Origin of the sequence: Ferruginibacter sp. HRS2-29 (assembly GCF_024343615.1) — a bacterium.
In the GTDB taxonomy this organism is placed as follows: domain Bacteria; phylum Bacteroidota; class Bacteroidia; order Chitinophagales; family Chitinophagaceae; genus Ferruginibacter.
Genome location: NZ_RJUB01000142.1, coordinates 1 through 98,110 on the forward strand (window position 1 = coordinate 1; position 98,110 = coordinate 98,110).

At 44.3% G+C, this 98,110-nt stretch carries 91 protein-coding genes and 1 tRNA gene; 40 read left to right on the forward strand and 52 right to left on the reverse strand.

The features are described 5' to 3' along the window. Positions 1-221 precede the first annotated feature (221 nt). A complete protein-coding gene (locus EGI32_RS15860; RefSeq protein WP_255154530.1) occupies positions 222-1,211 on the forward strand; it encodes an IS110 family transposase in 990 nt (329 codons plus the stop codon). A 245-nt stretch (positions 1,212-1,456) separates the two neighbouring features. On the opposite strand, the gene ftsZ is transcribed toward EGI32_RS15860, so the two are convergent. The 14 genes from ftsZ to EGI32_RS15930 form a co-directional block, all read right to left on the reverse strand. Beyond that, positions 1,457-3,373 (reverse strand): cell division protein FtsZ, encoded by a 1,917-nt coding sequence (ftsZ, locus tag EGI32_RS15865; protein WP_255156337.1) that lies wholly within the window; start codon positions 3,371-3,373, stop codon positions 1,457-1,459. Between the two features lie 141 nt (positions 3,374-3,514). Further along, complete coding sequence (ftsA, locus tag EGI32_RS15870) at positions 3,515-4,894, reverse strand: cell division protein FtsA (protein ID WP_255156338.1); 1,380 nt, start codon at positions 4,892-4,894, stop codon at positions 3,515-3,517. Positions 4,895-5,079: 185 nt separating this feature from the next. Next, on the reverse strand, positions 5,080-6,330 hold the full coding sequence (locus tag EGI32_RS15875; protein ID WP_255156427.1) for a cell division protein FtsQ/DivIB: 1,251 nt from the start codon (positions 6,328-6,330) through the stop codon (positions 5,080-5,082). A 9-nt stretch (positions 6,331-6,339) separates the two neighbouring features. Next, positions 6,340-7,701, reverse strand: coding sequence for a UDP-N-acetylmuramate--L-alanine ligase (murC, locus tag EGI32_RS15880; RefSeq protein ID WP_255156339.1), 1,362 nt, complete (start codon positions 7,699-7,701; stop codon positions 6,340-6,342). Then, positions 7,701-8,849 (reverse strand): undecaprenyldiphospho-muramoylpentapeptide beta-N-acetylglucosaminyltransferase, encoded by a 1,149-nt coding sequence (murG, locus tag EGI32_RS15885; RefSeq protein WP_255156340.1) that lies wholly within the window; start codon positions 8,847-8,849, stop codon positions 7,701-7,703. The genes murC and murG overlap by 1 nt, the downstream gene beginning before the upstream one ends. Positions 8,850-8,921: 72 nt before the next feature. Next, on the reverse strand, positions 8,922-10,220 hold the full coding sequence (locus tag EGI32_RS15890; RefSeq protein WP_255156341.1) for an FtsW/RodA/SpoVE family cell cycle protein: 1,299 nt from the start codon (positions 10,218-10,220) through the stop codon (positions 8,922-8,924). 63 nt (positions 10,221-10,283) lie between these two features. Then, positions 10,284-11,624, reverse strand: a complete 1,341-nt coding sequence (gene murD / locus EGI32_RS15895; RefSeq protein ID WP_255156342.1) for a UDP-N-acetylmuramoyl-L-alanine--D-glutamate ligase — start codon at positions 11,622-11,624, stop codon at positions 10,284-10,286. Between the two features lie 252 nt (positions 11,625-11,876). Further along, positions 11,877-13,181: a phospho-N-acetylmuramoyl-pentapeptide-transferase gene (gene mraY / locus EGI32_RS15900; RefSeq protein WP_255156343.1), complete on the reverse strand. Its 1,305-nt coding sequence runs from the start codon at positions 13,179-13,181 to the stop codon at positions 11,877-11,879. A 322-nt stretch (positions 13,182-13,503) separates the two neighbouring features. Then, the gene (locus EGI32_RS15905; protein WP_255156344.1) at positions 13,504-14,964 is read right to left on the reverse strand and encodes a UDP-N-acetylmuramoyl-L-alanyl-D-glutamate--2,6-diaminopimelate ligase; all 1,461 of its coding nucleotides are present in this window, start codon (positions 14,962-14,964) and stop codon (positions 13,504-13,506) included. 9 nt (positions 14,965-14,973) lie between these two features. Next, positions 14,974-17,100 carry a penicillin-binding protein gene (locus EGI32_RS15910; protein WP_255156345.1) on the reverse strand — a complete coding sequence of 709 codons (2,127 nt, stop codon included), beginning with the start codon at positions 17,098-17,100 and terminating at the stop codon, positions 14,974-14,976. A 27-nt stretch (positions 17,101-17,127) separates the two neighbouring features. Next, positions 17,128-17,472, reverse strand: coding sequence for an FtsL-like putative cell division protein (locus tag EGI32_RS15915; protein ID WP_255156346.1), 345 nt, complete (start codon positions 17,470-17,472; stop codon positions 17,128-17,130). Continuing rightward, positions 17,472-18,425 carry a 16S rRNA (cytosine(1402)-N(4))-methyltransferase RsmH gene (gene rsmH, locus EGI32_RS15920; RefSeq protein WP_255156347.1) on the reverse strand — a complete coding sequence of 318 codons (954 nt, stop codon included), beginning with the start codon at positions 18,423-18,425 and terminating at the stop codon, positions 17,472-17,474. Before rsmH ends, EGI32_RS15915 begins: the two co-directional genes overlap by 1 nt. A gap of 4 nt (positions 18,426-18,429) precedes the next feature. Beyond that, positions 18,430-18,897, reverse strand: coding sequence for a division/cell wall cluster transcriptional repressor MraZ (gene mraZ / locus EGI32_RS15925; RefSeq protein ID WP_255156348.1), 468 nt, complete (start codon positions 18,895-18,897; stop codon positions 18,430-18,432). Between the two features lie 311 nt (positions 18,898-19,208). Further along, positions 19,209-20,531 (reverse strand): sensor histidine kinase KdpD, encoded by a 1,323-nt coding sequence (locus EGI32_RS15930; protein ID WP_255156349.1) that lies wholly within the window; start codon positions 20,529-20,531, stop codon positions 19,209-19,211. 183 nt (positions 20,532-20,714) lie between these two features. Between EGI32_RS15930 and EGI32_RS15935 the strand changes: the two genes are divergently transcribed. After that, entirely contained in the window at positions 20,715-21,269 is a 555-nt protein-coding gene (locus EGI32_RS15935; protein ID WP_255156350.1) for a YqgE/AlgH family protein, read from the forward strand. Between the two features lie 82 nt (positions 21,270-21,351). Continuing rightward, entirely contained in the window at positions 21,352-22,311 is a 960-nt protein-coding gene (locus EGI32_RS15940) for a 1-acyl-sn-glycerol-3-phosphate acyltransferase (protein WP_255156351.1), read from the forward strand. Between the two features lie 91 nt (positions 22,312-22,402). Here the strand turns inward: EGI32_RS15940 and atpC are convergent, their stop codons facing one another. Both atpC and atpD read right to left on the reverse strand, forming a co-directional pair. Beyond that, complete coding sequence (atpC, locus tag EGI32_RS15945; protein ID WP_255156352.1) at positions 22,403-22,654, reverse strand: ATP synthase F1 subunit epsilon; 252 nt, start codon at positions 22,652-22,654, stop codon at positions 22,403-22,405. 21 nt (positions 22,655-22,675) lie between these two features. Then, positions 22,676-24,181: a F0F1 ATP synthase subunit beta gene (gene atpD / locus EGI32_RS15950; RefSeq protein ID WP_255156353.1), complete on the reverse strand. Its 1,506-nt coding sequence runs from the start codon at positions 24,179-24,181 to the stop codon at positions 22,676-22,678. Positions 24,182-24,613: 432 nt separating this feature from the next. Between atpD and EGI32_RS15955 the strand changes: the two genes are divergently transcribed. Continuing rightward, positions 24,614-25,006 carry a VOC family protein gene (locus EGI32_RS15955; protein WP_255156354.1) on the forward strand — a complete coding sequence of 131 codons (393 nt, stop codon included), beginning with the start codon at positions 24,614-24,616 and terminating at the stop codon, positions 25,004-25,006. Positions 25,007-25,121: 115 nt separating this feature from the next. Beyond that, positions 25,122-26,903 (forward strand): right-handed parallel beta-helix repeat-containing protein, encoded by a 1,782-nt coding sequence (locus EGI32_RS15960; protein WP_255156355.1) that lies wholly within the window; start codon positions 25,122-25,124, stop codon positions 26,901-26,903. Positions 26,904-26,936: 33 nt separating this feature from the next. On the opposite strand, the gene EGI32_RS15965 is transcribed toward EGI32_RS15960, so the two are convergent. Together EGI32_RS15965 and EGI32_RS15970 are read right to left on the reverse strand one after the other, a co-directional pair. Next, a complete protein-coding gene (locus EGI32_RS15965) occupies positions 26,937-27,578 on the reverse strand; it encodes an NAD(P)-dependent oxidoreductase (RefSeq protein WP_255156357.1) in 642 nt (213 codons plus the stop codon). 65 nt (positions 27,579-27,643) lie between these two features. Beyond that, a complete protein-coding gene (locus tag EGI32_RS15970) occupies positions 27,644-28,051 on the reverse strand; it encodes an Rrf2 family transcriptional regulator (RefSeq protein WP_255156358.1) in 408 nt (135 codons plus the stop codon). 246 nt (positions 28,052-28,297) lie between these two features. Between EGI32_RS15970 and EGI32_RS15975 the strand changes: the two genes are divergently transcribed. Further along, positions 28,298-28,645 (forward strand): hypothetical protein, encoded by a 348-nt coding sequence (locus EGI32_RS15975; RefSeq protein ID WP_255156359.1) that lies wholly within the window; start codon positions 28,298-28,300, stop codon positions 28,643-28,645. An 80-nt stretch (positions 28,646-28,725) separates the two neighbouring features. On the opposite strand, the gene EGI32_RS15980 is transcribed toward EGI32_RS15975, so the two are convergent. Then, positions 28,726-29,613, reverse strand: a complete 888-nt coding sequence (locus EGI32_RS15980; RefSeq protein ID WP_255156360.1) for a DMT family transporter — start codon at positions 29,611-29,613, stop codon at positions 28,726-28,728. Between the two features lie 116 nt (positions 29,614-29,729). Between EGI32_RS15980 and mscL the strand changes: the two genes are divergently transcribed. The 6 genes from mscL to EGI32_RS16010 all read left to right on the forward strand — a co-directional run bounded on the left by mscL (position 29,730) and on the right by EGI32_RS16010 (position 34,151). Then, entirely contained in the window at positions 29,730-30,107 is a 378-nt protein-coding gene (gene mscL / locus EGI32_RS15985) for a large conductance mechanosensitive channel protein MscL (RefSeq protein ID WP_255156361.1), read from the forward strand. 118 nt (positions 30,108-30,225) lie between these two features. Beyond that, positions 30,226-31,167 carry a DUF3078 domain-containing protein gene (locus EGI32_RS15990; protein ID WP_255156362.1) on the forward strand — a complete coding sequence of 314 codons (942 nt, stop codon included), beginning with the start codon at positions 30,226-30,228 and terminating at the stop codon, positions 31,165-31,167. A gap of 179 nt (positions 31,168-31,346) precedes the next feature. Next, positions 31,347-32,150, forward strand: a complete 804-nt coding sequence (locus EGI32_RS15995) for a ScpA family protein (protein ID WP_255156363.1) — start codon at positions 31,347-31,349, stop codon at positions 32,148-32,150. Between the two features lie 33 nt (positions 32,151-32,183). Next, positions 32,184-32,672: a hypothetical protein gene (locus tag EGI32_RS16000; protein WP_255156364.1), complete on the forward strand. Its 489-nt coding sequence runs from the start codon at positions 32,184-32,186 to the stop codon at positions 32,670-32,672. Further along, the gene (locus tag EGI32_RS16005; protein WP_255156365.1) at positions 32,660-33,328 is read left to right on the forward strand and encodes an HAD family phosphatase; all 669 of its coding nucleotides are present in this window, start codon (positions 32,660-32,662) and stop codon (positions 33,326-33,328) included. Before EGI32_RS16000 ends, EGI32_RS16005 begins: the two co-directional genes overlap by 13 nt. Positions 33,329-33,437: 109 nt before the next feature. Further along, a complete protein-coding gene (locus tag EGI32_RS16010) occupies positions 33,438-34,151 on the forward strand; it encodes a pirin family protein (protein ID WP_255156366.1) in 714 nt (237 codons plus the stop codon). 61 nt (positions 34,152-34,212) lie between these two features. Here EGI32_RS16010 and EGI32_RS16015 read toward each other — a convergent pair whose 3' ends face one another. Beyond that, a complete protein-coding gene (locus EGI32_RS16015) occupies positions 34,213-34,833 on the reverse strand; it encodes a murein L,D-transpeptidase catalytic domain-containing protein (protein ID WP_255156367.1) in 621 nt (206 codons plus the stop codon). Between the two features lie 214 nt (positions 34,834-35,047). Next, positions 35,048-36,970, reverse strand: coding sequence for a 1-deoxy-D-xylulose-5-phosphate synthase (gene dxs, locus EGI32_RS16020; RefSeq protein WP_255156368.1), 1,923 nt, complete (start codon positions 36,968-36,970; stop codon positions 35,048-35,050). A 287-nt stretch (positions 36,971-37,257) separates the two neighbouring features. Here dxs and EGI32_RS16025 point away from each other — a divergent pair, with 287 nt between their 5' ends. After that, positions 37,258-39,393 (forward strand): hypothetical protein, encoded by a 2,136-nt coding sequence (locus tag EGI32_RS16025; protein ID WP_255156369.1) that lies wholly within the window; start codon positions 37,258-37,260, stop codon positions 39,391-39,393. 108 nt (positions 39,394-39,501) lie between these two features. Here the strand turns inward: EGI32_RS16025 and EGI32_RS16030 are convergent, their stop codons facing one another. The 3 genes from EGI32_RS16030 to EGI32_RS16040 all read right to left on the reverse strand — a co-directional run bounded on the left by EGI32_RS16030 (position 39,502) and on the right by EGI32_RS16040 (position 44,153). Beyond that, the gene (locus EGI32_RS16030; RefSeq protein ID WP_255156370.1) at positions 39,502-40,230 is read right to left on the reverse strand and encodes a peptidoglycan DD-metalloendopeptidase family protein; all 729 of its coding nucleotides are present in this window, start codon (positions 40,228-40,230) and stop codon (positions 39,502-39,504) included. A 93-nt stretch (positions 40,231-40,323) separates the two neighbouring features. Continuing rightward, positions 40,324-40,983 (reverse strand): hypothetical protein, encoded by a 660-nt coding sequence (locus EGI32_RS16035; protein WP_255156371.1) that lies wholly within the window; start codon positions 40,981-40,983, stop codon positions 40,324-40,326. 176 nt (positions 40,984-41,159) lie between these two features. Continuing rightward, positions 41,160-44,153, reverse strand: a complete 2,994-nt coding sequence (locus EGI32_RS16040; RefSeq protein ID WP_255156372.1) for a leucine--tRNA ligase — start codon at positions 44,151-44,153, stop codon at positions 41,160-41,162. 384 nt (positions 44,154-44,537) lie between these two features. Between EGI32_RS16040 and EGI32_RS16045 the strand changes: the two genes are divergently transcribed. From EGI32_RS16045 to EGI32_RS16070, 6 genes are all read left to right on the forward strand, one after another. Further along, positions 44,538-45,416 carry an ABC transporter permease gene (locus tag EGI32_RS16045; protein WP_255156373.1) on the forward strand — a complete coding sequence of 293 codons (879 nt, stop codon included), beginning with the start codon at positions 44,538-44,540 and terminating at the stop codon, positions 45,414-45,416. Positions 45,417-45,482: 66 nt separating this feature from the next. Beyond that, positions 45,483-45,749 carry a DUF3098 domain-containing protein gene (locus tag EGI32_RS16050; protein WP_255156374.1) on the forward strand — a complete coding sequence of 89 codons (267 nt, stop codon included), beginning with the start codon at positions 45,483-45,485 and terminating at the stop codon, positions 45,747-45,749. 86 nt (positions 45,750-45,835) lie between these two features. Then, the gene (locus EGI32_RS16055; protein ID WP_255156375.1) at positions 45,836-46,630 is read left to right on the forward strand and encodes an undecaprenyl-diphosphate phosphatase; all 795 of its coding nucleotides are present in this window, start codon (positions 45,836-45,838) and stop codon (positions 46,628-46,630) included. Between the two features lie 165 nt (positions 46,631-46,795). Beyond that, entirely contained in the window at positions 46,796-48,082 is a 1,287-nt protein-coding gene (locus EGI32_RS16060) for an MFS transporter (protein WP_255156376.1), read from the forward strand. A 32-nt stretch (positions 48,083-48,114) separates the two neighbouring features. Continuing rightward, complete coding sequence (locus EGI32_RS16065; protein ID WP_255156377.1) at positions 48,115-48,951, forward strand: MBL fold metallo-hydrolase; 837 nt, start codon at positions 48,115-48,117, stop codon at positions 48,949-48,951. A 108-nt stretch (positions 48,952-49,059) separates the two neighbouring features. Next, positions 49,060-50,076 carry a collagen-like protein gene (locus EGI32_RS16070; RefSeq protein ID WP_255156378.1) on the forward strand — a complete coding sequence of 339 codons (1,017 nt, stop codon included), beginning with the start codon at positions 49,060-49,062 and terminating at the stop codon, positions 50,074-50,076. 73 nt (positions 50,077-50,149) lie between these two features. On the opposite strand, the gene EGI32_RS16075 is transcribed toward EGI32_RS16070, so the two are convergent. Beyond that, complete coding sequence (locus EGI32_RS16075; protein WP_255156379.1) at positions 50,150-50,968, reverse strand: DUF3108 domain-containing protein; 819 nt, start codon at positions 50,966-50,968, stop codon at positions 50,150-50,152. After that, positions 50,961-51,950: a lysylphosphatidylglycerol synthase domain-containing protein gene (locus tag EGI32_RS16080; protein ID WP_255156380.1), complete on the reverse strand. Its 990-nt coding sequence runs from the start codon at positions 51,948-51,950 to the stop codon at positions 50,961-50,963. Before EGI32_RS16080 ends, EGI32_RS16075 begins: the two co-directional genes overlap by 8 nt. A 29-nt stretch (positions 51,951-51,979) precedes the next feature. Between EGI32_RS16080 and ruvC the strand changes: the two genes are divergently transcribed. Then, positions 51,980-52,540, forward strand: a complete 561-nt coding sequence (gene ruvC / locus EGI32_RS16085) for a crossover junction endodeoxyribonuclease RuvC (protein ID WP_255156381.1) — start codon at positions 51,980-51,982, stop codon at positions 52,538-52,540. A gap of 110 nt (positions 52,541-52,650) precedes the next feature. Here the strand turns inward: ruvC and EGI32_RS16090 are convergent, their stop codons facing one another. From EGI32_RS16090 to EGI32_RS16105, 4 genes are all read right to left on the reverse strand, one after another. Then, entirely contained in the window at positions 52,651-53,040 is a 390-nt protein-coding gene (locus EGI32_RS16090; RefSeq protein ID WP_255156382.1) for an HIT family protein, read from the reverse strand. A gap of 221 nt (positions 53,041-53,261) precedes the next feature. Beyond that, the gene (gene greA / locus EGI32_RS16095) at positions 53,262-53,735 is read right to left on the reverse strand and encodes a transcription elongation factor GreA (protein ID WP_255156383.1); all 474 of its coding nucleotides are present in this window, start codon (positions 53,733-53,735) and stop codon (positions 53,262-53,264) included. A gap of 205 nt (positions 53,736-53,940) precedes the next feature. Next, positions 53,941-54,870, reverse strand: a complete 930-nt coding sequence (locus EGI32_RS16100) for an NAD(P)-dependent oxidoreductase (RefSeq protein WP_255156384.1) — start codon at positions 54,868-54,870, stop codon at positions 53,941-53,943. Then, on the reverse strand, positions 54,867-55,247 hold the full coding sequence (locus EGI32_RS16105; RefSeq protein ID WP_255156385.1) for a RidA family protein: 381 nt from the start codon (positions 55,245-55,247) through the stop codon (positions 54,867-54,869). Before EGI32_RS16105 ends, EGI32_RS16100 begins: the two co-directional genes overlap by 4 nt. Before the next feature lie 71 nt (positions 55,248-55,318). Here EGI32_RS16105 and EGI32_RS16110 point away from each other — a divergent pair, with 71 nt between their 5' ends. The 4 genes from EGI32_RS16110 to EGI32_RS16125 all read left to right on the forward strand — a co-directional run bounded on the left by EGI32_RS16110 (position 55,319) and on the right by EGI32_RS16125 (position 58,541). Continuing rightward, positions 55,319-55,921, forward strand: coding sequence for a 3-hydroxyacyl-CoA dehydrogenase family protein (locus EGI32_RS16110; RefSeq protein ID WP_255156386.1), 603 nt, complete (start codon positions 55,319-55,321; stop codon positions 55,919-55,921). Then, on the forward strand, positions 55,921-56,583 hold the full coding sequence (gene tsaB / locus EGI32_RS16115) for a tRNA (adenosine(37)-N6)-threonylcarbamoyltransferase complex dimerization subunit type 1 TsaB (RefSeq protein WP_255156387.1): 663 nt from the start codon (positions 55,921-55,923) through the stop codon (positions 56,581-56,583). Before EGI32_RS16110 ends, tsaB begins: the two co-directional genes overlap by 1 nt. 122 nt (positions 56,584-56,705) lie before the next feature. Continuing rightward, positions 56,706-57,056: a helix-turn-helix transcriptional regulator gene (locus EGI32_RS16120; protein ID WP_255156388.1), complete on the forward strand. Its 351-nt coding sequence runs from the start codon at positions 56,706-56,708 to the stop codon at positions 57,054-57,056. Between the two features lie 81 nt (positions 57,057-57,137). Beyond that, positions 57,138-58,541, forward strand: coding sequence for a rhodanese-like domain-containing protein (locus tag EGI32_RS16125; RefSeq protein ID WP_255156389.1), 1,404 nt, complete (start codon positions 57,138-57,140; stop codon positions 58,539-58,541). A 239-nt stretch (positions 58,542-58,780) separates the two neighbouring features. On the opposite strand, the gene EGI32_RS16130 is transcribed toward EGI32_RS16125, so the two are convergent. The 3 genes from EGI32_RS16130 to EGI32_RS16140 form a co-directional block, all read right to left on the reverse strand. Then, positions 58,781-59,446 (reverse strand): response regulator transcription factor, encoded by a 666-nt coding sequence (locus EGI32_RS16130; RefSeq protein WP_255156390.1) that lies wholly within the window; start codon positions 59,444-59,446, stop codon positions 58,781-58,783. Between the two features lie 10 nt (positions 59,447-59,456). Next, entirely contained in the window at positions 59,457-60,236 is a 780-nt protein-coding gene (locus EGI32_RS16135) for an ATP-binding protein (protein ID WP_255156391.1), read from the reverse strand. A gap of 660 nt (positions 60,237-60,896) precedes the next feature. Further along, complete coding sequence (locus EGI32_RS16140; RefSeq protein WP_255156392.1) at positions 60,897-61,418, reverse strand: hypothetical protein; 522 nt, start codon at positions 61,416-61,418, stop codon at positions 60,897-60,899. A 190-nt stretch (positions 61,419-61,608) separates the two neighbouring features. On the opposite strand from EGI32_RS16140, the gene EGI32_RS16145 reads away from it, so the two are divergent. Then, positions 61,609-61,824 carry a response regulator transcription factor gene (locus EGI32_RS16145; protein ID WP_255156393.1) on the forward strand — a complete coding sequence of 72 codons (216 nt, stop codon included), beginning with the start codon at positions 61,609-61,611 and terminating at the stop codon, positions 61,822-61,824. A 267-nt stretch (positions 61,825-62,091) separates the two neighbouring features. Here the strand turns inward: EGI32_RS16145 and EGI32_RS16150 are convergent, their stop codons facing one another. The 11 genes from EGI32_RS16150 to mutY all read right to left on the reverse strand — a co-directional run bounded on the left by EGI32_RS16150 (position 62,092) and on the right by mutY (position 75,127). After that, positions 62,092-62,976: a lysophospholipid acyltransferase family protein gene (locus tag EGI32_RS16150; RefSeq protein WP_255156394.1), complete on the reverse strand. Its 885-nt coding sequence runs from the start codon at positions 62,974-62,976 to the stop codon at positions 62,092-62,094. A 194-nt stretch (positions 62,977-63,170) separates the two neighbouring features. Next, the gene (locus EGI32_RS16155) at positions 63,171-64,103 is read right to left on the reverse strand and encodes a lysophospholipid acyltransferase family protein (protein ID WP_255156395.1); all 933 of its coding nucleotides are present in this window, start codon (positions 64,101-64,103) and stop codon (positions 63,171-63,173) included. 65 nt (positions 64,104-64,168) lie between these two features. After that, entirely contained in the window at positions 64,169-65,779 is a 1,611-nt protein-coding gene (nadB, locus tag EGI32_RS16160) for an L-aspartate oxidase (protein WP_255156396.1), read from the reverse strand. A gap of 97 nt (positions 65,780-65,876) precedes the next feature. Then, positions 65,877-67,865, reverse strand: coding sequence for a (E)-4-hydroxy-3-methylbut-2-enyl-diphosphate synthase (gene ispG, locus EGI32_RS16165; protein WP_255156397.1), 1,989 nt, complete (start codon positions 67,863-67,865; stop codon positions 65,877-65,879). Positions 67,866-68,001: 136 nt separating this feature from the next. Further along, positions 68,002-69,570, reverse strand: a complete 1,569-nt coding sequence (locus EGI32_RS16170; RefSeq protein WP_255156398.1) for a VWA domain-containing protein — start codon at positions 69,568-69,570, stop codon at positions 68,002-68,004. A 116-nt stretch (positions 69,571-69,686) separates the two neighbouring features. Beyond that, on the reverse strand, positions 69,687-70,511 hold the full coding sequence (gene blaOXA / locus EGI32_RS16175; RefSeq protein ID WP_255156399.1) for a class D beta-lactamase: 825 nt from the start codon (positions 70,509-70,511) through the stop codon (positions 69,687-69,689). A gap of 30 nt (positions 70,512-70,541) precedes the next feature. Beyond that, positions 70,542-71,135 (reverse strand): DUF3109 family protein, encoded by a 594-nt coding sequence (locus EGI32_RS16180; protein WP_255156400.1) that lies wholly within the window; start codon positions 71,133-71,135, stop codon positions 70,542-70,544. A gap of 152 nt (positions 71,136-71,287) precedes the next feature. Then, the gene (locus tag EGI32_RS16185; protein WP_255156401.1) at positions 71,288-71,941 is read right to left on the reverse strand and encodes a hypothetical protein; all 654 of its coding nucleotides are present in this window, start codon (positions 71,939-71,941) and stop codon (positions 71,288-71,290) included. A 1-nt stretch (position 71,942) separates the two neighbouring features. After that, on the reverse strand, positions 71,943-73,292 hold the full coding sequence (gene gldE / locus EGI32_RS16190) for a gliding motility-associated protein GldE (protein WP_255156402.1): 1,350 nt from the start codon (positions 73,290-73,292) through the stop codon (positions 71,943-71,945). 106 nt (positions 73,293-73,398) lie between these two features. Continuing rightward, a complete protein-coding gene (locus EGI32_RS16195) occupies positions 73,399-73,830 on the reverse strand; it encodes a single-stranded DNA-binding protein (protein ID WP_255156403.1) in 432 nt (143 codons plus the stop codon). 205 nt (positions 73,831-74,035) lie between these two features. Next, positions 74,036-75,127: an A/G-specific adenine glycosylase gene (gene mutY / locus EGI32_RS16200; protein ID WP_255156404.1), complete on the reverse strand. Its 1,092-nt coding sequence runs from the start codon at positions 75,125-75,127 to the stop codon at positions 74,036-74,038. Positions 75,128-75,211: 84 nt separating this feature from the next. On the opposite strand from mutY, the gene EGI32_RS16205 reads away from it, so the two are divergent. From EGI32_RS16205 to EGI32_RS16220, 3 genes are all read left to right on the forward strand, one after another. Next, positions 75,212-75,550: an HU family DNA-binding protein gene (locus tag EGI32_RS16205; protein ID WP_255156425.1), complete on the forward strand. Its 339-nt coding sequence runs from the start codon at positions 75,212-75,214 to the stop codon at positions 75,548-75,550. Between the two features lie 27 nt (positions 75,551-75,577). Next, complete coding sequence (locus EGI32_RS21425; RefSeq protein WP_255156405.1) at positions 75,578-76,420, forward strand: tetratricopeptide repeat protein; 843 nt, start codon at positions 75,578-75,580, stop codon at positions 76,418-76,420. Between the two features lie 309 nt (positions 76,421-76,729). Then, the gene (locus EGI32_RS16220) at positions 76,730-78,277 is read left to right on the forward strand and encodes an Rne/Rng family ribonuclease (RefSeq protein ID WP_255156406.1); all 1,548 of its coding nucleotides are present in this window, start codon (positions 76,730-76,732) and stop codon (positions 78,275-78,277) included. 146 nt (positions 78,278-78,423) lie between these two features. Here the strand turns inward: EGI32_RS16220 and EGI32_RS16225 are convergent, their stop codons facing one another. The 5 genes from EGI32_RS16225 to EGI32_RS16245 form a co-directional block, all read right to left on the reverse strand. Next, entirely contained in the window at positions 78,424-79,896 is a 1,473-nt protein-coding gene (locus EGI32_RS16225) for a COG3014 family protein (protein WP_255156407.1), read from the reverse strand. A gap of 34 nt (positions 79,897-79,930) precedes the next feature. After that, the gene (locus EGI32_RS16230) at positions 79,931-80,512 is read right to left on the reverse strand and encodes a penicillin-binding protein activator LpoB (protein WP_255156408.1); all 582 of its coding nucleotides are present in this window, start codon (positions 80,510-80,512) and stop codon (positions 79,931-79,933) included. A 186-nt stretch (positions 80,513-80,698) separates the two neighbouring features. Then, positions 80,699-81,055 (reverse strand): hypothetical protein, encoded by a 357-nt coding sequence (locus tag EGI32_RS16235; RefSeq protein WP_255156409.1) that lies wholly within the window; start codon positions 81,053-81,055, stop codon positions 80,699-80,701. A 142-nt stretch (positions 81,056-81,197) separates the two neighbouring features. Beyond that, positions 81,198-81,506, reverse strand: a complete 309-nt coding sequence (locus tag EGI32_RS16240; RefSeq protein WP_255156410.1) for a hypothetical protein — start codon at positions 81,504-81,506, stop codon at positions 81,198-81,200. Between the two features lie 155 nt (positions 81,507-81,661). Next, positions 81,662-82,165: a hypothetical protein gene (locus EGI32_RS16245; RefSeq protein ID WP_255156411.1), complete on the reverse strand. Its 504-nt coding sequence runs from the start codon at positions 82,163-82,165 to the stop codon at positions 81,662-81,664. A gap of 185 nt (positions 82,166-82,350) precedes the next feature. Between EGI32_RS16245 and EGI32_RS16250 the strand changes: the two genes are divergently transcribed. From EGI32_RS16250 to EGI32_RS16300, 11 genes are all read left to right on the forward strand, one after another. Further along, positions 82,351-82,432 (forward strand) — tRNA-Leu (locus tag EGI32_RS16250). 65 nt (positions 82,433-82,497) lie between these two features. Further along, complete coding sequence (gene tig / locus EGI32_RS16255; RefSeq protein ID WP_255156412.1) at positions 82,498-83,856, forward strand: trigger factor; 1,359 nt, start codon at positions 82,498-82,500, stop codon at positions 83,854-83,856. Positions 83,857-84,050: 194 nt separating this feature from the next. Beyond that, positions 84,051-85,085 (forward strand): glutamate 5-kinase, encoded by a 1,035-nt coding sequence (gene proB / locus EGI32_RS16260; protein ID WP_255156413.1) that lies wholly within the window; start codon positions 84,051-84,053, stop codon positions 85,083-85,085. Between the two features lie 9 nt (positions 85,086-85,094). Then, a complete protein-coding gene (locus EGI32_RS16265) occupies positions 85,095-86,339 on the forward strand; it encodes a glutamate-5-semialdehyde dehydrogenase (RefSeq protein WP_255156414.1) in 1,245 nt (414 codons plus the stop codon). A gap of 184 nt (positions 86,340-86,523) precedes the next feature. Continuing rightward, a complete protein-coding gene (locus EGI32_RS16270; protein WP_255156415.1) occupies positions 86,524-87,618 on the forward strand; it encodes a type I restriction endonuclease in 1,095 nt (364 codons plus the stop codon). A gap of 110 nt (positions 87,619-87,728) precedes the next feature. After that, entirely contained in the window at positions 87,729-88,070 is a 342-nt protein-coding gene (locus EGI32_RS16275; protein WP_255156416.1) for a hypothetical protein, read from the forward strand. Between the two features lie 90 nt (positions 88,071-88,160). Then, positions 88,161-88,832 carry an exodeoxyribonuclease VII large subunit gene (locus EGI32_RS16280; protein WP_255156426.1) on the forward strand — a complete coding sequence of 224 codons (672 nt, stop codon included), beginning with the start codon at positions 88,161-88,163 and terminating at the stop codon, positions 88,830-88,832. A gap of 121 nt (positions 88,833-88,953) precedes the next feature. After that, positions 88,954-89,100 carry a hypothetical protein gene (locus EGI32_RS16285; RefSeq protein ID WP_255156417.1) on the forward strand — a complete coding sequence of 49 codons (147 nt, stop codon included), beginning with the start codon at positions 88,954-88,956 and terminating at the stop codon, positions 89,098-89,100. A 128-nt stretch (positions 89,101-89,228) separates the two neighbouring features. Continuing rightward, on the forward strand, positions 89,229-91,463 hold the full coding sequence (locus EGI32_RS16290) for a bifunctional (p)ppGpp synthetase/guanosine-3',5'-bis(diphosphate) 3'-pyrophosphohydrolase (protein WP_255156418.1): 2,235 nt from the start codon (positions 89,229-89,231) through the stop codon (positions 91,461-91,463). A gap of 161 nt (positions 91,464-91,624) precedes the next feature. Further along, positions 91,625-92,914 (forward strand): amidohydrolase, encoded by a 1,290-nt coding sequence (locus EGI32_RS16295; protein ID WP_255156419.1) that lies wholly within the window; start codon positions 91,625-91,627, stop codon positions 92,912-92,914. A gap of 103 nt (positions 92,915-93,017) precedes the next feature. Then, positions 93,018-93,260, forward strand: a complete 243-nt coding sequence (locus tag EGI32_RS16300; protein ID WP_255156420.1) for a hypothetical protein — start codon at positions 93,018-93,020, stop codon at positions 93,258-93,260. Positions 93,261-93,307: 47 nt separating this feature from the next. Here EGI32_RS16300 and EGI32_RS16305 read toward each other — a convergent pair whose 3' ends face one another. From EGI32_RS16305 to EGI32_RS16315, 3 genes are all read right to left on the reverse strand, one after another. After that, the gene (locus EGI32_RS16305; RefSeq protein ID WP_255156421.1) at positions 93,308-93,670 is read right to left on the reverse strand and encodes a c-type cytochrome; all 363 of its coding nucleotides are present in this window, start codon (positions 93,668-93,670) and stop codon (positions 93,308-93,310) included. 94 nt (positions 93,671-93,764) lie between these two features. Beyond that, positions 93,765-94,178, reverse strand: a complete 414-nt coding sequence (locus EGI32_RS16310; RefSeq protein WP_255156422.1) for a hypothetical protein — start codon at positions 94,176-94,178, stop codon at positions 93,765-93,767. A gap of 103 nt (positions 94,179-94,281) precedes the next feature. After that, positions 94,282-95,421, reverse strand: a complete 1,140-nt coding sequence (locus EGI32_RS16315) for an acyl-CoA dehydrogenase (protein WP_255156423.1) — start codon at positions 95,419-95,421, stop codon at positions 94,282-94,284. 131 nt (positions 95,422-95,552) lie between these two features. Between EGI32_RS16315 and EGI32_RS16320 the strand changes: the two genes are divergently transcribed. After that, positions 95,553-98,110, forward strand: a 2,558-nt coding sequence (locus EGI32_RS16320; protein WP_255156424.1) for a hypothetical protein, incomplete at its 3' end; no start/stop codon positions are given.

A 98,110-nucleotide genomic window follows, 5' to 3' on the forward strand; every position in this document is an offset into this window, starting at 1 on the left:
CCTTTAGATAGAAAACAGCTCTTTGATAGGTAATTAAGATTAATAAAATTTGTGAAAGGAAATGGGGTGAACTTGACAGAGGGCTAGACTTACGATCTAATCTGTGTATCAGTCCCCATCGCCTTCCACGGTTGCAAGGCCCAATTAGAATATTAAGTCCTTAAAGACTAATTAAAGGTTTTAGGCAAAGCAACTTTTTATTAATGCTTAAAAACAAATTTATGAAAGTTCAGCACATTATCGGAGCAGACCTCTCCAAAAAAACAATTGATGTGTTTTGTCATTCTACCGGCACTCACCATTGCATTGAAAACAATGAAAGCGGATTTAGATTATTGTTGCAATGGTTTAAAGAACAGAACGTATCCACCTGCCAGGCAGGTATCTTCATGGAACATACCGGACTTTACAGTTACCTGTTTGAAGAATTTTTACATCGGTATTCGATTTTATTTGTAAAGGTGGCTGCTTTGGAAATACTAAGATCCCAGGGCATAGTAAGAGGGAAATCGGATAAAATAGACGCCAGAAGGATCGCATTATATGGGGTAGAGAAACAACATAAGCTAATACCCCATGCTCCTGTGGATAAAGATCTTGATCGCTTGAAAATGCTCAATACAGTTCGTTCCGGCCTGGTAAGACAAAAAACTTCTTTAAAATGCAGCCTTAAGGAATACCGCAATATCGGAATCAAGGAGAGTGATCTGATCATTAAATCTCAACAGAAAGTATTAGCAATGCTGGAAAAACAAATTCAGGAGTTAGCGCTGGAAACAGAGCGGCTTGTTAAAAGCAATGAAGGGATCAGCAGCAATTATGGTTATTTAAGAAGTGTCCGGGGCATAGGCCCGGTTACGGCGACTGTAACAATTATCAAAACAGCCAATTTTACCCGCTTTAAAGATGGGCGTAAGTTTGCCTGTTATTGCGGAACAGCCCCATTCGAATATAGTTCCGGCAGCAGTATTCGGGGCAAAACAAAGATCAGTCATCTGGCAGATAAGGAAATGAAGACATTACTGGATCTGGCCGCCCGATCAGCCATGCAGCACGATCCGGAACTAAAGGAATATTATCAGCGTAGGATAGCAGAAGGAAAATCAAAAAGAAGTACCATTAATATCTTAAGAAATAAATTAATTCACAGGATGTTTGCTGTTGTAAAAAGAAAATCCCCGTTTGTAGATGGATTTAAAAAGGTAGCTTAAACTATTTTTTGGTGATTTATTGATCTTAGAATACACGGAGGCACACAGAGTGCGATGTAAAATTATTCCTCTGTGTAACTCTGTGCCCTCTGTGTACTCTGTGGTTCAAAACAAAAGCCCCTTCCAAAAGAAAGGGGCTACATACAAACTGTAATTACAAACACACTCTTTACAAATAGCTGAGCTATTCTTAATATACTAAAGGCGCTACTGCGGGCTAAGAGCCTGCGGTAGCGCCTCAAAATTTAATCTGGTTTTTTCCCGTCCAGGAAAGTGTTGATCGTACTGATCTCCGCCTGGTTATTATCGTCGGATTTTACAGTGTAGTTGCTGTAAAAATTTTCTACGTTGGCAATCTGGTTGTGAATTTCCATATTGCGACGGAGGTAAGCCGGCACCGTTTCAAACTCGTTATTCGGATCAGCTGCATTGATGTTGAATGACAAATTACGCAGCTTCGCAATGCGTTCCGTAGCCCGGCGCCTGAGTTCTTCTGTTTCGTCCTGCATTGCAGGTTCCTCAACAGGGGACATCATGATAGGCTGAGTCTGTTGTACAACAATTGGCTGTTCCTCCGCCGCTTTTTGGGACTCTTTTACTACCAGTTGCATTTCTTCTGCAGGTTCGTCGGCCTGTAGTTTCAGTTGCAGCGGCAGTGGTTCCTCGGTCGAATTGGATTCCGAAATCTCCGGTTTCACCTCCGCATAAATCTGCGCAGGCTTGGCCAGGAAGCCCCCCGACGAAAGGGAACTTTTATTGCTAGCTTCTTTATTAACGTTTGTATTAAGGCTGTCTTTTTCGCTGGTGTTTTCAGCGGTTACCGACGGCGTGGTAGTTGGCTTTTGCGGAGGAGTTGGGATAGAATGGTCGATATCAAATTCCACTACGGGTATCTGATCTGCGGCCGAAGATATCTCAAAAAACACAGGCGCATCGTCCAATTTTTCCACAGTAGTTTTACTAGGTAGTTCTACTGGAGCCGTTGATTCTGTGAGTGTTGGCATAAACGGATCAGCTTCCTTAACTTCTTCTTTAGCAACCGGTTTTTCTTCCGCAACAGGCTCGTCAAACTGCAAAGTTGGTTGTGCCTTTTTGCTTGTTGGAACAGGCGCCGGCATATCAAGGTGCATAACTATCTTCTCATTTTTTGCCTCCGGAACGGAAGTGCTTGCCTTCGGTTCTTTTGCAAAAGGGTCCTTATGCTCGAAGCCGGTAGCAATGAGCGTGATCCCGATCTGGGCGCCCAATGTATTATCATAACCAAGTCCGAGGATCACATCGGTATCTTCTCCCGCCTGGCTCAGCAGATAGTTCTGTATCACTTCCACTTCATCCATCGTAAACTCATGTTCGCCTTCGGCAGAATTGATATTGATGAGTATCCATTTAGCCCCGCGGATATCATTATCATTCAGCAATGGAGAAGTCAATGCATTTTCAATTGCGTTGAATGCCCTGTTTTCCCCTTCGGCAGATGCGCTGCCAAGGATAGCCACACCACCATTGCTCATCACGGTGCACACATCGGCAAAATCGACGTTGATCTGGCCGGTGCTGTTGATCACATCGGTGATACATTTTGCAGCAGTTGCCAATACATTATCCGCTTTCGCGAATGCTTCTTTCATTTTCAAATTCCCAAACTGGTGACGCAATTTATCATTGCTGATCACGAGCAAAGTATCCACATGGTTCTTCAGCAGCATGATACCTTCTTCGGCCTGTGCGATACGTTTCTTTCCTTCGTAGGCAAACGGGGTGGTTACGATACCCACCGTAAGTATGCCAAGGTCTTTACAAATTTTTGCCAGTATCGGCGCACCGCCGGTACCGGTACCGCCGCCCATACCCGCGGTAATGAACGCCATCTTGGTATTCACTTCCAGTATGCGCTTGATCTCTTCAAGGCTTTCTTCTGTAGCCTGGCGGCCGATCATCGGGTTGGCCCCCGCACCCAGCCCCTGCGTAAGATGCGGCCCGAGCTGTATCTTATTCGGTACACTGCTCAAGGCAACCGCCTGTGCATCCGTATTGCATATTATAAAATCTACGCCTTCGATATTTTGCGAAAACATATGATTAACAGCGTTGCTTCCGCCCCCGCCCACACCAATAACCTTGATGATGGACGACTGGTCTTTTGGCAAATCAAATTGAATCATGTCTGTAAGTTTGTGTGTTAGTAAGTATAATTCAATTACGAATTTTCAATTACGAATTACGAATTAAGTTTTTGAGGCTCGTTAAGATCAACAATCGTTGTAAACCTCATTCGTAATTCGTAATTGGTAATTCGTAATTATTTAAAATTTCGCGTCTTCTTCTTCTTTGAACATTTCGATCAAATTGTTCTTCATCGCATCCATAAAACCTTTGATGGTTTTTTTCTTTGGAGCCGGAAGACTTGGCTGATGGGTTTCGGTTTCTGCAGCAAAATCATTCACCACTTCTTCTTCCGCTACTTTCACATCTTTACCGACTACCTTGATGAAATTATTTTCAAATGTCTTGTTCTTGTTTTCGTAATCGTTATATCCTTTCAGGATAAGGCCGATACAAGTGCTGTACATTGGTTTGGCCAGTTCTTCAATGTGACCGCCGCTCAAATGTTCGTTCGGGTAACCGATACGTGCATTCAGGCCGGTCACGTATTCTGTCAGCTGCAACAAATGCTTCAACTGCGAACCGCCACCAGTCAGTATTACACCGCCATTCAGCATGCGGTTGTCGAGGCCTACCTGTTTTAAATGGTAACTCACAAAATCCATGATCTCGCTCATGCGCGCCTGGATGATGCTGGCAAGATTTTTTACTGAAATTTCTTTCGGCGCCATTCCACGCAAACCAGGTATGGTGATGAACGCGTTTGCTTTTGCTTCGTCTGCCAAAGCGCTGCCAAACTGTATCTTCATCTGCTCTGCCTGTGTTTTCAACACACCAAGGCCGGTCTTGATATCGTTGGTGATATTTTCACCACCAAATGGTATCACGGCAGTATGTTTCAAAATACCTTCGTAAAACACGGCAAGATCCGTTGTACCACCACCGATATCTACGATAGCCACACCTGCTTCCAGGTCCTGGTCGCACATAACTGCGGCGGCAGAAGCCAGCGGCTGCAGTACAAGATCTTTTGTTTTCAAGCCAGCTTTATCAACACTGCGATTGATATTGCGGATCGCATTTTTATCACCGGTGATGATGTGGAAATTAGCGCCCACTTTCACACCACTATACCCGATCGGGTTGGGGATATTCTGAAAATTATCTACGGTAAATTCCTGCGGGATCACATCGATGATCTGGTCGCCTGCCGGAATGTAGGTGCGGTACTGATCCGCGATGAGCTTGTCGATCTCGTCCTGGCGTATCTCTTCCTCGTTCTGCTGGCGCACGATATCTCCACGGGTCTGCAGGCTTTTTATATGATGCCCGGCAATGCCTACGTATACTTCGCCTATCTCCAGGTTAGGATTGGAAGCATAACAGTTCTCCAAAGCGGTCTGGATAGCTTTGATGGTCTGGTCGATGTTCAATACCATTCCGTGTTGAACGCCATTGCTGTTGGCACGGCCGAAACCCAATATCTCCAATTTACCGAACTCGTTCTTGCGCCCGGCTATGGCGGCGATCTTTGTAGTACCGATATCTAAGCCGACGATCACTGGTTGTTCCTGATTCATAAAATTGTGTTTTGTGTGTTTGTATGTTTGTATATTTTTATTACACGAATTTTGCGAATTCCACGAATTACACGAATTAGTGTTTTAATTTTTGAGCGTATTTATTTTTCAGTTCTATTTTTCGAATATTAAGTCTTCCATTACTCAGCAAAACATGTCGAAGGTTTCACCATTCACTATTCACTTTAATAATCGTTTTTCGGCATCACCGCTTTCGGCTTCTGCACTGGTTTTGTTGTAGCCGGTTTTGGTTTTACTACAGGCTTTGTTGCAGGTTTTTTATCCGCAGGCTTCACAACTGGTTTAGCTGCTGGCTTGGCTGCAGCCTTTACAGCAGGTTTTACTACCGTTGGTTTAACCACAGTCGGCTTTACATCCGGCTTTGGCGTTGCCGGTGTAACTGCAGGAGCACTGGCAGGTACCGTCGTTCTCAATGTTGGATCAAGTGCCGGGTTAGTAGCATCATCTTCCGTATTCCTGTCGATGCCCTCATCGTCACGCTGCACAGATTGTTGTATCAGCGAAGCATCCACACCATTATTATCATTGCCCGGCGCTGCAATCCTGATGGAATCCGCTGCCTGCATGGCCGCATTTTTTGCCATGTAATCCATCAGCTGCAAGGTGCGTAACGAATCCTGCGCCACATCTTCCTTCCCTTTTACTTTCGCCACTATCTGATCGCGGTATTGCAGGTTGATGCTGCTGTAATGGCTCCATCCGGCTTTGGATATTACCTGCCGGTAAAACAATTTCAGCTTCGCGAATTTTTTGTCGATATCAGAAGCATCGCCAAAAATGATCTGTTGCTCCCCGATCTTCGGCGTCATTTCAAAACTTCTATCCGAAGTGATATCTACCTGGTCGATCATCGCCATCAAAAAAGTATCGGCCTGGATGGCAAGGCTTATCTTTTTTATATCCTTCAGCAAAACACTATCCGCATGCAGCAGTACTTTCGCCTCCGAAGGGAAGTTGGTAAACACCGGCAACCTTGCAGAAAACTTTTCACTTAATGGCAACATCATCGTAGCCGAGTCGATGTAAAAAGTATTTCCCGCCCTTGTAAAAACACGGGCCACTGGTTCACGCTCGTCCACATTCACCTGCAATATGCTGTTGCGGTCGAAAAATAATTCCGCGTTATCTACCCATACATCTCTTTCAATCGCAGCTTCAATATCCTTCAGGTTAAAATCGTCTACCGCCGTCCCCTCTGGTTTCTGACCTATAAAGTCAACAATGATCTTTTTCACATCTTTTTCATCAATGAAAAAATTAGTGCTTACACCACTTATATCAACTTTTACACCTTTGCACAATAAGCCGCTCTGCCGTTTCATGGCCGCCACCGACAGCACCACAGTGCTTATAGCAATAGCGATCCACAATGTGGTCACCAGTACTTTTTTTATCGTTGGTTTTTTAAAGCTCATTGCCTGTTGTTATTTATTTTTAATTATTTCCGCGATGGGATCAACCAATGTGTCGATATCTCCCGCGCCTGCTGTTATCAACAATTCCACTTCATTATTTTTTATCCACTCTATCAACTCTTCTTTTTCCAAAATACTTTTTTTCGCATTCGTCATTTTATCCAGTACCAATTTACTCGTCACACCTGCCATGGGCAATTCCCTTGCAGGATAGATCGGTAACAAGATGGTCTCGTCTGCAATGCTGAGCACTTCTGCAAAACCATCTGCCAGGTCGTTGGTGCGGCTGAACAGATGCGGCTGAAATATCACCGTTGCCTTTTTACCCGGAAACAGTGCCTTTGCTCCATTTATCAACGCCCTCAATTCTTCAGGATGATGCGCATAGTCATCGATCATCACCCGCTCTTTTGTTTTTAAAATATACTCAAACCTGCGTTTCACTCCTTTGAATGAACTTACCGCAGCTTTTATTTTTTCATCTTCAATCTTCAACCGTTTCGCGACAGTGATGGCTGCCAATGCATTTTCGATGTTGTGCAAACCACCCATATTCAGTTCCACCTCTTTGATCACTTCATCTTTGATATGTACATCAAAAAAATAACTGCCGTGATCCATGCGGATATTTTTCACAAACATATCTGCCGTTTCATCATCGAATGCGTAGAGCAATTTTTCACCTGCTGCAAATTCGTTGATGCGCTGCAATCCTTTTTTTACGATCAGCAATCCTCCCGGTTTTATCTTGCTGCTGAACTCGATGAATGCATCCTGCATATTTTTTTCCGTACCGTAGATATCCAGGTGATCGGCATCCATCGCGGTGATGATAGCGATATCAGGATCCAGCTTTAAGAAACTTCTGTCATATTCATCCGCTTCTGCTACGCTTACATTTTTTTCGCTGCTCAAAAAATTGGTTTCATAATTTGAAGCAATACCGCCCAAAAACGCATTGCAACCAAACCCGCTATGGGTAAGGATATGCGCCACCATTGCACTCGTCGTCGTTTTGCCATGTGTACCTGCTACGCAGATATTAAAAGAACTTTTAGTGATCATACCCAGCACATCGCTGCGTTTTACCACTTCGTAATTATTATCTATATAATAATTCAGCTCGCTGTGCGTTTTAGGAACAGCAGGCGTATATACAACAATCGAGGCGTCTTTGTCAATCAGCGAAACATTGTCTTCATAATGTATCGCGATACCTTCAGCTTCCAGTTTTTTCGTAAGAACTGTTGGTGTTTTATCATACCCGCTCACTTTAATACCACGGCCGTTAAAAAACCTGGCCAATGCACTCATGCCTATTCCACCTGCACCTAAAAAATAAACCGACGATATATCTTTGATGTCCCTCATTAACTGATACTGTTCAATATTTGTTTTGCGATCACCACATCGGCATTGGCAATTGCCAGCTTGCTGATATTGTTTTCCATCCGTGTTCTCAAGGCCTCGTCTTTCGCTAATTCCACTACCGCGGGCACCAGTTCTTTTACTGCCAAATTATTACTAATCATTATGGCGGCTTCCCTATTTACCAATTCTTTTGCATTTGCCGTCTGGTGGTCTTCGGCAGCAAAAGGGTAAGGCACAAACAGCACCGGTTTTTTCACCAGGCAAAGTTCCGCGATAGCCATGGCGCCGCTCCGGCTGATCACGATATCTGCAGCGGCATAAGCGTACTCCATCTGCGTAATGAAATCGCTTACAAAAACCCCTGCTTTACCTGCTACTCTTTCTTTTGCTTTCTGCAAATAGGGTTTCCCTGTTTGCCAGATCAGTTGTAAATTATTTTCTTCAAAGAGCTGTATATCCTTATCGATCGCTTCATTAATGCTTTGTGCACCAAGGCTGCCACCAATGCTTAACACCACTTTTTTATCCTTATTTAAGCCAAAAAAATTGAGCGCTTCTTCTTTGCTCACATGCCCGTCTACAATAGATTTCCTCACGGGGTTTCCTGTTACCACAATTTTGCTGGCAGGAAAAAACTGCTGCATATTTTCTGTCGCGGTAAAAACCTTTGTGGCTTTTTTACCCAGCATGATATTGCTTTTGCCCGCAAAAGAATTGCTTTCGTGGATGAAAGATGGTATCCCCTTGGTTTGCGCATACCGCAATACCGGGAAACTCGAATATCCGCCAACACCGATCACCGCCGAAGGCTGAAAGCTTTTAAAGATCTTCGAAACCTGGTAAAAGCTTTTGATGATCTTGAAAGGCAGAAAAACATTTTTTATCAAAGAACTGCGGTTGTAACCCGCTATATCCAATCCTTTTATTTCGTACCCCGCCTGCGGCACTTTTTCCATTTCCATTTTACCATTGGCGCCTACAAACAAAATCTCCGTTTCGGGTGCGATCTTTTTGATGGCGTTGGCAATGGCCACTGCCGGAAAAATATGGCCACCGGTACCGCCACCGGCGATAATGATTCGTTTGCCGCTACCCACAATGTGTCCCGATGGGACACCCTGGTTGATTATGTTTTGTTGGTCGGTCATTTATTATTTTCTACCCACAAGGTTCCCCGATGGGGAACGCTGGTTGTCTATATTTTGCTCGTCGCTTATCTTTTATACTGCTACAACTGCGGCGGCTTCTTCTTTTGCTATTTGTTTTGTTTTCTTTAATGCTTCTTCACCTTCCTGCTGTTCTACGTTTCTTGATACGCTCAATATGATGCCGATAGACAAACAGGTGAAGAGGAAACTACTTCCACCCATACTCACCAATGGCAACGTAACACCGGTGTTGGGAAACAGGTTTACATTCACCCCCATGTTGGCGATGGCTTGTATCACCAATGTAAAACTTAACGCCAACGCCAAAAATGCCCCGAATGCGTACGGGCATTTTTTGTATATCCTGATACACCGGTACAGGAACAGCAGGTAAATGCAAAGCATCGCCGCACCTCCCAACAGCCCATACTCTTCAATGATAATAGCGTAAATAAAATCACTATAGCTATGGGGCAGAAAATTTCTTGCCGTGCTGTTGCCGGGGCCTTTGCCCAGCCAGCCACCATTTGCTACCGCAATTTTTGCCTGGTTGATCTGGTATAATTTTTCATTATCATCATCCTTTTTGCTATACACAAAAGTCTGGATACGGCTTATCCAGGTAGGTATACGGCCTGATGCGAGAAAAGCAGGCAACTTTTTCGTTTCGCCTGTTTGTTTATCATACGTAGAAACCGCAATCGTGATCAGCAATACTACCGGTATCAACGCGATGCCCAGTGTGGCAAGGATATGTTTGGTACTCACCCTTCCGATGAACATCAGCAGGAAACTTGTGCCAGCGATCAATACAGCAGTCGACAAATTGGCCGGTGCTATGAGGATACAAATAATTCCTACAGGGATCACCACCGGCAAAAACCCTTTCTTGAAATCTTTGATCACCAGTTGTTTCCTGCTCAACTGACGGCTCATGTACATGAACAAAGCCAGCTTGGCCAGATCCGAAGTCTGAAAGGTCATGTTGATCACCGGCAGTTTTATCCAGCGGCTACCGGCGTTCAATTGCACACCAAAAAGCAACGTATACAACAAGAGCGGTATCGATATCAAAAACAGTATCAGCGCCACTTTTGAATAAATGGTATAGTTGATCCTGTGTGCGAAATAAATGATAAGCAGCCCAAGTATGATGAAGGCAAATTGTTTGAACAAATAACTTTCGTTGCTTTTGCTCATCCTGTAAGCCAATGAACCTGTGCTGCTGTATACCAATAACAAACTTGCCAGCGTGAGTAAGATCACGATAGCCCATATGACCCTGTCGCCCTTGGTTTTTTTAACCAGGTTGCCACCCATGTTGGAAAAATCGGGGGTGAAGAATGAGCGTATGTTTGTTTGTTCTGACATTAAAAAATATTTTTCGTCTGCGTCGGTTGCATCCGCAAGAAGGCACTCGCCGCAGGCGAGTGCCTACAGGTCTTTTACTGCTTTTTTAAATTGATTGCCCCTGTCTTCGTAATTTTTAAAAAGATCGAAGCTGGCGCAGGCCGGGCTCAGCAACACTACATCGCCTTTATTGGCAAAATGAAATGCAGCCTGTACCGCTTCCTGTGCATTGCTGGTGTTCACCATCAGCGAAACCGTATCCCCAAAGGCTTCCGCGATCTTGCGGTTATCTGTACCCATGCACACGATCGCTTTCACTTTTTCTTCTACCAGTTCTTTCAGCAGGTTGTAATCGTTTCCTTTATCAACTCCACCCAGGATCAGGATCACCGGTTTTGTCATGCTTTCGAGCGCAAACCAGGTGCTGTTCACATTGGTGGCTTTACTATCATTGATGAATTCCACTCCTTTGATCGTAGCTACCGGCTCCATCCTGTGTTCCAGGCTTTCAAAAGTCTGCAATGCTTCCCTGATCTTTTCTTTGCGGATGTCTACTGCTGTTGCAGCCATACTTGCGGCCATACTGTTAAATTGATTGTGTTTTCCTTTGAGCGTAAAATCGTCTACGCTCATCTGCATTTCTTCGCTCTTCCATTTGAGATGCATCTTCGCATTGTTCAAATAGGCTCCTTGTGGCAATTCTTTACTCATGGCTATGGGTGCTAGTGTTGATTTAATGGGATATTTCTTAATATATTTTACCGTTGTCGGATCGTCTTCGTTATATACAAGCACATCCCCCGGCAGTTGATTTTCTGCTATACGAAATTTGCTGTGTATATAATTTTCTATGTTATAATCGTACCTGTCTAAATGATCTTCTGTTATGTTGGTGATCACCGCTACATCCGGACGAAATGTTTTTATATCATCCAGCTGAAAAGAACTGATCTCCGCTACATACAACTCTTTCGGGTCTTCTGCCACCTGCTTGGCAAACGAATAACCGATGTTGCCTACCATTGCACAATCCAGTTCGGCCATCTTACAAATGTGGTATGTAAGCGCTGTGGTGGTTGTTTTGCCATTGCTGCCAGTGATAGCGATGATCCGGCTGTTTCCTTTGTACCGGTAAGCGAATTCGATCTCGCTGATCACCGGGATATTTTTGGCCCGGATCTTTTTGATCATTTCACTTTTCTCTGGTATGCCAGGGCTTTTGATCACTTCCGACGCATTCAAAATCTTCTCTTCCGTGTGCGTACGTTCTTCAAAAGAAATTCCTTTATCCGCTAGCTCCTTCTTGTAATGCTCCTGGATATTTCCGGCATCACTCACAAACACATCATACCCTTTTTGCTGCGCCAGCAAGGCTGCACCAACTCCGCTTTCAGCGGCCCCGAGTATGACAATACGTTCCTTCACTTTCGTGATTTAAAAAAACAAAAATTGGTTCTTCAAGAGTATTAGAAACTACAGGACAGCGTTTTTCCGGTAACTCTTTACTCAAAAAAATAAGGTTCTTCAATAGTATCAGACTACAGGATAAGTTGATCTGTACTTTGCTTTTTAAATTAGGTTTTTCAACAGCATAGATTTAACAGGCATGCGGTCTCACAGTTACAAAATTTGCACTTTACAATGCTTGTTAATTGACTGTCTCTTTCTGCTGAACGGCTATCGTAACTTTAGTGTTATGATGGCCATTGCAACGCATAATATTGTTATGATCCAAAAACGTACTGCTATTTTACTTTCATGATATCCTTTCTTCTGATAATGATGATGCAGCGGGCTCATTAAAAATATCCGCCGTCCTTCACCATACTTTTTCTTCGTGTATTTGAAATAACTCACCTGCGCCATCACACTCAACAATTCAATAAAAAACACGAGACAGAAAATAGGAATCAATAATTCTTTTCGTACAATGATGGCCAGCGCTGCTATGATGCCGCCCAATGCAAGGCTGCCGGTATCTCCCATGAAAACCTGCGCCGGGTAAGAGTTGTACCAAAGGAAACCTACACAAGCCCCTACGAATGCCGCGATAAAAATAGACAGCTCGGCAAGATTCGGGATGTACATGATGTTGAGGTACTCCGCAAATTTTATATTACCACTCACATAAGCAAATATGCCCAGGCAAAGGCCGATGATAGCACTGACGCCGGTTGCCAGGCCATCCAAACCATCCGTTATATTTGCCCCGTTGGATACCGCTGTCACAATAAATATCACGATGAGGATATACAGAATGTACGTGTAATCCTGCCATGCTTTCGGCAATAATTTAGCATAATTGAATTCGTGGTTTTTTACGAACGGTATGGTCGTGATCGGTGTTTTTACACTCACATATTTATGCATTTTGCCATCGATCATTACTGTATCTATCTTGCCAATTCTCGCTCCGGGTTCCTGTGGGATAACATTATTGGCCGACATGATTTCCCGCTTCATTGTTACGCTCGGACTGAAGTATAAGGTAGCGCCCACAACGATCCCCAGCATCACCTGTCCGAAAATCTTGAACCTTCCCGCCAGGCCATCGCTGTCGGATTTTTTATATTCTGTTCCTTTTGCTTTCGCGATTTTTCGGGACCGGATCTTCAGATAATCATCGATGAACCCGATGGCACCAAGCCATACTGTACACAGGAGCATCAGCCGGATGTATACTTTATCAAGGTTTGCCAGCAACAACGTCGGGATGATGATCGCCAGGATCAAAATGATACCGCCCATTGTGGGTGTACCTTTCTTTTGTTGTTCTCCCGCCAGGCCAAGGTCCCTAACGGTTTCGCCTAGCTGCTTTTTTTGCAGGAAGCCGATAAGATTTTTGCCATACACAGTTGTGATCACCAATGATAGTATGAGTGCAATGATCACACGGAAGCTGATGAACTGAAACAGCCCACTGCCCGGGAAACTGGCTTTTGACCAGTGTTGTGTGATCCAATCAAATAAGTGATACAACATATTTTTAAAAATGTGCAAATGTGCAGATCTGCCAATGTGCAAATACTTTCACTTCGCTATTATCTTATATTATTTATTTTTAAATTCTATTTACATTTTATTACTTCTGCAATTCCGAAATAGCTGTCACGCTGAGCTTGTCGAAGCCTTTCTCATTCCGAAACCAGAGTTCTTTGACAATCCTTCGACGGCCCTTCGACAACCCTTCGACAAGCTCAGGGTGACAGTTCTCAGGATGACAGTTCTCAGGGTGACATTTCACATTTCTCAGGATGACAGTTCTCAGGGTGACATTTCACAGTTCTCAGGGTGACATCGGGTTTTATTTGTCCAATAGCTCAAACATTTCCTGCAACACTTTCTTATCATCAAAATCGTACTTCACCCCATTTATCTCCTGGTATTTTTCATGGCCTTTGCCTGCTACCAATACAATGTCTTCTTTTGCACTCAGGCTTACCGCTGTCTTGATCGCTTCCCGTCTATCCGCAATCGTTATATATTTTTTTCTGGCCACTATTTTCACCCCGGCTTCCATGTCTTTCAATATTTCCAGCGGATCTTCTTTCCTTGGATTGTCGGAAGTGAAGATCACTTTGTCACTGTATTCACAGGCTACTTCAGCCATCACAGGGCGTTTTGTTTTGTCCCTGTTGCCTCCGCAACCTACCACGGTAATGATCTTTTCATTTCCCTGGCGGAGATTTTTGATAGTAGCCAGCACATTCAACAAGGCATCAGGTGTATGTGCATAATCCACAATCCCTACCACTCTTTCATTATTGCTGATGCTGTAGTCGAATCTTCCCTCGGCTCCATTGATGCTGCTTAACTGCAATAAGGTTTCCTCTTTGTTTTGCCCCAGGCAAATTGCGGCAGCATACACAGCCAAAAGATTATAGGCGTTGAATTCACCGATCATCTTGAAATGCACTTCCACGTCATTTACCAGCATGTGCAATCCGGCGAGGCTGTTATCCAGGATCTTTCCTTTAAAATCAGCCAGCGTTTTCAGGCTGTAGAAATATTTTTTTGCTGCTGTATTCTGCAACATCACAGCGCCTCTTTTATCATCTGAGTTGCTGATAGCAAAAGCAGCTTTCGGCAAACCATCGAACCATGATTTTTTTACCCGGATATATTCATCAAATGTTTTGTGGTAATCCAGGTGATCATGGGTGATATTGCTGAATATCGCTCCCGTAAACACCAATCCCGCCAGGCGTTGCTGTTCAATGGCATGGCTGCTGCATTCCATGAAAACGTATTCACATTCCGCATCCAGCATTTGTTTCAGCAGCTTATTTAAATTCACCGCATCCGGCGTAGTATGCGTAGCCGGGATGATCGCCTCACCCACCTGGTTTTGCACCGTGCTAACCAACCCGCATTTAAAACCGAGGTTAGTGAATAATTTAAAGAGCACGGTAGCGATGGTTGTTTTGCCATTGGTACCGGTAACACCCACCAGCTTCAAATTCTTCGACGGTTCGCCGTAAAAATTATGACTGATGATGCCTGCCGCCGCCGCACTGTTTTCTACCTGCACATAAGTAACGGCATCATTTATTTCTGCCGGCATTTCCTGGCAGATGACCGCTACTGCGCCATTAGCAATTGCGCCTGCTATAAAATCATGTCCATCTACGGCCGACCCTTTGATCGCAATAAAGCATCCCTGCGGGTTTGCTGCACGCGAATCCAGCTGCAATGCATTTACTGCAACACCGGTATCGCCTTTTACAGCCACAATAGACACTTTATATAACAGGTCTTTCAACATAATTTTTTGCTAGTTCAGCAGCAATGATATTTTTTGTCCTTTAGTAAAATTTGTTCCGGCAAGCAAACTTTGGTTTACAACTTTGCCCCTACCCGTAACCGTTATCTTCAACCCTTTATTCTCCAGCAGGTACACCGCATCTTTCAATCCCATTCCAATAACATTGGGGGTTACAGCCGAAGAGGTTTGAAAATCCGCAGGTGTACTCATGCTGGCAGAATTATTTACAAGCTGCATTCTTCTCCATGCTCCCGATACAGCCGAATCCCTGTAAATGATATTCAGGTAGCTGAAGATCGAGCCCAGATCGGATCTCATTCCTGAAGAAACATGCATAGAAGTATCAGCCGCTGCAGTGTATGCGTACTTTGTATTGTTGATAAAATGACCGTAAATATGATCACTCACTTCTTTAAATACACGTCCCGATACATCGGCACCATACACCAGCTTTGACTCGCGGCTGTTTTGTATCACTACAGCGATTGAATATTTTGGCGCTTCCGAAGGGAAATACCCGATGAAAGATGCCTGGTATATTTTGTTGCCTTTATTATATCCCTTGTTATCCAGCGCCGTTACCGCTGTTCCTGTTTTTCCCGAAATAGAGTACAATGAATCGAATACCACTTTATGTGCTGTACCATGTGCACTATCTACCACCGCTTTCAAACATTCCCTTGCCTGCGCCAATGTTTCGTCGCTGGCAATTTTTTCTACCAGCACCTGTGGCTCTATTTTTTTAATATCCACTCCGTAATCCCTGATAGCGCTTACCAGGTAAGGTTTCATCATTTTGCCGTTGTTGGCAACTGCATTGTACAACATCAGCATGTGCAGCGGCGTCACCATTTCTTCATAGCCGTGCGCCATGTAAGGAATAGTGGTTTTAGACCAGCTCCTGTTCTTCGGTGTTTTAATAGTTGGTTTTGCAGAGCTTGCCACGATATCCACCCCGGTCATCTGGTTGAGCCTGAACTTAGCCAGGTGATCGGTAAATTTTGTAGGTTCGCTTCCGTAATACTGATCTGCCAGCTTAGCGAAAGCCACGTTACTGCTGCGTTCAAAAGCTTCTTTCACTGTCATTTCATAAGCGCCCAGATGCGAATCTTTGATCCGTAACCCGGAAAAAGATTTCACACCACCTTCCGTATTCACGATGCTTTTGATGGTGACATATTTATCTTCCAGCAAACTCAATAAGGTAGCGAGCTTGAAGATCGAGCCTGGTTCTGTTGCTTTACCGATGCCGTAATTGAGGTCTTCTATGTAGGTGCCGTCCGGTTGTTTCCCCAGATTAGCGATCGCTTTTATTTTACCGGTTGCTGTTTCCATCACGATCACCGTACCATGCAGTGAATTATTATTCACCATCATTTTCATCAGGGCATTCTGCGCCACATCCTGTATATAAGTATCCAATGTGGTTACGATATCTTTTCCGTTTACCGGATCGAGTTCCGCCCCTTCAACCGGCATGTAGGTACCTGCCGCATACCGCATCAAACGCTGGCCGGTGGTGCCTCTCAGCAAGCTATCATACGTAAGTTCCAATCCCACATTTTGTTTTGGGTTCAGGCGGGAAAGCCCGATCGTTCTGTTGGCGAGCAATACATAGGGGTTGATACGTTTATCGCGTGGGTCGATGATGAAACCGCTTTTGTTGCGCCCCTGGCGCACCAGTGGAAAATCACGCATCGCTTTATACTGATCGAAAGATATTTTTTTCTTCAGGGGGTAATAACGTTCCTTGTTCTTATACGCCAGCTTCAATTCTTTTTCGTAAGTGGCGGCCGGTTTATCTTCAAACAACGCTGCAAGGCTGATGCTCAGTGAATCCACATTATCCTTGAAACGTTTGCCTTGTTTTTCCCTCAACCCATCTGCCCCAAAATCTATATACACATCAAAAATGGGAACAGAAGTACTCAGCATATTTCCATCTTCGCTGTAGATGCTTCCACGTTCGGCATCGATTGGAAGGTATTTCAAATGAAGGCTATCGCCCATTCCACGCCAGAAGCTTCCCTGCACCTGTTGTATATATATCGCACGTCCCAATACAAAGACACTCAGCACCGCCATGCCGATAAAGCACAGGTACACTCTCCACAATATGTCTTTTTTGATCTCCATTATAACCCTTTGCGGGCAAACGTTTTCTTATTTCTTTACAATCGAATCCACTAAAATAATTGGCGGAACTTTCGGCTGCTTAAGGCCCAGCGGCTCCACCGCTTTTACCAGTTCGCTGGCTTTACTCCTGAAAATCACTTCGCTCTTTATCGACTTATATTCGTATTCCAGTTCTTTGATATTCTTTTCGCTGGTGGCGATCTTGCGGATCAGCTTGTCAGCATGGTGGCCGTTGTAGATATATAGAACCGCGAGGGCAGAAAGGAAAAGAAAGAAGGGAATATTTTTCACCACCCACTTGTAGGTGAAGAATTTTTTCCAGTCAGTTTTCGTTTGCTGTTGGGTATCCGTATGTATATTTTCTTCGGTCATTATTTTTTTTCTGCTATCCGCAATTTGGCACTCCTTGACCGCGGATTTGATTTTAATTCCTGCTCGCCGGCCACGATCGGTTTCTTTGAAATGATGCGCAGCGGGCTTTCTGTTTTCGTTCCAAACACATCATCCACTTCCGGTTCTTCAAATGTGCCCTGCTTAAAAAATGTTTTCACTTCCCTGTCTTCCAGCGAATGAAAAGTGATCACTGCAATCCTTCCCCCTGGCTTCAGTACATCTGTACTTTGCGTAAGCATCTCCCTCAAAGCGCCGATCTCATCATTTACTTCGATCCTCAATGCCTGGAACACCTGTGCGAAATACTTGTTGGGGTTGCCTTTCACTACCTGCTGCAAGGATTGTTTGAAGCGGTTGATAGTGGTAAAAGGCGCTATTGCCCGTTGGGTGATGATCGTCTTCGCCAATGTTTTTGAATTCGTCACTTCCCCGTATTTCTCAAATATCTTGTGCAGCTGCTGTTCTGTATATGTCTGCAGAACATCGGCCGCTGTTGTTTTTTGTTTGGTATCCATCCTCATATCGAGCGCAGCGTCGAATCGGGTGGAAAATCCCCTGCCGGCTTCGTCAAACTGGTGGCTCGATACGCCGAGGTCTGCCAGTATCCCATCCACTTTGCTGTGTTTGTACAACCGGAGAAAGCGCTGGAGATGACGAAAATTTTGCGGAACGAAGATCATCCGCTCTTCACCTGCCGGGATATTTTTCTTCGCATCTTCATCCTGGTCGAATACGATCAGTTTTCCATTCTCATCCAGCTTTTCGAGTATCGCCCGGCTATGTCCGCCGCCGCCAAATGTGCAATCGACATAAACACCGGATGGTTTGATATCCAGGGCATCGATGGCTTCGTGCAGCAACACCGGGATATGGTAATCGCCCGGCTGATCCGCTGATCCTGTATTGCCGGCTGATTTTTTTGATTGCTCCATATCTTTAACTGTTCGGCTTGTCAGCGTTTGGGTTCATCACTTCGTTTGCCAGGGCGCTGAATGACTCAGATGTAAAAGAATCAAAGAACTGTTGGTATTTATTTTTGTCCCAGATCTCAATCTTGTTCACCGCCGATACCAGCACAATGTCTTTTTCAAGTGAGGCATGTTCGATCAGGTTTTTTGGCAACAAGATCCTTCCCGCACTATCCAGATCGATTTGTGTGGCGCCATTTAAAAAATAGCGGCGAAACTCTCTAACTTTGGGATCAAAATCATTTTGTTTGCTGATGGTTTCAAAGATGGGATTCCAGCTCTGCAAGGGATAGAGGGTAAGACATTTTTCAAAACCCCTGTTTATCACGAATTGGGCATTATCATCCTGCGGCAACTGCTTTTTTAAGCCTGCCGGCAAAAGGAAGCGTCCTTTTGCATCTACAGTTGATTCATATTCGCCCAAAAAGCTGATCATGAAGGGGAAATAAATGGTTATTTAAGTATTATTCACACAAAATAACACTTTTTCCCACTTTCCGACACTTTTTTAAGGAAAAGATTTTTTCCACAGGGCGAAGCGTAGGATAGCTATAGGTTTGAGGGTGTTTTGGGGATATCCGGTGTGGATTAGCTGTGGATAGATGTGAAATGCGTGTGGATAAGGTGAATGGATAACAGTAAAATGGATAATGGATAACAAATTTTCGGAACTAAGTCCTTTCAATTCCTCGAAAGTCCTTCAATTGAAAACATTATCAATTATCCATTATCGAATTATCCACTGTATCAGCTTTTTACCAGGGGAACTGTAATAATAAACGAGCTGCCTTTACCCAGCACACTCTCCGCTTTGATCGTGCCTTTGTGTGCCTGCACCATCGTTTTTACATAACTAAGTCCAAGGCCAAAGCCTTTTACATTGTGGACGTTTCCGGTATGAGCCCGGTAGAATTTTTCGAAGATACGGTTGAGGGTTTCTTTATTCATTCCGATGCCATTGTCATCGATCTTTATTTTGAACTGGTTTCCGCTAACAGAGGTTGACAATACGATCTTTGGATTTTCGCTGGAGTATTTCAGCGCATTATCCAGCAGGTTGTTGACGAAATTGGTGAAGTGCACTTCATCCGCCATGATGGTATCCCTTTCCGCATCCAGATGGCTGATCAACTGCCCGCCTTTTTCTTCCACAGGCAATGCGATATTGTTCATCGCGATCTTTATCAACTCGTGCGCCGATTGTTTTTTCAGGTTGAGCTGCACTTCCTGTTTATCCAGCAAAGCCGCCTGCAGTATGGTTTCCACCTGCTTGTTCATGCGTTTGTTCTCCTCCTTTATCACACCGGTAAAGTAGTGGGATTTTTCTTTATCCGCAATCACTTTTTCATTCTTCAATGCATCAACCGCCAGCGAAATAGTTGCCAGCGGGGTTTTGAATTCATGCGTCATATTGTTGATGAAATCGGACTTTATCTCGCTGAGTTTTTTCTGGCGCAACAATGTACGGATGGTAACAAAAAAAGCGGTAGTGATGATGATGGTGAAAAGAATGGCCCCCCAGATAAACCAACGGATCTCTTTCAATACGATGGAGCTTTGGTGCGGCACGATGATCACCAGCCATTCTTCCTTGGTAAGGTTTTCGAGATTACTCCCGCTGGCGCCCTGCAACAGGATCGGGTAGTTGAGATTGTTAGCCGAATCGAGGTAGTATTTGGAAAAGTTTTCCGTTTCAATCTGGTCGGGATTGAGCGTATTCTGCGTAACCGCAAATTCGAAACGGATGCCTTTGAGTGAATGGCGATCGAAAGCGCCGCGGATGATATCGGCTATCTGGTCTTTGGAATAACGCTGTACCACAGAGGATTTTGCGAAGTCCATCGCACCCTTATCGGTTGGAAAAAGAAGGTCGTTCCTTCTTGGCCTCAGGAGAAAATTATCTTCCTCCATCAACTTTACGGAAGCGTCGTAACCGGCCATCACCACATTATCCTTGAAACGGTCGGTCTGGATCTCTTTAGCACTTTTCAACCATAAAAATTGAAAAAATATCAGGCCTACAAGGCTCAGCGATATTAATATCGTTATGATTGGAAAGATTCTTTTCATGTAAAAATGCTATCAGTAGAATAAGTTTCGTGTCTGCAAATGTAAACTCAATTAAGAATTAAAAATTAAGAATTAAGAATTCCTTTAGAATTGAATGCCTGCTTCAAAATTAACCCCATTCCCCCGAAGACATTAATACATTAACATTCTTAATTTTTAATTCTTAATTCTTAATTTCATTCTATGATTCCTCCAGAAACAGGCACATTGCTCATTGCAGAACCTTTTTTGAAAGATCCCAACTTCATGCGCACAGTAGTGCTGATGTGCCGGCATACGCCTGAAGAAGGCAGTTTCGGTTTTGTGCTGAACAAGTATTACGAGAAAACTCTAGATGAACTGATCCCCGATCTTGATGGCTTCGATCTGCCGGTATATCTGGGCGGGCCGGTGCAGATGGACACTTTGCATTACCTGCACCAATACCCCTTTCTGCTCCCGGATGCCCAAAAGGTAGCGGAGGATGTTTATTGGGGCGGCGATTTTGAAACGCTGAAAGACCTGATGCACAATGGCCAGGTTGATCCGTTGAGAATAAAATTCTTCCTGGGTTACAGCGGCTGGGGCGTGGATCAGCTGGATGGCGAGCTGAAAGAAAAATCATGGCTGACCGTAGCAGCCACTCCGAAAATAGTTTTTAATACCGCTGCTGAAGAAATCTGGAAAGCAAGCCTGTACGAGCTTGGCGGCAATTATAAGATGATGGTGCATTTCCCCACCGATCCGCAATTCAATTAATTACCCCCGGCTAGATCCAAAGGCCATTAAAAAAAAGTTGTACCATTGTGTATAATCTTTTACCTTTCTAAAAACCCGAGAATTGTTATATTGGTTACTTAAATTGCCGGCAAGATGCTGCCTGTGGATTTACTGCAGGTGCCTGCGTATAAATAAAAAGGAGTTTCTCCGGCACGATGGACCGCTGATCATTGCCAGCAACCATCCCAACTCATTCCTGGACGCCATCATTCTTTCCACCATTTTCAAAAAACCTGTCCATTCCCTGGCAAGGGGGGATGCTTTTAAAAATAAGTTTATCGCATGGCTGCTGCGGAGCATTCACATGCTTCCGGTATACCGCACCAGCGAAGGGGTAGAAAACCTGGAGCATAATTACACCACGTTTGATGCCTGCAAGGAAATTTTCAGGAAGAACGGCGTGGTGCTTATTTTCAGCGAAGGCAGGTGTATCAACGAATGGCACCTTCGCCCATTGAAGAAAGGTACGGCCAGGCTGGTCATCAGCAGCTGGGAAGACGGGATCGACCTCAAGGTGTTGCCCTGCGGGCTGAACTATCAATCGTTTACTTCCTTCGGAAAAAACCTGGAGCTTCTTTTTGGAAATATCATTTCAAAAAAAGACATCGTACTGTCGGAAGGTTATGGCAGATCAATCAATTCCTTCAATCATAAATTATGGAACGAACTGGAGCCACTGGTGCCGGAAATAGAAAAGTCAAATGAACAGGAGATCAAAAAAAAGTTTGCCATCCCTGTTTCATCTATCAAAAAAATATTACTGGCAATTCCCGCGGCTGCAGGTTATATCCTTCACTTTCCTCTTTTTTACCCGGTGCAAAAATTCGCTTATAAAAAAGGCGGGCATATCGATCACTACGATTCGCTGATGGTGGGGATATTGTTTTTGTTGTATCCTTTTTATCTTCTCCTCATAGCGATCGGTGTCAGTTTATTTACCTGTGGATATTGGTGGCTGCTTACGTTTGCGGTGTTGCCATTTTGTGCACGGAGTTTTGTGCAGGTGAAAAAACAGTTCTAATACAAACCCCGGAGGTTTTGAAAACCTCCGGGGTTTGCCCAATAAAAAAGTCCGCACAAAATGTACGGACCAAATTCTTAATTCTTAATTATTAATTCTCTACTGCTCCTTCTACCAGCACTGTCGCCTTATTATTGAGCACTTCCACAAACCCGCTCTGGATGGTATAAGATACTGTGTTCGACTTATCTTTCAGTATCTTCAATTTACCGTCTTTCAATGCGCTTACCAGCGGTGCATGTTTGTCAAGCACTTCAAATAAACCGCTGATCCCCGGCAGTTGTACCCCGTAAACTTCGCCACTGAAGATCTTACGTTCTGGAGTTAATATTTCTAAAGTCATAAATTAAAATCGATGTTCTGATTAATTAGTTGCCGCTGACATCAGCTTCTTACCTTTTTCGATCGCATCTTCCAATGTACCTACCAGGTTGAACGCCGCTTCAGGATATTCATCCACTTCACCGTCCATGATCGCGTTGAAACCGCGGATGGTATCTTCGATCGGAACCAACACACCTTTCAGACCGGTGAACTGCTCTGCCACAAAGAATGGCTGAGAAAGGAAACGTTGTACTTTACGTGCACGTGATACTACCAGTTTATCTTCGTCGCTCAATTCATCCAGACCAAGGATCGCGATGATATCCTGCAATTCTTTATAACGCTGAAGGATCAGTTTTACTTTATCTGCTGTGTTGTAATGTTCTTCACCCACGATAGCCGGAGTAAGGATACGGGATGTACTATCCAGTGGATCCACCGCAGGATAGATACCAAGATCCGCGATCTTACGGCTCAATACAGTAGTAGCATCAAGGTGAGCGAAAGTTGTTGCCGGGGCCGGATCGGTAAGATCATCCGCAGGTACGTAAACCGCCTGTACGGAAGTGATGGAACCATTTTTTGTAGAAGTGATACGTTCCTGCATCAATCCCATTTCGGTTGCCAGTGTTGGCTGGTAACCCACCGCAGATGGCATACGCCCGAGCAACGCCGATACTTCAGAACCGGCCTGTGTGAAGCGGAAGATGTTATCCACGAAGAAAAGGATATCTTTTCCCTGTCCTTCGCCATCACCATCACGGAAATATTCTGCAATCGTAAGACCGCTCAACGCCACACGTGCACGGGCACCCGGTGGTTCGTTCATTTGTCCGAATACGAATGTTGCTTTACTTTCTTTCAACCCTTCCATGTCTACCGCGTTCAGATCCCAGCCGCCTTCTTCCATGCTATGCTTGAATTTGTCGCCGTAGTTCATGATACCAGCTTCGATCATCTCACGCATCAGATCGTTCCCTTCACGGGTCCTTTCACCTACACCGGCAAATACGGACACCCCGCTGTATGCTTTCGCGATGTTGTTGATCAATTCCTGGATCAATACCGTTTTACCCACACCGGCACCACCAAACAGACCGATCTTACCACCTTTTGCATATGGCTCGATCAGATCGATCACTTTGATACCTGTATATAATATTTCAGAAGCTGTACTTAAGTTTTCGAATAACGGTGGCTTAGCATGTATCGCACGGCCGCCTTCTTTGCTAACCTGTGGCAAACCATCGATCGCATCACCGGTTACATTGAACAAACGCCCTTTGATACCTTCACCTACAGGCATGGTAATCGGCCTTCCGGTATCGGTTACTTTAGTTCCGCGAACCAAGCCTTCAGTACCATCCATCGCGATCGTCCTTACGCTGTCTTCCCCCAAATGCTGCTGAACTTCCAACACCAGCTTATCGCCGTTTTCGCGAGTCAGTTCCAATGCGTTCAGAATTTCCGGGAGCTTTGAATCGTTATCAAACTGCACGTCTACTACCGCGCCAATGATGGATTTTACTTTACCTGTATTAGCCATATTATTTATTTAAAAGTATCTGGGTATTTAATTTCGGCGCAAAGGTAAGGGTTGAAGAGGGAAATTGAAAATTTTGGAATAAATATTTAGGGGGTCAAAAGCCTGCTTTATCTGTTTCAGTACGTAAACCACGGAAATCCCCCATCCGATCGTATAAAACCTGGGTTTACACTCAAACCAGGCAGCCGGGGCGTTGTTCACAAAAAAGTTCACAAACCCCGAAAGTTCACACGCAAAACGCGGAATTTTGCCCCAAAGTTCACAAACTTAATCAGTTACATTTCAATCACTTCTGTTTTTTTTATACGGTGTTCACAAAAAAAGTTCACATCGAAAAGTTCACATCAGTTTTTCAGATTTTTTTCAGGAAGATATTTTGCGGAATTTCGGGGCTTCTGCCTGCAAACAGGGCCATAATTTTAAAACTCATTCATGAAACAAAGCATCGGGCAGATTGCCCTGGTAGTGGCCGACTATGATGAAGCCATTGAATTTTATACGGAAAAATTGCAATTCGAGCTGCTGGAAGATACCGTTATGAGTGAAACAAAAAGGTGGGTAGTGGTTTCACCTAAAGGAAACAGCGGCTGTAACCTGTTGCTGGCAAAAGCGGCTTCGGAAGAACAGGCTTCGAGGGTAGGCAACCAGACGGGTGGCAGGGTTTTCCTGTTCATGTACACGGATGATATCACCCGCGACCACCAGAACCTGCTTCAGCACAACATCCGGATCGTTCGCGGGCTGCATGAAGAAGCCTGGGGGAAAGTACTGGTGTTTGCAGATCTGTATGGTAATCTTTGGGACCTGATTGAATTAAATCAATAATTCCCCGAAAAGATTTATCCGGCATTGTGATGGAAGGCAGTGGGGCGAAATTATTATAGCATTATTTTTGATGAATTATCGGTTCAATTATTTCACTTTTCAAAAATGATCTGCAATGAAGAAAAAGTTACTCCTGCTCCTTTTGTTTTTCTCTATTATTTCGGCCAGTTTCGCCAACAACTTCACCACTCCGGGCACCGGTGTAAAATGGTCGCTGGATGACCTTGTTGTCAACTCCGGAGGAGACGTGACCGGAAGCGGCAATCTTTTCCTGGTGAATGACACCATCACCATTTCGGTAAATGATACGCTCAGCATCACCACTGATGCAACGCTGCAGTTTTTTACTGCCACCTATTTAGCTGTAAACGGTGTTTTGATCATAGATCCGCCGACAGGCGTTTTGTTTACTGCACAAAATACTGCTACCCGCTACCTGGGTATGCGCATGGATTTCAGTAATGGCAGTATCCTTCGGAAACTTACATTTGAATACGCCAACTCGCTGCGGATATTCGATTGCAGCCCGGTGATCGATCAATGCATCTTCCGGCTTAATTCGCCCCTTACCTCCTTTGGCAATGGCGCTATTTCGCTTACACGGTCCAAAGCACTCATCACTAATTCTCAATTCGTGAATAACCAGCGGGCAGCCATCACCGGCGGAGCTAATATCAACAATGCCCCCAGGATAGACAATTGCCTTTTCCAGGCAAATAATTCCCTTAACGGAAATGTACCGCAGATAAACATGGGCCCTACCGGCGCTGATACGATGTTCATCCTCAACAGCCAGATACTCGATGGCCCTATCATGGGCGGAGGCATAGGATTTCTGCCGATAGGAACTGTAAACGCGGTGGTGACGGGCAATATCATCAAAAACAACCGCTACGGGATAGTATTTAATGGCGGGTCTAACATCAATTCACTCATCAGCTACAACGTCATCGAAGGTAACAATATACAAAACGACCCTAACCTCGGTGGCAGCGGCATAAACTTCACAGGCGGCAGCACCGCGGGTGCACAAAACTCGATCGTAACAGGGAATGTGATCAAAGACAACCTGTGGGGTATCACAATACAGGGGCGCACCCGGCCAAACCTCGGCAATCTCCTGAATGCCGATACCAGCGATAACGGCAAAAACCGCTTCATTAACAACAACAATGCTACCACACCGCACACTGACTTATATAATAATACGATCGACCCCATCTCGGCTCAAGGAAATTTCTGGAATACCACCACACAGGCAGAGATAGAAGATAAGATATTTCACCAGCCGGATAATGCCGCACTGGGGCTGGTAGATTATGCTGATTTTACCTTACCAATCGGGTTAGTAAACCTCACGGCAAATAAAGTAGCTGAAAATGTTGTGCTGCAATGGCAAACTGCCACAGAAGGAAACAGTGACCGCTTCGAGGTTGAAAAAAGCAGGGATGGAAATATTTTCCAGAAGACAGGAACGGTTGCAGCTGCCGGGAACAGTTCTTCCTATCGAAATTATTCCTTTACCGATCTATTTGCGGCCACCGGAACCGGTACACTGTTCTACCGCCTGAAGATGATCGACAAGGATAACAGCTTCACCTATTCGCCGGTTGTTTCTGTCAAGGTAACTACCGGTAATGTTTTATCAAAAGTATATCCTGCTGTTATAAATTCTGCCAGCCAGCTGGTCATCGAAATCAACAGCAGCATAAACCAACCGGCCATCATTCAATTCTTCAGCGCCGACGGGAAACTTATTGCCACCACCAGGAAGGCACTGGCAAAGGGTTTCAACAGGCTGACTGATATCAGCAAAGCCGAATTGCCTAAAGGGGTCATTCTGATGAGGATCAGTACTATCGACGAAACGCGGTCTTTCAGCATCATTCAGCAATAAACAGGAAGGGCTGCATATACTGCAGCCCTTTTTTTAATATCCCACGGTAAATCTTCGACGAATATTTAACGGTTGTTCTATCTCATCCACGATCGCTACTGCCAGGTCCTCTACCGAAATCCTGCTACGGTTTTCCGCATCAAATACCGGGTTTTCAAGATCAGTACGGAACGTTCCGGTTCTTTCACCCGGCGTCAGTTCAATGGCAGGGCTGAGAAAAGTCCAATCTAGTTCGGTTTCATTTTTCAACTCATTCAGGTAATCTTTTGCCGCTGAAGCACCTGCTTTGTACGCTTCCGGAAACTCCGGCGTATCGATCAGCTGCACGCCGGGTGCAATGTACAGGCTACCGGCGCCACCCACTACCAGGTATCGTTTGATTCCGGCAGCTTTGGTACCCGACTGCACAGAGCGGGAACCTTTTAAGAAATCATCGTAGATATCCGGGTTGGACCAGCCGGAATTGAAAGCGCTCACAACAGCATCCAATCCTTTTACGGCTTCTGTCACTTCCGCTTCGTTGTAAATATCTGCTTTTACTGCGGTAACGCTTTCGTGGTTGGCCACTTTGGTGATGTCGCGTGCAATGGCGGTTACATGGTGCCCACGCTGAAGCAGCTCGTTCAATACTGCGGTGCCTACAAACCCTGTGGCGCCGATCAATGCTATGTTCATATTTATATATTTAAAGGATGATCAAAATCTGTAATAAAATAAGTTACAGTTTTGCTTAAAAAAAATTAACCGAACTTTTTGATGAACCGGGCAAGCGATTGCCTGCTTAATTGTTTTACCAATGCTGCTTCCGCCTCATCGTATACCATATCTATTTGTTTGTTGATCTGCTTTCCTATCGGGCAGGCCGGGTTGGGCTGGTTCGAGCGGCCCAGCAGCGACGATTGCCTCACTGCTTCATAGATATCAGACAGCAGTATCTTTGAAGCCGGCTTAGCCAGCGTACTGCCACCACCCTTGCCTTCCCTGCTTTCCACCAGGCCATGCCCGCGGAGATTACTCAGCTCTTTGCGTATGATGGCCGCATTGAGGTTGACACTGCCGGCGATATATTCAGATGATAAGTATTCATCCTTTGCCACACTGAGCAAAGTGAGAATGTGAATGGAAGTGGCGAAACGAACATTGTTCATACTGTAATAATTTTTATTACAGTACAAAACTAAAGGAGATCATCGGGTAAAAAAAATAAAAAATCGCTGATTACAAAAAAGATGAAAGGGTTCCGCAGATTGTTTTGCTGTCGCAAAACACAGTTTATAAAGCAGCATCGACTTTTCATAAACTGCACGTATGTTTTTACGAAGTAAAAATAATCTGAGAAATCCTTTTATCGCTTTTAAAATCAGCGTTTCCCCTTTTCAGCTTACTTTTGTAGCATGAAATTATTTACAGCATTCTTTTTCATCATCATAACCCTTGGTTCCTGTTCGCCTGCGGCAAAATTCCGTAAGGATAAGAGCGCTTTCGATGCTTCCAAAACCATCCAGAGCTTCAAAGCGGTAGCGGATATGAACGATTCGTATTTTGAACTGAAGGAAAATAATTTCTTTGAATTTTACCGCCAGCTTTTCGACAGCGTGAAAAATACCAGTTTCCCGGGCAGGTATACCATGAAAGGCGACACGATGATGCTGAAGTTTTATGACCAGAAAGGTGGAGTATTATTGCTGGGCAGTAAAGCTATCGTGCACGGGAATAAAAAAGAGATCGTATTCTTTAAGTGACGACGGAGGAGAGGCCACAGACCACGGACGACAGAATGTACCCCTGATCTAAAGTCATTACGGTGGTCCGTTGTCGGTCGTCAGTGGTCGGTTGCCTGTCGTCTGTTAGCCCACCACACGCCAAAAAGTATGATGCACATACAAGCGACCTGTTTCCACCCGATTTCTTCCTTATAAACAATTCCCCACATGATGGCTACGATAGGAATGGCATAAGTGACCATCGAAGCAAAAACGGAGCCTGCCCTTTTGAGCAGCATATAAAAAAGTATGGTTGCAATGGCAGTTCCGCCAAGACCAAGTATGGCGGAATAAAAAGTTGACCATTGTATGCCACTGTTTGCCAGGTCCAGCTTAAAATAACCGGTAAAATACAGGACTATCAGCGCGGGGATGGAATTCAATGTAAGCGCCACTGCAGCGATGTGCAGCGATGGAATGTTATTAAGATGGCGATGCACCATATTTACATTGATACCATATAATAAGGTAGCCAATACCACCAGCAGTACATAAAAAACATTACTGTTTTGCGAAAACCCCGGCTGGCTGAAAAACAATAACACGCTCCCGCTGAAAGCGATGACGATACCGATCACTTTATGCGTGGAAGTGCGGCTTTGAAAAAACATGGCCCCGATGATGATCACGAATATCGGGGTAAGCGCATTGAGCACCCCTGCCAGCGAACTGTCGATACCCTGCTCTGCAATACAGAAAAGATAAGCGGGAAGCAAGCTACCGAGCACACCCGACATGAAAACGTACACCAGTTTATTGCGGGGGATCTTTGTAAAATTGCGGACAGCGATCGGCAGCAATATCAATCCCGAAGAGATGATACGGATGGACGCCACCTGGTAAGCGGTAAGGGAAAGCAACCCTTCTTTCATCAGCACAAAACTGCTTCCCCAGATGAAGGATAAGAGTATAAAAAGAACCCAGTTTACAACTTTACTATTTCCCATTTAATGATTTATGCTGTACATTTGAAAGGCAAAATTGGGTTTATTTAAGCTCTGGTAAAAATTTTCTTTTGAAGTTGACCGGGCTTCCTGTTTTATCACCCCTAAAACTTACTATCATGGGATTTGTAAAAGAATTTAAGGCGTTTGCGCTAAAAGGCAATGTTGTTGATCTTGCAGTAGCCGTTGTGATCGGTGCCGCGTTCGGCGCCATTGTTTCATCGCTGGTGGATGACGTCATCACGCCGCTATTGCTCACCCCTGCATTGAAAGCGGCTAATGCAGAAAATATTGAGAAACTGGCCTGGGGAACGGTCAAGTATGGTAAGTTCCTGGCTGCCGTTATCAAGTTCATCGTGGTAGCATTGGTATTATTTGGCGTGATCAAAGCCATCAACGCTGCCAAAGACAAAGAAGCGGAAGCTCCGGCTGCACCACCCGAACCATCTTCTACCGACAAATTGCTGATGGAGATCCGCGATAGTCTGAAAAAATAAATCTGAAAGGTTCAAAATGTTCAAGAGGTTCAAAAGTTTAAAATGTTCGTAAACGTTTTGAACTTTTGAACCTCTTGAACATTTTGAACGTCTTGAACGTATTACTAAAACTAAATTTATGAAGCTTATCTTAACAGTCGGGGCTGCCATGGTACTATCCGCATCAGCCGCCGCACAGGACGGAACAGTAAAGGACCTGAAATCTTCTTCGGAAAAGACGATCAAAAAAGATGACAAGGACACTGCCGTGAAAACATGGAAAACCGGCGGATCTTTCGCCCTCAATATCAACCAGGGAACATTGAGCAACTGGGCAGCAGGCGGCGATAAATTCTCTTTTTCGCTGAATGCCTATAGCAGCCTCTTTGCATTTTACAAAAAAGACAAACACTCCTGGGATAATACCCTCGACCTTGCCTACGGCGTTGTGAACACTACCAGCCTTGGCAACCGAAAAGCCAGCGACCGCATCGATCTTTTATCCAAATACGGATATGCACTTTCGCCAAAGCTGAATGTAGCGGGGCTGGTGAACCTCAGGAGCCAGTTTGCCAAAGGATATTCCTACACCAAAAATGCCGCAGGGCTGGATTCCGCTTCACTTACTTCCAAAACATTCGCCCCGGCTTACCTGTTGTTATCTGCCGGGCTTGATTATAAACCATTTACAGACCTGTCCATATTCGTTTCCCCGGCTACGGCAAGGTGGGTTTTTGTTGGGGATGACAACATCAAACCTTTGTACGATGTACCATTGAATAAAAGCTCCCGCCAGGAATTTGGCGCATTTGCCTCGGTCAATTACCTGAAAACTTTTGCCAAAAACCTTACATTCAAATCAAAACTTGATCTTTTTTCCAATTATAAAAGCAATCCGCAGAATATCGACATTTTCTGGTCGAATGTGCTGACGGCCAAAATAACCAGGTATATCAATTTTTCGCTCAACGTAGATATGATCTACGATGATGATGTGCAGAATGTGAACCCGGCAAAAGGCCCGGCACCGCAGATATTGCAGCTGATGGGGATCGGGTTTGCGTATAGCTTCAGGAAATAGTTGTCAGATGCCAGTTGTCAGTTGTCAGCAATTCACGGCCCGAAACATTTTTGTAAAAGCTGAATATCAATACATTGCAATTTATTTAATGTCATTTCACCTGATAAGTTACCGCTTACATCTGACAACTGGCATCTGCCAACTTTTTTCGCTATTTTTACGCCCTTAAAAATTTCATTTTGCAGGCACCAACTTACCAGATAAAACTCGGCAACCAGTTTGAGGGACCGTTCGACCTTTTGTTGTTCTTCATCGAAAGGGACGAGCTGGATATCTATAACATTCCCATTACCAAGATCACGAACGATTTTTTGGATCATATCCACGAAGCCGGCAAGCTGAATATTGAGTTGAGCAGCGAATTCATTTTATTCATCAGTACCTTAATGCGTATCAAGGCCAAAATGTTGCTGCCCCGCAAGGAGCTGGATGCCGCAGGCAATGAAATTGATCCCCGCCAGGAACTGATCGACAAGATCCTGGAATATAAAAAATTCAAGGAGGCATCTGCTAAGATGGCCGAAATGGAAGCGGTGCGTATGCTGATGATCAAACGCGGCAACCTGCAAAGGGAACTCGCTATCATTGGTGAAGAAGCAGGCGAAGGAACGGAAATACAGACGGTAACACTTTTCAAACTGATGAAGGCATTTGAAAAAGTGATACAGAATGTACAGAAGCGCAATTTCAAACCGGTGCATACCGTGGTGCAATACAATTACACCATGGAAGGCGTACGGGAATACATGTACGACCTTGCGAAAAAAGAGAAGACACTTTCTTTTGAAAAAATATTTGAAGTGTGTGAAGACCGCATTCATGCGATCTTCGTTTTCCTGAACATGCTCGAAATGGTTCAGCAGAAATACCTGGAGATCATCATCGGCGAGGGCCGCAATAATTTCATCATAGAATTTAATGAGAACAGGGAAGAAGATCAATCCACGGCATTGACTGCAGAGGATTTCGATCATCTTAATTAACCTTTTCTTCCTGAAGAAAATCAACCAGCTCAAATGAAATTTAGTGCCAAAGAGTTCATCATCACGTTAGTATTGGCGGTAGCCATATTTTTCCTGGCCCAATATATTTACCCTACTTTTCATAAAGTGGCAGTGCCACAAGTGGAAGACGCATATTTCAGCGTTACCAACTTTGATTCGGCTTTCAATCTTGGGCTGAAATTTTCCCTCATCTGGGCAGCAATCCCTCTCATACTTTTTTTTGTATGGAAGCTGATACCGGATCTCACGCCTTCCAAAAAAGCGGCTACTGTTTTATTCGTGGCCGGTGGTGTGCTGATCGCTATTTTCATAAGGAGATATTTTGTTCAGCAGGAACTGGAAAAACTTGTGGTGGCGGTGAAAGATGTGGCAGTAAACAAAAAAATAAGCGATACGCTGGATAATATAAACTTTGAATATTGGATGACCGTGGGGCTTCTATCCGGGACAATTCTTTGTTTCATCCTGTTCAAGAAAAAAAGAAGAAAATGGACGAAATAGTAAAAGCACTCCTTAAAAGATTTGACACCAAAGCCGCCATCTTCGACCTGGATGGCACATTGATAGACAACAATAATTTTCACCTCACCACCTGGCTCCAATACCTCAACAGCAAAGGACGTATAGTTACCGAAGAAGAATACAGGCAGCATTTCAATGGCCGCACCAATAAAGATGTGCTGGAATATATTTACGAAAAGCCGCTCACCGCTGAAGAAGCCCTGGTTTATTCATTGGAAAAAGAAGCCCTTTACCGGGAAATTTACAAAGAACATATCCAACCGGTTGCCGGTCTGCTGGACCTTCTCGGGGCTTTTGCCGGCAATAATATCCCGATGGCCATCGCCACTTCCGGAATCCAACCCAACATCGATTTCTTATTTGAGCACATCGACATCAAAAAATATTTCAGCGCTGTTATCAATTCTTCGCATGTAAAATTGGGCAAGCCCGACCCGGAGATCTACCAGAAAGCCGCGGAAGCGCTGAATGTTGCTCCGCAAAATTGCCTGGCATTTGAAGACGCCGTAGTGGGCATCCGGTCTGCAAAAACTGCGGGAATGAAAGTAGTGGCGATCACCACCACCGAACCTGCGCAGGCGTTGGCACAGGCAGATCTCATCGTGAAGGATTTTACCGCAAAAAGTTTTTCTTAGAGTTGTCAACTCCCATGAGTTGACAACTCCATGCTAAAATGTCAGCATAGCCGTTTGGCGCAATAGTTGATGTTTAAACATTAATTATTTACAATTAAAACGATTTACAATGAAAACGATATTACACAAAGCGTCCGAAAGGGGCAGCGCCGACCATGGCTGGTTGAAACCGAATCATTATTTCAGCTTTGGTGGCTGGTATGATCCTTCAAAGGTTCATTTTGGACTTTTAAGGGTATTGAATGATGATTTTATAGCTGGTGGTGGGGCCTTTCCAAAGCATCCGCACGATAATATGGAAATTGTTACCATCCCGTTTGAAGGTGCACTGCATCACAAAGACAGCACCGGTGGCGAAGGCGTGATCAAGGCAGGCGATATACAGATCATGAGCGCAGGCAGCGGCATACAGCATTCGGAAGCGAATGATTCTTCCACCGATCCGGCAACACTTTTCCAGGTATGGGTTTTCCCGAAAGTGAGGAACATCAAACCACGTTACGATCAACGCACATTCGATGTGGCCGGCAGAGATGGAAAATGGCAGGTAGTGGTTTCTCCGAAAGAAGAAGATAATGCACTTTGGATCAACCAGGATGCACGCTTTGCACTGGCTGATTTATCTGCCGGAAAAGAGATCACTTATACCAATGGCTTCAAAGGCAACGGGGTCTTCCTGGTAGTGATAAAAGGATCTGCAGAAGTGAATGGAATAACACTGGGGGAAAAAGACGCGATAGGCATTTCCGAAACAGATGAATTTGTGGTAAAAGCAGGCGAAAATGCTGAATTACTTGCTATAGAAGTTCCGATGGGTGAATGAGGCCATGGGTGAATGGGGCAATGAATGAAAAACTAAAGGTTTCTCTTAGCGGGAAACCTTTTTATTTGTAGATCATCAGTAATACAGGCTTCGGTGAAGCGCTGATGTACTTCGCAAGATGCTGAAGAAAATCAGGCGATACCGTGGGGCAACCCTGGCTCTGGCAGATGCCTATGGGCGCTACCTCACCGTTGGGCACACATTCGTGTGCGTGCAACACTACAAACCTTTCCAAAGCCTTGCTATTCGTTTTGTCGAGCCCGTGAAGTTTATAGGCAAGCCCGAACCGGCCATTATACGCCCCTCCAATCCTGTATTTACCCAACGATGTACAATAACTCCCCGGTTCGTTCGAGAACTCTATCTCACGGGTGGATGAGCCTTGTCCATGTGCTACCAACCCCGACAACTCAACACTATCTTTTTTCAGATTATAGACAAAAAAACGCTTCCTGCCCGACTCTATTCCCATATCGATCATAAAACAGATCTCCTCATTGTAGTTTTTTGATCCGGCAAAAGTTTTGATCGTTTCCCCATTTTCATGCAGTCTGGAAAAGATGACCGTTTTTGCATCAGTAGTAACATTTAAGCTGAAAGGAAGATGATCCGATCTGCCGGAGAATTTTGGTTTATACCAGAGAAAATACGCCAATGCAGTAGCACAGACTGTAAGAAGCATAACGCTTAAAAAGGTTTTAGCAAACCACTTCATAAAATTTGTATTGGCGTTAGATGCGGGCAGGAAATCTTTCCATAAAGGTTCCTGCATATTTTCTCAAATGAAATGCACGCAGATCTTGGAAGAGATAGGTCAGCGAAATCTGCGGGAAAAATTCACATAAAAAAAAAACTCCCGGTTTTTTCGGGAGGCTTTGAAGTAATACAACTATTTTTTAATGCACGGCTACTTTTACACCAGCCATAGCCCGCAGTGTTTCTGCCACACCGTTAGCATCAATACCTATTTCATTATAAAGTTCTTTTGGCGTACCATGTTCTACCAGCCTGTCGGGGATACCCATGATCTTTACATCGGCTTTGTAGCCATGCTCATTCATGAATTCCAGCACAGCACTGCCGAAACCGCCTACGATGGTTCCATCTTCAATAGTAATGATCTTACTGTATTTGCTGAAAACCTCGTGCAGTAGTTCTTCATCGATCGGTTTCACAAACCGCATATCATAATGCGCCGGGTTGATCCCTTCATTCCGCACATCCCTGATGGCGGCAGCAGCAAAATTGCCCGGATGCCCAAACGACAGGATCGCGATCTCTTCACCATCTTTTATTTTTCTTCCTTTACCAATAGTGATCTCCTCAAAAGGTGTTTTCCATTCCGGCATCGTTCCTTCGCCTCTCGGATAGCGGATCACGAACGGCAGTTTGGTACTTTCCAATTGCGACGTATACATCAGGTTGCGCAATTCTTTTTCGTTCATTGGTGCGCTGATGATCATGTTAGGAATGCAACGCATGTAGGCGATATCATAGCAACCGTGATGCGTTGGCCCATCTTCACCAACCAGCCCTGCCCTGTCGAGACAGAAAACAACCGGTAATTTTTGGATGGCCACATCGTGTATCACCATATCATAAGCCCGCTGCATGAAGGAAGAATAGATGTTGCAAAACACTTTCATTCCCTGCGTAGCAAGTCCTGCACTCAATGTTACCGCATGTTGCTCGCAGATGCCTACGTCAAAAGCACGGTCAGGCATCTTGTCCATCATGAATTTCAATGAAGACCCGCTCGGCATCGCCGGTGTGATCCCCATAATGTTTTTATTTGCTTCCGCCAGCTCGATGATCGTATGACCGAATACATCCTGGTACTTAGGTGGCTGCGGTATATCAAATGTCTTTTTCTTTATTTCACCTGTCACCTTATCAAACAACCCCGGGGCATGCCACTTGGTCTGGTCTTTTTCAGCGAGTTCGTATCCTTTACCTTTTACGGTTTTGATGTGTAATAATTTCGGACCCGGAATATCTTTCAGGTCGTTCAATGTGTCTACCAGCTTCGCGATGTTGTGACCATCGATCGGGCCAAAATAACGCAGGTTCAACGCTTCAAACATATTGGCGCTGCTGGTCACCATCCCTTTCAGGCCTTCGGTCAGCTTTTGGGCCATTCCGCGGGTGAATGATTTACCTACCGGCAGTTTGCCCAGGAGGTTCCATACATCGTCCTTCATCTTGTTGTAAGTGTGAGAAGTGGTGATGTCGGTCAGGTATTCTTTCAATGCGCCCACATTCGGATCGATGCTCATGCAGTTATCGTTCAGGATGATGATCACATTGCTTTTTTCGATACCCGCATGGTTCATCGCTTCAAACGCAAGGCCCGCGGTCATCGACCCATCGCCGATCACAGCGATGTGTTGTTTGTCGAGCTCACCTTTGTACTGGCTGGCCATGGCCATACCCAACGCCGCGGAAATGGAAGTGGAAGAATGCCCCACGCCAAACGTATCGTATTCGCTTTCGCTTCTTTTAGGGAAACCGCTCAGTCCGTGATATTTTCGGTTGGTTGGAAAAACATCCCTTCTGCCGGTGAGTATCTTGTGGCCGTAAGCCTGGTGCCCCACATCCCACACCAGCTGGTCGTACGGTGTATTGAACACGTAATGAAGTGCTACGCTCAATTCCACCACACCCAGGCTTGCGCCAAAGTGGCCACCATAAATGCTTACCACATCGATAATGTATTGACGTAATTCAGTGCAAACCTCGTGCAACTGGTCTTTAGAAAGTTTTTTCAGGTCGGCAGGGCTGTTGATCTCAGCCAACAGATGCCCGGGAAGTATTTCCATTAAAATAAAATATCCGTAAAGGTAATCAGGATTTGCAGGATTAAAAGCATTTTTACTAAAAAATAACCAGTTGACAACTCATGGGAGTTGTCAACTCGGGTGAGTAGACAACTCAAGTCTTCTGAATGCCCCTTTGAGGGGAATTTTTGCAACATATTCACTCTCATAACCCACTTGTTTCCAATTTTGTAGCCAGAAATGCCTTTATCAGCAGCGGCACCCTGCTTGGCATCAATTTTTCATAAATAACACAGGCACACCAACATTTACCCGCCTTAAACTCATTTATGAAAAAAACGATCAGGATCATTGTATTGGCAATAGTTATCATACTGGGTGGCGCATTCCTTTACTGGCAGTTCATAAAAAAAGGCGTGGTGAAAAATGCCCTCGAAAAAGCGGTTTCAAATGGCACCGATAGCCTCTATTACGTTAAATATGAAAGCTCCGTCATTGATGAACTGAATGGCAATGCCACATTTACCAACATTGTTATGCAATCCGACTCCCTCCAGGAAAAATTATTGCTGGATGACACTTCCGTTTCTGCCACTATCTTCAACGTACGCATCGGGCAACTGAAGATCACCGGCGCCAACATTCCATCGTTCCTGCAAAAAAATACCATTGAGGCCAATCGTATCGAGATCATTCGCCCCGTCATCACCATCATCAATACCGGTAAACAGGAAAATGTAGAATTATCCGCCAGGGATTCCCTGGCACTTTATGACCGGCTTACCGGCAAATTCAAAAGTATACAAGCGGGGCAGATCGATATCGTAGACGCCACCATCGCTTTTGCGAAAGGCAAAAAATCACCTCATACAACCCTGCAGGATCTTTCGGTCACATTGAAAAATCTGAAGATCGACAGCACCCGCAATTATGATAACATAATAAGTTATTTTGTAAAAGATGTGATTGCCAAGGTAAAACAGGTAAACACAACCAGTGAAAAAACCGGCCAGCTATTTACTTTTGAAAATATAGAATACAACGCCCCTGCCCGTTTTCTGCGGATCGGCAAAGTGATGCAGAAAGATCCAAAGACCAATAAGGTTTTACTACAGCTTACAGGCAATAAGATAAGCGGGATATCTACCAATGATTTTATTCTTAACAAAAAACTGAAAGCCGATTCGCTTGTGACCGAGGGGGGCTCAGTAAGTATTTACCGCAGTAAAAAAGCAGGTTCAGCTGGTGAAGAGATGGAGATAGACAATGACTTTTTTGATGAAGCATTGATCAGTAATATCCGCCTTGGAAATACCACGCTCAGCATTTTCAATAAAGCCACGCCGAACGCGGAGCCGCTCATTTTGAAAAATGTGAAATTCAATGCCCGTAACCTGGATGATATCTACAACGGCACCAACCTGAAAAGGCTCATCGGGAACAGTAACTGGAATATGGCGGCCGATGGGATCACCTTAAAGACAAAAGACAATAAATACAAAGTGGAGATCGGGCCATTCCGGCTCAACAATGATCAGTCGACCATACACGTAAATTACATAGCAGTCCGCCCGTTACTGACAGCCGCTGAGTTTGTACGGCAATTGAAAGTGCAGAAAGACCGGTTCGACATCCGGGTAAATAATATCCATTTAACAGGGGCGGATGTCCGCAGTTTGATCACGGATCAAAAACTGGTCGCGGAGAATGCTTCGATGCAACTCTTGCTCAGCATTTTTAACGATCGTACTGTGCCTTACGATCTTTCGAGCAAGATCGGCAACTATCCGCAGCAGCAACTGGTGAAACTGGATTTCCCGATCTATATCAAAAGAGTGGTGATAAAGAATGGCAATGTATTGTATCGCGAACGTGGACGACTTTCGAAACAAACCGGCGATGTGACTTTTAAAAATATCAATGCAACGATCGACAATGTAACGAACATCAAGGAAAAGATAGCGGCAAACAGCAATATGACCCTTACGGCCAACACAAAATTCCTGGGCGTAGCGAATATAAATACCGTGTGGAAATTATCGCTCAGCTCAACTACCGGCGAATTCAGCGCCAGCGGTACTTCGGGGCCATTTGATGCTACAAAGCTGAGTGCCATCACTGAGCCATTGGGTGCGGCTACCATCAAAAAAGGAAATATAGTTTCCCTGAAATTTGACCTGAAAGGAGATGACTTAAAAGCTTCCGGAACGGAAACATTGTTGTATAACAACCTGAAAATTTCACTGCTGAAAGCAAATGAAGACAGCACAGACGAACTCAGGAAAAAAGGCCTTGTAAGCCTGGTGGCAAACATTTTCACCAAAGACCAGAACCCTTCAAATGGCAATACACGCAGTGTGAAAATTGAAAATGAACGGGATATTACAAAATCCTTTTTCTTTCTTTTATGGAAGAGTGTATTCGTTGGCGCAAAAAGAACTACGGCCGGAAAAAATGATTTTTAGGAATGTTATAAGAGATTATGTTATAAATTAATTTTATTACATACCGGGTTATAACATTTACAGGATTTTCATTTTAATCCGTTGATTTATTAAGAAATTAAGTAAATATCATATCCCGGCAAATTTCATAAGGTTTAAAATGCTATCGGGATCGGGACTGTTGGCAAAGAATTTATCCGCTTCGCTGGCTTTGCAAACACCCGGGTAATCTCCTTCGAAGATCCCCATATCGAGTATGATCTGCATGTGCAGATGTGGCGGCCAGTTGCCGTTTTCTGCAGGCCCGCCAAAATGTGCGAATGTTTCCCCTCTTGTAATGAATTGTCCCGAGCGGATGTTGGCGATATCTTTCAATGCAAGATGCCCGTATAAAATATAAAAGTTGAGCATATCCACCTGGTGCTGCAGAATGATGGTGGCACCGTAATCGCCGAAATTATCATTGAATGCGTAGCTATGTACCATACCGCCGAGCGGTGTAGCGACAGGCGTATCTTCATCACCCCATATGTCGACTCCAAGATGAAGATTGCGAGGCTCTTCCTTTAATGAAATTTCTTCTGAAAGGTTGTGGTCAAAAAGGCCGCTTCTGCGGTACATATTGCGGGTTTCGCGGTAACCGCCAATCAGGAATTTTGCACCGGATTTCTCTCTCTGGCTGTTTATAAAATCTGATAAAGCATCGGTAGTTCCATAATTTTTTTCAGAAAAATTCTTATTTGCCGGAGAAAGATCGAGTAACGCCAGTTTTTCATTATGAGGATTGAAGGGAACAACCGGATGAAACTGGTGAGCGGTCTTTTGAATGATGGCGGCGAAGTCTTTTAGTGGGATCATGGGGTAAAATTAAGGGAATTGCTGTGAGTAGTCAACTCATAGCAGTTGACTACTCACAGGAGTTGACAACTGCTATGAGTTGACTACTCCATATTATTCGCCAGAAAGTTCATGCTTTTCATATACAGTCGACATCGACAGATGAACGTCTATGAATTTTTCTCTCCCATCAAAAAGAACCAAAACTTTTTCTTTGCTCACAAATGTTTTTGCATCTCCGATTATCAACTGGTACGATGACCATTTATAATTTATAAAATCTTTAAAAAAGCCATGTTTTAAAGTATTTGAATGAACATAAACAAAGAGACGTATTAAATGTTCTTCATCAGCCACATCTATTCTTGTAAATGGCCGGTTAAACAAATGACCTTTTCGATTATGAACTGTATTGAATGTCCGGGTATATGAAATAAAAAACCTGCTGAATTGCTGTTTAATCACTTCGTGAAAAGTACATTCTCCCCCCAGGTACTTTTTTTGAGTAATTGTAAGGTCTTTTGTATGAAATGTCGTTAACAGATCAAATATATCTTTCTCTGTTTTCATTTTCAAAACCCAGTGAACATGATTATCCAAAAGATTGTAAGAAAACGTATCTACAAATTCACCTAAGAAACGCTGATACTTTTTCAGAAAGTCATACCTGTCATTTTCATCAAAAAAAATCAACTGATTCCCAATACTCTTGCAGATGACGTGGTAAAATTTTTGCTCTTCGAAATGAGCTGTAAATTTTGGAGGTGTTGGCATACACTAAAGTAGGCAGTACGACCTTTCTGAAAAAAGGAAAAACAACCGATTTTTACGTTTTTTTTCTCAAAAAAGCGAGTGGACTACTCCTTCGAGTTGACAACTGCAATGAGTTGACAACTGCAATGAGTTGTCAACTCGAAGGAGTAGTCCACTCGAGAAAACAGGTGTCGACCTTATATCACCACGTTCACCATCTTTCCCTTCACAAATATTATCTTCTTCGGCTCCTTTCCTTCCAGCCATTTTTGCACCACTTCATTCGCCAGCACCATTTCCCTCACCGCCGGCTCTTCGGCATCGGTAGCAATATTGATACTCGTACGCAATTTACCATTTACCGAAACAGGATACTCCTTCGTAGCTTCTACCAGGTATTTCGCTTCAAATGCCGGATATGCCGCATCCAACACCGAACCCTCATTTCCCAACGCATCCCAAAGCTCTTCCGCAATATGCGGTGCATACGGCGTGATCAGTATCAACAACTGCTCCAGCACTTCTTTTTTATGGCACTTCAGATCGGCCAATTCGTTCACGCTGATCATAAACGCACTCACCGCTGTATTGTACGAAAACTGCTCCGTATCACTGTCGATCTTTTTGATTGTTTTGTGCAACACTTTCAATTCCGCATCCGTAGCTTTTTCATCTGTCCACACTTTTCCTTTCAGCTCATCAAAAAACAACCGCCACAACTTTCTCAGAAAACGATGCACCCCTTCAATACCTTTCGTATCCCATGGCTTGCTCATCTCTACCGGGCCAAGGAACATTTCGTACATGCGGAAAGTATCGGCGCCGTATTTGTCACATAATTCATCCGGATTGATTGTATTAAATTTTGATTTAGACATTTTTTCAACCTCTCTACTACAGATAAAAATTCCATTCATTGTAAGGAATTCAGCATCACTAAAACGGGAGTTTTCCTTCTTTAATTTTTCTTCATCTAATTCATCTTTGTAATTAACATATTCAATCGGAACATGAACTTTGTAATAGTTATTTATTGGATGCACCGCGAGAATTTCTTCTAATTCATTTTTACTAATTTCGTCTGCAACTTGTTTTAATAGGATAGTATAAATCTTATCCTGAAATTCCATATGATTTTTTTCTTCCTCAGTTGTAGGGAAATTATGAGTAATTCGCACGTACTTCATTAAATCCTCAGAAATATAGAAATTGATTGCTTCAGGATTTTTGAATTTACTTTTTATCTTATTGATTTTAACTTGCTGCTCTTCATTTAGCTTAGCCATTAAGTTCGTTCCGAAATTAAATCCAATCACATTTGCGAATGCGCTGACTCCCTGTATCATCCCCTGGTTCACCAGCTTCTTAAAAGGCTCATCAAAGCCTATCAATCCCAGATCATACATCACCTTCGTCCACATACGGCTGTACAGCAAATGCCCTACCGCATGCTCCGTTCCGCCAATGTATACATCCACCTGGTTCCAGTAATCGCTGGCTTTGCGGTCGCAGAAAGTGGCATCATTCTGCGGATCCATATACCTCAGGAAATACCACGACGAGCCCGCATAACCCGGCATAGTGCTGGTTTCGTAATGCTGCGCCGTCCATTCGGGAATGTTCGCCAGCGGGCCTTCGCCTTCCGGGCCGGGGCCGTATTTCTCTACGTGAGGTAGTTCCAGGGGCAATTCATTTTCCTCCAGTGGCACGGCCACCCCATCGATCCATTTGATCGGGAACGGTTCGCCCCAATAACGTTGCCTGCTGAAACCCGCATCCCGCATGCGATAATTCTTTTTACGCTTGCCGATACCCAGTTCTTCTATTTTGTCTATTGCCACACCAATTGCATCTTTCATCAGCAGACCTGTAAGAAAGCCGGAGTTTTCCAAGGTTGCCTCTTTGGTAGGATTGGCTTCTTCCCCATTGTAAAAATCGCCGATGATATTTGTGATGGATATATTAAAATGTCTGGCGAAGCCATAATCCCGCTGATCGCCGCAAGGCACCGCCATGATGGCGCCGGTACCATATCCGGCCAATACATACTCCGCTATCCAAACGGGTATCTTCTTCGTTTCATCAAAAGGGTTGATCGCATACGCTCCCGTAAAACAACCGGTCACCTGCTTCACTTCCGCCATACGCTCGCGGTCGCTACGGCTTTTCACGTAAGTAAGATATTCGTCTACGCTTGCCCGTTGGTCTGCAGTAGTGATCTGATTTACAAGTTCATGCTCCGGTGCCAACACGAGAAAATCTACTCCGAAGATGGTATCGGGTCTCGTGGTGTATACTTTAACCGACAACGGACCGTCTGTGGCCGGTTGTCCGTCGTCGCTTTTCGCGATAGCAAACTCCATTTCAGCGCCTTCACTTTTGCCTATCCAGTTGCGCTGCATTTCTTTCATCGCATCGCTGAAGTTCACTGTTTCCAGTCCTTGCAGCAACCTATCCGCATAGGCGGTGATACGCAGGTACCACTGGCGCATTTTCTTTTTTACTACCGGGAAACCGCCCCGTTCACTCACACCGTTTACCACTTCATCGTTGGCCAGCACTGTTCCAAGCGCTTCACACCAGTTCACTTCCCCGAAAGAGGAAAATGCCAGGCGGCGTTGCATCAGGATATCTTCCTGCTCTTTTTTAGAAAAATTATTCCATTGCTCTGCGGTAAAATCCTTATTGCCGCTGGTCTCATATTTTTTTATCAGATCTGCGATAGGCCTCGCCTTCTGCTGTGTATTGCAGAAATAACTATTGAACAATTGCAGGAAAAGCCATTGTGTCCATTTATAATATTTCGGGTCGCTGGTGCGTACTTCGCGGTCCCAGTCGTAACAAAACCCGATCTTATCCAGCTGACTTTTGAACGTACTGATATTTTTTTCGGTGGTATCCGCCGGATGCTGCCCGGTTTCGATGGCGTATTGTTCGGCCGGCAACCCGAAGCTGTCGAACCCCATCGGGTGCAATACATTGAACCCTTTGAGGCGTTTGTAGCGACTGTAAATATCACTGGCGATGTATCCCAACGGATGCCCCACATGAAGCCCGGCGCCACTTGGGTAAGGAAACATATCCAGCACATAACATTTAGGCCTGGTGCTTTCATTGGTCACCGAATAAGTTTTATTCTCTTTCCAGCTTTGCTGCCATTTCTTTTCAATTTCTCTGAAGTTGTATTCCATTATACATTTTGGAGTTTATATTTTTTGAAGGTTCTACAACAGTAGCGGGTGGAGGATAATTGATCGTTTGCGAAGCTATCTCTGCGAAAACTCTATCAAATCTGGCTCTCAGCGGCAAAGAAGATATCTCAACCGCAGAGAACAGGAGAAACGCAGAGGTTTCGCAGAGATCATAAATTACAAAACTTCTCAAACGATCAATAACCCGTCACTCGTAACCCGCAACCATTTTCTTTTTAACAAATAAATATGTTGCCGTTATGCAGCATAAAAACATATTTGACGTAAAATCGTTTTTTGTAGTTGGCAAAAATAAAGCAAACAAGCTAAAATCCTTTATTTTTGTAGACCTTACAATCATTCATCAATCAAGCAAGGTAAATTATGGCCCAATTAGGAAAAGCATCCAGCAAAAAAGGCAAACCAAGTTATGTAGGCGCAATCGTTGGGGTTGCTGTGGTATTATTCCTCTTTGGTATTGTAGGCTGGTTTTTCCTGAACCTGCGTAAAACCGGCGATTATTTCAAAGAAAGCATCCAGGTGCATACTTACCTCAGTGCACAGGCAGGCAAAAAACAGATCGACAGCCTTACCCAATATATCACCGCTCTTCCTTATGCCAATCGCGTGGAATATGTGAACAAGGAAAAAGCGATGCAGAAATGGAATACCGAATATGATAGCAGCTGGAAACAGATACTTGACAACAATCCCCTGCCGGAAAGCATCGATTTTTATGTAAAGGCCGATCACGTGGAAAAAGATAGTCTTAATATGCTGGCCACCAACCTGCAGATGACTTTTCCTGGTACCATCGCAAGTTTCCAGTTTCCGACAGAAACGGTAGCTAAAGTGAGCAAGGCAGTAAAACTGGGTGCCGGGTTCTTCCTGGTTGCAGCTATTATACTCACGATCATCGTGGTGTTCTCTATCGACAATACTATCAGGCTGGCGATGTACAGCAACCGTTTTCTCATTAAAACCATGCAGATGGTTGGCGCTACCCGTGGTTTCATTGCCAAACCGATCAATCAGCGGGCAGTGGTGAATGGGCTCATCGCATCCGCTATAGCCATCCTGCTGGTATGGCTGACCGTTATTTTGGTGGAAAACCTGGTTCCCGATTTCAAATTACTGCACGACAATGCGGGCCTTATGGTACTCTTCCTGATCATCATCATCTTAGGTGTTACCATCACATTGCTCAGTACGCACCGGGCGGTGATCAAATACCTGCGGATGAAACTGGACGACCTGTATTAATTTCGTGAAATTCGTGTAATTCGTGAAATTCGTGTCTTATATTGCAACCTCTAATAAAGTTCTTGTATGGAAAATGATAAAAAACAACCGGTTGCCCCTGTCAACAGCAGCAGCCTTTTTGGTAAAGACAATTATATCTGGATGATCGCCGGGCTGGTGGTGATCGGCATCGGGTTCCTGCTGATGGCAGGTGGTAAAAGCGACAACCCAGGTATCTTCAACAAAGATGAAGTGTACAGCGCTACCCGTATTACCGTAGCTCCGCTGGTCATCATCATCGGGTTCATCGTGGAGATATATGCGATCCTGAAAACGCCTAAAAAAGACGCTTAACAAACTTTCCTCCATAATTTCATTTTACGCTGTTTATTACAGCGTTTTTTATTTCAAAAAGTTTTTTCATCCATTCAACTGCTCCCATGAATTTTATACAAAGTATCATCATCGCCATCGTAGAAGGCCTTACCGAGTTTTTGCCGGTTTCTTCCACCGGGCATATGATCATTGCAGAAAAAATACTGAACGTAACAAGTAACGATTTTACCAAGATGTTTACGGTGGCGATACAGTTGGGCGCTATACTGGCAGTAGTGGTATTGTATCACAAAAAATTCTTCGATTTCAAAAGGTGGCAGTTCTACCTGAAACTGATCGTAGGGGTTATCCCCGCCATCTTCCTGGGCGCTTTGTTCAACGATAAGATAGACGAGTTGCTGGAAAGCACTACCACGGTTGCCATTGCACTGCTGGTCGGCGGGGTGATATTACTGTTCATCGACAACGTTTTCAAAAATCCACGTATCGATTCGGAAGAAAAAGTTTCCTTTCCAAAAGCCTTCATCATCGGGATCTGGCAGTGCCTGGCCATGGTGCCCGGCGTGAGCCGCAGTGCAGCTTCCATCATCGGTGGTATGCAGCAAAAACTGACCAGGAACGCGGCCGCGGAATTTTCTTTTTTCCTCGCTGTGCCCACCATGGCAGCGGCTACAGGTTACAAACTGCTCAAGTATTACAAAACAAGCGGCGGCTTTTCAGGCGAAGAAATAAAAATACTGGCTGTGGGAAATGTAGTGGCTTTTATCGTTGCTTTGCTGGCTATCAAATTCTTCATTGGCTTTCTTAAAAAATACGGCTTCAGGGTTTGGGGGATTTACAGGATCATCCTTGGCGTCTTGTTGCTGGTGCTCATCTCGAAAGGCTACCTCGCTAAGTAATCTATGATCTAAGATGTATGATCTATGATCTCTTTTTGTTTGAATTTGGTACTAAAGATTGAACCTTATTTCATCCTGAAAAAATCATAGATCATAGATCCCAGATCATAGATTTTGCTGTTTTGTCATTTTTAATTCTTAATTTTTAATTCTTAATTTATCAAGATGCAGACTGCTTCAAAAAAAGTCATCAACGGATGGGCCATGTACGACTGGGCCAATTCTGTTTATAATCTTGTAATAACCACTACTTTTTTTCCCGCTTATTATGCGGCCGTTACCGGGCTGAAAAAATATCCCGATGGGATCACTTTTCTTGGCCGGACCTTTGTAAATACTGAGTTGAAAGATTATGTGCTGGCATTCGGCTTCCTGGTGATCGCCATTTTATCACCGATCCTTTCTTCCATAGCCGATTACAAAGGCAACAAGAAGAATTTCATGCGGTTCTTTTGTTATTTAGGCGCAGCGAGCTGTTCGCTCATGTTTTTCTTTGATGAAAATAACGTAACCCTGGGATTGATGTGTTTCATGTTTGCAGGAATAGGTTTTTATGGAAGCCAGGTTTTCTATAATTCTTATTTACCCGAAATTTCTTCAGAGAAAGATATGGACCGGATCAGCGCAAAAGGATATACCATGGGTTATATCGGCAGCGTGATCATGCAGATGATAGGTTTTGCCCTCGTAATGTTCATGCCAGCCGGTGAACTTCCGCTTAAACTGACATTCCTTTTAGTAGGTATCTGGTGGGTAGTTTTTGCACAGGTAACATTCAACGCATTGCCCATGAGCACCAGGTCGGAAAGGCAAAGCAGAACGAATGTGTTTTCCAATGGTTTTCTCGAATTGAAAAAAGTATGGGCGCAGGTAATAAAAATGCCGGTGCTGAAAAGATACCTTACCGCTTTCTTTTTCTACAGCATGGGTGTACAAACCGTAATGCTGGTTGCGATCGATTTTGGGATAAAAGAATTGAAGCTGGCCAATGATAAACTCATTATCACCGCGGTGATCATACAGCTGGTAGCGATTGCAGGTGCCATTATGATGAGTAAACTATCCGAAAAGTATGGCAATGTGAGGGTGCTGATCTTTACAGTGTTGTTGTGGATCGGCGTATGTATAACAGGTTATTTCATATCTACCGAAATGCATTTTTACATTCTTGCTTCGCTTGTCGGGCTGGTAATGGGGGGCATACAATCGCTCAGCCGCTCAACATACAGCAAGCTGATGCCCGAAACAAAAGACACAGCTTCCTTCTTTAGCTTTTACGACGTAACAGAAAAGTTCGCCATCGTGATCGGGCTTTTTACTTTTGGCTTCATCGAAGGTATCAGTACCATCCGGGAATCCATTCTATCCCTGGTTGTATTCTTTGCTCTCGGCTTTATTTTCCTGCTACTGACCAGTGCAAAGCAACGTTCGCATGCTGCTGACGCTGTATAGCGAAATCGTCAAAATGATATTAAACCAATGCCATGAATTTATATACTATCAATACCGGAAATTTCAAACTCGACGGCGGTGCCATGTTTGGCGTAGTGCCCAAAACAATTTGGAGCAAGATCAATCCGCCGGACGATAACAATCTTTGCAGCTGGGCGATGCGTTGCCTGTTGGTAGAAGATGGCAACAGGCTCACGTTAATTGACAATGGCATCGGCGATAAACAGGATGCTAAATTTTTCGGGCATTATCATTTACATGGCGATGATACGCTCGACAGATCTCTGGCTGCTCATGGCTTTCAACGCAGCGATATCACCGATGTCATCCTCACACATCTCCATTTCGATCATTGCGGCGGAAGCGTCATCCGTGAAGGCGACAAACTGGTCACCGCTTTCAGAAACGCCACTTACTGGAGCAATGAACGGCACTGGAAATGGGCAACAGAGCCAAATGATCGGGAAAAAGCAAGTTTTTTAAAAGAAAACATTTTACCCATACAGGAAAGCGGTCAATTGAAATTCATCGAAACTTCCGGGCAGGAGTTTCCCGATGGGATCAGCATCCGCCAGGTATTCGGGCACACTGATGCCATGATGCTGCCGCAAATGCAATACAAAGGCCGCACGATACTTTACATGGCCGACCTGCTGCCATCTGTCGGGCATATCCCCTTGCCCTATGTGATGGCATACGATATGTTTCCATTGAACACATTGAATGAAAAAAAATCTTTTCTGACGGAAGCGCAGGAACACGACTATGTATTGTATCTGGAACACGATCCGCAGTTCGAATGCTGTACCCTCCAAACGACAGAAAAAGGGATCAGGCTGAAGGACACTTTCAGGCTGGCGGAACTGTAACATCTTATCACTATTCACCTTTCCTCTACGCACAAATGAGTAGCCCTAAAGGGGGATTGTTTTCAATATAGCTGCATTTTATTTTTGCCGGAAATAAAAATCACCATTATGAAAATAAAATTCCTTTTTACGCCTGCTATTTTTGGTGTAATTATGCTCTTTCTGGCATCCTGCCAGAAAGACGATGCTGCTGTTGACGGCCTTGATGGCAATACCATCCTTTCAGGATCGGGTATCCCCAGTTTTTCCAGGGGAAAAGTGGGAGATTTTTATGTAGATACTGTTGGAAAGGTTTTTTGGGGGCCCAAAAACGCCACTAACTGGGGCGCCGGCCTGGCGCTGGTAGGGCCTACAGGAATTCCCGGAAGGACGGTATTGAGTGGGGCTGGCATACCAGCGGCAACACTTGGGAATGACGGCGATTTTTACATCAACACAACTGCCAAAACTATTTACGGCCCTAAAACAGGAGGAAACTGGGGTGCCGCCACTCCACTCGTGGGAGCTACAGGGGCTACGGGTCCGGCAGGACCGGCAGGGAATCCGGGGACCCCAGGTACACCGGGCGCTCCGGGACCAACCGGACCGACAGGACCAGCAGGATCGGCTGGCACCCCTGCGCAGGTCATATATTCGCCATGGATAACTTCGCCATATAGTTCCCGCGACACCACAGTAGATGGCACCTGCCTGCGGATGAGGCACCTTGACGCGCCCTCACTTACCGCTTCCATCCTTAACCAGGGAGTTATGCTCGTTTATTTCCGTGTGGGTTCTATAGGGCCATACATGCTGCCTTATGTAAGCGATGCCGGTGGTGCAACTAATTCGGTAAACGCAATTTTCAACCTGAATAAAATATTCATTTACCGGCACACCTACAATACATGCCGGTTTACTTCTGCGTCTCCAGCATCATTCCCAGGACAGCCGGTAATGATCAACCTGCCGCAATCTATCGAGTACAGGTATGTATTCATCCCGGGCTTGATTTCAGGTGGCAGAAATGCGGTAGCCCCGGCCAACACAATGGGCAATGTAGTGCTTCCGGGCAGAAACACAGCCATTAACTTCGGAACTGCATCCTACCAAGAAGTATGCAGATATATTGGTATACAACCATAATTAACAGGCGAATCAATTATTCAAAACAAAAGGATCTGCCAATGGCAGATCCTTTTGTTTTGAAACTATTTTTTTATCGCACACTGCTCAAAGATGTCAGCGGGTAGCGCAGATTAGAATATCCCATCATATCTATCACCACTTTACCTACTGATATCGGGCTTTCCACCCTCAGCAATAAATGATTGGGATCATCGCTGAACCAGGCGTTCATTTTTTCACCACCTTCGAATATGGTTCCTTTCAGCAACAACGGTTTTACCTTGATCGCTTTGAATTTACCATACCGGGTTTTGATCGTTTCTTTACCGATGTAGCGGATATACAAATGAAAGATCTCATCGTCGAGAAACATATCGAAAGGTATCTTGTCGTCTTTTTTGTATTTGCTGAAATTGATGTTGCGTGCATAGTAAACAGCGCTCACCACATCCTGCATACAATCCGTAATCTTGAAAACACCGTTGGTGCTGGTAGCTGTATTAGCAGCCTGGTTGAAGCTTACATTATTGTATATCTTATGGCCACCTTCGTCTACATTGCGCAGAAATTTATAGGGCAGCAATGTGGCTGTATCGATATAACTTTCATAGCGGTCACGCACTTTGAAAAAATTATCAAAGAAGGAATATGTTTTACCATCGCCAACGCAGTGATAAACAGGTTTTCCATTGAAACGTTCGAGTGTGGTGGTAAAACTTGCTTCGCCTGCACCGATATACGCACCCATGGTGCTGTAATAAACCTTCATGATCACTTTTTCACCTGCTTTGAAAGCGGTGTTATTGATGCCGCAAAAATCAGTGCCAACCAGCATCTTTTGTCGATGCCCGGGAGTGAAACTCAGGCCGACAATAGCAATAAGGAATATTAAGGGTTTAATTCTACTCATTTTTTTCTCGCATTATTTTAATTCCGAAAATCAATAAACTTCCGGCTATGGCCGGTAAAACCAGGTTAATCAGCCAGATGCCCAGCGATGCTGCCTGTATACCTATGATATTGCTGCTGTATAATTGTAAGAGTTCAACACTTGCAGCAGCCCTTACAGGCAACTCGGTAAAACCTATGGTTGGCGCCAGCGTCATGACCAGATAAAAAACTGACAGCAACCAGAAGCAGATCACATTGGCTATTTCAACCTGCAATACTTTTAACAGCAGCATGTATTGCAAAATAAATACCATATACCGTAAAAAAGATAAAAAAAGGATTCTTAACAATTGTTTACGGCTAAAATTGTTGAGCAACGCTACATAATGAACGATTTTTTTCAAAAAAGGCATTTTCTCCATCAGCCTTATGAGCAGCCCTACACGGAGGTAGACCAATATGAGTATCAAACTGATGCATACGCAACCATAAATTAATATATTGCCTGCCAGTTCGGGCATGAGCCTGAATAATACGGCACGGTCCTCTTCCGAAAAATACTTAAACAACAACAAGCCGGCAGTACCCATTATAACGGTAACGAATAGTTGACTCAGGCTACCCAGGATAGTCAGGGGGATCGCCCTGAGCCTGTTTTCTTCTTTTACAAAAATGATGCGCCCGCCATATTCACCGATGCGGTTGGGGGTTAGCATCGTAACGCTGCAGCCAGCCAGCACGCTCTTGAATGCGGTGATAAGCGAAAATTTTTCGAGTGGCCGTATCAGGAGCTGCCACTTTCTTGCTTCCAGGCCCCAGTTGAGCACCATCAGCAGTATCACCAGCCAGAAGAACGGATGTTGCCAGCTTTGTTTGATCTGTGCCCAGCGCTGCGGAAGATCGGGCTGATGCGCAATCTGTTTGTACAAGCTCCACGACAGCAACACGAATAAAACCGGGCCTAAAAAGTAATTGAAGAATATTTTGATATTTTTGCGCAAATAAATATTTTAAGTAAAAATAGGCTGCTTTGCAAAAACCCTCAAAAATCATTTTAGGCATCGATCCCGGCACCATCATCATGGGGTATGGATTGATTGCCGTTACCGGAAAAAAGCTCAGCCTGCTTGAAATGGGGGTATTGAAACTGGCCGCCAAAGACGACAGCTACCAACGTTTGCAAAAGATCCATCACAAGATCGTGGAGCTGATCACTATTTTCAAACCCGATTGTTTCGCTATCGAAGCACCTTTCTTTGGAAAAAATGTGCAGAGTATGTTGAAACTGGGAAGGGCGCAGGGAGTAGCAATAGCGGCAGCCATGCAAACCAACCTAGAAGTGTGCGAATACTCTCCTAAAAAAATAAAACAATCCATCACCGGCAATGGTAATGCTGATAAAGAACAGGTGATGAAAATGCTTCAGAATTTATTGCAGTTTACCGAAATCCCCAAACACTTCGATGCTTCCGATGCATTGGCGGTGGCGGTATGCCATCATTTCCAGGATAATCCCTTGCTGAAATCTGCCGGTGGAAATGCCAAAGACTGGAAGGACTTTATTGCCAAGAACCCGGGAAAAATCAGATGATCTGCGATGTATGATCTATGATCTCTTCAGGCTTAAAATATTTTCAAAGATTTATAGATCATTCAATCCGGAAGACATCATACATCATACATCATAGATCATAGATTGGATCATAGATTGCCAATGATCAATTCCTGGATCGACTTCATTTCCTCATTTTCTACTTTTATTTTCGGCTGTGTAAAATTGAGGTCATTCGCGGAGTTGATCGGCACCAGGTGCATATGCGCATGTGGCACTTCGATCCCCACCACGCTTATTCCGCAGCGTTTGCAATCAAAAGATTTTTCTATCGACTTAGCGATGGGCTGTGCAAATAGCAGCATTTCCGACAGGTATTTTTCCGGCAGATCGAAGAGTTTGTCCACTTCTATTTTTGGCACCACCAGCACATGGCCTTTTACCAACGGAAACACATCGAGGAATGCGATGAAATTTTCGTTCTCTGTAATTTTATAAGAAGGAATTTCCCCGGAAATGATCTTTGTGAAAACAGACATGATTTTTATTTTCATAAAAATAGTGAATGGTGAATGGTGAATGGTGAAATCTTTGAAGTTTATTTGTTTATTACGAATTTATTTCATGACACATCTGATTGTATAAAATTCGGAATTCGAATAAACCTCGAAGATTTCACCATTCACCATTCACTATTGACACTTTGAAAAAGAAAAGCCCATCATTAAGACGGGCTTCAAAAGAATAAATCTGCTCAATACTAAATCGTAATGTTCTCGATCTTAAACTTGATCACTCCTGCAGGAACCGTCACTTCGGCCACTTCGCCTTTCACTTTTCCCAGCAACCCTTTGCCGATAGGTGAAGTCACGGAAATTTTGCCCAGCTTAAGGTCTGCTTCACTTTCGGAAACGATCTGGTAGGTCAGTGTTTTTTTGGTGTTCATGTTCACAACAGTCACTTTGGTAAGGATGCTTACCCTGCTGGTATCAATGGTTGATTCGTCGAGTATCCTTGCGGTAGCCATTGCGGCTTCCAGGCCGTTTATCTTTGCTTCCAGCAACCCCTGCGCGTCCTTTGCAGCATCGTATTCAGCGTTCTCCTTAAGATCTCCTTTCTCCCTTGCTTCAGCAATGGCGGCACTGGCAGCAGGCCTGTCAACAGATTTGAGGCTATGCAGCTCTGCCTGCATCTTTTCAAAAGTTTCCTGTGTTACATAATTTGTTTCTGCCATAAAAAATTCATTTAAACTTATAAAAAAAATACAACGCCCCGGATAGCCGAAGCGTTGCATGTATACAAATATACTGAAAAATTGTGCCGAAAGTAGTTTTTGGAAGGAAATTCCGTCTGGATGCCGGATACTGGTTACTGGATATCTTAGCGGAGAATAAGTAAAGTTTCATCCTAAAGAACATCCAGTAACCAGCATCCAGTATCTATTTCACCATCCCCAGTTTTTCCAGCAGTATCCAGCTCATTTTATAATAAGCCTCAAACGAGTACCCTGCTATATGCGGCGTAACCATTACATTATTACAGCCATTCAGGTAATCAAGCTGTTCCTGCTGCAGAGGGGTAAGCGTGGGCAATTTTTCGTTTTCCAATACATCCAGGGCGGCTCCTTTGATGAGGTTTTGCTGCAAAGCTTTCACCAGCGCTGCCGTATCCACAACAGGTCCGCGACAAGCATTTATTACAAATGGCTTTTGTGCAAGAGTGTTGAAGAAATCATCGTTGGCCATGTACTTTGTCTCCTCCGTGAGCGGAACATGAAAACTGATCACATCCGAATATTTGCATACCTGCTCAAAGTTTGCTTCGCGAACGTTGTGATCGCCAAAGCCCGTCTTGTATTTATCGTAGGCCAATATGGTCACATCGAAAGATGCCAGCAATTTTGCCAGGGCACCACCCGCATTTCCATAACCGATAATACCGACAGTTTTGCCGGTGAGTTCGATTCCCCTGTTCTCATCGCGTAGCCATCTACCTTCTTTTACTTCGAGTGCGCTTTTATTTAGGTTATTCATCAAAGACAGCAACATCCCCAAAACATGCTCTGCTACTGCATTACGGTTACCTTCGGGAGTACTGATGCAATTGATCCCTTTTTGCGCAGCATAATCTACATCAATGAGTTCGAGCCCGCTACCCAATCTTCCGATCCATTTAAGCTTTGCCGCCTTATCCAGCATCGTTTTGTCTATCTTCAACCGGGTGGTCACAACAAGTCCCGTAGCATTTTCGATGATACCGGCCAGCTCATCATATGTGATGGCGGGCAAATACTCTACTTCAAAACCTTGTTTCTTAAAAGTATCGATGAGTACATCGTGTACTTTCGCGGTAATTATTATCATGTTCATGCTACAGCTATCATGCTGATCTCAACGTTTACGTTTTTAGGAAGGCCTTTTACTGCAACAGTTTCACGCGCCGGAAAATCTTTTTCAAAATACTTTCCATATACCTCGTTCACTTCGGCAAACAACTGCATATCGCTTAAAAAGATGGTTGTTTTTACCACGTTTGAAAAATCCATTCCTGCTTCCGTAAGCACGGCAGAAAGATTTTTCATCACCTGAACGATCTCTTCATTCAGTGTGGCATTTACCAGTTCGCCGCTGGCGGGATCAAGTGCCACCTGGCCTGAAATGTATAAAGTGTCGCCTGCCTGTACGGCCTGGTTGTAGGGCCCGATCGGTGCAGGCGCATTGTCTGTTTGAATGATTTTCTTTGCCATCGGTTGATTTAATTTTCTTAAATACAAATATATCTTTTATCAACCACGTATTTTTGCTAAAAATTCAGAGAATGAAAATTGCTGTTTATGGTGATGATAACGCCTGGAACGAGTTGATACAAAGCAACCCTGCGGCTGAATGGATAAGGGCTGAAGACCTGCGGCAACTTTTCGGTCAAGATGCTGATGCTTACTTTAATTTATCCGGTGAAATATTTTCCGGCAGCACTCCCGAAAAACCTTATTTCATCAACAGCGTGATGGCTCCGCTGTCTGAATTGAATGCCGGGCAAAATGCGATCCGGCTCAACGGATGGAATGGCTTCCTGTCGAATGCAGCCTGGGAAGTTGCCGGGGAAATGACGGTTCCTGCTGCAGCCGTATTATCATTTCTTGAAAAAAAGGTCATACCGGTAGCGGACGAACCGGGCCTTATAAGTGCAAGGGTGCTGGCAATGATCATCAATGAAGCTTATTACGCGGAATCAGAAGCAGTGAGCACTTCAGCCGAAATAGACACCGCTATGAAACTCGGCACTAATTACCCTTCAGGGCCTTTTGAGTGGGCTGAAAAAATAGGACTGAAAAATGTATACGACCTTTTGCAGAAGCTTGCGGCAAAGGATAAAAGATACCAGCCGGCCCCTTCGCTGGCAAAAAAAATATTGCAATAATGGGATTGATACTGAACATAGACACATCGCTGGAAACAGCTTCTGTAAGCATCGCAAAAGATGGAGAGATACTGGCATCGCTTGTAAATGAAGTGCAAAAAGAACATGCTTCTTTCCTGCACGTAGCTATTGGCCAACTTTTGAAAAAGGTTGCAATAAAACCTGCCGACCTGGATGCCATCGCTGTTACCGAAGGACCGGGCTCTTACACCGGCCTGCGGGTGGGCATGGCAAGTGCCAAAGGAATGAGTTATGCGCTGGGTAAACCTTTTATTACAGTAGGCACACTGGAGGCGATGGCTTTGCAGGCGATTCATTTGTCAAATGAGGATGTGATGTATTGTCCGCTGATAGATGCCAGGAGAATGGAAGTGTATACCGCTATTTATGATAAAGAATTAGAAGTTTTACTACAGCCCTGTGCAATGATCCTTACTGAACATTCTTTTGCGGAGCAACTTGCCAAAGGGAAAATCATTTTTTCCGGCAATGGTGCGCAAAAATGGAAATCGCTCACATCCAGTGCCCATGCGGCTTTCGCAGATGTTAAAGAAATTGCTGCAGCCATCAGCATTCTCTCTGAAAAAAAATTCGTACAGGAAAAATTCACTCAACTTGCTCATAGTGAGCCTTTGTATATCAAGGAGTTCTACAACGGATAATTTTAATTCGTGTTTCAACACCGGATTTGTTTCATTTTAACAATACAACGAAAATTAAATATTATTTCGTTCGTATATTTGCAGCAATATATTGTTCAAGCATTTTTAAAATTGTTATTCCTATGATGGTTGCAACTCAATCAAATGAGCAGGTAGCTGTATCTGCTAATGGAACACCTGAAAATCTCAAAGTAAACTATCACAACTTAAAGAAGGCTGCGTTGGTTTTACGTGCTCTGAATCACAAATTGCGTCAGCAGATCCTGGCGTTGATAGAAACGGAGAAAAAGATTACTGTAACAGAGATTTATGTGCGTATGAGATTGGAGCAGTCCGTAGCTTCCCAGCATCTCGCAATTTTGCGTAAAGCAGGGATAGTTAATACTCAGCGTGACGGTAAATTTATCTATTACACTGTCAATTACAAACGCATTGACGAAATAAACCAGGTGGTAGAAGATCTTATATCTTAATACCAAAAAGATGTTCTTATAAAAAGCGGCTGTTTTACATCCGCTTTTTTATTTTTACCTTTGTGGCATAAATTGTTCAACATGTTCATTCAACAACTTTACACCAATTGCCTCAGCGAAGCGGCATATTATATAGAAAGTGAGGGGGAAGCGGCCATCATCGATCCGCTGCGTGATATCAACGATTACATCGCGATGGCGAAGGAAAGGAAAGCGGTCATCAAATATATTTTTGAAACACATTTTCATGCTGACTTTGTAAGCGGGCATATCGACCTTGCAAAGGAAACCGGGGCGCCGATCGTTTACGGCCCGGGAGCTGTCACCAGCTTCAAAGTTCACAATGCGGCTGACGGAGAGATTTTCAAGATAGGTAAGATCAGCATCGAATTACTGCATACACCGGGGCACACCCTGGAAAGTTCCTGCTACCTGCTCAAAGATGAAAACGGAAAAGACCATGCGATTTTTACCGGCGACACCTTATTTGTAGGGGATGTAGGAAGGCCGGACCTCAGCAGTGGCAACATGAGCAGCGAAGAGCTCGCCGGCATCATGTATGGTACCATACAAGACAAGATACTTCCACTGCACGATGATGTGATCGTATATCCTGCACATGGCCCCGGCAGCAGCTGCGGCAAAAGCCTTGGACCAAATACGCACAGCACTATCGGCGAAGAAAAGAAAACGAATTATGCGCTTCAGCCGCAAACGAAAGAAGAATTCATCAAAGCGGTAACAGACGGCCTGAACGAAGCTCCCCGCTATTTTGCCATCAATGCAAAAATAAATCAGCAGGGCTACGATGCTATCGAAGAAGTACGAAAAAGAGGCACGAAAGCATTATCCCTGGCGGATTTCAAAGGATTGAAAAAAGAAGATAACATCCTGCTGGATACAAGGCATGCCGATGTTTTTAAAGAAGGTTTCATTCCAGGTTCCATCTTCATCGGTCTCGAAGGGCGTTTTGCAGAATGGGCAGGCAGCATTTTGCCGTTCGATAAAAAGATCATCCTGGTTACCCCGGAGGGGAAAGAAGAAGAAACAGTGATCCGCCTTTCGCGGGTGGGTTTCGACAAGATGGAAGGATATCTCAAAGGGGGATTTGAAGCATGGAAAAAAGCCGGTGAAAGGGTTGATATGATCATCGATGTGGAAGCCGACGAACTTGCGATGGACATTCCGCACGACGACAACCTTGTGGTGGTGGATGTGCGCAAAGAAACTGAATTTGGCGAAGGCCATGTAAAAGATGCGGTAAACCTCCCCCTGGCCGAAATGATCGACATTGCGCAGCTGGCACAGTTTGAAGAAAACCAGAATTTATATGTTCATTGCGCCGGTGGTTATCGCAGTGTGATTGCTGCTTCTCTGCTTAAGCGCCAGGGAATACATAATCTCCGGAATGTAGTTGGTGGCTGGGCGAAGATCAGGGAGGAGAAAAGCATTAAGGTGGTGAAGGAAGCCAGCGTACTGAATTAGGGAATAGTCAATAGTGAATAGTCAATAGTCAAACCTTCGAAGTGTTTATTTTTTTGCAAGGTTATTTCTAGGAAATTTAAAAGATTTATAATAACAAGAGAGGTCACCAATTTTTGCTGACCTCTCTTGTTATTATAAACTTACTTAAAAAACTTCTGAAAATAATCTCTTCATTTTATTTACAACCCTTCGAAGGTTTGACTATTGACTATTCACTATTGACTCCTTGTGCCTTCTGATTACAATTTAACAATACCATGCTTTACTGCGTATAATGCCAGCGCCACCCTGCTTTTCACATTCAGTTTTTCGAATAGGGAATTGCGGTAGCCATCGATGGTTTTGGGGCTGAGAAACATTTCTGCTGCCACATCATTGTAGGTCATGTCGGAGCAGGCGAGCTGTATGAAACGTCTTTCCTTATCGGTCAGTTTTGCGATGATATCTTCCTGTCCGCCCTCCTCAAAATCCGTTTGCATGGTGTGTACCAGCTTGCCTGTGATGAAGTCGGTGTAATAAAACCCTTTGTTGATGATGGCTGTGAGTGCGTTGTTGAGTTCATCGGGTTCCACATCTTTTGACAAATAGCCTTTCACGCCCAGCTTCAGCATTTTGATGATACCATCTTCACTTTCAATCATCGAAACCACCAGCACTTTCACATTCGGATGATGCACTTTCAGCCATTTTACGGTATCATACCCATCCATTCCGGGCATGTTCACGTCCATCAATATGATATCGGGTAAATTTTGGGGGTCGAGCTTTTCCTGCATATCCAGGCCGTTGTCTGCCTCAAAAAGTATGGTGATGTCTTTTTCTATCACTTCTATAAGGCTCAGCAGCCCCTTCCGAAAAAGGGTATGATCGTCTACTAATGCAATTTTTATTTTGTCAAAGCTCATCCTCTGGTTTTTAGATCGGTATTGTAATATTACTTTCAGTTCCTTTTCCGGGTACGCTTTGAATTGTATAAACGGCATTGATCACTTTCGCCCTGCTTTGCAGGTTGGTAAGGCCATTGCCCATATCGCCGGCGTCAGCCAGTTTCTGTATAGTATCAAATCCCACGCCGTCATCGGCGATTGTCAAAATAAAGGCATTTTGCTGAATTTTGCCGCTAATGCGGATATGTTTTGCCTGCGAATGCTTGATCGTGTTATTGAGGATCTCCTGGATCATACGGTAAATGATGATCTCCTTTTCGCTGTCAATCACAGGGAGGCTGTCGGGCAATTCAAGGGTTACTTCAAACAAACCCGTCTTCAACAACTTTTCCTCCTCTACCTTAAGCGCCCGCAAAAGCCCGATCTTATTGATCTTATCGGTATTGAGGCTCACCGACAACAACTTTATATCCATTACCAGTTGTTTGGCCAGCTCTTTTGTGTTGGCCAGTTTTGCTTCGGCAGCTTCCGGGTTCTTGAATTGAATGGTGCTGAGGTTTATTTTTATCAGCGAAGCGATCTGCCCGAGATTATCATGCAATTCGTGCGACACATTTTTCAAGGTCTGCTCCTGGATCTCCACCTTGGATGCGAGGAGTTGTTCGGAGAAGCGGGTACGCATTTCTTCGTTCTCCTTTTTTCTTTTGCGGTAGCGGACAGCTAAAGTGATCACGATAAAGAAGACGAGGATCAGGAAAAAGAAGAAAATAACTATTAAGGATATGAGCTCTCCATCAATTTTCTGCACTGTAATTGTTTTTTTTAAGAGAAAATAAACCTGCTATGAACAATAGGGGATAATAAAGGAAATTTGAAAAATAATTGATCCAAAATAAGTTAGTCGACTGGTCTATCTTATGTTTCCAAAAATAATTGGTTAATAGGAAGAATAAGAAAATAAATAAATTAAAGCAAAGGATAGCCACTGTAGTGATAAAAACGGGGTCAGTAAAAATATTGACCCTGGCTGGAAGGTCGATGCGTTCTATAAAAAGCAATGTGGCGTAAATGATCAGGATCAAAGTTTCCACTATCATGAAATTCATCGGATCAGAATGAATCTTTTGTATGAACAATGAATTTATAACAGCAAATGCGAGGCCTGCGCTCGTCATGTATAATACGGTCTTCCGGAATAACTTATCCTTGAAATTTTTGTAAAAAAATATAGATAAAAGGAGAAACTGGATCGGGTTAAAGAAGTGATATAATTCTACATTTGACCGGTAATATTTCGCCCCGTAGGAAGCGAAATGGTTATTGCAGAAAGTGATTAGCAAAACAGCCGTTATGGGCCAAAGGAACCCATAACGCCTGTATGCCAAATAGCCTGTTATAAAGCCGACAAATGCGAACCACTCAATATAGAGGTTTGTAAATTTAAAAAGTGTCAAACAAAATATCATCTTTAATCTTCGGGACAATGATTAGGGCATGATGGTGTATTATCGTAGTTAGATGGAATATCGCCTCCGTATCCACCGCCTTTAACTGAATCCTTGATCAATTTATTATTGCCATCGGTACCCAACAGCATAATAGTAAAGCTACCATCATCTTTCTTCCCGAACCTTAAATATAAGCCTTTGATAGCTTTATTGGCCAATACCTGTGCAAAACCGGATGAATCAACAAAGAAGCCTTGAAGTGCCACCCCTGTCGGGCTGTATATCAGCGGCTTTTTATCATAACTCTTGGAATACCTCGTTTCCTCAACCCAGGTAATCGGTTGCAGACTTTTCATCGGCAAAGTATCACCATACTTCACCTTCACGCTATTTTCCTCAGGATACTTATCAAAATATGCCTGAGCGAATTTCATGGAATCTTCTTTCGATGTAAACCCACCGCCGCCTCCGGTAGTACAGCTGGTATAGGTAAATAGTACGGCAATTGCTGCAATAGCAGTCAGCATTTTTAATGTCTTCATGGTAAAAGTTTGTTTTTGTTTAGGATAATTACTTAGTAAGAACGCAAGATGTAAGGGAAAATTACGTACCGGCAATTATATTTTTTGATTTTTCCCAAAAAACAGGAAAAACCCCTGGTCAAAAACAGGTTATTTCCTCTTGTACAGGTTGGCAGGATGATGGTACTTTGTGTTACAAAAGAAGAGAGACATGGAAAATTTGCTGACCAACCTACTTACCACCAGAGAAAAAGAGATTATCGCTGAAGTATCAAAAGGCCTTTACGACAAGGAAATTGCCCAAAAGATCTTCATCTCTACGGAAACAGTAAAAAAACACGTCAAGAATATTTATAAAAAACTGGGCGTACGAAACAGGGTGGAAGCCTCCATCTTATATATGTTCGACCATAAAAATATAGCTTAAGAATTTAGTACCAACATGCAGTTTTAATCCCTACCTTCTAAACTCACACAAACGTCAGGTTATGTGGTTCGTAGCCTGATGTTTGTTTTCACGAATTAAATATCAATGGCTCTTCGTGATCCTAAAAGGTTCAAAGGTTTGAAAGTTCAAATGTTCCGCGGTTCGTGAACATTTTAAATTTTTGAACTTCTTGAACCTTTTTTCTATGTTTTGAGTTTAGCTAGAACTAACCCGCTTCGATCTAAACTCTAATCCCTGATCTCTAATCTATACATCTATCCATTTCTTTTTGTATTCCTCATGGTACTCGTGTTTCCACCTGCGGTGGCTCCACAGATAATTAGCGGGTTGGCGGCGGATATTTTTTTCGAGAAAATCGCGGTACCTGCGGGTAAGCTCTCCATCGGCAAATTCGCTGGCATCTTCGGTCACGATCTCCAGTTCCAGTTTAAAATACCCCCTTTTTATACGATATACATTTACAAAAACCACCGCTGTTTTCGCCCTGCGGGCGCCTTTATCGGTACCGGTGAGAAAAGGGGCCGGCTTGTTAAAGAAATTGAGCCAATAAGATTTATGTGCGAATGCAGGATTCTGATCCGCGATCAGCCCCAATGCATATTGCTGTTTCATAAGCGTTGGCATCCGGAAGGAATAATCTTCCAGAGCTACCATCGTGGCACCGAATTTTGAACGGATCTTCAAAAAAAGCCGCTCGATGGGCTGGCTGGCAATTTTTTTGTACACGGCCAGCCATGGCAACTTCAAATGCCTGGAAATGGCCAGGCTGGCATATTCCCAGTTCATCTGGTGTCCGCTGTTGAACTGGATATTTTTTCCTTCGGCGGCAAGTTTGTTGCAGCCCGACATATCCACCTGCATTCTCTTATCGAAAGCTGTCCCGGAAATGCTGAGGACCTTTAATGTCTCTAAAAAATTATCGATGAAATTGCGGTAAAACTGACGGGCTATTTTTATTCTTTCTGCGTCCGTTTTTTCAGGAAAAGCGATCGCGATATTGCGCAGCACCACTTCCCTGCGATAACGCACGATCCTGCCGAGGATCAAGGCGGCAAAATCACTGATACCATACAAGATAAAAAATGGTAAGAGAGAGAGCAGGTATAATAAGGAGTAGACTAGATAATACATCTTTGTGCTTAAGCAGCACAAAATTAATAAAGATGTAAAGAATAATCGCAGATTAAGAGGATGAAATGATTACGCTGATTTTTTGGTAAGGCTAAAAGTTCAGACTTTTAAAACAGGACTATTTTATATACTGCACTTAAGTTTCGCGAAGCAAAATAATCTGCGAGATCATTCTGTCGTTTTTACAATCAGCGTTATTTTTTCTCCATTCCCGGTTTTGCTTTGACCAAGCCAGGTAATTCTTTCGTATCGATCCATTGCCCTTCATATTCCTGCTTCCAATCCCATTTCCACCGGCGATGGCTCCATAAATAATTATCAGGTTGTTCGCGGATAGCAGCTTCCAGGAAATCCCTGTACAACAGGGTGAGTTCCCCTTTTGCCAGTGATGCACCATCTTCGGTGATGATGGTGGGCTCAAATTGATAATATCCTCTCCTTATTTTTACAAATTTTACAAATACCACCGCCGTATTATTATTTCTGGCGCCGGTTTCGGGGCCGGATACAAACGGGGCAGGTTTGGAAAAAAAGTACATCCAGGAAGCCGTTTGAGGCACACCGGGATTTTGATCGGCTGCCAGTCCCAATGAATATTGTTTGCTGAAAAGACAGGAATCACGTTGCTTGAATTCCTGGGCACACACCAGGATGGTACCACGTTTGGAGCGAAGATCATAAAATATCTTATCCAGCACTTTGTTGCTGATGCGCATATAAACGCCTATCCAGGGAATGGACAGATTGTTCACAACAGCATAATTTCCATACTCCCAGTTCATCTGGTGCCCGCTGTGAAACTGTATATTCTTTCCTTTTGCAGCAATGGCATTACAGGCCGACATATCCATCTTCGCCCTTTTGCAGATCTGTTTGTCCGAAAGGCTGAGTAGCTTGATCGTTTCGAGGAATGTGTCGATGAGATTGCTGTAAAATTGCCGGGCGATCTTGTTCAGTTCAGCTGGCTTTTTTTCAGGGAATGCAATTGCCAGATTGTGCAGGACTACTTTTTTGCGATAGCCAACAATATGGAACATCACAAAAGAGATAAAATCGCTTAGACGGTAAATGATGAAAAATGGCAATAGAGAAAAAGCATAAAGCAGTCCGTACACCAGGTAATACATTGCAAACAATTGGGTTAAAAAATGGTACTCATTCAATGCTGTACCACATAGATGACCCGTGCCGGCTACAATATTGTATTCTGTAAGATCGTATTTCTATCCGGATAATCCGTGTTAAAATGCAGCCCCCTGCTTTCCTTTCTCAATTCGGCGCTTTTTACGATGAGATAAGAAACCGTGATCATATTGCGGAGTTCGCAAAGCTGAGGGGAAACTTCAAGTTTTTCATACAGCGTTTCTGTTTCTTCATGAAGCAGATCCAGCCTGCGGTTTGCCCGCTTCAGACGTTCATTATTTCGTACGATACCGACATAATCACTCATCAGTAATTTCATTTCCTTCAGGCTTTGCGTGATGAGGATCATTTCTTTTGGAGCTGTTGTGCCTTCTGCATTCCAATCCGGAATCGCAGTCTCCGGACGAAGCTGCCCCTCGTTTTCATTCAGCAACCGCACACTGTCTTTATATGCCCTGTGGGCAAAAACCATTGCCTCCAGCAGGCTGTTGCTTGCAAGCCTGTTGGCCCCGTGAAGCCCGGTGCTGGCGCATTCGCCGGCTGCATATAAATATTTGATGGAAGTACGTGCCCATTCATCCGTTTTCACACCACCGCAACTGTAGTGGGCCGCGGGTGAAACCGGTATCATATCTTTTGCCACATCGATCCCGATGCTTTTACATTTTGCATGAATATTCGGAAAGTGCTCCAGGAATTTTTCCTGGTCCATATGGCGGCAATCTAGGTACACAAATTCGGTACCGTTTATTTTCATTTCATTATCGATCGCTCTGGCCACAATATCCCTTGGTGCAAGATCTTTGCGCTCGTCGTAACGCTCCATGAAAGCCTCCCCCTGTGCATTGCGGAGGATACCCCCATCGCCCCTAACCGCTTCCGTTATAAGAAATGACTGGCCGCGTACTCCCGCTTCATACAATGCTGTGGGGTGAAACTGTATGAATTCCATATTCTCGATACGGCCTTTGGCACGATACAGCATCGCTACCCCATCGCCGGTAGCAATCGCAGGGTTGGTGGTACTTCTGTATACCTGGCCATTGCCACCTGTAGCCAGTAATGTAATGCCTGCAGCAATTTTTTCAATCTTTTTCGTAGCAAGATTCAACACATATACTCCGTAACATTCAATGTCGGGTGTGCTTTTTGTAACCAGGTAACCAAGATGATGCTGGGTGATGATGTCGATCACAAAACAATGACTGATCAGTTCGATGTTGCCGGCTTTTTTTATCGCTTCCAGCAATGCACGTTCCATCTCTTTGCCGGTTACATCTTTGTGATGTAATATCCTGTTTTCGCTATGTCCGCCTTCTTTGCCCAGTTTATAATCGCCGTCTGGTTCCCTGTCGAAATTCGCTCCCCATTCTATCAGTTCGTTGATTCGCTGTACGCCTTCTTTCACCACTATTTCCACCACATGCTCATTACACAACCCATCCCCGGAAATAAGTGTATCTTTTATGTGTTTGTCAAAACTATCGTGATCAAAATCGGTCACTCCCGCAATCCCGCCCTGGGCGTACTTTGTATTCGTTTCATCACTTTGTGTCTTGGTCAGGATCGTCACCTTCTTATCAGGAAACTCCTGCGCTATTTTCAGCGCATAGGTAAGCCCTGCTATTCCGGAACCGATGATGAGGAAGTCTGTCTGCATTGGGAAATGTTTAAAAGTTCAAGAGGTTTAAGAGGTTTAAGAGGTTCAAAAGTTGAGGAAGGTCAAAACATTTTGAACCTTTTGAACTTTTGAACATTTAAACTGTATTTTCGATCCAGGCGTCATTTTCTTTCAAAAGATTGATCAGTTCGTCCACCGCCACTTCGCTGTTTATATTCTTTTTCACCACTTCTTTTCCTTTGTACAAGGTTATCTTTCCGGGGCCGCTGCCTACATATCCAAAATCAGCATCCGCCATTTCCCCCGGGCCATTTACGATACAACCCATGATGGCTATCTTCAGTCCTTTGAGATGGTTCGTCACACTCCTGATCCTGGCAGTGGTTTCCTGCAGATCAAAAAGTGTGCGGCCGCAACTCGGGCAACTGATATATTCCGTTTTGGAAATGCGGGTACGCACCGCTTGTAATATGGAGAAAGATGTATTATTTAAAAACTGGTGATTGTTTTTTGTAGGTAAATATGTCCTTCCACTCACCTGGCTGTTTTCCATTTTCGACGGGTCATTGATCAACCAGATGCCATCGCCCATTCCATCAAGGAATAAACCTCCGGCTGTAGCGGAAAAATGTATGAGCTGTTCATCCACAGTTTTGTGCATGCTTTCCACAGCAATGATCACCGGGCAGGTGATACCTTGTTCCATCAATACCGCAACAAAATTCCGCATCTGCTGCAAAGCATTTCGTGCCGAAGCGTAAATACAAAGTACTACTGTGTGATCGTTTTTGATCAGCGCCAGCAATTCGCTGCTATCTTCCGAAATATTGACGGAAATAAAATTGATCTTTAAAGATCTCTTTTCCGCGGCAGCGAAATTATTCTTGTCAAATAACGGAAAATATTTATCGTGGTCTTCTGCGTTTATCCATGACTGGTAGTCGCAGATCACCTGCAAAGTGCCCGGTAAATTAAAGCCCAGTATTTTTTCAGAAGTATATATGAAATCGGCAGCCGCGTCGGCTATATTCCATTTGTCTGTAGCTTCATTGTATGTGTATCCGATCGTCTGAAGATCAGCAGGGGCAATAGTTTCAGCCAGCATAAAATCTGCCAGCACTACCGGTACATGCCTGCTGCCGATGTTCAGCACTTCATGGCTTTTGCAGCGTTGATATTCAAAAGGGGAATAAGGCAGTTTTATATTTTCTACTACATGTTTTTTTTCTTCGTCGTAAGGCAGATCGGCATATCGTTTCACCAGGTCTTTACAAACCGGTATTTCAAATTCGGGATCTTCGGTGAGGCTTACACGGATAGTATCGCCGATACCATCTTCGAGCAAACTGCCGATACCGATCGCGGATTTTATCCGTCCATCTTCACCATCGCCTGCTTCGGTTACACCAAGGTGCAGGGGATAACATTCGCCAAACTCCTGCATCATATGTTGTATCAGCAGGCGGTAAGCCTGTACCATTACCAGGGGGTTGCTGCTTTTCATGCTCAGTATTATCTGGTGATAATCAAGGCTGCGGGCGATGCGCAAAAATTCCATAGCGCTTTCCACCATTCCGTTCGCCGTATCGCCATAACGGCTCATAATGCGGTCACTGAGGCTTCCATGATTGGTGCCAATACGCATAGCAGTGCCATGCTCTTTGCAGATAAGCACCAGCGGGGTAAACCTTTCGCGGATGCGTTCTATCTCTTCCGCATATTCAGCATCAGTATATTCAAGTTGTTCAAACTTTTTCTTATCGACATAGTTACCGGGATTCACCCTCACTTTTTCCACAATCCTCGCGGCAATTTCAGCGGCATTTGGCGTAAAATGGATATCTGCAACTAACGGAGTCGTATACCCTCTTTTGTGCAGCTCTTCTTTTATTACCTTAAGATTTTCAGCTTCATTTTTTGAAGGCGCTGTTATGCGTACCAGTTCGGCCCCGGCCTCGATACAACGAATGGTTTGCTGCACCGTGGCTTCTGTATCCATGGTATCCGTAGTGGTCATGGTTTGTACCCGGATGGGATGATGCCCACCAATGACAAGCCCGCCAACTTTAACTTCACGTGTGATCAGCCGTTTATATTCCTTTAAATTCCCGCAATAGGATTGCATAGTAAAAATTATTGCTGCAAAGGTAGACCGGAATTAATAATTAATAATGAATAATTCTTTTATTGGATAGCTATTATAAAGAGGCACCTCTGTCGGATTCAATTATTAATTGTTCATTATTAATTATTCATTGGTTTCACCAGTCTTTTTCCGGTTTATTAGGTGCATTTGCATTTACTTTATGTAGTTTATCCTGCAGGTTCTTTTCCTGCTGCTGCAGGGCTTTCAGCTTTTCTTCCGCATCCCTGGGTGTCATTTTGGAGGGCTGGGGTTTGGGCTTCTCATCCTTTTTGTCCTCTTTTTTCTGCTCCTGCTTTTGTTGTTGTTGCTGCTGTTTTTGTTGCTGCAAAGCTTTCTGAAGATTCTGCCGGGCATCATCATCATTTGGCGTAAGCCTCAATGCCGCTTTGTAAGCTTCAATGCATTCCGCCAGCTTTTTATCATTTTGCAACACTACTCCTTTGTTGTAATAAGCATTTGATTTTTGCACAGGTTTTTCCGACTGCCTGATAGATCTGTCATAAGCCTCTATCGCCGAATCTTTTCTGCCGGATTTATAATAGGCACTGCCAAGATTGTATTGCGCCACCAGGTTATTGGAATCTTTCTTCACCACTTTTTCATACGAACTTGCCGCACGGGAATAATCTTTTTTACCATACGCTTCATTACCTTCTTTGATGGTTTTATTATTTTCCTGCGCCATTGCCGCAGTCCCGGCAAGCATGAATAAAAAAGAAACTGCCGCGGGCTTCAGCCTGGACAATTTATTTCGTTTTGTTTCAGAAATAAATAATTCAATCACCAGTAATAATAATGCGATGGCAAGTAATACCTGGAAATAAGATTGATAATTGGTCAGCGATTCATCCTTAACTGCCCGTTGATCCATCGATGCCAACTGGTGGGCAAGATTGTTCACCACATTATCGGTGCTGCCAAAAAACTGGTAAGCTCCGTTGCCCGATTGAGCTATGGATTGCAGTTCTTCTTCATTGAGTTTTGAAATGACGGTATTACCTTCCGCATCTTTTTTCATAGCGCCGGTAGCTTCATCAATAATCGGGGCACCTTCTTTGGAGCCGATACCGATGGTATAGATCACCACCCCTTCGGAACCCATTTGTTTCGCCGTGCTGATGGCTCCTTCGTCGTGGTCTTCACCATCGCTGATAAGGATCACCGCCTTGTATTTTTTTTCTTTCGTATTAAAAGAAGCATAACACATTTTCAATGCATCGCCGATCACGGTTCCCTGTGTGGGTATGGATTCCGTGCTGGCGGCAGAAAGGTACATTTTTGCGGCAGCATGGTCACCGGTAAGCGGCATCTGTAAGTAAGCCTTTCCGGCAAAAACCACTATACCTATCCTGTCGTTGCCAAGTTTATCGATGAGTTTGCCGAGCAATTGTTTCGCCCTGTCAAGCCTGGTAGGCTTGATGTCCTGGGCCAGCATACTTTTGCTCACGTCGATGGCGATCATAACATCTATCCCATTGCGATCAACAAGATTATTTCCTGTGGCGCTTCGTGGATTTGCCAATGCGAGTATCAGCGCTGCCATAGCAACAAAAAGCACGATGAATTTTTTGAAAAAAGAAGCGGCCCTGTATTGCGCCAGCAATTGCTTTACCAGCAAGGGTTCGCCAATCTTTGTGATCGTTTTTTTCTTACGGTTTTTAGCCACTAAAAAAACAATTAGCATTACAGGGAGTAATGCTAATACGTAGAGAAATATGGTATATTGAAATGAAGGCATATGTCGTTATTCGCAAATTAACCTTATTGCACTCATGTTTTGTTAAAGAAACAATAAGAAATCTACATTTTGCCCTGTAAAAAACCGAGCTCTTTTAAAATATCTTTTGTGATGCCGATACGGGCCGGTTTCATATCGAAATCCTTGTCTTTAGATTTGACGAGCGTTACAAAAAAATAGACGTGTTTGTTCTCTTCCACCCAACCTACCAGCCAACCTATTGCATTGTTCGACTCATCCCATCCCCAGCCAGTCTTATAACTCAATTTGTATGCCGTATTATCTTCCTGCACCATCACTTCCCTTACTTCCTGCTGCACTGATTTGCGGAAAGGCAACTGATCGAAGTACAAACGCTTAAGCAAGCCGAGTTGTTCATCCGGTGATATTTTCAATTTATTATTGAGCCAGAAAGAATCCACCGCACCCGAAATATTTTTATTGCCATACGAAAGGCTGTCGATGAAACTTTGCATGGTATCGTGCCCGATCCTGCGGGCCACTTCCTGGTAATAGGCTACATTGCTCAGCTTGAAAGCTTTCGTCATATCCATATCCTGGTTCCAGTCGTCGTTCCATCTTTTTACTCCATCCCATTTGATCACCATCTTCGGGCTGGTGATGACGCCTGTCTGCAGCCCGATCAGTGAGTTCACGATCTTGTAGGTAGATGCGGGCAAAAAACGCGTAGTATCCAGTTCCATGTTGTAGACGGTAATTTGTCCGTCGGTGTTGTTGAGCATGGTAAAACACCCTTCCACATTCCTGGAATCAAAATATTTTTTGAGGTTGTTGTCGATCTTGGCTTTATTGACAGAGCAGGAAGAAATGGAAACAAGGAATAAGGAGGTAAGAAAAAGGAATAAGGAAGTGTTGGTTCGTTTCATTCGAAAATATATTTGATCGTTGATCGATGTTTATTTTTTTGCAGCCGGTGGGTTCAGGTGCTGCGCAGTGGCTCCCAGTGCTTCATAAAAATCCTTGCCGAACTTCCGCACCAGCGGCTCTTTCAAAAACTGGTATACCGGCACTTTCAGCTTTTTCCCAAGGGAGCAGGCTGCTTTGCAGTTGTCTTCACGTGGCTCGTAGTTGGCAAATTCAGTAACGCCGTCTTTGCTTTGTTTTACAATGATAGGGAAAAGATGGCAGCTGATGGGTTTCTTCCATTTCACTTTACCATCGAGGTAAGCCTGCTCGATGCCGCATTTCACAATGCCTTCCTTGTCGGTGATGCCGTATACGCAGATGGCGTTATTGATGGTAGGTGTTACCCAGCCATATTCTTTATCATACACATAACGTCCCTGCCGGTCGATCTCAGCACGGCTTTGTTCGGATAAATAAGGCAAAACTGCTTCCTGTACCGCATCCATTTCCTTCAATTCGTTCTTATTCAAAGGCGCGCCGGCATCGCCGTCTACGCAACAGGCACCCTTACACCTCGAAAGATCGCATACGAATTGCTCTTTAATGATCTGGTCGCTTAGCAAAACGTGGTCAATAGCTATCATGCAGCAAAGGTAGTCAATAGTGAATAGTCAATAGTCAAACCTTTGGAGTTTTTACTTAGCGTGGAATTCCTTTCTTTTGAAACTAGTAAAATAAAGGTCTTTGCAAAAAATAACAGACTTCGAAGGTTTGACTATTGACTATTCCCTATTGACTATTTCCACCGGAAGGTGGAAATAAGGTGCTCGATATCTTTTTGCAAAAAATCCTGCACCGGCCTGATGGAATCGGCATTGGGAGTAGCTTCAAAGTATAAGGCTCCGCGGATGAAATGATGGGTAGTATCGGTCATGAAGAACTGACGGCCTGTTGCGGCATTGCCACCGACTTTGAAATAAATGCCGCCAATGCCATTTTTTGTCACAAACTGACTATCCTTGATAGAACTTGCTACCTCGCCATTTTTATTGGTCAGGGTATAGGCATCGTTTCTCATGCGTTCAAATTCGTTGATGCCCAGTGAATCCCGGTAGCTGCCGTCTTTTTGTTTGATCTTATAAATGGCTTTGCCGCCGATGGCTTTATAACTTAAAAAGACCCTGGCATTGAACTGCGGAAAATCAATGTTGATCCAGAAATTATTTTCCGGGCTGGCGTCAAAATAAGTGCTGTCCTGGATAATATTGGCGTAAGCCGGGTACTGAAAACTATAAGGAAAACTCTCCCGGTTGAAATCGCGGTAGCTATGCTGCGGTAATTCGATGTTGTAATATCCTTTTTTGCGGGAAGTGTAAGGGCTGTTGCAAGCCATCCAGCAGGCAGCCGACAATGCAATGATGATCGGCAGTAAAAATTTTCTATTTGTCATGCTATTCCTGTTCGGGCTGCTTATGTTGTATGGTTATCCTCACTTTGTCAATCCTGTTCTTATTGATCTGCAAAGGCACGAGTGTAAAATCGCCCGACACCCAGGTGGTATTTTCTGCAGGAAATTCACCCGCGATCTCCAGCACCAGTCCTGCTACCGAATCGCTCTCCCCACGCACCTGATCGAAAGTATCCATAGGCAATCCCATCGCTTTGCATGCATCGTTGATCATCAGTTTCCCTTCGAAAATATAGTTGTAATCATCGATTTTTTTATTGCCGCTTTCCTCGTCGTCAAATTCATCCTTGATATCACCAATGATCTCCTCCATGATATCCTCGAGCGTTACGATGCCTGATGTGCCGCCAAATTCATCGGCAACGATGGCAAAATGTATACGCTTGTTGCGAAATTCCTGCAGAAGATCTTCAATGAGTTTTTGTTCGTGAACGAAATAAGGCGCCCTTATCAAGGTATGCCAATCGAAGTCTGAAGTTTCATGCAGATGCGGCAACAGGTCTTTTGTGTGCAACATTCCCGCAGGATCATCCAGATTATTCTTGTATACCGGCAGCCTTGAGTAGTGCAGGTCTTCCACACGTTTCAGCACATCGCTGAAACTGGTATTGTATTCTATACCGCTAACGTCCATGCGTGTACGCATGATCTGTTTCACTTCGGTATCGCCGAATTTGCGGATGCCTTTCAGTATCTGTTTTTCTTCGGAAGAAGCTTCATGTTCGGGCAGCAGGTCGATGGCATCGTCGATGCTGCTGTTGTCGAGCGCCGTGGCATTTTCGGGGGTAACCCTTTTGTCGAAATTATCGTTGAAACGCACCAGCCTCTTACTCAATCCCGAAAACAGGCTGTTGAATATTTCTATCATCAGCGAAGAAGCCGATGCAAACCTGATACGTTGGTGGGTGGCCCATACTTTGGGTAAAATTTCCGCGAACAGGACCACTAAGAATGTAATGGCAAATATCTTGATGGCAAATACATAAACGATGGAAAGTCCGAGTGGAACGATCCAGTTATCGATCAGGATATTGGCGATGAGAATGATACCGATGTTTGCCAGGCTGTTGGTGATCATCATCGAGGCCAGCAATGTTTTCGGTTGCTCAAGCATGTCGAGTATACGCCTGTAAGACGGATGGTGCCTGGTTTTCAGCACATTTATATCCTTGGTATTGAAAGAAAAAAAAGCGATCTCGCTTCCTGATACGAGAAATGAAAGCAGGAACAATATCACCAGGGTAAAAATAAGTACGGTAGCGGCAGCCGGCGTAAGTGCCAGCAGAAACAGCAACAAATGATTTGAGGTTACATATACCGAATGGTAATCCAAAGCAGGTAATTTAAGTGAACAAGATCTTCCGCAATTTTACGGAAAAATATTTTTGTATTGATAGAACTTATTTTCAATTTTATATATGCTGTCACCCCCGGCCTGATCAAAATGGCAACCTTTCATTCCCGCTTTCATCTGTAGGTGGAATATCCTCTCCGCCTAATCCTTCCATTCCTTCAAATCCACCCGGGCCGCCGCCTTCATTGCGTTTGTCGAGCATGATAAGGTTATCTCCCACTACTTCGGTAGCGAACTTTTTATTGCCTTCCTTGTCTTCCCAGCTGCGGGTTTTCAGTCGCCCTTCTATATAAACCAGGCTCCCGCGGTGCAGGTATTTTTGCGCCAGCTCAGCCAACCCACGCCATAATACCACTGTATGCCATTCTGTTTGAGAGATCAGCTTGCCACTCCTGTCCTTATATGTTTCGGTAGTTGCCAGGGAGAATTTTGCTACTCCTATATTGCCTTCCAAAAACTGGATGTCCGGATCCTTCCCTAAATTTCCTATCAGCATTACCCTGTTTACGCCTCTCATATAATGATATTTTATGAATAGATTTGTTGACAATAGCAGCGTTGTAACAAATTTAAAGATACAACTCAAAACACGAATTACACGAATTTAAACCGCGAATTACACGAATTATGTTACAAGGTTTGCATACCGTCTGATTTCCTTGTACAGCCATTAATTGTATGCCACTTTTGATCTGAGTACCTGTAATTTCTCCACACGAATATCAAAATACGCTCAGTTGTACATTCCCCCGTTGTTCGTCTTCCAGGTAAGTGTTGATGACCCGCGGAAATGCCAGTTTGCCAGTTTCGATACCGGCCAGCGACTGATACCCCGGCATGACCGGAAGAGCTTTAAGCTTCACCCGGATAAATACTGCCCGGATGGTCTGGTGCGACAATAATTGTTTGTAAACCTGTGAAACACTTTCCACAGAATAGGCCGTGCTGCCGAAAATAGATGGCAACCTTTTTTTCACCACCTGCTCAACGGGCATTTCACGTTCCTCTTCCATCAAAATAAATTCATGGAGGCTTTGCCAGATATCTTTTCCGGTGCGTTCCCGCACAAATATTTTCGTTTTGTACTCCGCGATCACATAATAAAACCAGCGGTCTTTCTTTTGCAGCTTTTTCTTCTTCACCGGCAGGGATGCTACATTTCCGGTTGCCAGTGCGTCGCATTTTTCTTTCAATATGCAGCTTACGCAAAGCGGGAGTTGTGGCTTGCAAACCGTTGCGCCAAAATCCATGATGGCCTGGTTGTAACCTGCCGGATCATGTTTATCCAGTAGCTGTTGCGCCAGCTCCGCAAATATTTTTTTTCCGGCGGTAGAATCTATGGGAATTTCGAGTCCGAAAAACCTGGCCAGTACCCGCTGTACATTTCCATCTACCACGGCGTGTGGCAGCCCGAAGGCAAAAGATGCGATTGCCGAGGCGGTATAGGCACCTACTCCCTTCAGTGCCAGTATGTTTTCGTACGTATCGGGGAATTCCCCCCCCGAATCCGAGGCTATCGATCTCGCTGAAGCTAAAAGATTGCGGCAGCGTGAGTAATATCCCAATCCTTCCCACATTTTAAACACAGCCTGATCTTCCGCTTCGGCCAGGCTTTTTACATCCGGATATTTTTTTATGAAGCGTTTGTAATAAGCCAGCCCCTGGTCCACGCGGGTTTGCTGCAGAATTATTTCGCTAAGCCAGATCTTATAAGGATCTTTTTCTCCTTTCCAGGGCATATCCCGGTCATTTTCCGTACGGTTCCAGAGCAATAACTGCTCCCTGAAAAATAACTGGTTTGTTTTTTGTATCACTATATCAAAATTACATTTTTATAAACTTGTTGGTTATCAAAGGACTATTTGGATTTTTAATATAAAAACATTAACTTACAATTAATTAAATTCCATCATATGAGAAAAGCAGATCTAATCAGCAAAATTTCTGACAAAACCGGTATCCCTAAGGTAGATGTATTGGTTACTCTTGAAACAATGTTCAAAGAAGTCAAATCTACCCTTTCCAATGGTGAGAACCTGTATATCAGGGGCTTTGGGAGCTTTATCATAAAAAAGCGTGCCGCAAAGATCGGCAGGAATATCAAGAAAAATATTGCCGTATCGATCCCCGAACACTTTATACCTGCATTCAAACCCGCAAAAGAATTTGTGCAGGAAATAAAATCTTCCCCGAATATAAAAGAAGCGCCTGAATTGAAAGATGAGAACGAAGACTAACGTACCTTCGCATCTCAATTTTTTTCAGTGAAGAAACAAATTATTTTACTCTCGTCCGGTATCATCCTGGTAGCAGCCCTGTTTTTATTCGGTAAGACTTCTGTTCCAAAGAAGCCTCTACCGCAAGCAGCTGCCGCACCTGAGAAATTATTTGATATCCAACAGTTTATACTTTCAGCTAAAGAAAAATTAACTCCTTCGCAGGCTATTTATGTAAGCAAACTGGAGAATGGCATCAGCCGTGGCGATGTTCAAACCCAGCAGATCAAGGCTTATAATGACCTTGCAAACTTCTGGAAAGACAGTGTAAAACTGTTTGAGCCCTATGCTTTTTATTTATCAGAAGGATCTAAGTTGGAAAATTCAGAAAAAAACCTGACCTTTGCAGCCCAATTATTTTTAGAGAACCTCAGAGTGGAACATGACGGGGCTAAATTGAATTGGGAAACGGCGCAGGCCATAGAGTTATTTGAAAAGGCATTGGAGCACAACCCCGAGGATGCGGATCTGAAAATAGGATTGGGAAGTGCTTATGTATTTGGTAAGGGCGGCAGTGGCAATCCACAGGAAACGATGAAAGGTATTCAACAGTTGTTATCCGTGGTGCGCAAAGATTCCACTAATATGAGGGCACAAATGGTGCTTGGGATCGGAGGCACTGTTTCGGGGCAATACGACAACGCGATCAAAAGATTGCTGAAAGTAGTGACCGCCGAGCCAGACAACCTGGAGGCCATGCTTTTCCTCGCGGATGCTTACGCAGCCAAGGGAGATAAAGCGGAAGCTATCAAATGGTACAATGCCTGCAAACACCTGAAGAGCGACAAAGGTTTCCTTCAGGCGATTGACGAGAAGATCAAATCTCTTTAAGACAGAAAGTAAGTTTACAAAAAACATATTTTAAAAATTATTTTATTCAACACAAAAAAGACTAGATATGCCTTGTGGTAAAAAAAGAAAACGTCATAAAATTGCTACACACAAGCGTAAAAAACGTTTAAGAAAGAATCGTCATAAGAAAAGATAATTGATCTTTTCCTGACTGATGCTGCATACCCGTTTGGTACGCATCAATATGCATGTTATCAAACCTCCAAAGTTTTTGAAACTCCGGAGGTTTGATACCGTGCATTTCATATTTTCCTTCCGCGATGTAAAGGTCTTACAAAAAATTTACGCTTGACCAAGGAATTAATTATTAATGCAGCGCCACAAGGTGTTGAAATTGCCTTGTTGGAAGATAAGAAACTGGTTGAACTGCATAGCGAAAAAGCTAATGCAAGCTTCGCCGTGGGAGATCTGTATCTCGGAAAAGTCAAGAAACTTATTCCGGGACTCAACGCCGCCTTTATCGAGGTAGGCTTTGAAAAGGATGCGTTCCTTCATTATACGGACCTTAGCCCGTATGTTCGTTCCATCCTCAAATTTACCAACCAGGCCATCAACGACACTTCTGAAAAAGGCCTCGACTTCTCAAAATTCAAAGTGGAGCCGGAGATCATCAAGACCGGAAAGATCACCGAAGTATTGAATGGCAAGCCAAACGTACTCGTACAGATCTTAAAGGAACCGATCGCCGCCAAAGGCCCGCGCCTCAGCTGCGAGCTTTCGCTGCCCGGAAGGTTCGTGGTGGTTACGCCATTCAATGATATCGTAGCGGTTTCCCGCAAGATACATTCCAGTGAAGAGCGGAAACGTCTCCAGAAAATTGTAGAAGCCGTAAAGCCGAAAAATCTCGGTGTGATCGTACGTACTGCTGCCGAAGGCAAACAGACGGCCGAACTGCACGAAGATCTGCTGGCGCTCGAAAACACCTGGAAGACCATCCAGCACAACCTCAAAGGTGCCGTGCCTCCCGCCAAAATATTGAGCGAGCAAGGTAAAACCACCAGCATCCTCCGTGACCTGCTGAGCGAAGACTTCAACCGCATCGTGGTAAACGATAAGAACATTTTTACCGATACAAAAAACTACATCCAACGCATTGCGCCGGATAAAGCGGATATCGTTACTTATTTTAATAATGATACCCCGATATTCGACAACTACGGTATCACCAAGCAGGTAAAAGCTGCTTTTGGTAAAACCGTCAACCTGCCAAGCGGTGCATACCTCATCATCGAGCATACGGAAGCGCTGCATGTGATAGATGTAAACAGCGGCTACAAAAGTGTAAGCAACAACCAGGAACAGAATGCACTTGAAACCAACCTTGAAGCTGCAGAGGAAATAGCCAGGCAGCTACGCCTGCGTGACCTTGGGGGCATCATCGTGGTCGATTTCATTGATATGAAATTGCTGGAGAACAAGAAGAAACTAGCTGATGCGATGGATCACTTCATGCGCCCCGACAGGGCAAAACATGCAGTGTTGCCCATCACCAAATTCGGTTTGATGCAGATCACCAGGCAGCGCATGAAGCCTGAGATGAACATCAATACCAGCGAAGTTTGTCCGAGTTGCCAGGGTACAGGAAAGATCAGCAGCACATTGATCCTGGAAGATGAGATCGGCAAAAATTTAAGTTACCTGATCATGCAGAAGCACAAAGGGCTTACAATAGAAGTTCATCCGATCCTTTATACTTACCTCACTTCAGGCTTCCCGAGCAGGAGGATGAAATGGAGCTGGAAGTACAAACAAAAAGTAAAAGTAAAAGCGAATTCTAATTATCATCTTACGGAATTCAAGTTCTTTGATGATAGTGAAGAAGAGATCAAGCTATAAAAAATGTATAATGTGAGATGTATGATGTATGATCTTTTCAGGATTATATGTCATACATTTTTTTATGCCTTATAAAATTTCGTTTTTTCAGAACTGCGAAAAAAAAATCCGATACTTTCAACCCCGGAGACATCATACATCTCACATCATAGATTGATCCCTTCCATCTGCAGTCCCTTTTTTCCTATCACTTTAATGGTTTTATTGATGCCATTCGCATTCACAGTAATGATATTTTCCCCTTCATTCAAAGGGATCCTTACATAACTCACAAATGCCGGTAAGCTTTGCCAGTTGCGGGTATCCGCTTTTTCGGTAACTGTATTTACAAGGTTTACAAGGAGCCCGGCAATTTCGCCGGCTGCTTTGGCATTCTCTTCACGCTTCTTTCGCTTCTCTTCTTTTTTTGCCTCATCGGCTTCATCTTTTTCCGATTTTTTTTCTTTGCTTTTAGCGATGCCCTCCGTGGCGGACTGTGCTCCTTTTTCCACCAGTTTTTTGGTGAGTTGTCGTGCCAATGCATTGGTAAGCTCGGTAAGAAATCTTTCTTTTAAAATATTTACAGCTACGCTATTGAGATTTTGCCCCAGCTCCGGCGTGTATGCGGTTCCGTTGATGGTGATCGTTTTGTTTACCGGGTTGCTGTAATGAACACGGTATACCGGCATTGCTACCCTTATTGCCCGTACAGAACTAAGCCGGGTTTCGGAAATGCTATAAGCGTTGTAGTCAAATGGCAGGTTGGAACTGTTGCCATCCTGATCCAGGAAAGTGAAATTGCCTAACCCGCCGGAAGCGGTCGTCAGCATGAAATTCCGTTCTTCTTTTACAGGCGCCTGCCCTTCATCGAGAAATAATACCAGCTCACCGGCAGCAGATGTTTGGGGGGTATAAGCCATATTGAACAATTTTCCGTAACGCTCTACATCGCTGGTGAACCCCATGGCAGCAGCCGAACGTAGCAGGTCCTGCCGCAGCTGTGCCGGCATGTTTACCCCGTAATACCCGTTGCCGGATTCCAGGTAAGTATCTGCCGCATTACGATAAGAAATGAACGCATTGTTCATATCACCTGCCATCTCATAGATCATCCCCTGCACGTTCAGCGCAAAAGCATCTTTACTGTATTTTTTGTTGGGGTTTTTAAATTTGTCCTCCTGCGCATCTGTTGAAAGCGTGATGCGACGGGCTTCTACAACAGCTTCATCCGTTTGGCCAAGGGCCGCATAATTGAGCGCTTTGTAATAATGCAACATGAACTGCTCAAAATCTTCCCCGCGATATGATTGCATCATCGGGTTTACCAGGTTGCTGAGCGCAACGTCTTTCGCCGATTTACGGGCAGCTTCAATGTAATCATCTGCCTGGTTGAAATAGCGGTTGCTGTTTTCAAGATCCCCTTTCAACCGGTATGTTCTTCCCATTTCCAGGAAATACAAAAGCTGGTTACGGTCGCGTTTAATGAGCTTGTTGCTTTCGAGATTCTTTAATGCCTTGTCATACTGCTGCGAACGGATATTGCTGTAATAAGCATCCATCGACTTGTTGTATGTAGCGCAGGAAAAAAAGAAAACGGGCAGCAGTAAAATAAGGTATGCCCGTTTTATAAAAAAGTTCATCTCGTTCGCATTTAATGATGGGTTCTGGCTGAGATTAATTCTTCACATTTTTCGCGATCTTTTTCTCGCCGATCCACACCACTTCGTTGGTTTCTATATTTGTCAGCTCCAGATTGACCTGGTAAGTAACGGTCTTTTTCCTTTTATAGGCATCAACGATCGAATTGATAGAACCTTGCAGGATAAAATCCGCTCCATTTTCCAACCCGAATTTTTTCATCGTGCTCACAGAAGCATTTGTTTGCTGATCCGCTTTTTCCGCACGCAATTCCTCACGCTTTTTCCCGCTTTGCACTAATCCTATTTTCGAAGAAGTGATGAAAGAACGTTCCAGGTCTTTCATGAAAGTTTCAGCTTCAATGTGTTCGTGGCTTTTATTGGTAACCATACCAACTATCACCACCGGTTTTTTGCCTTTGGCCTGCACATAATCGCCGATCCATTTTTCTGTCAGTATCTGGCTGGTCAATTCTTCGGCAGTCAGGCGGCTGTCGGTATTGTTCCATTTGCCGCTGATGTCCGGCGTATCAACAGGATCAATGCGGGTAACTTTACGGCTGCAGGCTGTTGTAACCAAAAGAATGGCGGCTGTTGCGTATAAAAAGATCGATTTCATGTATGTTTTTTTAAATGATGAGCGAAAGTAGCCATCTGCCATTCTCAGCAAACAGCCTGAATATGTGAAAGGAAGTAATGGATAATTGTATAATGGATAATGTATCCAAACCGGATGTCATTACATAAAGGATAAGAACTTTGGGGTAAATGCATTATCCATTATACAATTATCCATTATCCATTATCACCATCCCCGTCTCCAGCCATTCCTGCGGAAGCCCGGAGCATACCTGTAAGGAGAATAATAATTGTTGTCGTATGGACTGTAGAAGTTGCCATATTGCGCCCGCAGCAGCCTGCGTTCGCGGCGGTCGTTGTAGCGTTGAAGCTTACGTTCCTGTTTGGCTTCGTACCAATCGTAGGCTTTGTAAGTCTGTTGAACCGTTGTGTTCATGTTCACCAGCAACTGATCCTGGGCCTTGATATACCTGTCGCGGCTTTCCGCATACCTTGGGTTTTGGTCGGGAGCCAGGGTTGTTTCCTGAGCATGGGCGGCAAAGCCTGCCAGTGCTACAAAAAAGGAGAGTAATATTTTTTTCATAAAGTCTGTTTTAATTGTCAGAACAAATGTACTGCTCAATTCCAACTTTCAAAATAACATGACCATATGAATATCACCATTAACAAAAATTTAAATCATAACGCACTTATAATGAACCACTTACTAATTTATTTAAAAAGTGCTACTGTCTTGCAGCTACCAGTATACCCGGTAATGGATCGGAATTATGTAAGGTTGAAGATTTGGCAGCAGTACGGTTTACAGCCAGCCACGACAAGGCGGCTTTTTCTGCCAGTACATATACCACGGCTGCTGCTGTAAACATCAACCCACCACGTGATACGATGATGAACAGGTTGCTCAATTCTTCGGAAAAGCTGAATTGGAAATCCCAGAACATTACGCGGATGACGGTGTAAAAACAAAGGCAGATCACTGCTCCAACGATAAAGCTCTTGGCGGCTACTCTTAAAATGTAAGACTGTTTCATAAAAAATAAATTGCTTTTTTGGATTAATTTTCTTGTAGGGGGTAGCAATTATTGATTGTAGGGCAAAGTAAAGGGCAGCATGGTGTGTGAGCAGATACTTTTTAACGAATGGCGGGAAACTAACAACGAATGGTTTCAGACTTCGTGCAGTAGTTTTATAATGCCTTGAAATTGCTCAAAAGAGTATCTATTTTGGGCTTTAGTAGATCCAGCTGGCCATTTTGGCTAGTACATACTATCATGTACATATTTTCCCGCCGGCTTAAATAGTAGACCATTTGCTCTACTTCACCGCTTGGTTTTTTAGAACGTATGCGGTAATGTACCCAGACAAAATTGTAATCGCCTGTCTGCAATGTTCCTTTGCCGAGGTTTTGTACTTTGAACATAGTTTTTTTTATCCCTTTATCCGTATTAAGGGCAAATTCCTCCTCCGTCCTCTTAGACCTATCTACAGAAATTATGATGTTTGCGGTTCCCGGATGATCGATGCTGATATTTGGTGCCCACATTTGAAGGTGTTGACTTTCATTTCTTGGTGTGGAATCGATTAGCCATCCGGGGATATGGCTAACCTGAAAAGTACCTCTGTGGCTTCTTGGTTTACAGGCCGCAAGGAACACTAACAACATTAAGAAGTAATAGGTAATAAATTTCATGATTGGGAAGGGATTTAAGCCTGAAATTAGTAAAAACGAGAGTATTCCTTTCAACTCTGCAGAAGCTGGATAAAAGCACACCAGGCTGTTTTCGGCTATCTGAGCCCGGATAACTAAAAATCTTAAAAATTCTTAATTCTTAATGCGTAATTCTTAATTTTTCCCCCTACTTTTGCAACCCATTTGCGGATGTGGCGAAATTGGCAGACGCACCAGACTTAGGATCTGGCGCCGCGAGGCGTGTAGGTTCGACCCCTATCATCCGCACAAAACTACCTGAATCCTCCCCTTTGGGGAGGTATTTTTTTAGAACGATATTAAAAACAATAACAATGGCAACAGTAGTTAGAGAAAACATCGGTTTATTAAACGATAAGCTGACTGTAAAAATTTCGAAAGAAGATTACCTTCCTTCTTTTGAGAAAAAATTAAAAGAATATAGCAAAACCGCAAATATCCCGGGCTTCCGCAAAGGAATGGTTCCGGCCGGACTGATCAAAAAAATGCACGGTGCAGGTATTTTCACCGATGAATTGCTGCGTACGGTAGAAAAAGAATTGTACACTTACCTCAACGAGGAAAAACCTGAAATTTTCGCACAGCCGCTTCCATTGGAAACAGATATGAGCAAGATCGATATGAACAATCCTGCGGATTACGAATTCGGTTTTGAGATCGGCCTGAAGCCCACTTTTGAAATCGCCGACGTAAGCAAGGCAAAACTTACCTTGAACAAAGTAGCGGTTACCGAAGAAATGCTCGATAAAGAAATCGCCGGGATGCAGGAAAGAGGCGGAAAAGTGACTGACATTGACGCAGTAGAAGGTGAAGGGAATACGATCACTGCCCTGTTTACTGAAACGGACGAAAATGGTGCAGTAGCAGAAGGTGGTATCAGCAAAGAAACTGCATTGACCCTGGGCCAGTTTAATGCAAAAACGCAAAAAGCACTAAAAGGCAAAAAAGCCGGCGACAGCATCACTACACAACTGGACAAAGCTTTTGATAAAAAAGAAATTGAAACCGTATTGCAGTCCCTGGAACTGACCGAAGATGCAGCGGCTAAAACTTTCTCTGTTCAGGTTGTAAAAGTTGGGCAGCGCGAAAACAGGGAATTGAACGAAGAGTTCTTCAACGAAATATTCCCGGGCAAAGGGATCAAGACTGAACAGGAATTGCGTACAGAATTGAAAAACGAGATCGAAGCATATTGGGCTGCTCAAAGCCGCAATCAACTGCACGATCAGCTGTATCACTACCTGATCGACGAAACCAAAATGGAATTCCCTGAAGCATTCCTTACCCGTTGGTTAGAAAACGGTGGCGATAAACCTAAAACCCCGGAACAGGCAAAAGAAGAATACCCCGGCTTCAGCAACCAGTTGAAATGGACGCTTATCAGCGATCGCCTGATCACTGAAAATAAATTGCAAGTGACTGACGAAGAGCTTAAAGAAAGCATGAGGAACGAAGTAACGCGTTATTTCGGCCAGATGAACATGGGCGAAGATATGAGCTGGCTCGACAGCTATATCGACCGCATGATGAAAGATGAAAAACAAGTGGATGCTACTTACCGCAGGCTGATCACCGATAAAGTGTTCAGTTTTGTAGAAGGCAACGCAAAGCCCAAAGAAAAATCCGTAACCCCGGAAGAACTCACGGCTATGCAGCACAATCATCAGCACTAAGAAACGGCCTCACCCCACCCTCTCTCCAGGGAGAGGGGCCGCGAAGGGGCGTCGTTTAGGTCATAGTTTATAATATTCACTCCAGGCATTATGTCTGGAGTTTTTTATTCAACTTGCATTAGTATCAAAATTTCTCAAATTAAAAACTCCCAGCTTCCAGCTCCCTCTCCGTGGAGAGGGGTTGGGGAAAGGCCATGAAAAAAACTTTAGTCATAAAACTCGGCACTGCCACTATCACCGACAATGTGGGAAAGATCAGCACTTCCACCATCCGTAAACTGGCCGAAGAGATCTCGTTGCTGAGCAAAACTTACAACATCGTGCTGGTATCAAGCGGAGCCGTGGGAAGTGGCAGATCGGCGTTTAAAAATTACCAGGGCACATTAACGGAACGTAAAGCGGCGGCGGCTGTGGGCAACCCGGTGTTGATACGGTTGTATCATAAATATTTCTTCAAATACGGAATTACCGTAGCACAGGCTTTGTGCGAACGCCATCATTTTTCCAATCGTGGACAGTTCCTGCAACTCAAGCAGACATTTGAAGAATTCTGGCGCAACGATATTTTGCCGGTAGTAAATGAGAATGACCTGGTGAGTAATGTGGAACTGAAGTTTTCTGACAATGACGAACTTGCCACCCTGATCGCTGTTGGGTTTGATGCAGATACGCTGATCATTTGCACCACTGTCGGAGGATTGAAAGACCATGACAAAAACATCATCCCGAAAGTTGAAAAGATCGATGCTTCTGTGATGGGTTTTGTAACAAAAGAAAAGACTTCTACCGGACTTGGTGGTATGCTGAGTAAACTTTCTTCCGCAAAGCTGGCTGTTTCGCTGGGCATAAAAGTTATCATCTGCGGACTAAGAGGAGCCATGCCGTTGACCACAGCATTGAAAGGAAAAGCAGGTACACAGTTTGTTCCCAAGCAGGCCAACCTGAAGGCCAGGCAAAAATGGCTGGCAAGCGGCTCTATCACACCGGGAAATATTACGGTGGATAATGGAGCAGCAAAAGCATTGCAAAACCGTAAGAGTTTGTTGAGCATCGGCATCAAAAACATCCAGGGGAATTTCATTTCCGGCGAAGCGGTTCAACTCGTTAATGAAAGCGGTGAAGTTATTGGTGTGGCAAAAACAAAAATGAGTTCGGCAGAGCTGGAGAAACAACTGGCTGCAAAAAATATCATTGCGGCACACGCGGATGACATAGTTTTATTTTTATAAACGATAATTATGGTGATCTCTATTATATCTTCTTTAAAGAAAACAGCGACGGCTTCCATTGCGCTTCAATCGGCTTCTGATGCTGTGCTGAAGCGCACGCTGGTTTCGCTGGCGAAAGTATTGGAACAAAATATTCCGGCATTGCTAAAAGCCAATCAAAAAGATATCGCCCAACAGGAGGCGGGCAACCCCAGGCTGGATCGCCTGCTGCTGAATGAGCAACGCATCAAAGCGATTGCCAACAGCATCCGCAATGTGAGCAAGCTTCCAAACCCTTCCAATAAAATTATTGAACAACGTATTTTGCCCAACGGGCTTCGTTTAAAAAAGATAGCAGTTCCATTGGGAGTAGTGGGTGCCATTTATGAAAGTCGCCCGAATGTAACTTTTGACATTGCGGCGCTTTGTCTGCGCAGTGCCAACGCCTGTGTACTCAAAGGCAGCAGTGACGCGGAGTTCACCAACAAGGCGGCGATCAGTATCATCCAAAACGCATTGGAAGAAAACGGGCTGCCAAAAAACGCAGTGACGCTGTTGCCTTCGGCGAGGGAAACGGTGAATGAATTATTTACTGCGACGAAATACATCGACGTGCTGATTCCGCGGGGTTCGGATAACCTGATCCAATATGTACGTAAGAACAGCCTGGTGCCTGTAATAGAAACCGGTGCCGGCGTATGCCATGTTTATGTTGCGGCTGATGCCGATATCGAAATGGCGGTGAACATTGTGGTAAACGCAAAGGTCAGCCGCCCTTCTGTCTGCAATGCGATGGATACTTTGCTTATCGATGAAAAAACAGCACCGGCTTTTTTGGAACAATTAAAACCAGCATTCTCAAAATATTCGGTCGGTATTTATGCGGATACAAACGCATACAAACGTTTAACAGGCTACCCTCATTTACATAAAGCAAAACCTGCCGATTTTGACCGGGAATTCCTCAGCCTGCAATGTGCGGTAAAAATAGTGAGTGGCCTGCAAGAGGCATTATTGCATATCCGGGAACACTCCACCAAACATTCGGAAGCGATCGTTACCAACAATAAAAAAGAAGCACAGTTGTTTTTACAGCAGGTAGATGCCGCGGCGGTATATCATAATGCATCTACAAGATTTACGGATGGGGAAGAATTCGGGCTGGGCGCAGAAGTGGGTATCAGCACACAAAAGCTGCATGCCCGCGGACCGTTTGCGCTGGAAAAGCTGGTTACGGAAAAATGGGTGGCAGAAGGGAACGGGCAGGTGCGTTGATGGATTGACTACCGGGAGTAGACTACCGCAGGTTGACTACCGCAGGTTGACTACCGAGAGTAGACTACCACGGGTTGACTACCGGGAGTTGACTACCGCAGGTGGACTACCCTTCCGGTTTCCCGTAAAAGGTTGCGCTTACATGTTAATACATTTATAGCTAACCAAACAAACTGTGCCTAATATGGAATTCAAAGACCAGATCAAATTACTTGCCGACCGTGTGAGTAAAATGAAAGATAAGATCCAGACAGAAGAAGCTACCAAAAACGCGTTCATCATGCCGTTCATACAAGCGATGGGGTATGATGTTTTTAACCCTTTGGAAGTTGTTCCCGAGTTCGTCGCGGATATTGGTATCAAAAAAGGAGAAAAGGTAGACTATGCCATCATCAAAGACGGAGAACCGATCATCCTGATAGAATGCAAACATTGGTCGGCCGACCTGGACCCTCACAACAGCCAGCTTTTCCGGTATTTTCATACTACCAAAGCCAAATTTGGCATACTCACAAATGGGATAGTCTTCAGGTTTTATACCGATCTCGTGGAAAATAATAAAATGGATGAAAAACCATTTTTCGAATTCCGCATCGATGATATGAAAGAAGCCCAGGTAGAAAAGCTAAAGGAATTCAGCAAGGATAGTTTCAACCTCGAGATGATCAATAATACAGCCAGCGAATTGAAATACATGTCGGAGCTGCGGAATATGATCGTGAAAGAAATAAGCGAGCCTACCGAGGAATTCGCCAAATATTTTGCGAGGACAGTTTACCATTCCGTAGTTACAGCTAAAGTGCTGGATCAGTTCAAAAACCTTGTTAAGCGCACATTTCATCAGTATATCAACGATGCCATCAACGAACGCCTGAAAACCGCATTGGCTACCGAACAGCAGAAAGCGAATGAGATCGCACAAATGGAGCTGGGCCAAAAACCGGCCGAGCCCAACGTGATAACTACCCCGGAAGAAACGGAGGCATTCTACATCATCCGGGCGATCGTTTGTGCTAAAGTAAACGTGAGCAGGATCACGATCCGCGACAATCAATCTTATTGCGGAGTGCTGCTCGACGACAACAACCGCAAGCCAATCTGCAGGTTGCATTTTAACGCGAAGAAAAAACAGGTTTCTTTTTTTGATGAAGGAAAAGAAGAAAAAGTAACTATTGAAGAAAGTACCCAGCTATACGAATTTTCTTCGAGACTGATAAAAACGATCGAATATTATGAAAAAAAATTAAAAGATATTTCCACAACTCCAATCGCCGAGTAAAACAACATACATCAAGCAGGAAAACAACATGCAGCCGTGTTGTTTTCCTCATTTTTAATACCATAGCAGATTATACCTTCACGCCATAGTTGATTACAACGAATATCAGCATGGCCAGCACTACTATTTTAAAGGAATCTTCAGACAAAAGTGAATGCTTTGTATTTTCTCCTTCTGCATTGTTGGAACTTTACCATAATGTTGTTCTTTCCTGCACAGATAGTGATATACATAGGTTGAAAGGTATTTTTTTGAAAACAGATAAACCATCATACGGCGGGTTTTTCTACAACGATATCAAAGATGAATCCGGAGATCAATCAATGACCTTAAAAACGCCAGGGGTTTATCATCATCAATTACAGAATAATCAATTGATAGAAATTCACGGGTTCAAGACAAGCAGGCTTAATAAGAAAGGGAATTTTGATAATACGTTCAATATCGTATAAATGATTTCGTCTTCCGACCATACACGATTGGCAAAGGAATCTGATAAGCTCAAAATACTGAGCGAAAAAGCCAGGATAGGTATAAAAGATATGGACGGGTTGATACGGTCGAAAATTCTCCGGAATCAGCCCGTCGTTATCAGGGTCATAGTTGCCCGAACGGGCACCATCGAAGAAGACATACGGAAGGCAATCGGTTTTTTACAGCCATTATACAACATAGATTATCTCAAGACTGCCCTGGATTCCCCGGCCCTGATAATAGCGGCTTTGACGGAACTTGACAAAAAAGGCGCTGACATTATCTGTATCTCAAGAGGAGGTGGCGACCTCGAAATATTCAACGATAATGATGTCTGCCGAAAAATAGTGGGGCTGAACGCTATCACAGGGTCTGCTATAGGACACGCTTCCGACGAAAACCTTTTTGATCTGGTAGCTGATAAAAAATTTGCAACACCAACCGCTTTTGGAAACTATTTAAAACTGATTCACCAAAAGACTATTACAGAAATAGAGAATAATAAAAATGAACTCAATAAAAATTCAGCCGGTAAATACCAGGAACAAATCAAAGACTTGAAAGAATCTGTCGTAGACCTGCAATCAGAAATTTTTGCCGCGAACAGGGCACTTTTCGAAAATTCGTCGACATTAAAAAAATATGAACGCAGGCTAAAATCAACTTCCCGTAATAATAGAATTTTAACCGCAACAGCAATCATCCTGACTCTTCTTTTGGCAATATTGCATTTTATATAAAAGTCCCTGTCTACTGGCATACCCCACTTATCGACCTATAACTTACTGTCTTCTATTTCCAGGTTTGCCTGCCTGAATTCTGTCTACATTTAACTTTCTAAGTGTGAAAAACGTAGCATGATTGAAAAAAAATTACCTTTTTGCCCGTTTTTATTCTGTTTCTCCTTTTACCCTTCAAACAATTCATGTTTCAACGCAGAACGCTGCCATCAACACCGATGGCAGCGCCCCTGACGCTTCTTCGGCGCTGGATCAAAAATCCATCTGAATAGTGGCCGATCTTCGGTCGTCCGTTGTCCATTGCCAATGGTCGGTCATCCAATACCGCTTTTAGCGTTTGCTTTGTAATGTGTCTTTCATAATTCCCGGATTTTTCAGTAAATTCGTATACAACACATGCAGCTAAAAGAATCCACCGTTACATACAACCTCAACGAAGAGGAAGAAAAGAAAGAGATCCTTCGCCAGTACAGGGCTTTATTACGCGTTTTAAAAACGAAGCTCAAGCCGGGTGACAAGGTTCTGCTCCGTCGTGCCTTTGAAATGAGCGCCGAAGCGCACAAGACCATGCGCCGCAAAAGTGGCGAGCCCTACATCCTGCACCCGCTGGCTGTGGCCAAGATATGTGTGGAAGAGATCGGTCTCGGTATCCGCAGTACCATCTGTGCGCTTTTGCACGATACCGTGGAAGACACCGACATCACCCTACATGATATAGAACGTGAGTTTGGGGCCGAAATAGCCCGCATCGTAGATGGCCTCACCAAGATATCTACGGTGATGGACACCAACACTACCCAACAGGCTGAAAATTTCAAGAAGATCCTGCTCACCCTCACCGACGACCCAAGGGTGATCCTCATCAAACTTGCCGACCGCCTGCACAACATGCGCACCATGGACAGCATGAAGCGGGAAAAACAGCTGAAGATATCTTCCGAAACCGTGTACGTATACGCGCCCCTGGCGCACCGCATGGGGCTTTACAGCATCAAAACGGAAATGGAAGATCTCGCCATGAAATACATGGAGCCGGACACTTACCGTTTTATCGCTCAAAAACTGAATGATACCAAACGCGAACGCAGCCGTTACATCAATGATTTCATCAAGCCGATCAAAGAAAAGCTGGACAAAACGGGCTTTGATTTTGAAATTTACGGCCGGCCAAAAAGTATACATTCCATCTGGAACAAAATAAAAAAGACAGGCGTTGCTTTTGAAGAAGTATATGATCTTTTTGCGATCCGCATTATCGTAAACGCTCCGCCTGAAAAAGAAAAAGAAGATTGCTGGAAAGTGTACAGTATCATCACCGATGCCTACATACCAAGCACAGAGCGCCTTCGCGACTGGCTGAGCAATCCTAAAAGTAATGGTTACGAAGCATTGCATACCACCGTAATGGGGCCGCAGGGAAAATGGGTGGAAGTACAGATACGCACCAAACGTATGAACGAGATCGCCGAAAAAGGACTGGCAGCCCACTGGAAATACAAAGAAGGCGTGACCGACGAAAGCCGTTTTGATAAATGGTTTCACCAGATCCGTGAAGCCCTGGGAAGCAATGATAGTAACTCATTAGACTTCCTGCAGGATTTCAAGACATCTTTTCTTACCGAAGAAATTTATGTGTATACACCAAAAGGTGATATCAGGATGTTGCCGATGGGCGCTTCCGCACTCGATTTCGCTTTCAGTGTGCATACTGCTGTGGGCAGCAAATGTATCGGGGCTAAAGTGAACCATAAACTCGTGCCTATCAGCCACAAACTCAGGAGTGGCGACCAGATAGAGATCATTACCAGCGCCAAGCAAAAGCCAAATGCGGAATGGCTCAATTTTGTGGTGACCAGCAAGGCGAAAACAAAGATCAAGGATACGCTCAAAGAAGAAAAACGCACCATCGCCGACGAAGGAAAATATATCCTTCAGCGCAAACTCGACGGCATGAATGCTTCCATGAGCCAGACCAACCTGGAAGAACTGGCTTCATTTTATAAAGTTACCAGCAGCCTCGATCTGCTGTACGATATAGCTGTCAAAAAAATCGACCTCAAAGAACTTAAGGAATTTACGGTTCACGGCGATAAACTTACCGCCCCGAAACCTGTGGTAAAACACGAGGAGAAGCAGGAGTATGATCCTTCCAGACATCACCCGAATAAAAAAGACGCGGAACTAATCATATTCGGCGAAGACAGCGACAAGATCATGTATACGCTTGCCAATTGCTGTAAACCCATCCCCGGCGATGACGTATTCGGCTTTGTAACCACCGGCGAAGGCCTCAAGATCCATCGCACTACGTGTCCGAATGCGGCAAGGTTGCTGGCAAACTTTGGTCACCGTGTGGTAAAAACCAAATGGGCGAAAAACAAGGAGATCTCTTTCCTTACCGGTCTCAAGATCATCGGTCTCGACGATGTGGGTGTCATCCACAAGATCACCAACCTTATCAGCGGCGAACTGCGGGTAAACATTTCCGCGATGACCATTGAAGCAAACGATGGTATTTTTGAAGGAAATGTAAAAGTGTTTGTACACGATAAGGAAGAACTGGAAAACCTGGTGACGGAATTATTGGCATTGCAGGGAATTGAGCGGGTGGACAGGTATGATATAGAATAAGGTGACGGGTTACGGGTTGCGGGTGGATGATCGTTTGCGAAACTTTCTCTGCGAAACCTTTGCATTCTCCGGCACTCTGCGGTTACAGAAACTTCTCTTTACCGCAGAGAACAAGAGAGAGCAGAGGTTTCGCAGGGATATACCAAAACATATTTACTCCGATGATAAAAAAGACAATTCTGCTTATTATTTACTTTTCTCCATTTTTGATTTTTGCGCAGCAACAAAAAATAATTTTCAAAGCATACACCGAAGCCGATAAACTCGAACAAAAAGTAATTTCCTGGCGGCGCGATTTTCATGCTAACCCCGAACTCGGGAACAGGGAATTCCGCACTGCGGAGATCGTTGCCAAACATTTACGTTCACTGAATATGGAAGTCACCACCGGGGTTGGAAAAACCGGGGTGGTGGGAATCCTGAAAGGTGGGCTTCCGGGCCCGGTCATTGCACTGCGTGCGGATATGGATGCACTGCCGGTCACGGAACGCCCTTCTCTTCCATTCGCCTCAAAAGTGACGACCACCTACAATGGAAAAGAAACAGGCGTAATGCACGCATGCGGCCACGATGCCCATACCGCCATCCTGATGGGTGTTGCGGAGATATTGTCGGTCATGCGGAAGGATATCAAAGGTACCATCAAATTTATTTTTCAGCCGGCGGAGGAAGGTGCGCCTGCAGGCGAAGAAGGCGGTGCCAAACTGATGGTGAAAGAAGGTGTGATGGAAAACCCTAAAGTGGATGTCGTGTTCGGGTTGCATACGGATGCCCTTTCGCCCGCAGGGCAGATCTTATACAAACCAGGCGGCTTTATGGCGAGCGCCTGCGACATGAAGATCATCGTGAAAGGAAAAGGTTCGCATGGCGCTGCGCCGTGGATGAGTGTAGATCCTGTGGTGACTGCTTCGCAGATCATTTCGGCACTACAAACCATTGTGAGCCGCAATGTAAACCTTACAGAAAACCCTGCGGTGATCAGCATCGGTTCCATCAGCGGAGGCAACAGATTTAACATCGTTCCCGAACAAGTGGAAATGCTTGGAACGGTTCGCACATTTAATGAAGACGATAGAAAAATGATCTTTACCCGCATCCGCGAAATAGCCACCAACATTGCCGAAGCAAATAAAGCCACCGCGGAAGTCTTACTTCCTTTGAGCGTAGAATTTCCGGTGACTTTCAACGACTCTTCATTGGTGCAAAAAATGTTGCCCTCCCTTCAGAATGCCGCGGGTATTGCTAATACTGTACTGACACACCCGGTTACAGTTTCCGAAGATTTTAGTTATTACCAGCAGAAAGTTCCGGGGCTATATTTTTTCATCGGGGGCCGCCCGGTCAATGCCGCTCCTACCAGCCATCATACGGCAGATTTCTTCCTGGATGAAAGCAGTTTCAAAGTAGGGATGAAGGCGTTTCTGGCGCTGGTGTTTGATTATGGCAAATAGCAGTCATTGTGAGGAACGAAGCAATGACGGTTCTATTAAGCATCTTCTAAAATTCGTGTAATTCGCTATAATTCGTGTAATTTCATCCCCTAAAATATTCACCATGCAAGAATTAATTACATTGCTTACAGAAAAAGCAGGTATCAGCGCCGAGCAGGCTTCTAAAGTTTTAGATACAGTTAAGGATTTTGTAAAAGACAAATTTCCGATGATGGCAGGTGCGGTAGATAATCTGCTCGGAGGCGATGCCAAACCTGAAAGCGGTGCCAAAGCAGAAGGCGGCAGCGATTTTTTGAGCGAAGCCACAGATAAGCTGAGCAACCTTTTTGGCGGCGATGCAAAATAATTTTCCAAAATGGATGGCTGCCGTAAAATACTTTGCAGCCATCCGTTTTAATTTTCGTTACAATACTTCAGGATAGCGTCTATATCCGCATCAGAAAGATGAGGCATCGCCATCATAGGGCTCTGGTTATACTTCTCAAACAAGGATCTTGCATATTCATCCCTTTTGATCACATCTGCAGAATTGCGCACAAATTCATACAGCAGCTTTTTATCTTTCCAGTTTGCTTCAACGCCATTCAGTTTTGGCCCCACAAAATCGGAAGAAGGCCTGTGGCATTGTGAACAATTCACTTTGTAAAGCTGCTCACCATCCGGGCCTTTCGCCACAGTATTCTCCCCGGCCTTTTCGCCAGGGTTATTGCAGGCGGCCATAACAATTGCCACTACCGCTACCATATATTTTTTCATATAAAAAATTTCAGACCAGTAATCAGGATTTGCTCCATAAAAAAACCATCCCAAAATTACGGAATGGCTTTTTGATTATTTACAGTAAATGTGATTACCTTCTCAGGTAACTTGTTACGACATTATAATTTGTTGGATTCAGCTGGTATTTAATGCTGCCGATCAGCCTGCTATTGGTAAGTGTTTGTAATGTAAACGTATCGGCATCTATCTTGATCTGCGATTCGTTCAGCAATTCGTATGATGCCGTATCCGGCTCATCTGTACCGAATTTGGAATATACTTTTCCATCACTGCGAAAATCTACATAATCATTACCTGTACCCGGGGTACTTACCGTATCATCCGAAGAAGTGGTAACGGTTCTCACAGTAGTGCTGTCCACCAGCCAGATGTGTTGTAATCTTTCCTGTGCAATTGCTTTAGGATCGTCCGCATCGTCTTCGCAGGAAGCCATCGCTACGCTACCGATCATTAAGCCGAGGGTGATTTTCAGAAGTGTTTTCATGATATTTGTTTTAGGAGGTTAAGAACGCAACCTGTTTCAAGGATTGCGCCAAAGCGCTCATAATGTGGAAAACTCCACTGGCAAAACCCGTATAACAAAATTATCACTTTAATACTTCCCTGCTGATCACAAGTTTTTGGATTTCGCTGGTGCCTTCACCGATGGTGCAAAGCTTACTGTCGCGATAAAATTTTTCTACCGGGAAATCTTTGGTATATCCATAACCGCCGAATATCTGCACGGCATCCGTACTTACTTCTACCGATATTTCGCTGGCGTAATATTTTGCCATTGCCGCCTGTTTTGTCATGGGCAGGCCTTTCATTTTCAGGTCGCAGGATTGGTTGATGAGCAGTTCCGCACATTCGATCTTGGTAGCCATATCCGCCAGCTTGAATGCGATGCCCTGGAAATTTGAGATCGGCTGATCAAACTGGTGGCGTTCTTTGGAATATTGCACGGACGCTTCGTATGCCCCTTTGGCGATACCGAGGCTCAATGCCGCGATCGATATCCTCCCGCCATCCAGCACTTTCATACTTTGTTTGAAACCATCGCCGATTTCGCCCAGCCTGTTGCTATCGGGAATGATGCAGTTATCAAATATCATTTCAGCAGTCTCGCTGGCACGCATGCCGAGTTTGTTTTCTTTTTTGCCTCCGCTGAATCCCGGCGTGCCGCGATCCACGATGAATGCGGTGCAATTATTCTTTGCCCTAGGTTCGCCGGTGCGGCAGATCACTACAGCCACATCGCCACTGCGGCCGTGTGTTATCCAGCTTTTGGTGCCGTTGATGATCCAGTTGTCGCCATCCTTAACAGCAGTGGTTTTCATATTACCCGCATCGCTGCCGGTATTGGGTTCTGTAAGCCCCCATGCACCGATGAATTCTGCGGTGGCAAGTTTGGGAAGATATTTTTGCTTTTGTTCTTCGTTTCCGAAAGTGAGGATATGACCGGTGCAAAGTGAATTGTGTGCTGCCAGCGACAGGCCGATAGAGCCGCATACTTTAGCTATCTCCTGTATCACCACACTGTATTCGAAATAACCGAGGCCGGTGCCGCCGTACTGCTCTGGCACGAGCACTCCCATCAATCCCAGTTTGCCCATTTCTTTAAAAATATGCAGGGGAAACTCCTGGCTTTCGTCCCACTCCATCAGATGTGGCTTGATGTATTGCTGCGCAAAATCGCGTGCGGACCGGGCTACCTGTTGGGTGAGTTCACTGGTTGTAAAGTTCATATGCATTCAATCGTTGAAGGGCAAAAATAGCCGAATATCCTTTATGCCGGTACATTAAGTTTGATGATACTACAAGGACTTAAAAAAAACGTTACCTTTTCACAATTAATTATTTTACCATTAACCGGCTTATGAAGTACCTTTTACATACCTGCATTTTAATCTTATTATTATCTGTATCCGTAGACCTGTCTGCGCAAATGGCCTTTGGCTGGTCCAGGGCCTACGGTGGCAATGGCAGTGATTATATGGGGAAAATTGCTGCCGACTCCCGAAATAGTGTGTACAGTTACGGTATGATCAACAGCCCTTCCATACAGGTTGGCTCCTCGTCCTACAGCAATCTGGGAGCAACGGATATTTTGTTGATAAAACATGATACACTTGGTAACCTGCAATGGTCAATAAAATTTGGTGGTACAGGTGTAGACAGTGTCGGCAACATATCTACTGATGGCAGTGGAAATGTGGTAATCTCCGGCTCTTTCGAAAATTCCATCAGCATTGGTAGCTCTACATTCACCAGCAGCGGCGCAAGGGATAATTTTATTGCGAAGTTGGATAAAAATGGAAATATATTGTGGGCCCGGCATATAGCCGGCGTTGGAAACGAAAGGGCAGTATACGTAAAATGCGACCAGGCAGATAATGTTTATGTGACTGGTAGATATACCGGCACACCAGTAACCGTTGCCGGAACTACGATGCCGGCCAGTTCTACATATAATGTATTTTATTGCAAACTTGATAATAGCGGAAACCTTGTATGGGGAAAACAAAGTAGTACCCAAAATAATCTTTCTGTTTACGACCTCGAACTTTCATCCGATCAACGCAGCATCGTGCTTTTCTGTTCGGTAACAGGACATGTAAATTCTTCAAATGTCACTTTCAGTACCCCAGGAACGTTTGTACCCCTTGCGAGCGACCAGACTTATCTGAGTGCCCGAATTGGCACTGATGGAAGTTTCATCAGCCAGGGAGCATCCCTACGCCAGGGGGCATATTATAATGCTACCGGAGCAGCATTGTACGGTCCGGATAACTGCCAATTGCTTACAGGTAGTCTTACAGGCTTATCCGGCACCAACTGGGCCTACCTTGAAAAAACAAATCCTATTCCCGCTACGCTCAAAACTGTTTTTACGGGCACGCTTTCCACCATACCATTCCAGGAAAGTTTTGTACGTACCAGGGATCTCACTTACACAAAAAACGGTAAAATTTATGTAGTCGGATATGATGAAGGAATATCCATTTTTCCTCCGGGTTATTATGCCGGCATATCAGGCAAAACACACTTACTTGTCTGGGAAACAGACACACTGTTATCTACCACCGATGTTCTTTTATCGCCACCTTATAATAATGGCCTCGGCCAATTCAGTTCGGTAGCTGTGGATACATTGACCAATTCTCTTTATTGTGCGGGCACTATAGCGATCACTCAATCAGGTGGCCCTTTAATCCTGCGCCGCGACACGCTCACCGGGTATGCCTCAAATGATTTTCTGATATCAAAAATCAGTATCAACGGTTACCTGCCAGACGAACCACCCTTTATAGAAGTTGGCAGGGACACATTTCTTTGCGCAGGTAATTCGGTCAACATTGGCGATCCCGCAGGTGCCCGGTTTGGTGTAGCACCCTACCAGTATTCCTGGTCGCCTGCTATCGGACTTGCTGATCCCAATGCTCCCTATACATCAGCAACTCCGCCCACTTCACAAACATATGTTCTTACTACAACGGATGCCGCTTCACAGGTTTCTACGGACACGATCCGCATTACCGTAGCGACAGCTCCTGATCCGCTAACCGTTACCGCAAGCGGTGCTCTCACGTTCTGCGAGTACTCCACCGGGGTTACCCTTACTGCCAGCCCGGCCCACCAGTATTCCTGGAGTACAGGTCAAACAACGCGAAGCATTGTTGTTAACAGAACCGGCTCTTACACCGTCAGGGATTCATTGGGAGTAACATGCAAAAGCGCCACTTCAGTACCAATCGTAACCAATGCCTTTCCACGGCCCGAACAGCCTACGATTACTCCTTCCGGTGTGGTCACTATGTGCCTGGGAAATCCGACCCCACTTACCTCTAGTCCCGGTGATCAATATTTATGGTACCCTGTTGCGGCTACAACACAAACCTTCACCCCCAGTGTAAGCGCAAGCTACTGTGTGACTACCAGAAGCAACCAGGGTTGCCTGAGCCTTCCTTCCTATTTTGTAGTGGTCAATTTTGTAGCACCGCCAGCAACGCCGGCCGGGATTACAGCCAGCGGACCGCTTACCTTTTGTGAAGGCGGCAGCGTTACGCTCACAGCTCCCGTACTTGCCGCGGGCCATATACCTCTGTGGAGCAACGGCGAAACAACCCAGAGCATTACCGTCACAAGTACGGGAGGTTACTCAGTTAAGGATTCTATCCCGTCAGGTTGTGTGAGTGAATGGTCTTTGCCGGTAAACGTCATCGTAAACCCTTTGCCTCCGGCACCTGCTATTACCACCAGCGGGCCTGCTACGTTTTGCCAGGGAGAAAGCCTTACGCTGACCGCCGGAAATATTGACGCAGGACATGTTTATAGCTGGAGCAATGGCGCTGCTTCTCAATCAATCATTGCAAATACTACGGGCAATTATACTGTCAGGGACTCTATACCGAACGGATGCGTAAGTGTTCCTTC

What these genes read in the sequence shown, in the direction of transcription:
- ispG (WP_255156397.1), bottom strand. Translation starts at nt 67,865, where the DNA reads ATGCAATCCTATTGCGGGAATTTAAAGGAATATAAACGGCTGATCACA.
- EGI32_RS16120 (WP_255156388.1), top strand. Translation starts at nt 56,706, where the DNA reads ATGATGGTTGCAACTCAATCAAATGAGCAGGTAGCTGTATCTGCTAAT.
- EGI32_RS15910 (WP_255156345.1), bottom strand. Translation starts at nt 17,100, where the DNA reads ATGGAGATCAAAAAAGACATATTGTGGAGAGTGTACCTGTGCTTTATC.
- tsaB (WP_255156387.1), top strand. Translation starts at nt 55,921, where the DNA reads ATGGGATTGATACTGAACATAGACACATCGCTGGAAACAGCTTCTGTA.
- blaOXA (WP_255156399.1), bottom strand. Translation starts at nt 70,511, where the DNA reads ATGAAACGAACCAACACTTCCTTATTCCTTTTTCTTACCTCCTTATTC.
- EGI32_RS16090 (WP_255156382.1), bottom strand. Translation starts at nt 53,040, where the DNA reads ATGTCTGTTTTCACAAAGATCATTTCCGGGGAAATTCCTTCTTATAAA.
- EGI32_RS16275 (WP_255156416.1), top strand. Translation starts at nt 87,729, where the DNA reads ATGGCCAGCACTACTATTTTAAAGGAATCTTCAGACAAAAGTGAATGC.
- murG (WP_255156340.1), bottom strand. Translation starts at nt 8,849, where the DNA reads ATGACCGACCAACAAAACATAATCAACCAGGGTGTCCCATCGGGACAC.
- EGI32_RS16295 (WP_255156419.1), top strand. Translation starts at nt 91,625, where the DNA reads ATGATAAAAAAGACAATTCTGCTTATTATTTACTTTTCTCCATTTTTG.
- proB (WP_255156413.1), top strand. Translation starts at nt 84,051, where the DNA reads ATGAAAAAAACTTTAGTCATAAAACTCGGCACTGCCACTATCACCGAC.
- atpC (WP_255156352.1), bottom strand. Translation starts at nt 22,654, where the DNA reads ATGACTTTAGAAATATTAACTCCAGAACGTAAGATCTTCAGTGGCGAA.
- mraZ (WP_255156348.1), bottom strand. Translation starts at nt 18,897, where the DNA reads ATGATCAGCTTTTTGGGCGAATATGAATCAACTGTAGATGCAAAAGGA.
- EGI32_RS16300 (WP_255156420.1), top strand. Translation starts at nt 93,018, where the DNA reads ATGCAAGAATTAATTACATTGCTTACAGAAAAAGCAGGTATCAGCGCC.
- EGI32_RS16105 (WP_255156385.1), bottom strand. Translation starts at nt 55,247, where the DNA reads ATGGCAAAGAAAATCATTCAAACAGACAATGCGCCTGCACCGATCGGG.
- EGI32_RS16100 (WP_255156384.1), bottom strand. Translation starts at nt 54,870, where the DNA reads ATGAACATGATAATAATTACCGCGAAAGTACACGATGTACTCATCGAT.
- EGI32_RS16015 (WP_255156367.1), bottom strand. Translation starts at nt 34,833, where the DNA reads ATGCTTCTTACAGTCTGTGCTACTGCATTGGCGTATTTTCTCTGGTAT.
- EGI32_RS15970 (WP_255156358.1), bottom strand. Translation starts at nt 28,051, where the DNA reads ATGAACAATGTTCGTTTCGCCACTTCCATTCACATTCTCACTTTGCTC.
- EGI32_RS15935 (WP_255156350.1), top strand. Translation starts at nt 20,715, where the DNA reads ATGATTCCTCCAGAAACAGGCACATTGCTCATTGCAGAACCTTTTTTG.
- EGI32_RS16040 (WP_255156372.1), bottom strand. Translation starts at nt 44,153, where the DNA reads ATGGAATACAACTTCAGAGAAATTGAAAAGAAATGGCAGCAAAGCTGG.
- mraY (WP_255156343.1), bottom strand. Translation starts at nt 13,181, where the DNA reads ATGTTGTATCACTTATTTGATTGGATCACACAACACTGGTCAAAAGCC.
- rsmH (WP_255156347.1), bottom strand. Translation starts at nt 18,425, where the DNA reads ATGGAGCAATCAAAAAAATCAGCCGGCAATACAGGATCAGCGGATCAG.
- EGI32_RS16180 (WP_255156400.1), bottom strand. Translation starts at nt 71,135, where the DNA reads ATGATAGCTATTGACCACGTTTTGCTAAGCGACCAGATCATTAAAGAG.
- EGI32_RS16170 (WP_255156398.1), bottom strand. Translation starts at nt 69,570, where the DNA reads ATGCTAATTGTTTTTTTAGTGGCTAAAAACCGTAAGAAAAAAACGATC.
- EGI32_RS16225 (WP_255156407.1), bottom strand. Translation starts at nt 79,896, where the DNA reads ATGAACTTTTTTATAAAACGGGCATACCTTATTTTACTGCTGCCCGTT.
- EGI32_RS16195 (WP_255156403.1), bottom strand. Translation starts at nt 73,830, where the DNA reads ATGAGAGGCGTAAACAGGGTAATGCTGATAGGAAATTTAGGGAAGGAT.
- EGI32_RS16270 (WP_255156415.1), top strand. Translation starts at nt 86,524, where the DNA reads ATGGAATTCAAAGACCAGATCAAATTACTTGCCGACCGTGTGAGTAAA.
- EGI32_RS16130 (WP_255156390.1), bottom strand. Translation starts at nt 59,446, where the DNA reads ATGAGCTTTGACAAAATAAAAATTGCATTAGTAGACGATCATACCCTT.
- atpD (WP_255156353.1), bottom strand. Translation starts at nt 24,181, where the DNA reads ATGGCTAATACAGGTAAAGTAAAATCCATCATTGGCGCGGTAGTAGAC.
- EGI32_RS15990 (WP_255156362.1), top strand. Translation starts at nt 30,226, where the DNA reads ATGAAGCTTATCTTAACAGTCGGGGCTGCCATGGTACTATCCGCATCA.
- EGI32_RS16150 (WP_255156394.1), bottom strand. Translation starts at nt 62,976, where the DNA reads ATGTATTATCTAGTCTACTCCTTATTATACCTGCTCTCTCTCTTACCA.
- EGI32_RS16245 (WP_255156411.1), bottom strand. Translation starts at nt 82,165, where the DNA reads ATGAAATTTATTACCTATTACTTCTTAATGTTGTTAGTGTTCCTTGCG.
- EGI32_RS16235 (WP_255156409.1), bottom strand. Translation starts at nt 81,055, where the DNA reads ATGAAAAAAATATTACTCTCCTTTTTTGTAGCACTGGCAGGCTTTGCC.
- EGI32_RS16055 (WP_255156375.1), top strand. Translation starts at nt 45,836, where the DNA reads ATGAATTTTATACAAAGTATCATCATCGCCATCGTAGAAGGCCTTACC.
- EGI32_RS16000 (WP_255156364.1), top strand. Translation starts at nt 32,184, where the DNA reads ATGAAATTTAGTGCCAAAGAGTTCATCATCACGTTAGTATTGGCGGTA.
- ftsZ (WP_255156337.1), bottom strand. Translation starts at nt 3,373, where the DNA reads ATGATTCAATTTGATTTGCCAAAAGACCAGTCGTCCATCATCAAGGTT.
- greA (WP_255156383.1), bottom strand. Translation starts at nt 53,735, where the DNA reads ATGGCAGAAACAAATTATGTAACACAGGAAACTTTTGAAAAGATGCAG.
- EGI32_RS15915 (WP_255156346.1), bottom strand. Translation starts at nt 17,472, where the DNA reads ATGACCGAAGAAAATATACATACGGATACCCAACAGCAAACGAAAACT.
- EGI32_RS16305 (WP_255156421.1), bottom strand. Translation starts at nt 93,670, where the DNA reads ATGAAAAAATATATGGTAGCGGTAGTGGCAATTGTTATGGCCGCCTGC.
- murC (WP_255156339.1), bottom strand. Translation starts at nt 7,701, where the DNA reads ATGAGGGACATCAAAGATATATCGTCGGTTTATTTTTTAGGTGCAGGT.
- EGI32_RS15875 (WP_255156427.1), bottom strand. Translation starts at nt 6,330, where the DNA reads ATGAGCTTTAAAAAACCAACGATAAAAAAAGTACTGGTGACCACATTG.
- EGI32_RS16050 (WP_255156374.1), top strand. Translation starts at nt 45,483, where the DNA reads ATGGAAAATGATAAAAAACAACCGGTTGCCCCTGTCAACAGCAGCAGC.
- EGI32_RS16065 (WP_255156377.1), top strand. Translation starts at nt 48,115, where the DNA reads ATGAATTTATATACTATCAATACCGGAAATTTCAAACTCGACGGCGGT.
- EGI32_RS16310 (WP_255156422.1), bottom strand. Translation starts at nt 94,178, where the DNA reads ATGAAAACACTTCTGAAAATCACCCTCGGCTTAATGATCGGTAGCGTA.
- EGI32_RS15975 (WP_255156359.1), top strand. Translation starts at nt 28,298, where the DNA reads ATGAAATTATTTACAGCATTCTTTTTCATCATCATAACCCTTGGTTCC.
- EGI32_RS16110 (WP_255156386.1), top strand. Translation starts at nt 55,319, where the DNA reads ATGAAAATTGCTGTTTATGGTGATGATAACGCCTGGAACGAGTTGATA.
- mscL (WP_255156361.1), top strand. Translation starts at nt 29,730, where the DNA reads ATGGGATTTGTAAAAGAATTTAAGGCGTTTGCGCTAAAAGGCAATGTT.
- EGI32_RS16145 (WP_255156393.1), top strand. Translation starts at nt 61,609, where the DNA reads ATGGAAAATTTGCTGACCAACCTACTTACCACCAGAGAAAAAGAGATT.
- EGI32_RS16315 (WP_255156423.1), bottom strand. Translation starts at nt 95,421, where the DNA reads ATGAACTTTACAACCAGTGAACTCACCCAACAGGTAGCCCGGTCCGCA.
- EGI32_RS16155 (WP_255156395.1), bottom strand. Translation starts at nt 64,103, where the DNA reads ATGTATTACCTGGTGTACGGACTGCTTTATGCTTTTTCTCTATTGCCA.
- ftsA (WP_255156338.1), bottom strand. Translation starts at nt 4,894, where the DNA reads ATGAATCAGGAACAACCAGTGATCGTCGGCTTAGATATCGGTACTACA.
- EGI32_RS16025 (WP_255156369.1), top strand. Translation starts at nt 37,258, where the DNA reads ATGAAAAAAACGATCAGGATCATTGTATTGGCAATAGTTATCATACTG.
- EGI32_RS15905 (WP_255156344.1), bottom strand. Translation starts at nt 14,964, where the DNA reads ATGTTGAAAGACCTGTTATATAAAGTGTCTATTGTGGCTGTAAAAGGC.
- EGI32_RS16010 (WP_255156366.1), top strand. Translation starts at nt 33,438, where the DNA reads ATGAAAACGATATTACACAAAGCGTCCGAAAGGGGCAGCGCCGACCAT.
- EGI32_RS15965 (WP_255156357.1), bottom strand. Translation starts at nt 27,578, where the DNA reads ATGAACATAGCATTGATCGGCGCCACAGGGTTTGTAGGCACCGCAGTA.
- EGI32_RS16140 (WP_255156392.1), bottom strand. Translation starts at nt 61,418, where the DNA reads ATGAAGACATTAAAAATGCTGACTGCTATTGCAGCAATTGCCGTACTA.
- EGI32_RS16075 (WP_255156379.1), bottom strand. Translation starts at nt 50,968, where the DNA reads ATGAGTAGAATTAAACCCTTAATATTCCTTATTGCTATTGTCGGCCTG.
- EGI32_RS15890 (WP_255156341.1), bottom strand. Translation starts at nt 10,220, where the DNA reads ATGTCAGAACAAACAAACATACGCTCATTCTTCACCCCCGATTTTTCC.
- EGI32_RS16060 (WP_255156376.1), top strand. Translation starts at nt 46,796, where the DNA reads ATGCAGACTGCTTCAAAAAAAGTCATCAACGGATGGGCCATGTACGAC.
- EGI32_RS15980 (WP_255156360.1), bottom strand. Translation starts at nt 29,613, where the DNA reads ATGGGAAATAGTAAAGTTGTAAACTGGGTTCTTTTTATACTCTTATCC.
- EGI32_RS15960 (WP_255156355.1), top strand. Translation starts at nt 25,122, where the DNA reads ATGAAGAAAAAGTTACTCCTGCTCCTTTTGTTTTTCTCTATTATTTCG.
- EGI32_RS16265 (WP_255156414.1), top strand. Translation starts at nt 85,095, where the DNA reads ATGGTGATCTCTATTATATCTTCTTTAAAGAAAACAGCGACGGCTTCC.
- EGI32_RS16240 (WP_255156410.1), bottom strand. Translation starts at nt 81,506, where the DNA reads ATGAAACAGTCTTACATTTTAAGAGTAGCCGCCAAGAGCTTTATCGTT.
- EGI32_RS16290 (WP_255156418.1), top strand. Translation starts at nt 89,229, where the DNA reads ATGCAGCTAAAAGAATCCACCGTTACATACAACCTCAACGAAGAGGAA.
- EGI32_RS15860 (WP_255154530.1), top strand. Translation starts at nt 222, where the DNA reads ATGAAAGTTCAGCACATTATCGGAGCAGACCTCTCCAAAAAAACAATT.
- nadB (WP_255156396.1), bottom strand. Translation starts at nt 65,779, where the DNA reads ATGCAGACAGACTTCCTCATCATCGGTTCCGGAATAGCAGGGCTTACC.
- EGI32_RS15930 (WP_255156349.1), bottom strand. Translation starts at nt 20,531, where the DNA reads ATGAAAAGAATCTTTCCAATCATAACGATATTAATATCGCTGAGCCTT.
- EGI32_RS16230 (WP_255156408.1), bottom strand. Translation starts at nt 80,512, where the DNA reads ATGAAATCGATCTTTTTATACGCAACAGCCGCCATTCTTTTGGTTACA.
- EGI32_RS16070 (WP_255156378.1), top strand. Translation starts at nt 49,060, where the DNA reads ATGAAAATAAAATTCCTTTTTACGCCTGCTATTTTTGGTGTAATTATG.
- dxs (WP_255156368.1), bottom strand. Translation starts at nt 36,970, where the DNA reads ATGGAAATACTTCCCGGGCATCTGTTGGCTGAGATCAACAGCCCTGCC.
- EGI32_RS16185 (WP_255156401.1), bottom strand. Translation starts at nt 71,941, where the DNA reads ATGACAAATAGAAAATTTTTACTGCCGATCATCATTGCATTGTCGGCT.
- EGI32_RS16030 (WP_255156370.1), bottom strand. Translation starts at nt 40,230, where the DNA reads ATGATCCCACTAAAAGACTTCGCCGCCATCATTCAAAAGACCGCTCAC.
- EGI32_RS16045 (WP_255156373.1), top strand. Translation starts at nt 44,538, where the DNA reads ATGGCCCAATTAGGAAAAGCATCCAGCAAAAAAGGCAAACCAAGTTAT.
- EGI32_RS16125 (WP_255156389.1), top strand. Translation starts at nt 57,138, where the DNA reads ATGTTCATTCAACAACTTTACACCAATTGCCTCAGCGAAGCGGCATAT.
- EGI32_RS16005 (WP_255156365.1), top strand. Translation starts at nt 32,660, where the DNA reads ATGGACGAAATAGTAAAAGCACTCCTTAAAAGATTTGACACCAAAGCC.
- EGI32_RS15955 (WP_255156354.1), top strand. Translation starts at nt 24,614, where the DNA reads ATGAAACAAAGCATCGGGCAGATTGCCCTGGTAGTGGCCGACTATGAT.
- EGI32_RS16280 (WP_255156426.1), top strand. Translation starts at nt 88,161, where the DNA reads ATGGACGGGTTGATACGGTCGAAAATTCTCCGGAATCAGCCCGTCGTT.
- tig (WP_255156412.1), top strand. Translation starts at nt 82,498, where the DNA reads ATGGCAACAGTAGTTAGAGAAAACATCGGTTTATTAAACGATAAGCTG.
- EGI32_RS16035 (WP_255156371.1), bottom strand. Translation starts at nt 40,983, where the DNA reads ATGCCAACACCTCCAAAATTTACAGCTCATTTCGAAGAGCAAAAATTT.